Origin of the sequence: Nocardia sp. NPDC051981 (assembly GCF_040680715.1) — a bacterium.
In the GTDB taxonomy this organism is placed as follows: Bacteria; Actinomycetota; Actinomycetes; order Mycobacteriales; family Mycobacteriaceae; genus Nocardia.
Window position 1 is genome coordinate 57,672 of the sequence record NZ_JBFAXK010000003.1, and the last position, 113,656, is coordinate 171,327.

Here is a 113,656-nt window from a genome sequence, read left to right on the forward strand (position 1 = left end):
CCTCGATCGGCGCGTACCAACCGCCGCTGCGCATTTCGACATGGCTGTCGGTGGTGATGTCGAACCAGATCCAGCCGCCGTCCTCGAACGGGCCCAGATCCACCTCGAACTCCACGAAGGCGGCGGCCGCCGCGCCCTCACCGGGCGTGCTGAACTCGTTGCCCTGCACGTGGATTCGCGAACCGTCGGCCTTGGAGCGGTAGACGTCCACGCGACCGTGGCCGGACAGCTCCAGCTTCAGCACCACCGACTTCAGCACGCTCCAGCGCCGCCAGTAGCTGGCCGGGACCGCGTTGAAGTAGGTGCAGAAGGAGACCTCCGACTCCGCGCCGATGGCCAGCGCGGTGCGCGTAATGGCATGCGCGCGACGGGAATTGGTCTCGGATTCCTCGAGGTACAGCTTGCGCACGTCCAGCGGTTCACCCGGGCGGGGCAGGATGATGCGCTGGAGCAGGGATACGGCGCGAGTCTCGGTGGTCATATCTTCCCGCGTGAGTTGGGCGGTCATTCGGCGACATCCACCAGCGGGGCACCGGATTCCAGGTGCGGGCGCAGCACATTGTCGAACATGCTGAGCGCGGCGCCGATGGCCATGTGCATGTCCAGGTACTGGTAGGTACCCAGGCGGCCACCGAACAGCACCTTGGCCTCGGCGGTCTCGGTCTTGGCGCGCTCCCGGTAGGCCAGCAGCTTGGCGCGGTCGTCGGGGGTGTTGATCGGGTAGTACGGTTCGTCGCCGGTCTGGGCGAAGCGCGAGAACTCGCGCATGATGACCGTCTTGTCGGTCGGGTAGTCGCGCTCGGGGTGGAAGTGGCGCGGCTCGATGATGCGGGTGAACGGGACGTCCGCGTCGTTGTAGTTCATGACCGGGATGCCCTGGAAGTCACCGGTTTCGAGCACCTCGGTCTCGAAATCGATGGTGCGCCAGCCGAGTTCGCCTTCGCTGTAATCGAAGTAGTGGTCCAGCGGGCCGGTGTAGACGACCGGGGCGTCCGGGTTCTGGGCGCGGACCTCGTCGCGCACGTCGAACCAGTCGGTGTTCAGGCGCACCTCGATGTTCGGGTGCTCGGCCATCTTCGACAGCCACGCGGTGTAGCCGTCCTTGGGCAGACCCTCGTAGGTGTCGTTGAAGTAGCGGTTGTCGAAGGTGTAGCGGACCGGCAGCCGGGTGATGATGCTCGACGGCAGTTCCTTGGGATCGGTCTGCCACTGCTTGGCCGTGTAGTCGCGGATGAACGCCTCGTAGAGCGGGCGGCCGATCAGCGAGATGCCCTTCTCCTCGAGGTTGGTCACGTCCTTGCTGTCGATCTCCGCCGACTGCTCGGCGATGAGCGCCCGCGCCTCGTCCGGGGTGTAGTAGCGGCCGAAGAACTGCGAGATCATGCCCAGCCCCATGGGCAGCGGGTACGCCTGGCCCTTGTGCAGTCCGAACACCCGGTGCTGGTAGTTGGTGAACTCGGTGAACTCGTTGACGTAGTCCCACACCCGCTTGTTGGAGGTGTGGAAGAGGTGCGCCCCGTACTTGTGGATCTCGATGCCGGTTTCCGGGTCGGCTTCCGAGTAGGCGTTGCCGCCCAGGTGATAGCGACGTTCCACTACCAATACACGCTTGCCCAGCAGCTTGGCGGTGCGTTCTGCGATGGTCAGCCCGAAGAAGCCGGAGCCGACGACGATGAGATCGAACGGGGATGCGACGGTCACGGGTGCCCAGACTACCGGGAGCACCCGGGGGCGCGCTGAGGCTACGTCGCGCTGGGCCGACAGGGCCGGTGCGGGGCGGATGCCACGGTGTTGCGGGGACCGGCGAGCCGAGTCCGCGCGGGCGGACCGACGCGTGTCGTAGGTCATCCCAGCGATTGGGAAAGGTCGCAAGGATTTTGCGCAGAGTTCACCAAAGCGGAGACAGGGCAGTCACGGGACCTGTATTACATATCCGCTCGAAACTAAACATCCGACCAGTTTGTTGCCGTGTGCTAGCGCGGCCGTGCCGTTCGCTCGACCCGGAAGACCACATACATGCGCATCGCTCGCTTCGCCCCACTCGTGGGCGCGCTATCGATCACCGCCGTGCTGAGCACGGCCGCCCTGATCCCGGGTGCGGCCCCCGCCCGCGCCGACCAGGGCGACACCCTCGCCACTGCCGAAATCGCCGATGCCGGTGACGTCTGCGGCAGGACCGCGGCCACCTTCGACGACGTCATCACCGCGGCCGCCACCGCCATCCGCACGGTGGTCCCCGCCGAGCAGCAGGCCGCATACGACCGGTCGGTCGATGATTTCCGGCAGAACATCGCTTCGATCCACGTACACCGCAACGGTTTGCCACTGGGCCCGGACGAGGTAAACGACCGCACCCAGTTCCTCGACGACCCGATCGTCACCTACATCGTCAACAACCTCGACGCCATCAAGACCGGGCGGCTGCACCAGACCATCGCGGTCTCGCAGCTGAAGGTGCGCGATGTGGTCGAGGTGTTCATCCTCGCCACCCGGATCGTGAAGATTCCGGCGCAGTTCGCCTCCAGCCTGGTGCCGACCGTGGGCTTCGTGCTCAAGCCCATCGTGGGCGCCATGTTCAACGGCGTGAAGTCGCTGGCACGCGCGGTGCAGTCGCAGCTGTCGGTCGGCTGCGGAGCCAATGGTGTCTACCAGAAGCTGCAACTCGATCTGCCCGATGAGCACGTGGACGTGCCGCAGCCGCTGATCGACCTGGCCAACCAGCTCGTCAAGGCCGACGGCAGCTGCACTCCGCTGGCCGAGCTGAAGACCTCCGAACTGGTCGAGCGCACCCGCAACTTCCTCACCACCGCCGCCGGGCTGCCCGTCGACCCGGCCGCCGTGAACGCCAATGCCGATGCGCTGCAAGGCTTCCTGCAGAGCAACCGGGTCGCTGACGTGATGATGCTGCGCCGTACCGAGCAGCTCGGGCCGATCGTGGACGCGCTGGACTACGGCCCGCTCACCTTCCTGGCCAACCTGGGCTTCGACATCTACGAGGGCCACGCCGTCGACACCGTGCCCCTGGCGGATGTGAAGGTGGAGAACATCTTCGCGCTCATCACCTTCGCGCTCGACACCACGAGCCTGCTGCTCACCGTCGGCAATACGATCGCCGGATTCACCGGCGTGGCCTCGACCATCACGACTCCGCTGGGCATCGCCCAGACCATCGCCTTCGCGCCCGCCACCTACGGTGCGCCGATCCTGCGCGGTGTCATGCAGTCCATGTGCGCGGCCTGATCCACCGACAGCACGAACAGCCGTCCGGCCGAAAGACCGTGCGGCTGTTCGCTCTCCGAGTCGGTCGCCGGGTACGCCGGCACACGCCAGCGCGTCGGCTGACCGTCCGCATTCGGCGTGGGGCGTAGACACGCGCATGGCGCCGAAGAGGCGCGCGGGCACGACCGGCGCGATGCTGCACTGCGAGTCGCGGAGCTGCGGCGGCGGGCCTTCCAGCTACAGCCGGGTGTCGGCGTACACGCGGATCGCGTCGCGGACGTACTCGGCGGTTCCCTCGCCGTGCTTGTCGTAGTTCTTCGCGAATCGCGGGTCGGCCACGTACATGTCACCGAGGCCGTTGAAGTACCCGGCGTTGACGGGTCCGCCCGTCGGGGTCGTACCGAGCCAGTCGTAGTGGCGCTGCACGATCGCCTGTACCTCGTCGCTGTCGACCGGGACTCCGGCCGCGTGGGCGCGGCCGTAGTCGGCGGCGATATCCACGTGGGTCTGGAGGTGGGCCTTCTTCTCGGCCTCGCTCATGGAGTTCCACCAGCGGTCGCCACTCTCCCAGGCGTCTTTGCCCCAGCGTTCGATGACCTCGTCCCGGTACCGGGCGTGGTCGAATCCGTCGAATACCTCGTTCGCCATCAGTTGCTCGCCTGCTTCCGTTTTGCGCAATGTGGTTTGCACCGAGGTGATTTGCCGCGCGATCCGGTCCTGCTCGTGTTTCAGCAATTCCAGATGGGTACGCAGGGCGGTAGCGGTGTCCTTTTGCCCGGCGAGGACTTCGGCGATGGCCGGCAGGCCCAGGCCGAGTTCCCGGAGCAAAAGGATGCGCTGCAACCGTACGAGGGATTCCTGGTCGTAATAGCGATAGCCGTTGGATCCGATCCGGCTGGGCGGCAGCAGCCCGAGGTCACCGTAATGCCGCAGGGTGCGGCTGGTGGTTCGGGCCACTTTGGCCAATTCCTGGATGGACCATTCGGCTGCCACGTTCGGGCCTTTCGTTTCTCCTCGTTCTCCTCGACGAATTCAGGATGCAAGTTGACGTTGCGTCAAGGTCAAGGCTAGGCGCCGTCGGTGCACTGGGAGTAGCGGATGTGCACGCCCTGCTTCGCCGGGGCCGAGCTGCCGAACATGGCCGGCGGCGACGGCATCCAGTTGGTCAGCCGGGTCATGGCGTCCTGCTCGGCGTCGGCGCGGTTGCCGCCCGAACCGCCGTAGTAGTAGGTGTGGTCGTCGCTCTCGGCGATGGCGCCGCAGCCGTCCCGGAACTGCACCATGATCTTGCAGCCGCGGTGCCCGCACTGGCCCAGCGCGTCGGCGTCGGAGCGGCCCCAGCTCGGGTAGTTCCAGGCCGCGCCGTAGAAGGTGCCGCCGTCGGTGCTCATCGCGAGCGAGCCGTACAGCGAGCCGTCCGGTCCGCGCTCGGCGCTCGCGGTGCCGGCCCCCACCGTCGAAACCAGCACCGCGGCAGCGGAAACGAACATGGTCAGGGCGAGTTTGCCCGAAAAAGCCATTGGAAATTCTCCCCATTCGGCAGCGGCGAAAATGACCGCTCCGGTTGCACTCCCGTGGTGCGATCACCACTGCCGGAGTTCTATCACGGGCCACCGACACGGCCAAGCCGGTTTCGCGCCGGAACCGGCTGCCGCGCAAAGCGTTCCGAATAGGCCATCGAATCGGTCGGTCCGGTTGTGACTTGCGCCGGGTAGGCGGGCGTGACATGCTCCACGCGCGCGCTACCGGACTCCCGATTTCCGCGCGCGCACGAATTTCGATATTCGGGGGATGAGGAAAACCCAATGTTGTCTGCGGGCCGCGCCCGAGTTCTGTCCTGGGCGGCCGTGGCCGCCACCGCCGTGAGCTCCACGCTCCTGTTCGCCGGGCCCGCGGACGCGGCCGCACCGGTGGTGCTCGGCGGTGGTTCCGGCGTCTATGTCGAGGACCTCACCGACTCCAGCTCGGTCAACGACTGCACCATCACCGCCATCGGCTACGACAACAAGAACCAGCTCGTGGGCCTGACCGCCGGCCACTGCGGCGAGGTCGGCGCGCGCGTCGCGGCCGAGTACACCCGCTCCGGGGGTATCGGCGTCGTCGCCGAGAAGAGCGAGGAGATGGACTGGGGCGTCATCGTGTTCAACCCGGACCGGGTGAACCCGACCCGCCAGGTCGCGCAGTCGGTCATCAATTCGGTCGGCGCGCCGCCGCAGATCGGCGAGAACGTCTGCAAGAACGGCCGCACCACCGGCTTCACCTGCGGGCCGGTCTGGGAGACCAAGTCCACCTACTTCCGCAGCCAGGTGTGCGCCAACCACGGTGACTCCGGCGCGCCGGTGCTGCGCGGCGACCAGCTGATCGGCATGGTGGTGGCGGGCACCGACTTCGAGGCCGGGCCGGTCAGCATCGAGCTGCCGCTGTGCACCGGCGGCGGCAACCTGATCCACGAGCCGGAGCTGGCCACCAACATCAGCACCGTGCTGGCGGATATCGACCGGCACGGCGGGGCGGGCGCGGGCTTCCACGTCGCCTGATCTCCGAGACAGTTCCACGCCGCGGGGCGTGACCGGGTCCTCCGGTCACGCCCCGCGGCGCGTTCGACAGGTATTCGGTTGTGCCCTGCGGGTTTTCAGTAGCCGACGGTGAATCTTCAGTAGCCGACGGTGAACCGGGTCCGGTGGTGCGCGGGCCGCTCGATCTCGTCGAGCAGGGCGATGGCCATGTCCTCCATGGAGATCGAGGAATTGCCCTGGTCGTCGGTGAGCAGGTCGTCCCGGCCGACGCGGTAGGCGCCGGTGCGCTCGCCGGGTTCGAACAGTGCGGCCGGGCTGACATAGGCCCAGTTCACCGCGTGCGGGGTCGTCCGGAACACCTCGAGCTGGCGGCTGCCGCCCTCGGCGATGGGCACCAGCTCGGCCGGGAAGCCCGGCTGCTCGGTGAGGGTCTTGCCGGTCCCCGCGACGGTGAGGCTGCCCGCGCCGCCGATCACCAGCAGCCGAATCCCGCTGTCCGCCAGGCCTTCCAGCAGTGCGGCCGCGACCTCGGCCAGTTCGTGCTCGCGGCCCGGGGCCGGGCGGGTCGCGCTGACCACGACATCGCTGCCGGCCGCGGCCTTCTCGACATCGGCCGGATCGGCGGCATTGCCGGTCCACACCTCGACCTGCGCGGGCAGCTCCCGCAGCCGCTCGGCGGTGCGAGCGACCGCCCGCACCCGGTGGCCCCGGCTCAGCGCCTCGGCCACGACCCGGCTGCCGGCGTCTCCACTCGCTCCGAACACTGTGATCTGCATGGTCTTTCGCTCCTTATCGAGGGTTCGAATCACGCCGCGACGCGGTTCTCGGGAGTGTCGTCGTCGGTCTGCGGCGCGGGTTCCGTTGTGCGAGGCGCGGATCCGGTCTGGCCGAGCAGAGTGCCGCCCAGCGCGATGGCCATGCCCAGGATCTGCAGCGGGGCCAGCGCCTGACCGAGCGCGGCCCAGCCGATGACGGCCGCCGACAGCGGGCTGAGCAGGCCGAGGAAGGCCACCGAGGTGGCATTGGCCTTGGCGATGCCGCGGAACCACAGCGCGTACGCGGCGGCGGTGCCGATCAGGCCGAGGTAGAGGTAGCCGCCGATGGCCCGGCCGTCCAGCGCGGGCGGCGCGCCCTCGGCGATGGCGGCGACCGGCAGCAGCAGGAGTCCGCCAGCGGTGAGCTGCCAGCCGGTCATGGCCAGCGGGCCGATGCCCTCGGGCCGTCCCCAGCGCTTGGTCAGCACCGTGCCCCCCGCCATGGCGATGGCGGCCACCAGCCCGGCGATGATGCCGAGCGTGTCGAGAGTGGCTGTGGCCCTGAGTACTACGAGTGCCACGCCGGCCAGCCCGATCAGCGCCGCCGCCACCTTGCGCACGGTGAGCCGCTCGTTGAGGCCGAGGGCGGCGAAACCGACCGCGAACAGCGGCGCGGCCGCGGCGAGCACCGCCGCCACCCCGCCCGGCAGCCGATAGGCGGCCACGAACAACAGCGCGGTGAAGACTCCGATGTTCAGCCCGCCCAGCACGAGCGCGCGTGGAATCCATTGCCCGTGCGGCAGTTTCCGCGTGATGGCGAGCAACAGCAGTCCCGCGGGCAGCACCCGCATGAGCGCGGTGAACATGGGCCGCTCGGGCGGCAGGAACGTCGTGGTGACGGCGTAGGTCGACCCCCAGACCAGTGGCGCGAGCCCGGTGAGGGCGAGCGTCCCGGCGAGTCCGGCGGCTCCGGCGCGTGTGGTGGTCATCGATAGCTCCTCATTGATAATCTCAACGTTGAGATAACACCATCCAGATACCTCACCGTCAAGTATCTCAATGTTGAGATTTATTCCGCCCCGAGAGGAGACCGCCGGTGCCCGACGCCGTCGACCAGATCACCGCCGCCTGGCGTCAGCAGCGCCCCGACGTCGACACCTCCCCCATGGAGATCTTCGGCCGCCTCGCCCGCCTGGGCCGCATCGTCGACCGCGAGCTCTCCGACTTCTTCCGCACCCACGGCCTGGAACGCTGGGAATTCGACGTCCTCGCCACCCTCCGCCGCTCCGGCAACGAATCCGGCCTCAGCGCCGGCGCCCTCAACAAGGCCGCCATGATCACCTCCGGCGCCCTCACCAACCGCATCGACCGCCTGACTGCCAAGGGCTGGGTTGAACGCATCCCCGACCCCAAGGACCGCCGAGCCATCCAGGTCCACCTGACCGACTCCGGCCGAGCCCTGATCGACCGAATCCTCCCCTTACACATGGAAAACGAACAACGCCTCCTAGCCGACCTCTCCCCGGCCGACCGCGAAACCCTCATCCCCCTACTCCGCAAGTTCGCCGAATCCCTCGGCGACCTCTCCTTGGACTGAGCTACTGGCCGAAACCGCTAGTGCGCCAATGCAGGAGGGATCGGTTGCGCCGGAGTACTGGCCGGGACAGGGGCCGGGAAGGTCGGCGGGTTGGGGGTGGAGGCGGTCCGGGGGGTCGGAGTCGCCGTCCGGATCACCAGGTTGACCGGGCCCGAGCTCGCCGGACCCGGGGCGGTGCGGGGGTTGGAGGGCGTGGAGTTGGGGTCGGCGCTGCCGGGGGACGGCAGGGGGATGGTGATCCGTGAGCGGTCGTCGGGGGTGGGGCGCAGCGGGATCGCCGGGGGGACATTGCCCGGGGTGACGGGAGTTCGGGTGCCGGGGACGGTGTTGGTGGGGTCGGGGTAAGTCGGGACCGTTGTGTCCGGGGTCGCGGCGCCCGGGGTGACGGGGTCCGTGGTGGTGGGGGCGGACGTGTCGGATTCCGTTGGGGTGGGCTGGGTTTCGGGGGACTGGGGATCGGGGAAGGGGAGGTTGGGGTCGGCGGGGGTTGCGGCGGCGGGGAAGTCGGTGAGGGCGGGGCCGACCTCCATGGCGGCGGCGGGGGTGGGGAGGCCGCCGTCGGGGGCGGCGGAGTATTCGGCGCGCAGGATGTGGTTGTCGCGCACCAGGACTCGGCCGGAGGTGACCTCGACGGCGCTGGTGGTGCGGGAGTCTTCCTTGTCGGTGCCGAGGTACATCTGGCAGTCGGTGGTGTCGCAGGTCTGGGCGTAGGAGTAGCGGTCTTCGGCGAGGGCGTAGGAGCGGGCGGCGATGGCCTGGGCGCGGAGGGCCTCGGCGCCGCCCTGGTCGGCCCAGCCGGGGACCATTTCGGCGGGGACGACGCCCTTGAGGTAGTCGTCGAGGTCGACCTCGTTGACGGTGCGGGGGGAGCCTTTGTCGAGGGCGACGCCGAGGACGCCGCGGTAGGCGTTGCCGCCGCAGATCTCGAGTTGTTCGTTGGCGGGGCGGTCGGTGCCGTCGGTGACGGGGTAGGCCCACGGGTCGTCGGTGCTGCCCTCCCAGAGGGTGTTTCCGTCGCAGCCCTGGGTGATGGTGACGTCGGCGCCGATGGCGGTGGGCGTCAGATGCGCGGCCTGGCCGGGGATGACACGGCGGCCGGCGACGTAGAAGACGGAGTCGGAGGCGAGGTCGAGGGTCTTGTCGTCCTGCTCCATGAGGCGGACGCGGACCGTGGTCCGGCCGACGTCGGCGAGATCGGCTCCGGCGTAATAGGTGGCCAGGATGCGGTCGGCGTTCCAACCCGCGACGGCCTTGTCGAAGGCGCCGTTCTGGCTCAGGCCGCGCCCGTGACCGGCGCCGGCGGTGAAGAGGAGGGCATTGTCGGGCCAGGCCCAGACCAGTACCGCGGTGCCGCCGGTGGTGGCCGCGACGGCGAGGGAGAGGGTGAGCAGACCGCGCCGTCTACGGCGCTTGGCTAGGTACCCGTTCGGCATGTCATACCCGTTCTGTCGAGAGGCGAAGCTACATTCGAGTTACCCCGAAACTAAGCCTCAACCATACGTTCAGGGAATGTGACAGTAGGGACTAGTGTGATCGTTGATGCGCCAAGTAGCAAGCTTGTGCTCCGGGCGCGGTTAGACGGATTTACCTGAATGGGAGATGCTTGTGCCGTATCACAAACCGAAACCCGCGTATGCGCTCCCGGTCATCACCGTCCTCGCGCTGTCCGCTCCCGTTGGCATTCTGGCGCTGAGCGATTCGCGAGATGTCCGGAACGCCGATGAAAGCAATTGGGCAGCTATACCCGCACAAATGGCAGAAGTCGCCCTGGACTCGGCGCCCGATATCGTGCTGCCGCTGCGCGAGCTCACCGGGCTGGACCTGCCCGACCTGCGGCTGTCCGATCTGCGAATGCTGCCGCTGCCCAAATCGATTCCGATCCCGCCGAATCTCATTCCGGGCGTCCAACTACCCAGCGAGATCCCACTACCCCGGCTGAACGACTCGCCGCAGCAGCCCGTCGGGCCCGCATCCGACAACGGGCCGCACGTCACCCGTCCCACCCTCCCGGGCTCGCTCCCCAACGCCACCATCGTCACCCCCGGTTCCGCCCGGCCGACCGGCCCGGCCGCGGGCGCGCCCGGCTTCATCGCCGAACCCGGGCCCGAGGTCCCCGGGCCGCCGATCCCGACCGCCGACAATCCGGCCGCACCCGGCCCGCATCCCGTGCCCGGCCTCACCGGTGACCTGCGCACCCCCGCGCTCAACGCGGGCGCGGTGCCCGCTGATCTGGTCGACAAGGTCGGCGCACAGGTCAAGGAGCTGACCCGGGACACCCCGTTCAGCATGGTCGCGCTCACCGCGCCGGACCTGGCGGGCACCACCACCAAGCTCCGCGCCCAGCGTCCCGATGGCACCTGGGGACCCTGGTACGACGCCGAAACCGAGAACGGCAGGGACCATCCGGCGCCCGGTAAGCGCACCGGCACCGAGCCGATCTACGTCGGCAATACCAAGACCGTGCAGATGCTGGTGACCCGCAAGCCGACCGCCGCGCCCGCCGAACCCAAACCGCTGGACGACGGTTCGGCCGATCCGGCGCAGATCAATCTGGAGAAGCTGGCCGCGGTGCTGATCGATCCGGGACGCGGCAGCATCGACGAGAATCTGCAGACGGTGGCGGCGCCGCTGCCCGGCGGCGGGCCCAAGGTGATCGCCCGCGCGCAGTGGGGCGCGGACGAATCGCTGCGCTGCGAGGAACCCACCTACGACGACGGCGTCAACGCGATCACCGTGCACCACACCGCGGGTCGCAACGACTACACCAAGGCCGAGTCCGCGGGCATCGTGCGCGCCATCTACTCGTATCACGCGAAGACGCTGGGCTGGTGCGACATCGGCTACAACGCCCTGGTCGACAAGTACGGGCAGATCTTCGAGGGCCGCTACGGCGGCCTGGACAAGCCGGTCGAGGGCGCGCACGCGGGCGGCTTCAATATCAATACCGCGGGCGTCGCGCTGATGGGCGACTACGAGGACGAGACTCCGACGGACGTGTCCATCCAGGCGATCGGCAAGTACATCGGCTGGCGGGCCAAGGTGGCGGGCATCGATCCCGAAGGTCAGAGCACCATGTACTCCGAGGGCAGTGACTACACGAAATACGCTCTGGGACAGGCGGTCAAGCTGCCGAACATCTTCGCGCACCGCGATGTCGGCAACACCACCTGCCCGGGTGACGCCGCCTACGCGTTGATGGACAAGATCCGGCAGATCGCCGAGGACGTGGCGGCCGGCACGAACGCGCCCGAGGATCCGAGTCCGCCGCGGGTCCGTCCCGGCCAGAACGCGGGCAATCCGCAGCCCGCCCCCGACGCCGACGGCCAGGCGGATCTGGCCGCCCTGGCCGATCTCACCCAGAAGATCCTGGACATGCTCGACCGCAGCCCGGTGGCCCGCTACTGGAACGATCAGGGTGGCGCGAACGGCCCACTGGGACAACCGAAAGCGGAACCGGTCGCCTTGGCGGACGGCGGCCAGTACGGCCAATTCACCAATGGCTACGTGTATGCCTCGCCGACCGGTCAGATCGTCACGGTGGTCGGCAAGATTCTGGAGCGCTTCCTGCAATTGGGTGCGGGCACAGGCCTTCTCGGCCTGCCCACCAGCAATGAATATCCGGTCCAGGACGGCGTCCGCACCGACTTCCAGAACGGCGCCCTGATCTTCAACAAGATCACCGGAATCGTCACCACCATCCTGAAGAACTACGGCGCCGTCCAGGACCCCATCCCAGGCAAGTCCATCCCCGCCCAGGCCGCCCCCATCCCCGCGGCCGCGCCCAACTAGACGGTCAGGACCACCAGCGTTCGAGGGTGCGGGCGACGCCGTCCTCGATATTGGAGGGGGCCACCTCGTCGGCGGCGGCGATGGCCTCGGGGTGGGCATTGGCCATGGCGACGCCGTGACCGGCCATGAGGAGCATGGGGACGTCGTTGGGCATGTCGCCGAAGGCGATGAGGGAGCTGTGCTGGACGCCCAGGCGCTGTGCGATGGTCGCAAGGCCGGTGGCCTTCGTCACGCCGGGGGCCGACAGTTCGATCAGGCCGTTGTCCGTGGAGTAGGTGAGGTCGGCGCGGCCGGCCAGGTGCGGGTCCAGTACGGCGCGCATGTCCGCACTGGACGCACCGGGCAGGCGGATCAGCATCTTGATCGCGGGCGCGGAGATGACTTCGGCGCGGGAGACCTGGGTGTCGTCCGGATTCAGCCAGGCGTGCTCGTATTCGGGTGAACTGACGAACTGCGGTGTGGCCGCGTCGTGCGCGCTCGAACCGACCCGTTCCGCGGCCAGGCCGCAGCCCGGCAGCAGGCGCTCGGCCAGATCGGCGGCCCAGGTGAGGGTTTCGATATCCAGGGTGCGGGTGTCCAGCACCCGATCCGCGGCACTGTCGTAGATGACCGCACCGTTGCCGCACACGCACAGCGGCGAGAAGCCGAGCCCATCGACGACCGGATCGATCCAGCGCGGCGGCCTTCCGGTGGCGAGCACGAACGGCACCCCGTCCGCGATGAGGGCGTTGATCGCCGCCTTGGTGCGGGCGCTCACCTGCTCACGGTGGTCGATGAGCGTGCCGTCCACATCGGAGGCGACCATCTTGGGTTTGGGCAGGTGAAAGAGCGTCACCTACTCCATCCTGCCTCGAGCCACGACCGGTGCGCCCGTGGATTCCGGACCTCGCCGTACAAAAGAGACCTTTCGGACACCGCTCCGCACCACACCACCCCGCCAACCCCCACAGCCACCAGGACGCACGCAATAACACACGGATTGCCGTGGGGTCCGCGGTCCGTACCCCGCGTTTACGGTTCTCACTCCCTATGATCTGGGTCAGAACTCGACCCCGAAAGGGAATGATGGCCGGTTTTCTGCTGCGACGTGCGCTGAACTATGTCGTGCTGCTGGTACTGGCGTCGTTCCTGGTGTTCACGGTGGCGTCCCTCACGTTCACCCCGCTGGACTATCTGGAGCAACGCAATCCGCGGCCGCCACAGTCGGTGATCGACGCGAAACGGGCGGAATTGCATCTGAACGATCCGATTCCGACGCGGTATCTGGCGTGGGCGGGCGGGGTGGTCCACGGCGACTTCGGCAAGACCCTGGCCGGGCAGCCGGTCAAAGATGAGCTCGGCCGTCGGATCGGTGTCAGTCTCCGGCTGCTGGTGATCGGTTCGGTGGTCGGCACGGTGCTCGGTGTGCTGATCGGTGCGGCTAATGCCATCCGGCAGTACAAGTTCAGTGACTACTTCAGCACCATCGTGTCGATGCTGCTGCTGTCGACACCGGTGTTCCTGCTCGCGACGCTGTTGAAATACGGTGCGCTCGAAATCAATCTGACCACCGGCAAGCAGATCTTCCTCTATACCGGTGAGACCTCGGCGACAGCCGTGCACGGGCTGTGGAACCAGATCGTGGACCGGGCCCAGCACATGCTGATCCCGACCCTCGGCCTGGCATTGGGCGCGATGGCGGGATACAGCCGCTACCAGCGCAATGCGATGCTCGACGTGCTCGGCAGCGATTTCATTCGCACCGCCCGCGCCAAGGGCCTCACCCGGACGCGCGCGTTGTTCAAACACGGTCTCCGCACCGCGCTCATCCCCATGGCAACACTGTTCGCCTACAGCTTCGGCGGACTCGTCACCGGCGCCACCTTCACCGAGAAGATCTTCGGCTGGCACGGTATGGGCGAGTGGCTGGTGGACTCCATCCACGCCCAGGACATCAATGTCGTGCTGACGGTGACGCTCTTCGCAGGACTGGTGATCCTGTTGTCCGGCTTGCTGTCCGACATCGTGTACGCAATTCTCGACCCCAGGGTGCGTGTCTGATGACCGAGGTGGAGACCATCGTCCAGGGCGCGCCACAGATCGCCGCCGCGGGCCGTCGGAAGCTGGTGTGGCGGCGGTTTCTGCGCAACAAGATCGCGGTGACGGCGGCGATCGTGCTGATCCTGCTGTTCGTGATCGCGTTCGCCGTTCCACATTTCCTGCCGTACAGCTACACCGACATCGACACCACGGCGAAACTCAAGCCGCCCAATGGAAAACACTGGTTCGGCACTACCTCACTGGGTGAGGACGTGCTGGCACAGACCCTGCACGGCCTGCAGAAGTCCCTCGTGATCGGGTTCGGCGCGGCCATAATCTCGGCGATCATCGCGACCATCGCCGGTTCAGTGGCGGGCCTGCTGGGCGGCTGGACCGACCGGGTGATCATGTGGCTGGTCGATCTGCTGCTGGTGGTACCCAGCTTCATCTTCATCGCGCTGTTCGCCCCGAAGACCAAGGGCAACAGCTCGGTGGTACTGCTGGTGGTGCTGATCGCGGCCTTCGGCTGGATGATCTCGGCACGCATCGTCCGCGGACTGTCGCTGACCCTCCGGGACCGCGAATTCGTCCGCGCCGCACGATATATGGGCGCATCCACGTGGACGATCATCACCACGCACATCGTCCCGAACATCGCGTCGATCCTGATCATCGACACCACGCTCGCCGTGGGCGGCGCCGTCATGGCCGAAACCGGTTTGAGCTTCCTGGGTTTCGGCGTCCAGCCGCCCGACGTCTCGCTGGGCTCGCTGATCGGCGACTATTCCAAGAACGCACTCACCTATCCGTGGACGTTCATGTTCTCCGGAGCGTTTCTGGTGATCATCGTGCTGTCCGCCAACCTCATGGGCGACGGGCTGCGCGACGCCTTCGACCCGACCGCCAGGAAAGCGCGGGCGAAGCAGGTACGAAAGGCCGACAAATGAGCCAGGATTCGGCCGAGCGGGCGGGTACGGCCGCACCTTCGGCAAGAACGACCGCGCCGCTGCTGGAAGTCTCCGATCTGCGTGTGTCCTTTCCTGGTGAGGAGGGCCGCGTCGATGCCGTGCGCGGGGTGAACTTCACGGTCAATGACGGCGAGGTGCTGGCGATCGTCGGCGAATCGGGCTCCGGCAAATCGGTGTCCTCGATGGCCGTCATCGGCCTGCTGCCGGAGCAGGCGCGCGTGCAGGGATCGGTCCGGTTGCGCGGCCGGGAACTGCTGGGTCTGGACGACAAGCAGATGTCCACCCTGCGCGGCAGCAAGGTTTCCATGGTCTTCCAGGACCCGCTCTCCGCACTGACACCCGTGTACCGCATCGGTGACCAGATCGCGGAAGCCCTACTGGTGCACCGGAAGATGAGCAAGCAGGAAGCTGCCGCCAAGGCGGTGGAACTGCTCGACCTGGTGGGAATTCCGGATGCGGCCCAGCGCGCCAAGGCATTTCCGCACGAATTCTCCGGCGGCATGCGCCAACGCGTTGTCATCGCCATGGCCATCGCCAATGATCCCGAACTCATCATCTGTGACGAACCGACCACGGCACTCGACGTGACCGTGCAGAAGCAGATCCTGAACCTGTTGCGCAAGGCGCGCGACATCACCGGTGCAGGCGTCATCTTCATCACCCACGACATGGGCATCGCGGCCACGCTGGCCGATCGGGTGGCGGTCATGTACGCGGGCCGGATCGTCGAAACAGCCCCTGCGCAGGAGCTTTTCACCGCACCCCGGATGCCCTATACGGTCGGGCTCTTGGGCTCCATCCCCCGCATGGACGGGCCCGCGCGGACCCCGCTGATCCCGATCGTCGGCAACCCACCGGCCATGCACGCCCTGCCACAGGGCTGCTCCTTCGCGCCGCGCTGCCCCGTCGCCATCGACGAGTGCCGCGCGGCCGAACCGCCACTGCAGGACACTGGGCCAGGGCATCAGGCGGCCTGTATCCGGACCGCGGAGGTGGGCAGCCGGGAACTGTTCACGGCCTACCGCAAGGAGATCGAGGTACCGGAGGAGATCGCGAAAGTCGACTCCTCGCAGGTGGTGCTGAAAGTGACCGACCTGCGCAAGACCTTCCCGCTCACCAAGGGTGTGGTGTTCCGTCGCCGCGTCGGCGAGGTCAAGGCGGTCGATGGCATCAGCTTCGAGGTGCGGGCAGGCCGCACCCTCGCGCTGGTCGGCGAATCCGGCTCGGGTAAGTCGACCACGCTCACCCAGATCATGGACCTGTTGCGGCCGGAGGGCGGCAGCATCGAAATCCTGGGCAGCGACGTCTCCGCTCTCACGAAGCAGCAGCGCCGGAACATCCGTCGGAAGATGCAGATCGTATTCCAGGACCCGTCGGCGTCGTTGGATCCGCGCCTGCCGATTTCGGATGCGCTGGCCGAACCGTTGCGCATCGACGGACGGTCCCGCGAGGAGATCAACCGGCGCGTACCGCAGTTGCTCGAGCAGGTGGGACTCCGGCCTGAACATGCCGACCGGTACCCGGCGGACTTCTCTGGTGGCCAGAAGCAGCGCATCAATATCGCGCGGGCACTGGCCCTGGATCCGGAACTGCTGGTGCTCGACGAGCCGGTCTCGTCGCTGGACGTCTCCATTCAAGCAGGTGTGCTCAACCTGCTGCGCGACCTGCAAGCCGAGCGTGGTTTGTCGTATTTGTTTGTTTCACACGACCTGTCGGTAGTGCGTAACCTTGCCCACGACATTGCGGTCATGTACCGCGGGCAGATCGTCGAATACGGACCGGCGGAGCGAATTTTCGCCAGTCCGGAGCACGAATACACCCGCGCACTGATCGACGCGGTGCCGGTACCGGTGGCGACCCGATAGGAGGGGTGTCGGATGCGGAGTGGACGAGCATGCGCCGCAATAATTCTCGCGAGCGGGCTGGCGCTGGCGGCCTGCAGCGGCAGTACACCGGCCCCGACCGGAACCGGCGAGCTGGGCACCGCGTCCGACATCAATCCCCATCCACGTGACGACATCAAGGATGGTGGGAACCTCCGGCTGCCCACCCCCGAGGTACCCGTCAACTGGAACACCCTCCAGATCGACGGCAATGACGGTGATTACGCCGACATCATCAAATTCCTGATGCCGCGGTCTTTCGACACTGATGCCGCGGGCAACCTCACCGTCGATCACGACTTCTTCACCGATGTGCAGCTCACGTCCACCAACCCACAGGTCGTCACCTACACCATCAACCCCAAGGCGGTGTGGTCCGATGGCACCCCCATCACCTGGGAAGACATTGCGTCCGAGGCGAATTCGCTGAACGGCAGGAACAAGGACTTCCAGATCGCCATCAGCAATGGTTTCGACCGGGTGGCGAAGGTCGAGCGCGGCACCGACGACCGGCAGGCCGTCATCACCTTCGACAAGCCCTACGCCGATTGGCGTGGACAGTTCGCTGGCAATGCCATGCTGTACCCGAAATCGGTGACGGCCGATCCCAATTCTTTCAACAAGTCCCTGGTGAACGGGCTCCCGGTCTCTGCCGGACCGTTCGTGCTGCAGTCCATCGACCGCACCGGCGGCCTGATCACGCTGGCCCGCAACCCCAAATGGTGGGGAAACACCCCGAAGCTCGACACCGTGACCATCCGGGTACTGGACCGCAACGCGTGGACGCAGGCGGTGCAGAACAACGAGCTCGACGCAGCCCTGCTCAGCACCGTCGGCGATCTACAGAACCTGCGTTCGGTGCCGGGTGTGGCCATCCGCCACACCCCGTTGAACCGGTGGCGGTACTTCGCCTTCAACGGCGCACCTGGCTCGGTCGTCGCCGATCCCCAACTGCGCGTCGCCATCTCGAAGGCGATCGACCGGCAGCGCATCGCCGAGACAATGCAGAACGGGCTGGTCGACAAGCCCCAGCCGCTGAACAATCACGTATTCCTGCGCGGTCAGCACGGTTACCAGGACAACAGTCTCGGCTTCGACCCGGTCGCCGCCGGCCGGGAACTCGACGCGCTCGGCTGGGTAAAGCAGGGCGACTTTCGGGTCAAGGACGGCAAGAAACTGTCGATCCGGGACGTCTTCTACAACGATGACACCTGGGTTCAGATCGCCAAGCTGATCCAGCAGGATCTGCGCCGGATAGGCGTCGAACTGACCATCGACGCGCGCCCGGCGCAACGCTTCTTCACCGACGTCATCCAACCCGGCGATTTCGACGTCTGTCAGTTCTCGCTGGCCGGTGATGCCTTCGTATTCAACAGCATCCCGCAGATTTTCGGGCTGTACCCCAATGATCTACAGCTCAACTACGGGCGCATCGGATCGCCGGAATTGAACACGCTGATCGACCAGACCCTGTCCGAACTGGACCAGGACAAGGCCATCCAGATGGCGAATCAGGTCGACCGCAAGATCTTCGAGGAGGGCCACTCGCTGCCGTTGATGCAGGATGAGGGCAACTACGGGGTACGGTCCGAGCTGGCCAACTTCGGCTCCGCCGGGCTGGCCTCCTACGACTACACCGCCATCGGGTTCCTGAAGTAGGCCCGGCCGAAAGTTTCGACAGCCGTCCGCGGCGGAAGGAGCGGTCCATGCGGATACGTTCGACCATGATTCGACTCGCGATCCCGATGGTCGCTCTCGGGTTGGTCGTGACGGGGTGTAGTTCCAGCAGTAATGAAGGTGGAACCGCGACCCTTGGCACGACCAATGCCATCAACCCGCATCCGGTCTCGGACCTGAAGGACGGCGGCAACCTCCGGCTGTCGCTGACCTCGTTCCCGGCCTCGTTCAACGCGTTGCACGTGGATGGAAATACCCAGGACACCTCCGATGTCGTGTCGCCGACACTGCCCGTAGCGTTCGACAGCAACGCGGCCGGCGAACTCACCGTCAACCACAACTTCTTCACCGACATCACGCTGACCTCCACCAACCCGGAGGTCGTCACCTACACCATCAACCCCAAGGCGGTGTGGACCGACGGAACTCCCATCACCTGGGAGGACATGAAGTCGCAGTGGCAGGCGTCGAACGGCACCAACAACGAGTACCAGGTGGCCTCCACCTCGGGCTACGACCAGGTCGGCAAGGTCGAGCGCGGCGTCGATGACCGGCAGGCCGTCGTCACCTTCGCCAAGCCTTACGGCGAGTGGCAGAGTCTGTTCGGCCAGCTGTTCCCCAAGGCGGACACCGAGACCCCACAGGCATTCAACGATTGGGCGCGCAATTCGCTGCCGGTCAGCAGCGGCCCGTTCATGATCACCAATATCGACCGCACCCAGAACCGGATCACGTTGAGCCGCAACCCCAAATGGTGGGGTGACGCGCCGAAGCTGGACAACATCACCTTCAGCGTGCTCGATTACTCCGCCATCGTGCCCGCGATCCAGAACAACGAACTCGATGAGGCCTACGTCTCCGGGCTCGAGGCCGTCACCGGTGCACGTCAAGCACCCGGCGTCGAAATCCGGCGGGCCGCGGAGCCGACCTACAGCTTCATCGCGTTCAACGGTGCGCCCGGCTCGCTGTTCGAGGACCTGAAGCTGCGGCTGGCCATCGCCAAGGCAATCGACCGGCAGACCATCGTGGATACCAGCCAGCACGGAATCGTCGACAACCCGAAGCCGCTGAACAACCATATCTACATCGACGGTCAGAAGGGTTACCAGGACAATTCGCAGGACGTAGCCTTCAATCTGGACCAGGCCGCCAAGGAATTGGATGCCCTCGGCTGGATCCGCAACGGTGACGTACGCGAGAAGGACGGCAAGAAGCTGATCATCCGCGATGTCATGTACCAGCAGGACTCCTGGGTGAACACCGCCAAGATCATCCAGGCCGACCTGCAGAAGATCGGCGTCAAACTGGATATCCAGACCGTCCCCGGCACCGGCCTGTTCACCAATGTCATCGACCCCGGCAACTACGATCTCGCGCAGTGGAGCCGCAGCACCAGCGTGCTGCCGATCGGGGCGTTGAAGCAGTTCTACTACTACGACCCGAACAATTGGCAGGGCAACAAGTCTCGCCTCGGCTCGCCGGAACTGAACGCGGTCATCGATCAGGCGATGGCGGAGCTGAACCCGGACAAGGCCATCGAGCTGGCCAACAAGGCCGACAAGATGATCTGGGACGAAGGGCATTCGATGCTGTTCAACCAGGCGTCCGGTACCCACGCCGCCCGTACCGACCTGGCCAACTGGGGCGCGTTTGGCCTGGCGACCGCCGATTACCTGAAGGTCGGCTTCCTCAAGTGAATCTCCGGACGGGCCATCCGCTGGCCTATCCGGCGCTCGTGACGATCGGGACCCTGGCGATCACCCTCGCCTGGGTCCCGTTCGCCGATCCGGAGCAGGTGGCCATGCTGGGCACGGTGGCCGTGATCATTCTGGGCTACAGCGGGTTTCGGTTCGCGGTTGCGCTCGGGTACCTGCCCGCCGGGCTGCCCAGCACTGTGGACGGCCGCGAGGTCGCGGTGCGGCGGGTGCGGCAGCAGCATCGGCTGGTCAGCCGGTCGTGGCTGGAGTTCACGATCGGCGGGAGAGACCTGTGGCTGCCGGTGTATTTCGCCCCGGGGCTGGTGACGCTCACACCGGACACGGCCGAATTGGCCGGGCGAACAGTGCGTGTCGGCGAGCTGCGGGTGTATCCCTCCGGGCGACTGCGGGATTCGGAGCCGGTGGGGCGGCTGATCGACAATCCGACGCGGCCGGATCCCGAGGCGATCGGCCGGACCGGGCCGGGGCGCAGGATATTGCTGGACGCGCAGTCCGCTGTCGTCGGACCGTTCGCGGGTCTGTTGTGGGTGTACGTGGCGGGTGGCGGATCGATGGCATTTGTAGCCGCCACCCTGGTGGCGGCGGCCACGGCTACCTGGCTTTCGGCCGTTCGCGGCTCCGATCCGAGCTGACCCGCGCAGCAGGAGCGCCCCCGCCCAGCCATTCCGGCGCAGGCGCTCTGTGAAGTTGCTTCAGTGCTTCCATATCCCGCTGGCGAGAAACCCATCCCAGTCCTCGCCAGCGAACACCAGAGCGGGACCAGCGGGGTCTTTGGAGTCGCGGATTCCAACCTGGCCGCCCGCGAACGCGACTTCGACGCATTCGCCGCCGCTACCGCCGCTGTGTGTGCTCTTGCGCCATTGCGCTGTGGACCAGTCGATGTTCACGCCATGAACTCCCTTGCCGTCTTGCGGAGCAGGTCCCTGCTGGCCGGCTCGTTCAACGCTAGTTTGCGATGTTCGGCGGCGGCACGTCGGTATCGATCCACCACACGCTGATCGGTGAAATACATTGCTCCCGTGTAGCTCTCAACATAGACCACGGTCGGCTCGATGGGTTGGCCGTCCGTTCCGGCGCCGAAGTCCAGCACGATGAAGGGGCCAGTCAGGTCGCCGAGGGGGAGCCCGGCCGAGTAGGGCAGAACCCTGATGCTGAAGTTGTCACGGGTGCTCAAGTCGGCAAGGTGCCGAAGCTGGGTGGCCATGATTTTGGCGCTGCCGATAACTCTGTGCAGCACCGACTGGTCCAGCACCATATCCACCGCGATCGGATGCGCTTTGCGGGTGAACAGCACCTGTCGGTTCAGGCGTATTTCGACGCGGCGATCGATCTCGGCGGCAGTTGCCCCGGGATTGACCGTTGTGAAGAGCGATCGAGCGAAGTTGGCGGTCTGCGCCAACCCGGGAACCAGCTCGGCGTAGGAGGTCAGCTTCGTCGCATCGGCCTCCAGCCCGATGTATACGTCGAAGTCCTCCGGAATCAGGTCGCCGTACTCGTGCCACCAGTGTTTGGTGTTGGCCTGTTGCGCGAGTCCCTTCAGTCCCTCGGTGGTCGTCTCGTCGGCACCGAGCACGCGACAGATCGCTTCGATGTCCCAGAGCCGAATCCGCACTGCGGGATCAGCAGTCTCCAGTCGCTGCACGGTGGAGTCGCCCCGTTCGATCGCCTTGGCGACGTTGGCGATCGTCAGACCGGACCGCTGCCGTAGGTCGCGCAGATGCCTCCCGAGTTGCCGTCGTGGGATTGTGGACCCGTTCTGAGACATCTTCCCTCCTATGTGAATGCGAAACACTTGCATCCTGGATGACGTTTCAAGCAGCCCTGAATCAGGTGATACACGCAGTGAATTGGGTGATCAGTGTCTCTGAATTCTACGCTGGCCGTTTGGGGCAACCCTGGTGAATTCTCCAAATTCCGTTGTTCGGCAACTGGATTCACGGTGAGCTGAATGCGCGTCCGGGCAATCACACCCACAAACTGGACGCCCTGAATTCAAACGAAGATCAGAACGAGCTGACTTGAGGGATGCCGAAATGCCTTTGGACACATGGAATTTTCTTCTTGTTGTGGCTTCCTGCGCCCTCCTTGTCGCAGGTGTGCGCTGGAGTGTCGGCGGCGACCGCTTCCCTGCCCCGGCGGAGGTGGGTGATCCGGTACTCGTGGCCGGTGGCTTCGAGCTGCGTCGGGTGCCGCTAGAGAATCGGCATCGAATGCACGGCAGGCATCGGGCCGGGTGATGAGATGACGAATCCGTATGTGGCACCTGGAAACTTCCCGAGGCGGGATCCCGAGGAATCGATTCGCCGCCATCCGGCCTGGCACGCGAAACCGTCCGCACACGTGGCGTTCTCGGATCGCGACATCGATGCACTCCTGCAAGCCCACGACAATGACGCCTGCCGGAGGGCGGAGTGCGCGCTGCGGCGGCATCTGCTCGAAGTACGCGCGCAACGCGAGGAGGAGGACCCCCGCTCGTGAACGAACTGCCGGATTGGGCCAAACAAGCTGCGGCAGTGTGCTTTCGAGTATCCGGGCGGGCAGCAGTCGAGTGCCGGATCGACCGCGCCACCAGTCATGGAATCACCCTGTCGAACGGCGAGCGCTTCGAGATCGCACACCTGCGTCGCGGGAAGACAGACGACACGAGCTATTTCGAGAAATTCGACGCGCGCGCACGCATCAAGAAAACGGCACGGCGGACATGAGGCGATCGCTGAACGTTCTACGGCCCGTCCCGGGAGTGCTCCGCCCCGGGACAGGCCGTAGAAATGGCTATTCGGTCTGGGCGCGGCGGGCTGCTTTTTCGGCGGCCTCGGCGGCGTCCATGGCGTTGGCCTCCTCGAGGGTGGGGGCGCTGCCGCCCAGGCGCGCGGGCACCCAGTACGCGCCGGGCTCGTGGACGTAGTCTTTCTGCAGGTCCAGGAGCATTTCCGACATGGTCTTGTGCAGCTGCTCGGTCAGTGCCGAGGCCGGTTCGAAGGGGGAGATGGGCTTGCCGACCGCGATGGAGATGGGGGTGTTGGTGCGGCCCAGGCGCTTCGGGAAGCCCTTGGTCCATACGCGCTGGGCGCCCCAGATGACGATGGGGATGATGGGGACGCCGGCCTCGATGGCCATGCGGGCCGCGCCGGACTTGAACTCCTTGAGTTCGAAGCTGCGGCTGATAGTGGCCTCGGGGTAGACGCCGACCAGTTCGCCGGCGCGCAGGCGGTTGACGGCCTCGTGGTACGACTCCGCACCCGCGGCACGGTCCACCGGGATGTGCTTGAGGGCGCGCATGATCGGGCCGGAGATGGAATTGTCGAAGACTTCCTTCTTGGCCATGAAGCGGACATAGCGCCCGGTGGTGCGTGCTGGCAGACCGGCGTAGGTGAAGTCCATGTACCCGGTGTGGTTGATCGCGATCACCGCGCCACCGGTCGCCGGAATGTTTTCGTCGCCCTTGACGGTGAACTTCAGGCCCTGCAGCGCGAAGATCGTGCGGGCCAGGCCGATGACGGGGTAATAGACGGGTTCCACAGTTCCGCTAGCCTAGTCGCTGCCCGCGCGGCATCCAGTGATACCGGTAACAGCAATTCAGTTGATGTGACTTCTCGACACTGAAAGAGGTTCGCACGAGTGGAAAACGGCCGGACAGCGTTGCGTGCACAAATCCACCAGGGGTTGCTCGGGACGCTGATAGTCGGCGCGGCCTGCCTTGCCGGCGGCTGCGATTCGAAAGCCGGAATCGAGGGCACGGATTTCGGGGCCGACCTCGATATGTCCAGTGCAACCAGCAGTAGCCCCAGCCCGATCGCGGCGGTGAGCGGCGGCGTCGGGGCGGCACCCGGGAAACCGGATGCGGCGCCGGCCGTCGCGCGCTGGGCGGCCGACCTGCAGGGAAGGGGGCTGGACGAACTGGCCGGCCTCTGCTGGACCATGGCGCCGCCCAATATTCAGAGCATGTACGCCGAGCCGCAGGCGATCATCGATGCGCTCGCCGGACCGGGTGTCTCCAGCGGCCAGTCCGTGACCTGGCAGAACGCCGAGGTCACGGTGACCGCGCAGGACCGCGACATCGCGACCGGCTATGCCTGCCCGCACGTCTACCCGACCGGGGGCGAACTCAGCTTCAATGCCGCCGACGCGCGACACACGGTGCGGCGCTTCCTGTCTCGCTCCATGGGCCGGCCGTTGCATCCCACCGACCGGGAGGACGCGTATCCACTGGTCTGCGCCGCGGGCCGGACCTGGGATCCGGACGGCAGCGGGAAACCGGCCACCGCGCCGCTGGCGGCGAACCCGTCGAAGCCGGGGGCGGTCAGGACCTTCGTGGACCAGTCCATCAAGTCGGAGTGGCCGCGCGGCGGGTACATCACGGTGTCGGTCCCGGTCACCACGGCCGCCGGAGACCAGACAAAGCAGATATACACCTTGAAGTCGGGCTCCGAGGGTTACTGCATCGGCGACGTCTCCGGCTAGCCAGTACTCTGGGTGGCTGGTAACGGTCAGGGAGGAATGAAGCTCGTGCAGATCACCAGCGTCGGACACGCCGGATTCCACATTAGAACCGCTGCCGGAACGATCCTGTGCGATCCGTGGGTCAATCCGGCCTATTTCGGATCGTGGTTCCCGTTCCCCGACAACACCCAGCTGGACTGGGACGAGCTCGGCAACTGCGATTTCCTCTATGTCTCGCACCTGCACCGTGACCACTGGGACGCCAAGCTCCTGGCCGACAAGGTCAGCAAGGACACCACCGTCCTGCTGCCCGACTACCCGGTGCCGGACCTCAAGCGGGAGCTCGAGAAGCTCGGCTTCACCAAGTTCGTGGAGACCGAGGACTCGGTCAAGACCACCGTCACCGGTCCGGGCGGCGACCTGGACATCATGATCATCGCGTTGCGCGCGCCCGCCGACGGCCCGATCGGCGACTCCGCCCTGGTCGTCGCCGACGGGGAAACCGTGTGCTTCAACATGAACGACGCCCGGCCCGTCGACATGGACGTGCTGCACGACGCGTTCGGCCACGTGGACATCCACCTGCTGCAGTACTCCGGCGCCATCTGGTACCCGATGGTGTACGACATTCCGGCTAAGACCAAGGCCAACTTCGGCAAGCAGAAGCGCCAGCGCGGCATGGACCGCTGCCGCTCCTACATCGAACAGGTCGGGGCCACCTGGGTCGTCCCGTCGGCCGGCCCGCCGGTCTTCCTCGACGACGAGCTGCGCTACCTCAACGACGACCGCGGCGACGAGGGCAATATCTTCCCCGACCAGATCGTCTTCCTGGATCAGATGAAGATCCACGGCAACGAGGGCGGGCTGCTCATGATCCCCGGCTCGACCGCGGATCTGCGTGGCAAGGAACTGAATTCGCTCACCCACCCGGTCGACCCGGACACCATCTACGGCGACAAGGCCGCCTACATCGAGGCCATGGCCCAGCGCATGGCGCCGGTGCTGGCCGCCGAGAAGGCCACCTGGGCCCCGGCCGAGGGCGAGCCGCTGCTGCCCGCGCTCAAGGCCAAGTTCGAGCCGATCATGGCGCAGAGCGACCTCATCTGCGACGGCATCGGCTACCCGGTCGGCCTGGTCATGGGCGAGGAGACCGTGGTGCTCGACTTCCCCAAGCGGGTGGTGCGCGAGCCCATCGAGGGAGAAGGCAAGTACCGCTACGGATTCCGCATCGACCCGCAGCTGGTGCGCACCGTGCTCCGCGACGACGAGCCGGACTGGGTGAACACCATCTTCCTGTCGACGCGCTTCACCACCTGGCGCATCGGCGGCTACAACGAATTCCTCTACACCTTCTTCAAGTGCCTCACCGACGAGCGCATCGCCTACGCCGACGGCTGGTTCGCCGAGGCACACGACGACTCCGCCTCCACCGAACTCGACGGCTGGGAAGTGCAGCGCCGCTGCCCCCACCTCAAGGCCGACCTGTCGAAATTCGGTGTGGTCGAGGGCAATACGCTCACCTGCAACCTGCACGGCTGGCAGTGGGATCTGGAATCGGGCCGCTGCAAGACCTCCAAGGGCCACGAGCTGCGCTCGAAGAAGCTGGTCTGACCCGGTGGCGGCCGTTGCCCGGTGCATCGGCCGCCACCGGCCCTGCTCATCGTCGCGGGCGCCTGCGGGCGTCCCGCGCACGCGATACCGCAGCGCGGTCTCCGGCCCGGGCGCCCGCGGTCCTCAGCACCTCGAATTCCCGCGCGACACCGGTGAACATTCCCAGCAGCAGTATCGCCACCAACGCCGCACCGGCCGCGGTCCACGGCGGCAGCAGCGCCACCGCCACCACGGCCTCCACCGCCGGGAGCGCCCAGGCCACCGCGGGTATCCAGGCAAGCGGGACCCCGAACTCCCCCACCGCCTTCCGGGTGCCGGGCCCATCGGCGAGCTTTCCCCACGCCGACAGGCCGAACACCACGGCCAGCACCAGACGCGCGACCCACACCACGTAGTCGATAGCCATGATCGCACCATCGCACACTCATGTGGACAGCGAATTACGAATCCGGGGAACAGATTTCACCCGCGCGATCGGGCGGCCACGGCGACCGCCACGAAGGTCAGCACGCAGCCGATGATCGCCGACACCGAGAGCCCGATCCCGGTCGGCGCCACCACATCCAGCACCAGCGACGCCAGCAGCTGGCCCGCCACCGAGGTCAGGCCCAGCAGTAGCACCCCGATCCAGCGGACCACCAGCACCGCCAGCGCCACGAACGAAATGCCGATCAGGCCACCGAGATACAGCCACGGTTCACTCGGCAGCGGCCCGAGACCACCGCGCCGGACCAGCTCGCCCGCCTCGATGACCATCAGCGCCGCCGTGCCAGTCGCGAAGTTGCCGAGCGTCGCCGACAACGGTCCGCCGACCGCACCCACCCGGCCGTTCACCGCCTGCTGCCAAGCCACCAGCAACCCGGCGACCAGCGGTAACGCCACCAGCAGCATCGAGGCCGTCGAATGCCCGGCGACCGCGCCGGTGCCGCTCCGGCCGAGCACCGCGAGCAGCACGGCGACCAGCCCGAGCACCGCCGCACCGATCCGCCCGGCCGTCACCGGCGTCGGTCCGCCCGGGCCTAAACCCAGCCGATCCACCACCAGGCTGCTCACCAACTGCCCGGCCACCGCGGCCACCGTGAACGCCGTCACCCCGATGGTCGCCACCGTGAGCCCCTGACACGCAACGAAATACGCCCCCGACAGACCACCCAGCAGCTGCCACCATCGCAACTCTCCGGTACCGAGCGCGGCCCGCACCCGCCCGGCCCCCGCCCGCAAGCGCCCGCTGCCCGCGAACACGACGGCCAGGATCAGCAATCCACTCCCGAAACTGATGGTGGCCGCCGCAATCCCATCGCCCAGCCGCTGCCCCAGCTCACCATTGATCCGCGCCTGAACGGCCACGGCCGCGCCGATGGACCCCCCGAATCCCAACCCCGCCCACCGCCGCATTTCCACCGCCCGATTGTCCCCGCCTTCCCTGGCACAGAACCGACCGACCGGATCATGTCGCGCGTCGCTTGGTCACAGCCGCCGCACTGAACTCGGATCCCGTTCCGGCACAGGACGGCCCGCTACCACGCTCGGGCGCTACCCCGGGCGTCCGATGACCTCCGCCGCCCCGGATCAGGGCTGCTCCGAATATCGTGCAGCAGGCCCCGGCACCAGATCCGAGTCCGGTGCCGTCCGGGGCAGCCAGGTGCGGACCAGGGCCGCGGCCAGCAGCAGCGGCACCCCCAGCAGAGCGACCATGACCGGCAAGGACAGCCAGGTCGTGGCCACCGCCGCGAACACGAAGACCAGCAGGGCGATCATCTCGGTGGCGAAGCCGGACACCGAGGTCACGGTCGCACGTGCCGGGCCCGAGATGGCGTCCTGCAGGCGGGCCGAGGCGATGACGTCGGCGTTGTAGTCGATGCCGTAGGCGATGCCCACCGCCGAAAAGCCCACGGCCGTCAGCACATACATCGCCTGCGGGTGATCGGCGGCCGCGCCCGCCAGCAGCGCACCGGCGATGAACAGGAGACCGGCCACGGCCAGCGCCACGACCATGACTCGCGCCGACATGCCCTCCGTGCGGCCCGCCAGCGACGCGCCGGCCAGGGCTCCGGCCACCGTGACACCCACCAGGACCGCGGCCAGGGCCGGGCCGGCGCCGGCGTGATCGGCCAGCAGGGCGAAGTACTCGTCGAACGCGGTGATGCCGTTCAGCAGCGCCACCAGGATGACGCCGCCCCGAATCACCCTGACCCGCATGGCCTCTCGCATACCCGAGCGCAGCATGGCCAGGTAGCCGGTGGATTCCGATTCGGCTGTACGGGTTTCGGACGGGGGGTCGGGGTCATCAGTTCGCACGTGCGGCTCCTGCGCGGCCACACCGCCATCCGTGTCCTCGGCATCGTTATCCGGGGCCTCGACACCACCGTCCGTGTCTTCGAGCTCCTCCACCTCCGCCGCGGACACCGACTTCGGCGCGGTCGGCAGCAGGGCCGCGGCGGCGGTGTGCACGGCGGCGATCACCACACTGGACCAGGCGACCAGCGCGTAGCCGCCCCACGCGTACAGCGGGGCCGCGACCAGAATGCCCGCCAGCGCAGCCGATTCGGTCGCGGCGCGGACATAGCCCACCAGCCGCGGGTATTCGGCCGTCGCGGCGCGAGCGTGCAGATCGTCGTAGATCAGCGCCTCGAAAGTGCCCGAGCGGAGCGCGCCCGAAGTACCCCACAGCACGAAGCCGACGGCGAATCCCAGATAGGAGGGGTACAGCGTCCACACCGCGAAGCCCGCCGCCAGCAGCGCACCCGACAGCACGAGCAGGCCGCGCCGCGAGACCGTGTCGGCCCAGGCGCCGGAGGGAATCTCCAGCAGGAACGAGGTCGCGGACCAGAGGGCGAACAGCGACGAGATCTGCCCCGCGTTCAGGCCGTGGTCGGCGAACAACAGCGCGTAGATCGCGTAGAGCGGGATCAGGTCCGCCGTGACGGCGAACAGCATCGCCCGCAGCGTCAGTGCGCGTATCGAGTGGGTTGATACCCGTATCGAGTGGGTCGGTGCGTGCGGAGAGCCCACGCGCTCGGCGCGAGCCCGGGGCAGCGCGCTACGGAGTACGAATCAACAGGCGTAGATGAGCAGCCGCATGGGATCAACCCTGCGCGCCGGGCGCCCCACCGTCAAGCGGATTGTCCAGCGGTACCCAGCCATTGGTCGACGGCTCGCCCTCCGACACCGCCGCGCCGACCAGACCGTGCCGGTCGTTGAGGTCGTTGATGAGCTCGGCCACCGGGTGCGAATCGCTGTAGTGGTAGCCCTGGGCCAGCGCGAAACCGAGCTCGGTCAGTACAGCGGCCTGGTATTCGGTCTCCACGCCCTCGGCGATGACTTGCAGGTCCAGCGACTTGCTCAGCGCCGCGATCACGCCCAGCAGCGGCGGCGCGGGGGAATCCGACTGGATGGACGCCACGAAGGACTGGTCCACCTTGAGGATGTCCGACGGCAGCGTGGCCAGCCGGCTGAGCGAGGAGTAGCCGGTGCCGAAATCGTCGATGGCGATGCGGACGCCGAACTCGCGCAGCTTGTGCAGGTTCGCGATGGCCGTCTCGGATTCGGCGGCCAGCTCGCTCTCGGTCACCTCGAGCACGAGTTGCTCGGCGGGCCAACCGGTTTCCGCGAGGATGCCGGAAACCCGGTCGGCGTACTCGGTTTCGGCCAGCTCCAGCCCGCTCACATTGACGTTCAGGGTCAGATCCAGCTGGGCGAAGGTCTCCTGCAACCGGGCGGCATCGGCGCAGGCCCGCCGCAACACCAGCTCGTCCAGATCGGAGATGAGGTCGTATTCCTCGGCGACCCGGATCAGCCCATCGGTGGTCACCTCGGGCTGCGCGTGGGAAGACCAGCGCAGCAGGGCTTCCACGCCGACCGCGCGGGTCGCGCCATCGGTGAGACTCACGATCGGCTGGTACTGCACATCCAGCGTGCCGCGATCGATGGCCTCCCGCAGCTCCACCGCCAGCGGCAGCTGCCGCGAGGACTCCAGCACGGTGCGATTGCGGCCCGCCTGCTTGGCCCGGTACAGGCCCACATCCGCACGCGACACCAGCAGCGACCCGGATTCGCCCGGCTGCCAGGACGTCACACCCGCGGAGCAGCCGGTGGTGACGGCCGCGCGCAGCTCCTCGGTCAGCAGAATCGCGGCCTGCTCGGTGGTCCCGGGCAGCAGCAGCGCGAACGCGTCACCGCCGTAGCGGGCCAGCCGCTGCTCCGGCGCAAGCAGTTTCGACCAGGCGTCGGCCACCCGCCGCAGCACGGCGTCACCGGCCCGGTGCCCGAGGTGATCGTTGATCTTCTGGAAGCGGTCCAGGTCCACCAGCACCAGGGCCAGGCCCTGGCCGGTGCGGGTGGCGTGCGCGATGGCATTGCTCAGCGCCCGATCGAAACCACGCCGGTTCAGCAGCCCGGTCAGCACATCGATATCGGCGTCCGACGCCATACGCGTCAAAATGCCGACCACGATGCCGATTCCGAACGTGATACCCGCCGGAATGATGCCCGACCACCACGGCAACCCGCGCGACGGCACCACCCACAGACAGCAGACGATGGCGAACGCTATGTGCCCGCCCAGCCAGCGCCAGGAGAAGAAGATGGCGGCATCACACGCGACGAACACATAGAACGCCGCCAGACTGATCGCGCCGACCGTATTCGGAAACCAGTGCACCGCAACGGTCACCAGCACGGTCGCGGTCGCCACATACGCGTGATGCACCGAATGCGGCAGCCGCGGACCCCAGATCAGCAGACTGATACCCAGCAGCAGCGCCACGAACGCCGCCGCACCCACCAGCGGCCGATTGCCCTCGTCACCCGGAGCGACCGCAGTCAGAACCAGGCCCAGGACCCCGCCCATGACGTAGAACGCCCCGGTGGTCCGAGCCATGACCATTGCCGTCGCCAGCGCCGACGCCGCCCGTACCCGGGTCCGGGTATCGCCGCGGGACCCGATTCCTCGCACGCTGCCTAGCCTAGACACAAGCCCTGCCACCAGTAGACACAACCGACGGAATAAGCCACGCCGAGTAGCGAATATTCAGCGAGGTACCAGCACGTCGGTGCCCACGAAAGGCACCAGCGCAGCGGGCACCCGCACCGAACCATCGGCTTGCTGATGGTTCTCCAGCAGAGCGACGATCCACCGAGTCGTGGCCAGAGTGCCGTTCAGGGTGGCGGCGATCTGCGGCTTGCCGTTCTCGTCCCGGTACCGGACATTCAGGCGACGCGCCTGGAACGTCGTGCAATTCGAGGTCGAGGTGAGCTCGCGGTAGGTCTGCTGCGTGGGAACCCAAGCCTCGCAATCGAATTTGCGGGCGGCCGAGCTGCCCAGGTCGCCGGCGGCCACATCGATGACCCGGTAGGGCACCTCGATGGCGGCGAGCATCTCCTGCTCCCAGGCCAGCAGCCGCCGGTGCTCGGCGTCGGCCTGGTCCGGCGTGGTGTAGACGAACATCTCCACCTTGTCGAACTGGTGCACGCGGATGATGCCGCGCGTGTCCTTGCCATAGCTGCCCGCCTCCCGGCGGAAACACGACGACCAGCCGGCATAGCGCTTGGCGCCCGCGCTCAGATCCAGGATCTCGCCCGAGTGATAGCCCGCCAGCGGCACCTCCGAGGTGCCGACCAGGTACAGGTCGTCGTCCTCCAGGTGGTAGACCTCGGCGGAGTGCTGGCCCAGGAACCCGGTGCCCTGCATGATCTCCGGGCGCACCAGCACCGGCGGGATCATCATGGTGAACCCGTTGGCCACCGCCTTCTGCGCGGCCAGCTGCAGCAGGCCCAGCTGCAGCAGCGCCCCGTTGCCGGTGAGGAAGTAGAAGCGCGAGCCCGACACCTTCGCGCCGCGCTCCATGTCGATCAGACCCAGCGACTCACCCAGGTCCAGGTGATCCTTGGGCTCGAAATCGAACTCGCGCGGCGTGCCGATGGTGTCGAGCACGATGTAGTCGTCCTCACCGCCGGCGGGCGCGCCCTCCTGCACCACATTCGACAGCGCGCGCTGGGCGGCGTCGAGGTCGGCGTCCGCGGCGGTCTCGGCCGCCTCGGCCTCCTTCACCTTCGCCGACAGTTCCTGACCCAGCTGCAGCAGCGCCGGACGCTCGTCCGGGGAAGCCTTTCCGACCTTCTTGCCCAGGGCCTTCTGCTCGGCGCGCAGATTGTCGGCCGTCGCGACCGCGGCGCGACGGGCGGCATCCGCCTCGAGCAGGACATCCACCAGGGAGGGGTCCTCACCGCGAGCGCGCTGCGACGCACGGACCACATCCGGGTTTTCCCGCAGGAATCGAAGGTCGATCATGGCCATTGAGCCTAGTTTGATCGCCTCCGCTTCGCTCCGGCGGGTTCGCGGCCAAGGCGCAGGCCCATGGAGCCGGAAGCTCGATTCTTCCCTTCTCCGCTTCGCTCCCCCGCTCCAACGCGGGGAGGCGGAGCGCAGTCCAGAATCGAGCCGGGCCGCGAACCTCGGGTTGATCCGACCCATCCGGCCCACCACCGGGGGATTTGCACCCTAGGGTTAGCGGCATGGGACGGCAGGGAGTCCGGCAGCGGCTCCGCCGTGGTCTTTCCGAGGAGTGAGCATGCCCCAATACACCCCGCACACCGCCGATTTCGTGGTCGTCGGAGCCGGATCCGCGGGGGCCGCAGTGGCCGCGAAACTGAGCGAGCGACCCGGCGTCAGCGTCGTGGTCCTGGAGGCCGGCGGCGAGGACAGCGACAAATTCGCCCACATTCCCGCGGCGTTCAACCAGCTGTTCCAGGGCCCCAACGACTGGAACTACCGCACCGAACCCCAGCCCGAGCTCAGCAACCGGCGCGTCTACTGGCCCCGCGGCAAGATGCTCGGCGGCTCCTCCTCCATGAACGCCATGATGTGGGTGCGCGGCTTCGCCGCCGACTACGACGAATGGGCCCGCTACGCCGGACCGAGCTGGTCCTTCGAGCAGGTGCTCCCCATCTTCCAGCGCATGGAAGCCGTCGAGGAGGCCAGCGAGCCCGGTGAAGGCCGCAAGGGACCGCTGCACATCTCCCGCCAGCGCAGCCCGCGCCCGCTCACCCACACCTACCTGCAGGCCGCCGCCGAAGCCGGATACCCGGTGGAACGCGCGAATCAGGATCGGCCACAAGGCTTCTCGCAGACCATGGTGACCCAGAAGCGCGGCGCGCGCTGGAGCACCGCCGACGCCTACCTGCGGCCGGCGCGCCAGCAGGGACGCAACATCACCGTCGTCACCGACGCGCACGTCACCCGGGTGCTGTTCGAAGGCAAGCGCGCCACCGGGGTGGAATTCCGGATCGGCAGCGAGACCAAGCAGATCACCGCCAAGCGCGAGGTCGTCCTGTCCGGCGGCGCCATCAACAGCCCGCAGCTGCTCATGCTCTCCGGCATCGGCGACGGCGACCGGTTGCAGGAGCTGGAAATCCCCGTCGTGCAGCACCTGCCCGAGGTCGGGCGCGGCCTGCGCGACCATCTGGCCGCGCCCATCATCTACCGCACCGGCGGGGGCAGCCTCTACGGCGCGGACAAGAACCTGCTCGAGCTCGCCAACTACCTGGTGCTGCGGCGCGGGCAGCTGACCTCGAACATCGGTGAGGCCTACGGTTTCGTGCGCAGCCGCGAGGAGCTCGACCTGCCCGACCTGGAACTCATCTTCGCGCCCGCGCCGTATATCGCCGAGGGACTGGGTGATCCGGACGGGCACGCGCTCACCTTCGCCGCCGTGCTGCTCAAGCCGGAATCCATCGGCAGCGTCACCCTCACCTCTCCCGACCCGTTCACCGCGCCGCGCATCAACCCGCGCTACTGCACCGAGCCCGCCGACCGCGCCGCCCTGCTCGCCGGTCTGCGCATGTGTACCGAACTGGCGAACCAGCCGGCGCTGAAGGAGCACATCGGCGAGCTCATGCAGCCGGCCGTGCCCTCCGACACCCCGATGGAGGAGGTGCTGCGGCGCTGCCTCGAGGACCACTCGCACACGCTGTACCACCCGGTCGGCACCTGTGCCATGAGCCGCGACGAATCCAGCGTGGTGGATCCGGAACTGCGGGTGCGCGGCATCGAGGGCCTGCGTGTGGCCGACACCTCGGTCATGCCGATGATCACCCGCGGCCACACCCACGCCCCGGCGGTCATGATCGGCGAGAAGGCGGCCGAGCTCATCCTTTCGTGAGGCCCCCACACTGACGGCCGAAGCACCGCCCACCAGCAGGTTCGCGGCCCGGCTCGATTCTGCACTGACGGAGCGGGGGAGCGAAGCGGAGGAGCGGAGGAGGGAAGAATCGAGCTTGCAGGGCCGCGAACCCGCCGGAGCGCAGCGGAGGCAAATAAGATTGCGCGCGATGCCTGAGCAAAAGATGCCTTCGCAGTGGCCCGCGCCTCCGTCCTCGCAGCGCCCCGGGCCGCCGAACCGTCGGAAACCGACGGCGCTGGATCGTTTGCTGACGCCGTTCCGCGCCATGGAATCCAAGCTGGACCAGAACGGTCCGCTCTCGGCGTCGACGGTGCGGTGGGGGTTGCTGGCCATGGCGATGGGCGTCACGCTGGCCGTGCTCATCACCATGTTCGTCTCCAACGGCTTCGACTCCAATCGCGTGAAGGCGCACGCGCCGGGGGCCGCCCAGCCCACCGGCGCGGTCGCGGGCGCGGCCTTCGGTACCGCCCGGGAGGGCGACTGCCTGACCTGGTCCAAGGCCAATGCCGGCGACCTCACCAAGGTCGACTGCGCCAGCAAGCACCTGTTCGAGGTCACCGCGGACATCGACCTGAGCAAGTACCCGGGCAAGGAGTTCGGGCCCGGCTCCCGCTTCCCGGACTCGCTGCGCTTCTCCGAGCTGCGCGACGAGCACTGTGTCAGCGCCGCCCAGGAATACCTCGGCGGCCGCCTGGACCCGCGCGGCAAATTCGTTGTCGGCCTGATCAATCCGGGTGAGGCGGGCTGGAAGGCGGGCGAGCGCACGCTGCGCTGCGGCCTGCAGGTCTCCGGCAGCCAGGGCCTTGCCACCAAGCCCATTACCGGCAGCGTGCGCGACATCAACCAGTCCAAGGTCTACGACCTCGGCACCTGCATCGGCATCAAGTCCAACCTGCCCACCGATCCGGTCGACTGCACCCAGCCGCACGCCTTCGAGATCGTCTCCACCGTGGACCTGGCCACCCACTTCAACGGCGGCCCGCCCTCGAAGGACGATCAGGACAAGTTCATGGAGGACGAGTGCGCCAAGGACGCCGGCGACTACCTCGGCGCCCCCGACGCACTGCGCAACAAGACCCTCACCCTGTTCTGGGACGCGCTCGACGCCCGCAGCTGGCTGGCCGGTTCCCGCAGCCTCAACTGCATGGTCGGCAAGGGCGCCGACCAGGAGGGCTTCGCCACCATCACCGGATCGGCCAAGGGCGACATCCAGATCGACGGCCAGGCGCCTGTGCCGCCGCCCAACAACGGCCGCTACACCCCGCCGCCGCTGCCCGGCGCGGCCCCGCCGGTCATCCCCCAGCCACGGTGATGCGGCGGAAGCTGTAGGCATGCCCGTCTCCATGTCCGACGACCGCTTCGAGGAATTGGTCGGCGACGCCCTCGATCTGATTCCGCGAGAGTTGTCACAGGCGATCGACAATGTGGTGGTGCTCATCGAGCCGCGCAGCGACGAGGACCCCCACCTGCTCGGTCTCTACCACGGCATCGCCCTCACCGACCGGGACTACAGCCACTACGGGGGCGCGCTGCCGGACACCATCACCATCTATCGCGAGGCCATCCTCGGGATGTGTCACAGCGAAGAAGAGGTGGTCGAGGAGGTGGCGATCACCGTGATCCACGAGATAGCACACTATTTCGGGATCGACGACGAGCGCCTGCATCAGCTGGGCTGGGGCTGACCAGCGGCATCGGGAACCGATCGGCGAACCTCCGCGTCCAATCCTCACAACCGGGGTGGAACGGAGAAGGGAGCCCGATCATGGTCGGCCACGTCCTGGTGCAGCCCGAGGTGATCCTCGCGGCCGCTCTGGAAATCGATCTGCTCGCCGAACGCCTCGCCGCGGCCGCGAGCGCGACAGCTCCGGCCACCCGTGTGCTGCCCTCCGGCACCGAGGAGGTGTCCTTCCTGGCCGCGGCGCATTTCAACAACGCCGCGCTGACCCACGACCACTCGATCGCCCAGGGCATTCTCGAACTGCATCACGCCGCCGCGACGCTGCGCGGCCAGCTGGCCCAGTACCTGGCCCAGGACGCCGTGCGCGCGGCCGGTATCGCCGCGATTCAGGTGTGAAGGGGAGACGCACACATGACGCTGGGAATCACGGGGGTGTTCTGGCTGCCCCGGATGGCCGAATTCAATTCCCTCTGCCTCGAAACCGGGGCGCACGCCATTCCGATCGCGGCCGCGAGCAGCGCCTGGGGCGCGCTCACCGCCTCCTGGGTGGACGCCACCGCCACGGTGACGCGGGTGATGGCCGAGATCGGGGGCGGTCTCGAAGGACTGAACGGGCTCACTGTGCTGGCCCGGCTGGGCGGTTTCACCGTGTGGGCCGAACAGCAGGCCGTCATGGCCGGCGTGATGGCGGGGAAGGCCGCCGCCAATGCCACCGCCTACACGGTGGCCTCCCTCGCGATGCCGAGCCTGCCGGAGATCGCGGCCGTCGAAACCGCACGGGCGGCAGCCTATTCCAGCGGCGGTGCGCTGAACGGCACCGCCGAGGCAGCCGAGGCGGCCAAACTGGCGCTGGACATCAGGGCCGCGCTGGTGATGGAAACCTATGAGGCCGCGACGAGTTCGATGGTGGCCACGCCCGGCCAGTTCCTGATGCCGCCGCCCATCGCCGTGGGCGCGGGCTCGGTCGATGCGGGTGGCGACGCGCTCACCCTTGGCAGCGATCCGCTGCAGGCGGCGCTCGGCGCGGTCGCCGTCTCGGCGCAGAATCCGGCCGTCACCAGTGCCCTGTCGCAGGTCGCGCAGGTGGCGGGGACGGTGGTCACCAGCAGTGTGACCAGCGCGGGAAACGTTGCTGGTACAGCGATTACGGCGGTCGCGAATGCGGTGACGCAAACGCCCGGCTTCGGTACCTCCGGCCTGCCGGTCACGGCGGGCGCGGGTGTCTCGACCACCGGCGCGGGCGGCGCGGCGCCGGCCACGCAGGCGGTGTCCGTCACCGGCAGCGGCGCGTCGGTGAACATCGGAAATGGCTCGGGCACACTGAAGTTGCCCGAGGGCTGGGGCGCGGGTCTCGGAAACACCGGTGGCGCACCGGCTCCCGCGGCACCGATCGCCGAACCGGTGACCGTGACCACCACCCCGGCCGCGACCGCACCGGTTCGGTCGGCCGCAACCAGCCCGCTGCTCGGCACCCGGGGCAGCGAGGAGGAAGAGTCCCACCGCGGCCACGACTACGGCCGCTCGGTGCAGGTGTTCGCCGACGGCCGGGCCATCGCGCCCGCGGTCATCGGCGGCGACCCACTGGCCGACCGGTGACCGTCCTCGGGGCGGGGCGCGGGCCGTCGACGCTGCGGTCGGTCACGCTGTCGCTCGACGAAATGCAGTATCTCCTGCAGACATTGGGGATCGACGAGCTGCCCGTGGTGCTGGATGCCATGGGCCGCTACGACAATGCCGCCGACCATGACACCGCCATGGCCGCGGCGGCCGCCGCCCTGACCGAACGTGAACTGCTCGACGGCGGCGAGGTGCATCCGGAGCTGGCCGAACGGCTGCGCGCGCTCTACCGGCCGCACTGGGTGCTGGCCGTGCGCTGGTATGTGGCGGGGCAGGTCAACCGGTGCTGTGTGGCCAAGGGCGACGACCTGGAGGTGGTGGCGCTGCGCGGCCCCGGCTCCTGTGTCATCGACGCGGCCGGTCACGATCTGCCGGGCACCGTGATGGCCGCGCTCGGCCCGGCCGATGCGCTGGAACTGTCCGGAATGAACGCGCCCACCGCGGATCTGGCTCCCGTGTTCGACGACGCGGGCGATGCCGCCACCACAGCCGCGCGACTGGCCGCGGTGGGCACCCCGGCCCGCGACGCACCGATCCTCGCTTCGGCTCTGGTGCAGGTGAATTCGCACGCGGAGATCGTCGGCGTGCGCTATGGCGACGGCACGCGCGACGTGATGAGCACCCACCTCGCGGTGTACAACACCCGGCACGGCCGTTTTCTCGCCAACACCGGCGCCGCCGCGGACGGGACCAAGTGGACGTCGCTGGCGGGCGGCACCCCGGCCCGGCTGCGCACGGCGCTGCGGGATCTCATCGAATCCCTGCCGCTGCGAACGGAATTCCCGGGCTAACCCATGGGGTCGTCGCCGCCGGCCGCGATGGCGTCGCCGAACGGTGCGTGATAGCGGCCCCAGCGGGTGCACTCCCAGGTGCCGTTCTCGAACGGCTGCAGCTCGATGGTCTCGGTATTGTCCAGGTGGTTGTTGGCGGCGAAAGGCCTGGGCACGCCGGTCAATTCGCGCGAGACCAGCCGCATGGCCGCGCCGTGGCTGACCACGATGACATCGTGGGCGTCCGGGCGGCTCAGATAGTCGTCGCGCAGTCGCTGCAGCGCCGGGACATAGCGGGCGAGCACGTCCTCCCCCGATTCGCCACCCGGCACCCGGACGCTCAGATCACCGAAATGCCAAGCGTGATAAACCTTCTGGAATTCCTCGTGCGCGGCCGGGGTGTTCAACCCCTCGAGGTCGCCGAGCTGCACCTCCTGCAGATCCTCCAGCACATCCAGCGCGACGCCGGTGGCGGCCTCGATGTAGCCGCCGGTCTGCCGGGCGCGCAGCGCGGCCGAGGAGAACAGGCGCTGCGGCGGGACGGCCAGGTTCGCACCGTAGCTCTTCGCCTGCGCCACACCGCGTTCGGTGAGCGGCAGGCCCGGCAGCCGGGTGTCGAGGATCTTGCCGACATTGCCCTCGGTCTCGCCGTGCCGGACCAGGATGAGTTTGCCGGTCACAGGTCGGCCACCCCCTTCTTCAGATCGGCCAGCCAGGCCGCGCCGGGTGCATCCGGCGGCGGCGGGGTGCCGGTGGCCGCGGTGGCGGGCCAGGAGCCGAGGAATCGGATCCGGGCGGCCGTGCGGTGCAGTGCCTTCAGCGCCTCGGCGACCGCGGCATCGTCGATGTGCCCGACGCAGTCCAGGTAGAAACGGTAGGTGCCCATGCCGGTACGGGTGGGCCGGGATTCGATGCGGGTGAGATCGATACCGCGGGTGGCGAATTCGGCGAACGCGCGCATGAGCGAGCCCGGCTCGTTGGCCAGCTCCAGCACGATGGAGGTGCGGTCGGTCCCGGTGCGCGGCGGCGCCGGCCGCGGGGCGGTGACCAGCACGAAGCGGGTGACGGCCTGATCGACATCGGCGACGCCGTCGGCCAGGGTGGTGAGCCCCAGGCGGGCGCCGGCCAACGCGGTGGAGACGGCGGCATCGGCGTGCCCGGCGACGACGTCCTCGGCGGCCGCGGCATTGGAGGCGGAGGTGTACAGCTGTGCCAGCGGCATGGTGACGGCCAGCCACATGCGGACCTGCGCGGCCGCGACCGGATAGGCCGCGATCCGGCGCACCTCGTCGAGCTCGATGCCGGGGCGGCCCACGATGGTGAAGGCCACGTCCAGGTCGGTTTCCGCGATGATCTGCAGCCGCGGGCCCACGGCCAGCGCGTCCAGCGTCGGTGCGATGGAGCCCTCGACCGAGCTCTCGATCGGCACCACCGCGCCCGCGGCCTGACCGGCCCGCACCAGCTCGACGGCCGCGCCCTGGCTCGGGGCCGGGACACGCTCGACCGGTCCATCGAAGACTCCGGTGGACTCCAGTTTGGCGAGGGCCATCTCCGTGAAGGTTCCCGACGGCCCGAAGTAGGCGATACACGGCACGGTTACGACATTACTTGCGTGCGCCCGGTCACCCCCGGCTTTGGTCACCTCCTGGGTAACTTCGCACCCCCGGGCGCGGCGCGGTGGGTTCAGGCGCCCACTACGGCGAGGGCAGTGGTCACAGCCGCGACCTCGCCGGTTTCGATGGCCAGCAGCACCTCACGGAACGCCTCGACCGCGGGCGGTTTCAGCCCGGTGAGGAACGCGATGTCCGGTGCGGCGAGCGCGCCGCGAATGTCCTCGCCGCAGAGCGCGGCCACGGTCGCCGCCACACCCGCCAGCGCTCGCTCGCCCGAGTCGGTACGGGCCACGAAACCACTGTCGCCGTGCACGATTCGCACCAGGAACTCCGACACCGCCTCGTCGTCGAGCGCCAGGTCCAGCACCTCGACGCCCGGATCGGCGGAGACTGGGCGGACCAGCTCCTCGGTCAGTCCGCGGGCCGGGCGGGGCGGGACGGACAGGGTGAGGGCGACCGGTTCGGGCGCGGGGGACGAATCGTGCGGCACGTCTTCACGGTAGCGATCGGCACGACACCGCCGGCGCGGCCACCCGGGAAGGCCTTGCGCACGCGACCCACGTCACTTAGCTTAGGTTTACCTAATTCCACCCGGAGGTGTGTATGCCACCCGCGGCCCAGGTCGTCGCACCTACTACCGCCGAACGCGTGCACACCGCCTGCGCGCACGCCGAGAACGCGGTCCTGGCCCTGCCCGGCCTCGACCCGGTGCCCACCTCCGTACACCTGCTGCGGCAGTGCGGGGACATGGTGTTGGCGGTCCCGATGAACTCCACCGCCGCCGCTCTTGTCCTCGGCTGCGGCGCGAACGGATCCCCCGCGGTGCTCGAACTCACCGACCAGGCCCCGCTGCCGCTGCGCGAACGCGTCCGCGCCCTGGTCTGGCTGCGCGGCTGGGCGCACGCCGTGCCCGCGCACGCCCAGCGCGCGCTGGCCGGCGCGGTCGCCGGCGACCATCCGCATCCGGACCTGCTCGACGTCGGACACACCGCCGTTCTATTGCGGCTGGTCATCGACTCCGCCGTGGTGGCCGACACCGCCGGCGCCGACTCGGTCGACCGCGAGCAGCTGCGCGACGCCCGACCCGATCCGTTCTGCGCGCTGGAAGCCGGTTGGCTGCAACACCTTCAGGCCGATCACCCCGATGTGGTGGATCGCCTGGCCCGCCGGCTGCCGCACGCCCTGCGCCGCGGCGCCCTCATCCATCCGCTGGCCATCGACCGCTACGGCGTCACCCTGCGCATCGAGGCCATCGAGGCCGATCACGACATCCGCATCCCTTTCGAGGCCCCCGCGCACGACATCGAATCTCTCAGCCGCGCGGTACACGCCTTGGCGGGCAACCCCTTCCACGGCGGCCTGCACCGCATCTGACGAGTTCGCCGGGCGCCCGCCTAGATTGGCGGGCATGGTTTCGGCTGATCCCGCACCCGTGTGGCCCGCGCCCGAATCGTCCGAATCGGGCCGGCGGGCGATCAAACTCGAGATCGCGGTGGTGCTGATCGTCACCTTCGGACTGAGCGGGGCCAATGCGGCACTGTCCCTGCTCGAGAGCGCCCTCGCGCCCGGCGGGGTGGGCGGGCAGACCGTCGCGCTGAATGCGCCACGGGCCACCCGGTCGACCATCGACCTGCTCTTCCAGCTGCTGAGCGTGGCCCGTCTGCTCGGCTGGGCGGCGCTGGGGCTCTATCTGTTGTGGCGCAGCGGGATCGCGCCGCGGGCGATCGGACTGGCGCGGCGGCTGCGCTGGCGGGCGGACGTGCTCCCGGGACTCGCGCTCACGGCCGTGATCGGAATCCCCGGGCTGGGGCTGTATCTCGCGGCACACGCACTGGGTGTGAGCGTCACCATCGTGCCGAGTTCGCTCGCGCACTGGTGGCGGCTGCCGGTGCTGGTGCTGTCCGCATGGGCGAACTCGGCGGCCGAGGAGGTGCTGGTCGTCGCCTACCTGATCTCGCGATTGCGGGCGCTGGGGTGGACGGAGAATCGGTCACTGCTGGCGTCGGCGATATTGCGCGGCAGCTACCACCTGTACCAGGGCCTGGGCGGCGGGCTCGGAAACCTGGTGATGGGTTTGATCTTCGGACGCTACTGGCAGCGCACCAACCGGCTCTGGCCGCTGCTGCTGGCGCACGCGCTCATCGACTCGATCGCCTACATCGGGTACACCTTCCTGCACGGACACGTCTCCTGGCTGCCGTAATCCGGTCGGAACGAGCCACGCGGGCGCCGCGGTCGGTACTGTTTTCAGTGATGAACGGCGACGACCCCCAGCACTGTGCACGGATACGCCGGGAGCCGCCGCCGGGACGCCCGGGCGAGCCCCCGGCGTACCCGCCTCGACCCGCGGCGAATCCCGGGCAATCACAGAGACCTTCGTCTCACCGGCCGCCGGCGGATGGCCGGCCCGTTAACGACGGCAGGCCGCGGATAGAACCAACTCAGGTGATCCGACGTCATGAATCCGGTCCGGACCTGGCCTATTCGCAGGTCCCGCCGGGAAACCCGGCCCCGCGGCAGCGGCCGCCGGGGAATCGCGTTCCGCCGCACCACAATCGCGGGCCCGGGGACCATCGGATGCCGCCGCCGGGCAATCGGGTGCCGCCGCCGCGGAAGCGCGCCGCCATGGGTCACGCGCCGACCCAGCAGCCGGTCCCCTTCCGGGAGGAGCCGCCGCGCACTCCCCCGCCACCACCGCCCGGCCGGCGCCGCGGTGGCGACGCCCGCCCGCCGCGCGGCTCCCGGCCCCGCGGAAAGCGGCACTGGTTCCGCTGGATGCTGTCGCTGCTGCTGGTGCTCCTGCTGCTGCCGATCGCGGCGGCCATCTATGTCGACACCCACCTGACCCGGATCGACGCCCTCGCGAACTATTCGGGCCGGATCGGCGACACGCCCGGGACGAATTGGCTTCTGGTGGGATCCGACAGCCGCTCGGGACTGTCCAAGGATCAGGAGCAGCAGCTGTCCACCGGCGACTCCTCCGATGTCGAGGGCGAGCGCACCGACACCGTCATCCTGGTGCACATGCCGAAATCGGGGCGGCCGACGCTGGTGAGCCTGCCGCGCGACTCGTATGTGAGCATCCCGGGCGTCGGCAAGGACAAGCTCAATGCCTCCTTCGCCGCCGGCGGCGCATCGCTGCTGGTCAAGACGGTGGAGGGCGCGACCGGCGTGCACATCGACCACTATGTGCAGATCGGCTTCGGTGGCTTCGCCAATATCGTGGACGCGGTCGGCGGCATCCAGATGTGCCTGGACACGCCCATGAAGGATCCGCTGGCCGGTATCGACCTGCCCGCGGGCTGCCAGACGCTCAACGGACCCGAGGCGCTGGGCTTCGTGCGGTCCCGCGCCACCCCGCGCGCGGACCTGGATCGCATGCTCAACCAGCGGAAATTCCTCAGCGCCCTGCTGAAGAAGGCGGCGAGCCCGGGCACGCTGGCCAATCCGTTCCGGTCCTGGCCGCTGGTGCGGGATCTGACCTCGGCGCTGAAGGTCGACAAGGGCGCGCACATCTGGGATCTGGCGAGCCTGGGCAATGCGCTGAACAGCGATCCCATCACCACGACGGTCCCGGTCGGTGGATTCGAGGACGTCGCCGGCAGTGGCAATGTACTGCTCTGGGACAAGACGAAGGCAAGTGCTTTCTTCGAGGCTCTGGCCAAGGATCAGCAGATACCGCAGGACTTGATCAGCACCGTCGGCAGCTAGGCCGAATTAGGCAACACTTGCCTCAATAAGGCTGTACTCAATAAGGCTGTACTTGGATGACACGCGGTTTGACCAGGCATTAATGTCATCCGCATGTCCACCCGAACCCAGACCAAGCGCAGCAAGTTCCAGGCCCTGCTCCAGGATCAGATCCGCAACGAATTCAATGCCGAACACCAGTACATGGCGGTGGCGATGTGGTTCGACAATGCCGATCTGCCGGTCCTGGCCAAGTATTTCTACAAGCAGGCCGTCGAAGAGCGTAACCACGCGATGATGATCGCGCAGTACCTGATCGATCACGACATCGCCGTCGAGATGCCCGGAACCGAGGCCGCTACTACGCAATTCGCGAATGCCAAAGAGCCCATCGCGCTGGCGCTCGCACAGGAGCAGGCCGTCACCGAGCAGATCATCCAGCTCGCCAGGACCGCCCGGGAAGAGGGCGACTACCAGGGCGAGCAGTTCATGCAGTGGTTCCTCAAGGAACAGGTGGAAGAAGTCGCGACCATGAATACCCTGCTCACTGTCGCCGAGCGGGCCAGCGCGAATCTTTTCGACCTGGAGAATTTCGTGCAGCGGGAAATGAGCGGTCCGAAGGACGCGTCCGGCGCGCCGCACGCCGCGGGCGGCTCGCTGTAATTACTTCATGAGCCGAAGGTAATTCGGTTCCCGGCCCGGTGGATTCACACAGCAGGCCCGGTCCCTTGCGCTGGACCGGGCCTGTTGCATGTGCTCGGTGCTCGTGCGATACGTACCCGCCTTTTCTTACTTCTGCGGCACCGTGACGGTGCCGGTGGCGTTGGCGGACAATGTACCGAACAGCGACTTGACCACGGCCAGAATGGCATCCATGGTTTTTCTCCTCATCTGATATCCGGTGTAATGATCACCGGATCCCCCTGAACTTCCGGGGTGAAGAGAACTTAACCGAGCACTCGTAGCGAAACAGGCACTTTTCAGAAAAATCCCCGCAAAAAATCCGGGCCGCTCACCGAGTGAATCCAGTTCACCGGAGAACGGCCCGGACCGTGCCGGTACCGCGGGTGCTCAGCCCGGCGGTGTCAGCGCAGCGTGACCTGGCGCGACCGCAGGCCGTCACGGGAGCGGCGCTCCTCGGAGGTCAGCGGGGCGTCCGACTGCAGCGCGGTCGCCAGCTTCGCACCGAACTCGCGGGCCGGGCCCTCCCACTCACTCGCGTGCCGCTCCCGATCCAGGTCGAAGACCGGCACCAGCAGACCGTGGGTGCGGAACGAGCCCGCGAAGCGTGAACCCTCACCCAGGTGCAGATCGCCGGCCGCGTGCAGCCGCGCCAGCGCCAGCATCAGCTGGTCCTCGTCCTCCGGCCGCACCCAGCGGATGTGCGCCTTCTCGCCGGCGTCCACCCACCAGGCCGCACCGACGGCGTCCGCACCCAACTCCAGGCGGGCCGACGGCATGATGGCCTGATTGGCCTGCTCGATGGTGGCGGCCACCTGCGGATCCGGGGTGACACCCGCCGGCACCCACCAGTTGAAGTCCTGGTGCACGGTCAGATCCAGGGCCGCACCCGGATCCAGCACCTCGGTGAGCCGCGGCGTGCCATCCACGGTCGCGGCGCTCAGCGACTCGCCGGGGGTGGCAGACTGGGTCCACAGCACGGCGGCGGCCAGATCCGCGGCCGGATCGGCGGACTGGAACTGCACCTGCGTGCCGACGAAACCGATCGGCTCGTCACCGGCCCGCACCAGCGCGGCGACCGCGCCCGGCAGCACGGTGGCGAGGGTGACGGCCCGCGCCGCGGCGACATTCGGCGACAGCTTCAAGATCGCGGTCGCCGACGGCACGAACTCCCGTAGCGCCACCAGATCGCATTCGGCGGCCAAGCCCTCGAAGGGCCGCGTCACGGCCTGCGCCGCCGCCTCCTGTTCGGCGCGGCGGGCGGCCAGCTTCTGCGCCCGATTGGAGTCCGGCTTGGGACTGTTGCGCTTGCTCTTACCCATGACTGGCAAACCTACTGGGTCTTTGGCCCTCCGCTTCGCTCCGGGCAGGGTTCGCGGCCCTGAAGTCTCGATTCTTCCCTCCCCCGCTCCTCCGCTTCGCTCCCCCGCTCCAAGCGCGGGGAGGCGGAGCGCAGTCCAGAATCGAGACGGCCGCGAACCATCGGGAAATCCCTTTGAACCGGTTGCGGGTGCGGGGGCGTGACTTGTTGGTGGCGTGCTCCGGCGCGGGGGTCGGGCGGATTCAGGCGTTGGCCAGGACGGCTTTCGTCCGGGCGGGGTAGTTGGTGGCGACCCAGTCCACGCCCAGGTCGGCGCAGAGCTGGACGTCCTCGGGATCGTCGCAGGTCCAGACGTAGGTGGCGCGGCCGGCGGCGGCGGCCTTGTCGACCAGGTCCGGGTGCTCGCGCAGGGTGCGTACGGATGGGCCGATGGCGGTCGCGCCGACGGTGTGGGCGGCGCCGCCGGAGAGGTACAGGGAGGATTCGCCCAGTAGGACGGTCGGGAGCAGCGGGGCGGCGCGGCGGATCCGCCAGACCGCGGTGGCGGCGAACGACATGACCACCGCGCGTGAGTGATCCGCCGAGGCGGGTGCGCCGATGCCGTAGCGGGCGAGCTCGGTCAGCAGCGTGGTCTCCACCAGCGCCCCGTAGCGGACCGGGTGCTTGGTCTCGATGAAAAGCTTGGTGGGACGGCTCTTCCAGTCCAGCACCAGCTCGATCAGCTCGGACAGCGTGAGCACGCCCTCCGGTTCCTCCGCGGTACCGAAGTTCAGCGCCTTCAGCTCTTCCAGAGTCATCTCGCTGACCGCGCCCGATCCGTTCGAGGTGCGATCCACGGTGCGGTCGTGCACGCAGACCAGGTGCCCGTCGCGGGTCAGGCGGATATCGCATTCGACGCCGTCGGCGCCCTCCTGCAGGGCGAGATCGTAGGCGGCGAGGGTGTGTTCGGGTCGCGCCGCCGACGCCCCCCGGTGCGCGACCACGAACGGCGCACGACTGGCCCGGCTCACTTCGCCACTACCTCCTGTTGCTCCGCGGCCGGGGACCCCTCTGCGTCATCCCCGGAAGCTGCGTCGTCCCCGACCACTGCATCATTCCCGACCACGGCGGCGGGCGCGCATCGCACGGGTTCGATCACCGGCCGCGCGGGCCCGGTGGCGATCACCCAGCGCCGCAGCGTCTTCGGCCGGCCGCGCAGATCCAGGCCCGCGAAGGCGTGCACCAGCCCGAGCGAAGCCACCGCGACACCGGCCGCGACCAGATCGGTCCACATGCTCGCCAGCACGCCGTCGGCCTGCACCTGCAGCGAGGACGCGAACCGGTACAGGATCGCCACCAGCACCAGCACCGCATCGAGAAGCCAAGCCGCCCACCAGATCCGGACCGCCCGCAGCAGCCGCGGATCCGCACCGCCCGCCGACCGCAGCCGGGCCGCCTCGGTCAGGAAGATGCCCGGCCACACCAGATTCACGATCGGCACCACGCAGCCCAGCACCAGGGCGCGCAGCGACCGCGGATCCGACTCGCCCACACTCGCGTACGCGGCGCGGCGGGTTTCGGTGAGCCAGCCGACCAGCGCCACCGCCGATACCAGCGCCAGCACCAGGGCCACCACCGCGGAAACCGTCACGGCCGCATCGGAAATCCACAGCAGCCAGGGCGGGATGAGGCGGGTGCGGTTGCGCAGCAACACGCCGTACCTGCCCAGTTCGGCCAGGGTGGAGAACACGAACACACCGGCGGTGGCCGGCAGCAGCACGGTGATGCGGTCACTCAGCGCGGCCAGCGGGCGATGCGGCGCGGCGGCCGCCACCGGGGGCCGATCCTGCAGGCCCCACTGCGGAATCCGGTGGTAGCGCGGCGTCTGCAGCGGACCCGGACGCCGGACCGGCTGCGCGCCATGGGTTCTGCGGCCGGGCGGGCGGGCCACCCAGCGGTAGTTGCGCCGGTCGGCGGGCGCGTCCACCGGTGCGGGCGAGAGCAGGACACCGTGGCAGCGCGGGCACCAGTGCAGCGGCTTGCCCTGTACCGCCCAGCGCGCGCCACAGCGGGCGCACGGCTGCACGACGGCGGATCGCGATCGGCCCACCTGTCCCCCGTTCATGGCTCCACCTCTCCGCGCCTAGTAGATCTTCGCCTCGGGACCGTCACCGGTGAGCGGCCTGCCGATCTGCTGCCAGGCCACCATGCCACCCGAAACCATGACGGCCTCGTAGCCGATCTGGTTCAGGTACTCCACCACCGGTACGGACCGGCCGCCCTGCCGGCAGATCACGTAGATCTCGGCGTCGATGTCGAGTTCGTCGAGCCGGGCGGGCACGTCGGTCATGGGGATGTGGATGGCGCCGGGCGCGCGGCCGAGCTGCCATTCGTCGACCTCGCGGACGTCGAGGAGCTGGGCCGGCGCGGGCGCGGGCGAACCCCAGCCGTCCGCGGCGTCGAATTCCGCGGGAACCGCGTCGATCGGCACCGTGGGCACGTGGGGGTTCGTCACGGTTCCGATCCTGCCACGTGGGCGCGAGGGCTGTGGAGTTCCGTAGCCGCGCAGGGTTGGTTCGGGGAGTTATCCACATAATCCACAACCTGATCCACAGGTTGATAGACGACCGATTCGTCCTGGTCGGCCGATCCGGAAGTCCCCTCCCCGTTCCGGAGCGACCGACCTCGGGCCGCTGTCCCATAAGGCCCCGTCCAGTCTGACGCCGCAGGTGAACGCGCGGTTCCTTTCGCACTCGAAAAAAACGACAACACTACCGAATAACGGAAATCCGGGGTCCGGCCGGGCAGGATCGGTAGCCTGGCGCTATGACTATGAGCAGGGGGCTACTCGACGGCCTGGACATCAATGGGCTCAACCGCGCGCTGTCGGAGGCGACATGCCTCGGCATCGACGTCGACACGGCGCGCGCCACACTACGGCTGGAACTCGACGTACTGACCCTGCCCGAGGACGGTCCCCCGCCGGCGGACTGCGATATCTATCTGACCCTCACCGGGGTCAGCCGGGTCGCCGCCTCGCTACGCCGGCAGCGCTGGGACGACAACGAGCCCATTGTGCTCCCGCTCACTCTCGACGGCCTGCACGATGCCGTCCAGAGCTTCGGCGGCGGCGCGCTGCACGGCTGGGACTTCCTCGACCTCGCCGACAGCTCCTGGAGCCAGTGGCGCAAACTGCTGAGCTTCGACACCACGCTGAGCGACACGCCCGCCGCCCACATGATGGAGTTCTCCCAGGAGGAGGGCGTCGACCCGCGCGAACTCGACGTGCGCGTGTGGTTCGAGGGCGTGGACGTCACCGACAGGCAGGGCAACCCGATCCCCTTGCCGGACTTCATCGCCGGCGGCGTCCGCTGGTGGCAGGCGCACGATGCGGGCGACCCGCGCACCATGCGGCCGGATGTCGTCCCGCCGCTGTAGCGAGCGGCGGACACGCTCGAGGGGTTCGGGGACCAAGTCCCGGAACCCCTTTCGATGTGGCCTGCGAGCGTGCCTCCGCGATGGTCCGCCGAACTGCTTACGCGCCAAGCCCGATCGCGCAGCTCACGCCGGTGCCGTGGTCCGGGCAGTAGCCGCCGGGGTTCTTGGCCAGGTACTGCTGGTGATAGCCCTCGGCGTAGAAGAAGGCGGAAAGGTCCGGCAGCGGGGCGATCTCGGTGGTGATCTCGCCGAATCCGGCCGCCGTCAACCGTTCCTGATAGCCGGCCCGGCTCGCCTCGGCCACCGCGCGCTGCTCGTCGCCGAGGGTGTAGATCGCCGAACGGTATTGGGTGCCACGGTCGTTGCCCTGCCGCATGCCCTGCGTCGGATCGTGGTTCTCCCAGAACTGCTTCAGGATCGCGGCGTAGTCGACGACCTGCGGGTCGAAGACCACCAGCACCGCTTCGGTGTGCCCGGTCCGGCCGGAACACGCCTCCTCGTAAGTAGGGTTCGGGGTGAATCCGCCCGCGTAGCCGACGGCGGTGCTGTACACGCCGTCCAGCTCCCAAAAGCCCTGCTCCGCACCCCAGAAGCAACCCATGGCCAGCACCGCGAGCTGCGTGCCCGCCGGAAAAGGAGGTTTGAGGGAATGTCCGCTGACATAGTGCTTGTCCGGTACCACCAGCGGCTCGGAGCGGCCGGGCAACGCTTGCCCGGCTGTCACCATGATCGGTTCCGGTAGTCGCACCCGCCCGACGAATTCGTCGTACCACGACATGACTCGATGCTACGGGACCCGGCGCGACCGGCGACGATGTTGCGTTCAGGCGAATTCCAAAGGTTGGGAAAGATATACATCGGGTGGAATGTGGGGGCGCGCAACCCGGTTGGAGACGAGCGGGTGTACGAATGATGGTTGGGTGCGCCTCGGCACCTGCCGAGGGCACACGGCCCCGACACGGAAAGGGACATCGTGGCTGTTTACACGCTGCCAGACCTCGATTACGACTACAGCGCCCTGGAGCCCTTCATCTCCGGGCAGATCAACGAGATCCACCACACCAAGCACCACGCGGCCTATGTCGCGGGTGTCAACGCGGCCCTCGAGAAGCTGGAGGAGGCGCGTGCCAAGGACGACCACGCCGCCATCTTCCTGAACGAGAAGAACCTCGCGTTCCACCTCGGCGGCCACGTCAACCACACCCTCTGGTGGAAGAGCCTGTCCAAGGAAGGCGGCGACAAGCCGGTCGGTGACCTCGCCTCGGCCATCGACGAGGAGTTCGGTTCCTTCGACAAGTTCGTCGCGCAGTTCTCGGCGGCCGCCAACGGCCTGCAGGGCTCCGGCTGGGCCTGGCTGGGCTACGACACCCTGGGCAACAAGCTGCTCACCTTCCAGCTGACCGACCAGCAGGGCAACGTGCCGCTCGGCATCATCCCGCTGCTCGGCCTGGACATGTGGGAGCACGCCTTCTACCTGCAGTACAAGAACGTCAAGGCCGACTACGTGAAGGCGTTCTGGAACGTCGTGAACTGGGCCGAGATTCAGGACCGCTACTCCAAGGCGGTCAACCAGGGCAAGGGTCTGATCTTCGGCTGATACCCGTCGGGCTCCGGCCCGCTCGTACGCCTGAGGCCCGCGAACCGCATCGGTTCGCGGGCCTTTCGCATTTGCCGGGTCCGGGTGCTAGCACTCTCTGGTACTTGTGTGCCAGTTCTGTTCGGGTACAACCTGGTGTTCCCAACAGCAGCACCGGGCACAGTCGCCCCCGGGAGGTTCGGGAGGCACATCATGAATGGTCAGGTCGGCGTCATGCCGTTCCATGCGCATGGTTCGCTGCAGGGTTTCGTGATCTCCGGACGCTGGCCGGACTCCACCAAGGAATGGGCGCAATTGCTGGTGCTCGCGGTGCGGGTGGCCGGTCTGCCGGGCTTGTTGCCCACCTCGACGGTGTTCGGGGCGCGCGAGGAACTCCCCGAGGACCCGGATCCCGCGATGGTCGGGCTGGTGATCGCCGAGGGCACGGTGCTGGGGACGGAAGGGTTGCAGCCGGGCATGTTTGCCGATCATGTGCCACCGGCGCTGATCATGTTGCACCCACCGCGCGAGACGCGGCCCTCGCTGCCCGAGTGCGCGGGCGCGGCCTCGGGGTGCCTGCTGCTGCCGGGGCTGCCGGATCTGGGACTCGAACATCGGGCGGCCTGGGTGGAGACCGATAGCGACGGCACGGTGACCTCGATGGTTTCGCGGGTGGGGGTGGATCCGATCAGCGATCCCGACACCGCGGTTCTGGCCATGCTGCTGGCCGCGTAAGGGTAACCGAAACCTTTCGGCAGCATCGCCAAACTTATTGTGCGCATTGCGATTTGGGTAACGGCCATTTGCCCGCGCCTGGTTTGCCGGAGTAGCATGGCGGCCGAGCGAAGGGGAGTAGCCCCCAATCACGCCGTCGACATACTGATCCTCCCGGATCCGGCGCGTGGACCGGATTTTCTCCGGTGGGCGAGACCTTCGGCCGACGAGAAACCAAACCGATTGACCGGTGCGGTGTCGGCTGAAGCGTCCCCGCATTTCAGCCGACAGGCCGGAGACCTGGGAGCTGACCTTCATGATCGCCACGATATTGCTGAGTTTCGGCGTGCTGTTCCTCGCCGAACTGGGCGATAAATCGCAACTCATGGCCCTGACCTTCGCGCTGCGCTACCACTGGTGGGTGGTGCTGTCGGGCATCACCGTCGCGAGCGTGCTGGTGAATCTGATCGCCGTCGGTGTCGGCCACTTCCTGGGCGCGGCGCTGCCGACCGGAGTCATTTCCCTGTGTGCCGCAGCAACTCTCATCGCGGTCGGCCTGTGGACCCTGCGCGAGACGCTGCCGTCGAACTCCGGCGAGGACGAGGGAGAGATCGCGCCGCAGCCGAGGTCGCGCTCGGCGTTCCTGGTGGTGCTGTCGGCCTTCCTGCTGGCCGAGCTCGGTGACCGCACCATGTTCGCCACCATGGCCCTGGCCACCAAGAACGGCTGGGTCGCGGTGTGGATCGGGTCGGTCGCGGGCATGGTGGCCGCGGGCGCGCTCGCCATCCTGATCGGCGTGACCGTCGGCAAGCACATTCCGGAGCGGTTCATCGCCGGCTGCTCGGGCCTGCTGTTCCTCTACTTCGGTGCGCTGACCCTGCTGGAGGCCTTCGCCCACGGCCTGGGCACCCCGGCCATCGCGGTGCTGTCGCTGGCCCTGCCGGCGCTCGCCGGCGGCGCGCTGTGGCTGCTGCACCGCCGGGCCGCGACCATCCCGGCGAGCTCAGTCACCGAGCACGGTATTGCCGAACAGGTCCCCGCTGCGCCGCACGAGGTCCAGTAGCGGTTCCCGCAACTCCCGCAGCCCGCCCAGGTCGCCCACCGCCACCCGGGCGGTGACCATCGCGCTCAGGGCCGCGACCAGGGTCTGACAGGCGAAGCGCTGCTCCTCGGTGTCCGCGCCGAGCACATCGGCGACCATGGCCACGAAGGTCTCCTGCAGCTGGGTACGGCGGGCGATGGCCTCGGGGCCGACGGCGTAGACCTCGACGAGAAACACACGGGCGTAAGCGGGTTGGCCCGCGAGCGCATCCAGGTACGCGCCGAGCACGCGTTCGATGCGTTCGGTGCGGGTCTCGCCGTCGAATTCCGCGCCGGTGGCGGTCAGGATGCCGGTCAGCATGAGTTCCGCGGCGCGCTCGTAGGCGGCCTCGAAACAGTCTTCCTTGGAACGGAATTGCTCGTAGAAGGTCTCGCGGGAGACGCCGGCCCGCTTGATCACCGCGGCGACCGGCGTTCCGACATAACCGTTCTCGGCCATCGCCTCGGCCAGGGCGAGCAGGATGCGGTCGCGCTGGGCGGCCACCACGGTTTCGCGGGGCAGGCCGTGGCGGCCGCGGGGCAGTTGGCGGGTTGCCGATTCGGGCATGTGCAGGACTCCGTTGGCCTCGAGCGATTCAGGCGAGCTTTCTCATTCTGCTGGGGCGAGCCGGTTGATCGGTGGTGAAATCCGCCGGTTCGGTGCGGGCGATCTCGAGTCCGCCGGCCACGCCCCCGCGTAGTGAATAGTCCACCAGGCGCTGGGCGAGCGGACGACACCACAGCACCATGCTCACCCAGTACGGCGAGACGATGCGGCGGGAGCGGCGGGCCAGGGCGCGTTCACAGGCGTCGATGGCCGGGCCCAGGGGGGCGATGCCGGAGACGGTGGAGCGGCCCAGAATACTGCGCGCGGCCTCGGTGCCGAAACCGCGGCTGGTCATCTCGGTGTCTAGTTCGGCGAAGTAGGCCATGCCGACCCGGGCGCCGGTGTGGCGCAATTCGATGCGCAGGGTGTCGCCGAGCGCCTCGACCGCGGCCTTGGAGGCGCTGTAGGCGCCGGCCAGGGGCAGGTGGATGGCCGCGGCGAGCGAGGAGATGAGCAGGACGTAGCCGCCGGGGTGCGCGAGGTGGGGTCCGGCGGCGCGCAGCGTGTAGTAGGCGCCGAGCACGTTGACCGTGAGGGTCTCCTCGAGCACGCTGGGGTCGCCATCGAGCAGGGACAGTTGCCGGGCGATCCCGGCATTGCACACCACCGCGTCCAGGCCGCCCAGTTCGGCGGTGAGGGAGTTGACGACCCGCTGCACCTGCGCCGGGTCACCGACGTCGCAGTAGCGCCAGGGCGCGTCCCCGCATTCGGCCGCGACCTGGGCCAGCAGTGACTCCTCGATGCCGAGCAGGGCCACGTGCGCCCCGTGCACGTGCAGCTGGCGGGCCAGGGCGGCCCCGATGCCACGGGCGGCGCCGGTGATCAGGATGCGTTTGCCGGCCACTTGCGAGGCCGGACGGCGGAATCCACGGCGAAGACCGGCCGTGCTGACGTTCATGTCTGCGAAACTACCACTTATACGAACAGCCGTGTTCGCAAATCTTGCGAGCCTCTTGCGTAAGCGTGCGCACAGCCCGGCTATGGTGCCTATTGACGGAGGGCCAGTGAGAGGGCCGTCCACAGTCGAGAGGACCAATCACCGTGGAGATTTCGGGCTCCGCCGCCATTGTCACCGGAGGTGCGTCCGGGCTGGGCGCCGCCACCGCCAAGCGCTTCGCCGACGCGGGCGCGACCGTGTTCGGCCTGGATCTGGCTCAGTCCATCGAGCGCGCGGGCGACAGCGTCCCCGCCGGTGTCACCCTCATCCCGACCGACGTCACCAGCGGTGACGAGGTGGCCGCCGCGGTCGCCACGGTCGTGGAATCCGGTGTGCCGCTGCGCATTGTCGTCAACTGCGCCGGTGTGGGCTGGGCGGGACGCATCCTGTCCAAGAACGGCCCGCACGACCTGGAGCTGTTCCGCACGGTGATCACCGTGAACCTGCTCGGCTCCTTCAACGTGATGCGCCTGGCCGCCGACGCCATCGCCAAGACCGACCCGGTCGACGAGTACGGCTCGCGCGGTGTGATCATCAACACCGCCTCGGTCGCGGCCTTCGAGGGCCAGATCGGCCAGATCGCCTACTCCGCCTCCAAGGGCGGCGTCGCCGGCATGACCGTCCCGGCCGCGCGTGACCTGGCGCAGTTCGGCATCCGCGTCAACACCATCGCCCCCGGCATCATCGACACCCCGATGCTGGCCGGTGTCACCGAGGAGTACCGCAAGGGCCTCGAGTCGGGCGTGCCGTTCCCGTCCCGCCTCGGCCGCCCGGACGAGTACGCGCAGCTCGCGCAGTACATCACCGAGCACGACTACCTCAACGGCGAGACCATCCGCATGGATGGCGCGCTGCGTATGGCGCCGCGCTGACGCCGGGCCTCGGACAGCAACAAGGCCCGCACCGGATTCCGGTGCGGGCCTTGCCAATTCACGACTCAGTGAGTTGCGGGGTAGAGCCCGCAGCCTCCCTAGTGCGGGCGGACGGCCGCAGCCTGGGGGCCCTTCTTGCCCTCGGTGATCTCGAAGGAGACCGCCTGGCCCTCCTCGAGCTGGCGGTAGCCGTTGCCCTCGATCTCCGAGTAGTGGACGAAAACGTCGGGGCCGTCTTCGCGGGCGATGAAGCCGTAGCCCTTCTCCGCGTTGAACCACTTGACGGTGCCCTGAACCATTACCTTCTCCTGACGAGGTGTTTCTTTTAGTGCGTGGGTACCGCGGCCGCGGTACCCGGGGTCGATCAGAAGGCGGCTTGCAACTTGCCTGGCAAGGTGAAGCGACGCCCGCACACTGTTCCGCGCGAGCATGTTGAACACGAACACGAAAACTTACGACCAAGACGTACAACGTACGCGTTCACGGCTAGTTCCCGAAATCACCGGGAGATGTGAATCGTCACACTTGCCACAAACCGGGCATGACCAATTCCCGCTTGCTATGGGTCGGGCTCCTGCGGAAACACCGCAGGAGCCCGATCCGTGAACGACCCTCAGAGCGTGCGGGTCAGGCGGTCGGCGAGGATGCGGGCGAAGTGCGCCGGATCCTTCAGCTCGCCGCCCTCGGCGAGAACCGCGGTGCCGTAGAGCAATTCGGCGGTCTCGGTGAGTTCCACCGGCTTCTCGTCCGCGCCGGACGCCGCCGCGTACGCCTCGCGCAGACCCGTGACCAGCGGATGCGCCGGATTCAGCTCGAGGATGCGCTTGCTGTGCGGCAGCTCCTGCCCGGAGGCGCGGTACATGCGCTCCAGCATCGGGGTGAAATCGAACACATCACCCACGATGCAGGCCGGGGAGGTGGTGAGCCGGTTGGTCAGGCGCACCTCCTTCACGTCCGCGGCCAGCGTCTGCTGCAGCCAGCCGAGAATGTCGGCGAAGTCCTTCTCCTGCTGCTCGCGCAACTGCTCGGAGGCCTTCTTCTCGTCCTCGGTCTCCAGATCGACCTCGCCCTTGGCGATGGAGACGATGGGCTTGCCCTCGAACTCGGTGACCGAGCCGACCCACATCTCGTCGACCGGATCGGTCAGCACCAGCACCTCGAGGCCCTTGGCCCGGAAGGCCTCCATGTGCGGGGAGTTCTCGATCTGCTGGCGGGTCTCGCCGGTCATGTAGTAGATGGCCGACTGGGTCTCCGGCATGCGCTCGACGTACTGCGCCAGCGACGTCAGCTCGCTGTCCGAATGCGTGGACGCGAAAGACGAGACGCCCAGGATGGTTTCGCGATTGTCGTGGTCGGAGAGCAGGCCCTCCTTGAGCACCCGGCCGAACTCGCGCCAGAAGTCCTGGTACTTGGACTGATCCTCGGCGTTCTTCAGATCCTTGACGGTGGACAGCACCTTCTTCACCAGGCGCTTGCGGATCATCTGGATCTGCCGGTCCTGCTGCAGGATCTCGCGGGACACATTGAGCGACAGATCCTGCGCGTCCACCACGCCCTTGACGAAGCGCAGATACTCCGGCATCAGCTCTTCGCAGTTGTCCATGATGAACACCCGGCGCACATAGAGCTGCACACCGCGCTTGTGCTCGCGGGTGAACAGATCGAACGGCGCGTGCGAGGGAATGAACAGCAGCGCTTGGTATTCGAAGGTGCCCTCGGCCTTCATGGGGATGATCTCGAGCGGATCGTCCCAGGCGTGCGCGACGTGCTTGTAGAACTCCGTGTACTCCTCGTCGGAGACCTCGCTGCGCGGGCGGGTCCACAGCGCCTTCTGGGAGTTCAGGGTCTGGGTCTCGACCAGGGTCTTCTCGGTCTTGTCCTCGCCCTCGCCGTCGAGCACGGTGCGCTCGACATCCATGCGGATGGGCCAGGCGATGAAATCCGAGTACTTCTTGACGATCTCGCGGAGCTTCCACTCCTGCGTGTAGTCGAAGAGATGATCGTCCTCGTCGGCCGGCTTCAGGTGCAGCGACACCGTGGTGCCCTGCGGGGCGTCGTCCAGTTCCTCGATCGAGTAGGTGGAGCTGCCCGCCGCGGATTCCCAGCGGGTGCCGGTGTTCTCGCCCGCCTTGCGGGTGGTCAGGGTGACCTTGTCGGCCACCATGAAGGTCGAGTAGAAGCCGATGCCGAACTGGCCGATCAGCTCCTCGGCCTGCTGGTCACCGGCCTTGGCCTCCAGCAGCTGCTTGCGCAGCTGCGCGGTGCCGGACTTGGCGAGAGTGCCGATCAGGTCCACGACCTCGGCGCGGGACATGCCGATGCCGTTGTCGCGGACGGTCAGCACGCGGTTGTCGCGATCGACCCCGAGCTCGATGTGCAGGTCGGAGGTGTCGGCGTGCAGGTCCTTGTCGCGGAAGGTCTCCAGGCGCAGCTTGTCCAGTGCGTCGGAGGCATTGGAGACCAGCTCCCGCAGAAAGGTGTCCTTGTTCGAATACACCGAGTGGATCATCAGCTCCAGCAGCTGATGGGTCTCGGCCTGAAACTCCAGGTGTTCGACGTGTTCGGTCACGATGCGATATTACGTCGAGCGAAGTCGGCGATGGCCGGAACCTCGGCGTCGGCCCGGTCGGTCATCCAGTCCCGCAGCACCTTGGTGGCCTGCACGTCGTCCTCGTTGTATTCCAGGATGCGGGTGCGCTGGGACAGATCCGGCTCGCCGCCCTCGTACGCGACGGCCAGGCGGTACCAGGCCATCGACGCCTCTCCCCCGGCCTCGGCATCGCGCCAGTGGAAGCCCGCGACCGGCGCGATCTTCTTGAGCCCCTTGCCGTTCGGGCAGATGAACTGCTCCGACACGGCCTGGAACATGTCCACCCACTGCGGGCCGTCCACGAACCGCTGCACCTCGCGCTCGGTGGGGATGCCCGGGCGGCCGGCGAAGCGGCGGGCCGACTCGTAGAGCCACTTGTCCTCGGCGGTACGCGAATAGCAGTAGGCGGCAAAGGATTTGCCATCCGCGGCGGCCTGGGCGCGCACCTCCATGAGCCAGGTCCAGAACTCGGCGAAGGAGCGGCCCTCGTCCTCGGTGGGCAGCGGGTCCCAGGTGACGAACGGGCGGTACACGCCGTCCAGCAGGGTGCCCCACAGGTAGGCGCCGTGCTCCTGGAAGCTCTCCAGGTCCACATCCACCTCGATGTCGGCGCGGGTGACCCGCACCCGGTCGACCCGGCGGACCAGGGGCGCGCCGGTGGCCCAGGCGCGGGCGGTGACCACGGCCTCGGTGAACGGCTCGTACTGCCAGTCGTCGGGATCGTCGCCGCTCCAGGACGCCAGATCGTCGATGGTCTCGACGCCGTGGCGGCGCAGCACCTCCGCTCGCGAGCCCGGTGCCACCAGGCTCACATCGCGGTGCTCGGACAGCCACTGCTCACAGCTGCGCCCGCCCGCCTCGGGCGAGCGGCTCCACCAGGGGCACTGGCGGCACTCGGGGACTTTCGAAGGGACGGTGGGGAGTTCGCCGCGCACCACCGCGATGCGGTCGGCGTAGCGGATGTCGTAATCGGCCAGGACCGGGCCCAGGTCGTGGACCAGGACCCGGTCGAAGTGATAGCCGATGGCGCCGCCGACCAGGGCCGGGCTGGCCAGCCCGTGCCGCTGCAGCATGCGGTAGAGGTGCGCGAGGCGCTGCAGGTCCCGCGGCTGCGGCCGGGTGCGGACGTGCCGGTCCGGCTGCGGATTCCATTGGTACAGATCGCTGGTCGTCGGATGGTAGTCGGCCGGGTCCGGCTGCCGCGGATCGGTCACCTTGTGGTTCACCACGATGACCGGGATGTATCCGCCGCGATCGCTGTCGCGCCACAGGATTTCGCAGCCGCCGCGGCGGCCGGTGTCGGGCTCCTGCGGCAGCAGCGCGCCCCAGATCCGGTCCGCCCCCGCCGCCATGGCGGCCATGGTGGCCGCGGCCCGCTGCGGCGCGGGCTGCTTCGGATCGATGACCGTCCAGCTACCGGGCGCCGCGGCGACCAGCGTGTCCCGTACGTGAGATCGGTGCGCCGCGGCGGCTTCTCGTCGCTGCTGCACGCCCGCGTCCTCGGCGACTCCGGTCAACACGCCCGGATTACTCGCGTCCAGATGCAGCCGGTGCCGACAGCCGATCAGCGCACGCGCATCCAGGAATGCCGCACGCTCACCATGGTCACCGATGCCCGAATACACGCCAGTCAGTATGGCCTCAACCCCCGACATCCCTACGAACTGGCACCGAAACCCCAAGGCGCTCGCTGCGCGGCGAACCCACCCGTTAGGGTGATTCGCAAACTGTGTTTCATGGGCGGACAGGCATTTCCCCCGGCCCTGTGCTGCCATGGCGAACCAGCATGACGGAGGCCATCAATGGGGTTGTTCGGCAAGCGCAAGAAGCGAGTCAGCCGCCGGGCCGAGGCGAAAGCCCTCAAACACAAGGCCGGCATGGAGGCCAAGCTCGGCGCGCGCAACGAGCGCAAGAAGAATCGGGCGGAAGCACGCACGCAGAAGCAGGTCGCCAAGGCGGAGATCGCCAAGCTGCAGGCCGAGGAGAAGGCCGCGCAGAAGATCGCCGCCCGGGCCGAACGGGATCCGTTCAGCGCGGCCTCGATCCGCAAGTACCTGGGCGTGGCCCGGGTGCTGGTGCCGGTGCTGGCCCCGCTCGCCTACCGCGGCGCGACCTTCGTGCGCGGGCAGCTCGACACCCGCCGCGCCCAGCAGCTGGGCATCGGGCTCGACCAGCTCAGCGAGTTCTCCGGCCCGGGCGCGAAGCTGCAGGCGCGCATCGCGGGCGTGGAGTCCACGCTGTCGGAGATCGAGTCCAAGAACTCCGACACCGAGACCAAGAAGTTCGTGACCGCCAGCCGCGATCGGCTCGACAGCCTGACCGCGGCCGTGCGCACCGCCGCCCAGATGCCGGTGCCGCGGCGCCGCGCCGTGCACGCCTCCATCTCCAACGAGCTCTCCGGCATCGAGGCCGACGTGCTCGCCCGCCTCGGCGTGAACTGAGACACCCATGAGCCCGATGCGCGGTGGACTGGCAGGCGTCGCCATGGCGGCCCTGGCGGTCGGCGCGCACGGGTTCGCGGGCGGCGGCTACCCCGGCTCCTCCGGGCTCATGCTGCTGATGCTGGCGGCGGCCGTCATCGGCGCGCTCGCCGCCGCGCTGCGGCCTCCCGCCGCGCTGCCGATCCTCATGGTGGCCGGCCAGCCCGTCTGCCACCTCGCCCTCAGCGGCCTCGTGCAGCACGGGCATGCCGCGGGGGCAATGGAATTCACCGCGCACGGGCCGATGCTGCTGGCACACGCGGTGGCGGCGGCCGGCTGCGCGATCCTGATCCTGGCCGCCGAGCGGCTCTACGGGCTGATCTCGAGCGCCGTCCGAGTGATCCTCACCCGGCCCGGCGGACATCCGGCACGGGCCGCGCAGGCGCGCCGCCCGCGATCGGTCCCGACCCCGAAAACCCTTCTCGCCCTGGGCGCGAGCGGACCGCGCGCGCCACCGGTTACGGCGTAACCCCCGCTCCTATCTACCCGTAACCATTGTCAGAGAAGGCAATACAGTCATGCACACCTCCCTTTCGCGCACCCTCGTCACGTCGGTGGCCGCCGCCGGCCTGCTGCTGTCCGGCGCGGGCATCGCCGCCGCGCACGTGGTCGTGGACGCCCCCGGCGCCAGCCAGGGCGGCTACGCCGTCGCCACCTTCCGGGTGCCGACCGAGTCCGACACCGCCTCCACCACCAAACTCACCGTGACGCTGCCGAATCTGAAGAGCGCACGCACCGAGCCCATCGCGGGCTGGACCGCCAAGGTCGACAAGAACGCCCAGGGCGAGGCCGTGGCGGTCACCTGGACCGCCGATCCGGGCAACCCGGGCGTCGCCCCGGGCCAGTTCCAGCGTTTCGCGCTCTCCGTGGGCCCGCTGCCCAAGCAGGAGAAGGTCAGCTTCAACACGTCCCAGACCTACAGCGACGGCAAGGTCGTCGACTGGAACCAGCCCATGAACGCCGACGGCAGCGAGCCCGATCACCCGGCCCCCAGCCTCACCCTGGCCAAGAGCACCGGCGGCGATGACGACGCCCCGGCAGCCACGGATGCCGCCGCGAGCGACAAGAGCAGCAGCGACGACACCGCCCGCTGGCTCGGCGGCGCCGGCCTGGCGCTGGGCGCGCTGGGCGCGGCCCTCGGTGTCGGCAACGTCATCCGGGGACGGCGGTCGTGAACCGCAAGCTGCTGGCCGGGCTGATCACCGGTCTGCTGGTCACCGGATTCGCACTGCTGGGCGGCGGTGTCGCCGACGCGCACTCCACCCCCGTCTCCTCCAGTCCGGACAACGGCGCGCAGATCGACACCTCACCGGCATCGGTGAGCATCACGTTCAACGAGAACCTGCAGGCGGCCTACCCATCCATGACGGTCACCGGGCCGGATCACAACCTGTGGTCGAAGGGGCAGCCGAAGGTGGAGGGACCGACCGTAAGTATCGAGGTCGGTGAGCTCGGGCCGACCGGCGAGTACACGATCGCGTACCGGGTCACCTCCGCGGACGGGCATCCGGTCAGCGGCAAGCGGACGTTCACACTGACCAAGCCCGGCAATGGAACCCCGGGCCCCAGGGCCGACAGTGCCGCCAAGTCCGGCGGCTCCGACGGCGGCGGGGTGCCGCTGTGGATCTTCATCGTGGGCGCGGTGGTGCTGTTCGGCGGCGGCCTGGCCTTCGCCCTGTTCGGCGGACGGGGCAAGCAGCGCAGGTGAATCGGACCGACCGCACCGATCGTCGCCGGGAGCGCGGGACGACCGGCGGTGGCAGCTCACCGAGATGGCTGCTCGCGCTGGTCATCCCGATCGCCCTGGCCGGTGCGGCCGTGGCCTGGGCGCTGGCCGCCGCCGAACCCGTACAGGCCGAGGCCCCGGTCCGGGTTCTCGCCGACTGCGCGGGGGCGACGGTGCTGGGCCTGGCCGCGCTGCCGCGGCTCTCGGACCGGCTGACTCCGCAGTGGCGGCCGCTCACCGTGCTCGCCGCGCTCTGGGCGGCAATGGAATTCGCCATGCTCGCGCTGGAAGCCGCGGAGGTGCAGGGCATTACGGCGCGGCAGCTGAGCGCCGCGCAGTTCGGCGACTACCTCGCGCACGTGAGCGGCGGGCAGATCGGTATCGCGCTGCTGATCGGCAGCGGCACGGTGGCGATCTACAGCGCCTTCGGATTCCGGCGGCCCGACCGGGCCACCGGCGATCTGGTGCTGGTTTTCACCGCGGTCACGCTGGCATTGCGGCCGATCACCGGGCACATGTCGCAGCAGCCGCTCGGTTCGGTGCTGGCGGCGCTGCACGCGCTCGCGGCCGGCGCCTGGTTCGGCCTGCTGCTGGCGCTGGCGCTGACCGTGCGCACCCGGGGCGAGTGGGCGGTGCTGCTGCCGCGGTACTCGGCGTGGGCGATGCCGCTGGTGGTGACGGTGATGGTGACCGGAGTGATCAACGGGCTGGTGCGGGCCGGCGGAGTGAGCCCGCTGTTCACCAGCGGGTATGGGCGGATCCTGCTGGCGAAGACGGTGCTGCTGGCGGTGCTGCTCGGGCTGGGCTGGTGGTGGCGGCGCAGCTGGGTGCCGAAGGCCGCCGATCACCGCATGACCGCGGACGACTCGCTGCGGCGCGCGATTGCCGAAGTGCTGGTGATGGCGCTAGTGTTCGGGCTGGCCGGTACGCTGGCCGTCACCGCGTGAGGTGGTCCGCGGTTCTCGAATTCGGGTGTGCCGGTTCATAGATGGCATGCATCACAAGACCTGCGACGAAAACTAGCACACGTTACAGTTGCGCCCATGACCGAAGTCAAGATCGTCGCGGACTGCGCCGCCTCGGCCGAATCGGCCTTCGCCTACGTCAACGATTACCGGCACCTGCCGAACTTCATCAATGAGATCAGTGCCTTCACCCCGCTGACCGACCAGGTCGAAGGCGTGGACGCCACCTTCGACGGCACCATCCAGCTGGGCCCGATCGCCCTGCACTCCACCATCAAGATCGTCCGGCACGAACCCGGCTCCGCCATCGCGGTGAAGTCCATCAAGGGCTTCGAGATCGAATCCACCTTCCTCTTCCACGACAAGGGCGAGGAATCCTGCACCATCGACGCCATCGTCGACTACCGGGTCCCCGGCGGCATCGCGGGCAAGATCCTCGGCAAGACCATCGAGCCGTTCGTGAAGCTCGCCGTGAAGAGCTCCACCCACAATCTGGTCACCCAGGTCTCCGCGTTCCACACCAGCCGCACGTCCGCCTAGTCACCCGGGGTCGCCAGAGCCGCCGACCCCCGCGAAGGCCCGCAGATCGGCCTCGGTCCGGCGGAACAGCCAGTAGTCGCCCAGGAACCCGAGGACACCCACCGCGCACAGCGCGTAGATGGAGATCAGCTCCAGCGAAACCTCTTCGGCGGTCAGGAACGTCAGACTCGCGATCACTCCGATCAACGGAATCGCCACCGCCACCGCGAGATACCGGGTGCAGCGACGGCTCAGGGCGCGCAGGGCATCGTGATCGCGCGCCGTCTCACCGTGGGTGAGCAGCCGCGGATAAAAGCAGCGCACTACGAAGAACGTCACCACGAAGAACGGGTACGCGACCGCGATCGCACCCGAAACCAGCATCGTCGCAACCAGATTCACAATGCGCCCCGGCGGCAGGCCGGTGTACACGACCAGCGCGATGGCCGTGATCGCGGCCGACACCACCCACCAGCCGAAGGCCAGCAGCGCCACCCGGTCGCCGTCGATCAGGGTGTCGCGCCGCGCCCGGGCCAGCGTCTCCGGATCGTAGGTCCGGCCCCGCCGCAGTCCGCGCCACACGATGAACGCCCGGCGGCACATGTAATTGGTGAGCGCGATGGCGGCCGGCGTGGTGACCAGGAACAGCAGATTGCCCACCAACCGCAGCCGCGCCTGCTCCCCCGCCGAGAACCAGAGCGCGAACAGCGGATGATTGTGCAGGTTGGCGTAGGCGATGCCGAGCCCGTCACCGAACATGCTCGCCGCCGTGATCAGCGCGACCAGCGACCACGGGCCGACCCGGGACCGCCAGCTGCTCGCCGGCGGATCCACCAGATCCCGGGCCCGCTGATCCAGGCACAGGTCCAGCTGCTGGGCCAGCGCCGCGCCCGTGGCCCAGCGGTCCTCGCGATCGGGGGCCAGGCATTTGAGCAGCACCCGCCGCAGCGTGGCCGGGCAGTCCGGCGGCAGGTCGTCGAGGCGAGCGGGCTCGATCTCGTGGCGGCGCAGCCGGAGCATGCGCTCGAGCGAGGATTCCGAATCGCCCGCGCGGGTTTCGTCGTCGAAGGGGCGGCGGCCGGTGAGCAGCTCCCACAGCACCACCCCCAGCGCGTAGATGTCGCTGCGGCCGTCCAGATCCGCGGCGGTCTCGGGCAGCTGCGGGTGACAGGCCGCCAGCTGCTCGGGCGACATGTACGCCAGCGAGCCGCCGAAGTAGGCCAGCGGGCTGGTCCCCGCCACATGCGCGCTGAAACTGATATTGAAATCCGCCAGTTTCGGGCTGCCATCGGCGGTGAGCAGCACATTGGCGGGCTTGATATCGCGGTGCAGCACCCCGTTCCGGGCCGCGTGATCGAGTGCGCGCGCCAACCGGCTGCCCAGCCAGGCAACGGTTTCCGGCCAGCTGCGCTCCGGCATGGCTGCGCGCGTCGGTGATTCGCCGGGCACCAGGCCGCCCCGGTCCCGCATGGCCGCGTTCACCGCCTCCAACAGCAGCCCGCCGTCCCGATCCGCCGGCTCGCGAGAACGCACCAGTGCCAGCACCTTCGACAGCGTGCCGCCCGGAAGATATTGCATATACAGCAGTTTCAGCTCCCGGTCGCCGAGCAGCCGCTGGTCGAAGACGCGCACGATGTGCTCGTGATCCAACCGCGCCAGGGTCTCGGATTCGGTGCCGTGGTTCTGCGAGACCTTCACCGCCACCAACCGCTGCATGGACCGCTGCCGGGCCAGGAAGACCCGGGCGAACGCGCCGCTGCCCAGTTCCACCAGCAGATCGAAATCGTCCAGCCGATCGCCGACCTCGATGCCCTCCAGGGCGTGCTGTGCCTGCGGCCGGGCGATCAGGGTGCTGCGGTAGTCGTGCTCGGCCCATTCGGTGGCGACGACCTCGGTCGGATGGCAGCCGCCATCCACCGCCGCAGCATCACCATTCCCGTGGAGCCCGGAGCGACCGTTCCCGTGCAGCCCGGAGCGCCGCAGCGCGTGGAACTCCTCATAGGCCAGATCGGGCGGCAGTGGACCGGAACGCAATTCGTCGAACTCGGCCCGGTAGTCGGCCAGGCGCTTGGGGAAGTCGTAGCGGATCCAGCGGTATTCCAGGTCGACCTTGATCAGTTCGATCAGTACCAGCCGGCGCAGGTGCGGTGTGCGTGGCAGGAATTCGGCCAGGCGGGGCGGCGCCGCGGCCGCCTCCCAGGCGGCATGGAATCCGGCGAGCACGGACGCCAGCAGGGAGCGGGTCTCGTCGACAGCGCCCGAGTCGATCGCCTGTTCTACGTTCATGCCTCTCCCGACCTGGACTCATCGGGTGCCGCCAGTATGCGCCCGAGAATCCGACTGCACGGTTGATTAACTCTTGTGGATAGATCGTTCTGCAGCCGCAGAGCGCATCGCGACAGCACAACACCGCCGGTCACGGGCCACTAGAGTCGCGGTATGAGTGAGCAGTTTCCCGAGCGGATCTGGGGTTCCCGCACCAATCTGCTGTCCCGCCTGGCCAGTCCGTTCGCCGCCACCAAGGTCGGCTCGCTGGTCATCCGCAAACTGACGCCGCTGGATCGCAAGGTGCTCGAACGCACCGGCGGCAAGTACACCGTGCTCGGCCCGATCGGCGCGCCCGTCATCCTGCTCACCACCGTCGGCCGCAAATCCGGGCAGCCGCGCACCACTCCCCTGCTCTACGTGCACGAGGGCGACACGCTCTACGTGATCGGATCCAACTTCGGCCAGTCCCACCACCCGGCGTGGACCGCCAACCTGCTCGCCAGTCCGGCCGCCGAGGTCGCCATCGCCGGGCAGCACATTCCGGTCACCGCCACCCTGGTCACCGACGAGGACCGCCAGCAGGCGGTCTTCGAACGCTTCGAGGAGACCACGCAGGCGTACACCGCCTACCGCAATCGCACCGCTCGTGACTTGCGCATTTTCGCCCTGACAAGATAGTTCCCGTGACCGAATCAGCGAACGCCACTGCCACCGCCGACCTCGCCGACGAGATCGGCCCCGAGATCCGCAGCTGCGACACCCAGTTCATCCAGTTCGGCGGCCACGAGGTCTTCGCCGGCCGCATCGTGACCATCCGGACCTTCCAGGACAACCTGCTCGTCAAGCAGACCCTCGGCGAACCCGGCGAGGGCCGCGTGCTCGTCGTGGACGGCGGCGCGAGCGTGCACACCGCACTGGTCGGCGACATCATCGCGGGCCGCGGCGTCGACAACGGCTGGGCCGGGGTCGTCGTCAACGGCGCGGTCCGGGACTCGGCCATTCTGCGCACCCTGCCCATCGGCATCAAGGCGCTGGGCACCAACCCGCGCAAGAGCACCCAGACCGGCGCGAATGCCGAGAAAGACGTCACCGTCGAATTCGGCGGCGTCACCTTCGTTCCCGGCGACATGCTCTACAGCGACCATGACGGCGTTGTCGTTCGCAGCGAGGACTGACCCAACTCTCGGGAAGCTCTCAGGGGTAACGGCCTCCGTACCCCCGAGAATGGGGAGCCGGGGGCCCAGCCCCCGAGCCCCCGCGGGAGTCACGCCGCCGGCAACCCGCAGGGAACGCGGCGAGCCCGGCCGCGCGGGGCACAGACCGAACCCCTATGGATCCGGGAGTACCTTGCCCGCGAAAGTCGCTCAGCCGCTGGTGACCCGGGCCTTGTGCCCGGCCAGTGCCACCACATCGCCCGCATGTAGCTGGCGACCCCGTCGCAGTTCCACCTCGTCGTTGACACGAACCAGACCCTGGGCGATAACCATCTTGGCTTCCGAACCGGAATCGATGAGGTTCGCCAGCTTCAGGAACTGGCCGAGTCGAATGACATCGTCTTCGATCGGGACATCGACTGGATCCGACATGGGGTACATCCTCACCCGCGGCCGTCTCCACACCAAACGCCGCCCCCACCACCAGCCGCCACGCGGCGGCCATGAGACACGAACCAGGTTCTGAGTGCACATGGGCATCGGCAACATTCACACTGGTGCGGTGACTTCGACGCAGGATCGGCCGCCCCACGACTCCGAGCAGAGACCGGAGCCGCGATCGCCAGAGGTGCCACACCGCGGGCACGGCCGGCTGCGCGAGGTGCCGCACGTCGCGGGCACCGCGCTCGGCGTCTTCTCGGTCCTCTGCTTCGCCTGGAGCATCTCGCCCGGGCTGCGGTTCCTGACCTCGCACCTACGCCACTTCGTCGACACCTACTACTTCGACGCCCCCGATACCTCACTGGTGTGGGCGCTGGTGGTGGGCCTGCTGGCGGGCGCCACCGCCAGCCGCAAGCGGATCGCCTGGTGGCTGCTGGTCGGGTACATGGCGGCCTTCGCGCTCGCCAACGCCCTCGACTTCGCCGCCGAAGGCGACATCAATGCCCTGGTGGCGTTGATCATCCACGTCGTGGTCATCGGCGTGCTCATCGCCGCGTGGTCCGAGTTCTACACGCACGTGCAGCGCGGCGCGGTCTGGCGCGCGCTCGGCGTGCTGGCCGGCGGGCTCGCGCTGGGCTGCCTGGTCGGCTGGGGACTGGTCGAACTGTTCCCCGGCAGCCTGCCCGACCACACCGAACGCGCGCTGTGGGCGGTGTCCCGGGTCACCGGCGCGATCCTGGTCTCCAACGAGGACTTCGACGGGCACCCGCCGCACCTGGTCAACCTGCTGCTCGGCCTGTTCGGCGCGATCGCGCTGCTGGCCGCCGTCATCACCCTGTTCCGGTCGCAGCGCTCCTCCAACGCGCTGACCGGGCTGGACGAATCCGCCATTCGCGGGCTCATCGAGCGCTCCGATGTCGAGGACTCGCTCGGCTACTTCGCCACCCGCCGCGACAAGGCGGTCGTCTTCGCACCCAGCGGCAAGGCCGCCGTCACCTACCGCGTCGAACTCGGCGTGTGCCTGGCCTCGGGCGACCCCATCGGGCAGAAGGAGTCCTGGGGCCACGCCATCGACGCCTGGCTGCGGCTGGCCGACCAGTACGGGTGGGCCCCGGCGGTGATGGGCGCCAGCGAGATCGGCGCGACCGCCTACCGGCGGGCCGGACTGTCCGCGCTGCGCCTGGGCGACGAGGCCATCCTCGAAACCCGCAGCTTCTCCCTCGCCGGACCCGATATGAAGCCCGTCCGCCAGGCCGCCAATCGTCTTGCCAAGCAGGGCATCACGGTGCGGGTGCGGCGGCACCGGGAGGTCCCGCCCGAGGAGATGGCCGACGTCATGCGGCGCGCCGACGCCTGGCGCGACACCGAGACCGAACGCGGCTTCTCCATGGCCCTCGACCGGCTCGGGGATCCGCTGGACGGCGACTGCCTGCTGGTCGAGTCCGTCGCCCCCAACGGCCAGGTGCTCGGCATGCTGTCGTTCGTGCCGTGGGGCCGCACCGGCGTCTCCCTCGACCTCATGCGCCGCGACCGCACCGGGCCCAACGGGCTGATGGAACTCATGATCTCGCGGCTCGCCCTCAACTCCGAGCAGTACGGCATCACCCGAATCTCGTTGAACTTCGCGGTCTTCCGCGCGGTCTTCGAGGAGGGCGGCCGCATCGGCGCCGGCCCGGTGCTGCGCCTGTGGCGCGGCGTGCTCATGTTCTTCTCCCGCTGGTACCAGCTGGAGGCGCTCTACCGCTCCAATGTGAAGTACCAGCCGGAATGGGTGCCGCGGTTCTCGATGTTCGAGGAACGCCGGCACCTGCTGCGCGTCGCCACGGCCAGCGCGCTCGCCGAAGGCTTCCTGCCCCGCATCGGCCGCGAACACGACGCCTCCGCGCACACCGGTCTGCGGCCCTCGGTGCCGCCCGCCATGACCGGGCTGCACGCCGACGGCAGCCCGCCCGACCTGCCGCCGGAGGAGCTCGAGGAGCAGGGCCCGCGCCGCCCCGAACAGGTGCGGGTGCGCATGGACAAGCTGGAGAAGCTCCAGGAATCCGGCGTCGAGGCCTACCCGGTCGCCTACCCGCCCACCCACACCGTGTCCGCCGCCCGCGGCTGCCCGCAGGGCACCACGGTGCGACTCTGCGGGCGGCTGTTGCGGATTCGCGACTACGGCGGCGTCATCTTCGCCGTGCTGCGCGACTGGTCCGGCGACATCCAGCTGCTCATCGACCGCGGCCGGGTGGGCGCCGACCGCAGCGAGTCGTTCACCGAATTCTTCGACCTGGGCGATCTGGTCGAGGTGAGCGGGCAGATCGGCCGCAGCCGCCGCGGCGAACTCTCGCTGCTCGCCCAGGACTGGCGGATGATCGGCAAATGCCTGCACCCGCTGCCGGACAAGTGGAAGGGTCTGTCCGACCCGGAAGCCCGCGTGCGGCAACGCTATGTCGACATGGCCATCAACACCGATATCCGCGAGGTGCTGGCGAAGCGCAGCGCGGTGGTGCGGTCCCTGCGAGACACCCTGCACGGCTGGGGATTCCTCGAAGTCGAGACCCCCGTCCTGCAGCAGGTGCACGGCGGCGCCAACGCCACCCCGTTCACCACCCACATCAACGCCTACGACCTCGGCCTGTACCTGCGCATCGCCCCCGAGCTCTACCTCAAGCGACTGTGCGTGGGCGGCATGGAGAAGGTGTTCGAACTCGGCCGCGTCTTCCGCAACGAGGGCGTGGACTACAGCCACAACCCCGAGTTCACCATCCTGGAAGCCTATGAGGCGCACAGCGATTACGAACGCATGATGCACGCCTGCCGCCAGCTCATCCAGGAGGCCGCGGTGGCCGCCAACGGCAAGATGGTGGCGCTGCGCCCCGGACCCGACGGCGCCGTCACCGAGGTGGACATCTCCGGCGACTGGCCGGTCAAGACCGTGCACGGGGCCGTCTCCGAGGCGATCGGCGAGACCATCACCCCGGAGACCGACGAGGAGCGGCTGCGGCTGCTCTGCGAGAAGGCGGGCGTGCCCTTCCAATTGGGCTGGGACGCGGGGCAACTCGTGCTCGAGATGTACGAGCACCTGGTGGAATCGGCCACCGAGGAACCCACCTTCTACATCGATTTCCCCACCTCCGTCTCCCCGCTCACCCGCGCCCACCGGCATATTCCGGGCGTCACCGAGCGCTGGGACCTGGTGGCCTGGGGCGTCGAACTGGGCACCGCCTACAGCGAATTGACCGATCCGGTGGAACAGCGCCGCCGCCTCACCGAACAGTCCATGCTGGCCGCCGGCGGCGACCCGGAGGCGATGGAACTCGACGAGGACTTCCTGCAGGCCCTCGAACACGCCATGCCGCCCACCGGCGGTCTCGGCGTCGGCGTGGACCGGGTGGTCATGCTGCTGATCGGCCGCAGCATCCGCGAAACGCTGCCGTTCCCACTCGTGAAACCCCGCACCGCACAGGCCGAATCCCGATAAGGACCAGGGAGAACCCTGATTCCCCGGACCGGATCCCCGGTTAATCTGGGATTCGGCCCGGGGCGGGCCCACCGGCCACACGGATTGGGGTATCCATGCACTACCTAGATCTCATGACCCAGGCGACCCTGCTGGACCACCACGTGTGGACCCACCCGGACACCTGGAACGCCGCCCTCGAGAACACCGCCGCCCGCCGCACCAGCGGCCGGCGCGGCACCAGCTTCTGGGGCTTCCTCGCGGTCTGCTGCATCGGCATCGTGGTGCTGGTGCTCGGCATCGTCTACCTGATGAGCCGGCGCAAGAACCGCTAGCCCCCGCGGCGCACCGCGGGCGAGGTGCGGCAGAGTGGTGGGCGTGCAGTTGATCCTCGTCCGCCACGCCCAACCGCAACGAGTCCTGGCCGAATCCGGCCACGCCGACCCGGATCTCACCGCGATCGGCCTCGAACAGGCGGGCCGGGTCCCGGCCGCACTCGCCCACCACCGCATCGCCCGCGTGGTCAGCAGCCCGCAACTGCGAGCCCGCGAAACCGCCCGGCCCACCGCGGAGAAGCTCGGACTCGACATCGACATCCTCGACGGGCTCGCCGAGTACGACCGCGACCTGCCGATATACGTCCCGATCGAGGACGCCCAGCAGGAATTCCGGGAAACCTACGCGCGCATCAAGGCCGGGCACCTGCCCGAGCAGATCGACGGCGACGCCTTCATCGGCCGCGTGCACGACAGCATCGCGAGCATCGTGGCGGCCGCCGAGCACACCGACACCGTGGTCGTCTTCGCGCACGGCGGTGTGATCAACGTGCTGCTGCAGGAGGTGCTGGGCCTGGCCCGCCCGCTCACCTTCCCCATCGACTACTGCTCGATCACCCGGATCCTGTACTCGCGCCGCGGCGGCCGCACCGCGGCCACCGTCAACGAGAACGGCCACGTCTGGGACCTGTTGCCGCGCATGCAGAGTCCGCGCCCCTAGACGCTCAGCGGACTCCCAGCCCGATCCCACACCCTTCCAAGGGCCGACGCCTTCGATGGGAATTCGAGAGCCGCTCCCCCGCGGCCCACGATCCCGACAGAAAGGCACCACGATGTCCACCATCAAGCCCCGCCGCCGTCTCGCCCTGCGCCTCGCCGCGGCCGGTGCCCTGGCCGCCATCCCGCTCGTCGTCGTCGCCCTCCCCGCGAATGCCGCGACCCCCGACGACGCCGGCACCCCGGTCGTCGCCCAGCAGATCGACGACCACGGACCCTGGGATCACGACCGTGACGACCACCGCCACGACCACGACAACGACGGCGGCTGGAACAATGGCGGCAACGGCTGGAACAACAACGGCTGGAACAACAACGGCGGCTGGAACAACAACGGCGGCTGGAACAACAACGGCGACAACGGCTGGAACAACAACCCCGCTCCGGCCCCCGCCTGGCTGCCGCCCACCGGCTCCTTCGGCATGTAACCCGGCGACGACCTCATCGGCTCGGACACCGAAAAGGCCGCTCCCAGTGTGGGAGCGGCCTTTTCGGTTTTCGCGGGCCCGGCTCACCGCCGGGCCGTCCGCTACGCGTTGGTCGCGATCCAGTTGTGCATCCAGGTCAGCGCGGTCTGGCCGCCGCCGACGCCGTAGCTGCCGTAGCTGGTGTGCTTGCCGCTGCGGTAGAACTGCTCGAGCTGGTGGGCGTACTCGCTGTCCGGACCGTCGGCCAGCTGGGCCTGCAGCGTCGGCAGACCGCCCTGCGCCATCAGGTCGTTGAGGATGGACCCGAGTTCGAGCTGGGTCTGCCACAGGTTGAAGTTGTTCGGGTTGGACGACTGCGCCAGGAAACCCGCGAAGCGGGTGAGGAAGTCGGTCTCCTCGGTGGAGCAGTACAGGTCGCCGATGGCGCACACGGTGCGCACCTTGTCGCTGACCCAGCCGAAGCCGCCGACCCGCGGCCCGCCCGCACCCGCGCCGGGGGCGATCGGGCCGATCTGGGCGTCGGTGGGCGAGCGGCGCGGATCGGAGATCAGCGCGACCGCCGCGATGCGATCCGGCGGCACCACGCCGTGGCCACTGCCGATCTCGGCGGCGAGATCGCCGGCCGCGTCGGCGCCCTGGCTGTAGCCGGTGATGGCGATCCTGGTGCCCGGGCAGCGCGCGCCCATGTCCTGCACCAGACCGCGGGCATTGTCGACGGCTTCCTTCTTGGAGGCGGCGTAGACGTCACCCTCCCAGGGGAAGGCGGTGGCCGCGTAGGTCACATAGTCGACCTCACCGGGCAATCCGTTGGTCACCCCGGCCAGCATGCCGGGCTTGGGGTCCTTGTCGTGGCCGGTCTCCCAGGTGCCGGGCACGGCGACCGTGTAGAGACTCGGGCAGCCCGCGCCGGGGGCGGCCGCGGCGGGACCGCTGCCCAGGACGATTCCCGACATGAGCACGCTCGCCGCTGCCCCCGCAGCCGCGACAACATTCTTCAACCGCATACTGCTCCAGTTCCCGTTTGTGCCGGGACAGGTTGCGCGTCCCGATTCCGGATCATGGTGCGGTCGCCGGATGACAGTCCGGTGCACTGAGGGTTAACCCAAGTAACCGCCCCGTATGAGTGACTGGAACAGACCGAATGACGAGATCGGCGACACACCGCCGACAAGCATAAAGGGGCCTATTCGACCATGCCAGGCGAGACGCCGAAGACGTCCGATTTCCGGCCGGAAAGTTGTGCCGGAAGCCACATTTCGGACCTCAGTCCTGCAATGCCGCCTCGAGCATCGGCCACGACCGATGCAGCGCGTCCTGCCAGTAGCGCCAGGAATGCGTTCCGGCAGGACTGAATTCGACCTGCGCGGGGATCCCCAACTGGCCGAGGCGATCTGCGAGCTGATGCGTGCACCCATTGGTCGCGGCCTCGATCACGCCACCCAGGATGATCTGGTTGGCCAGCGTCGCCGGACGCCCGCCGATCGAGGGTGAATCGAGGGTGTCCATCGGCCCGGGCAGACCGGTCGAACTCGAGATGAACAGCGCCTTCCCGCGCAAGGCGGCGGCATTGAGCACGGCGTCGTGCCGCTGCCAGTCCGGGTCGCCGGGCTCGCCCCACATATTGCGGGAATCGGCGTCACCACGGTCGAGGACCAGCTGGATGTACCGGCGGCTGTTCTCGTCGGCGGTGGAGGCGCAGCCACTGTAGGAGGCGACCGCCCGGTACCGATCTGGGGCCGCGATGGCCAGATTCAACGCGGAGGTCGCCGACATCGACACGCCCGCCACCGCGTTCGCGCCGGAGGCGTGCAGCGCCGAATCCAGGATCGGCGGCAGTTCCGCGGTCAGAAATGTCTCCCATTTCTGGCGGCCCAGACTGGGGTCGTCTTTCTGCCAGTCGGTGTAATAGGAGAATTTGCCACCGATCGGGGAAACAACATTCACGTTCTTATCCGCGAAGAATTGCACGACATCGGTTTGGCGATACCAGGTCGCGGCATCCTCACCACCGCCCGCGCCATTCAGCAGATACAGCGTGGGCCGCGGCACACTGTTGTCGAACGGGGTAATCACCTGAAGCGTGATCACCCGGTCCATCGCGGCCGAATAGACCGAGATCTCCTCTTGCCGCTGGCCGGGCCGATCGATCGAAACCAGATGCGATCCGGTGGAATCATCCGCCGTGGCCGTACCGATGGTCCCGGGCGCGGACGACAATGCCAGGGAGAGTGCAATTGCCGAGGTCGCGGCGAGCGCCGAGAGCTTACCGGTGAACATCGGTACGGTTTTCCTATCGATCGAATCGGCCCGGAACGGGAATCAGCTGCCGATGTACTTGCGGATCGCGTCCGACAGGATGGTGCTGAGCGAACCGGTCGAGCTGAGCTGGCCGTCGGCCGAGCCGAGGCCATTGTTGTTGAGGCTACCCAGCGCGCTCTCGCCGACGGTGTTGGCGCGGGCGGTGAAGCAGGACGTCAGGTTGGGCAGCTCGTTGCTGACGCCGACCGTGCCCGCGACCCCGATGCCACCGCTGGTGACCTGCTGACCGGGAGAGAGGTTGGTGGGCACCGGGTAGGTGATGGTGTAGGTCACCGGGTTACCCGAGTTCACGAACCAGCCCGTGTTGGTCACCTTCCAGCCGCCGGCGTTCGGCTCCGGGGTCACGCTCTCGGTGCGCTGGCCGAGCGCGGCGTGGTAGGCCGTGATGGTGGCGCTGGTCGGCGCACCGAATCCGGCCGGCGGGTAATCGGTGATGGTGTTGACGTACGGGTTTCCGATGCCCGTGGTGCCGATGACGATCTTGTAGGTCACCGTGGTGCCGACGCCGATGGAGTCGAGGTTGGCGCCCTTGTCGTAGGTCATGGTGATGCCGAGGGTGCTGATGTCATTCTTGGTGGCATGCGAGCTCAGGGCACAGGTCGTATCCGCTGACGCGGCGCCCGTCTCCAGCGTGGTCATGCTCAGGCCCGCGAAAACCATAGCGGCAGAGGTCGCGATCGCGGCCGCACGGCGATTACGGAACATATTTTCCTCCAAGTGTCCCGAGATCCTCCGGGACCGATCCATACTTACCGAGCGCTGCGGACGACTCGGAGGGTGGACTCCACACGGGGAGTAAGTAAACAGGTGTAACTGGTCCCCTGTCCAGGGTTTGACAAAACTGCTCCCAGTTACTGACTAGTACACATTTCAGATCGTTTCCCTGCATAACAAAAAGCGCTCCCGGACCGAAGTCCGGGAGCGCTCTTCAGGGTTTCAGCTCAGCGCTGGATCACCGCTGGGCGACCATGGTCGGGGTGATCGGGGACGGCAGCGCCGTCTCACCCTCCAGGTACTTGTCCACCGCGGACGCGCACGCGCGACCCTCGGCGATGGCCCACACGATCAGCGACTGACCGCGGCCCATGTCACCGGCGACGAAGACACCGGGCACGGTGGTGGCCCAATCCTTGTCGCGCATGACATTTCCGCGCTGGTCGTAGCCCACGCCCAGGCCCTCGAGCAGACCGTTCTTCTGCGGTCCGACGAAGCCCATGGCCAGCAGCACCAGGTCGGCCTCGAGGGTGAAGTCGGTGCCCTCGACCTTCTCGAAGCGGCCGTTGACCATCGACACCTCGTGCGCCTGCAGCCCGGTGACCTTGCCGTCGGCGCCGATGAAACGCTCGGTGTTGACGGAGAACACGCGCTCGCCGCCCTCCTCGTGCGCCGAGGAGACGCGGTACATCAGCGGGTAGGTCGGCCACGGGGTCGAGTCGGCCCGCTGCTCCGGCGGACGCGGCATGATCTCGAACTGGTGGATCGTCTCCGCACCCTGCCGGTGCGAGGTGCCCAGGCAGTCCGCGCCGGTGTCACCGCCACCGATGATGACGACCTTCTTGCCGCGCGCGTTGATGCGCGGCAGGCCGTCCTCGTCGGTGATCGGGTCGCCCAGCTGCACCCGGTTGGCCAGCGGCAGGAACTCCATGGCCTGGTGGATGCCGTCCAGGTCGCGGCCCGGGATCGGCAGGTCACGCGCGATGGTGGCGCCACCGGCGAGCACGACCGCGTCGAACTGCTCACGCAACTGCTGGGCCGTGATGTCCACGCCCACGTTCACGCCGGTCTTGAAGATGGTGCCCTCGGCCTCCATCTGTGCGATGCGGCGGTCGATGAAGCGCTTCTCCATCTTGAATTCCGGGATGCCGTAGCGCAGCAGGCCGCCGATGCGGTCGTCGCGCTCGAACACGGTCACGGTGTGGCCGGCCCGGGTCAGCTGCTGGGCGGCGGCCAGGCCCGCGGGGCCGGAACCGACGACCGCGATGCGCTTGCCGGTCAGGCGGGTCGGGTAGACCGGGGTCACCCAGCCCTCGTCGAAACCGTTCTCGATGATCTCGACCTCGACCTGCTTGATGGTCACCGGATCCTGGTTGATGCCCAGGACGCAGGACGCCTCGCACGGAGCCGGGCACAGGCGGCCGGTGAACTCCGGGAAGTTGTTGGTCGCGTGCAGCCGATCGAACGACTCCTTCCACGCGCCCTTGTACACCAGGTCGTTCCACTCGGGAATCAGGTTCCCGAGCGGACAGCCGTTGTGGCAGAACGGGATACCGCAGTCCATGCAGCGACTGGCCTGCTTCTGCAGAGTCTCGTGGGAGAACTTCTCCTCGTAGACCTCTTTCCAGTCCAGCAGTCGCAGCGGAACCGGACGGCGCTTGGGCAGTTCCCGGGAAGTGTGCTTCAGGAAGCCTTGTGCGTCACCCATTTACGAACTCCTGACTAATGCGCAGCGCGCACGGAACAACGACAGTGGTGCTGCGTTGCACCGCCAGAGTGAGGTCAGCCACGGGCCGCCTCGAATGGATACAGCGCCTCGTCGACGTGAGTGCGAAGTTACCCACGCGCCGCCTCCATGATCGCCTCGTCGACATTCCGGCCGGCCTTCTCGGCCTCGGAGATGGCGAGCAGGACCTTCTTGTAGTCGCGCGGCATGACCTTCGCGAACTTCGTGACCTGCTGCGACCAGTCGCCCAGGATCTTGTCGGCGACAGCGGATCCGGTCTCGTCGCGGTGCTGGACCACGATGTCGTGCAGCATCTGCGCGTCCTCGGCCGACAGCTGCTCGAGGTCGACCAGCTCGGTGTTGAGGTTGGCCTCGAAGGTGCCGTTCGGGTTGTAGACGTAGGCGATACCGCCCGACATGCCGGCGCCGAAGTTGCGGCCGGTCTCGCCGAGGATGACCACGCGGCCACCGGTCATGTACTCGCAGGCGTGGTCGCCCACACCCTCGACGACCGCGGTGGCGCCCGAGTTGCGGACGGCGAAGCGCTCGCCGGCCACACCGCGCAGGAACGCCTGGCCGCTGGTGGCGCCGAACAGGATCACGTTGCCCGCGATGATGTTCTGCTCCGCGACGAACGCCTCCGGCACGTCATCGGACGGGCGCACCGTGATGCGGCCACCCGAAAGACCCTTGCCGACATAGTCGTTGGCGTCGCCGACCACCCGCAGGGTGATACCGGCCGGGACGAACGCACCGAACGAGTTACCGGCGGAACCGGTGAACGTGATGTCGATGGTGTTGTCCGGCAGGCCGACTCCGCCGTAGAGCTTGGTGACCTCGTGGCCGAGCATGGTGCCGACGGTCCGGTTCACGTTCGTGATCTTGGATTCGAACTTGACCGGCTTGCCGCGCTCCAGCGCGTCCGCGGACTGCGCGATGAGCTCGTTGTCCAGCGCCTTGTCCAGACCGTGGTCCTGGTCCTTGGTGCGGCGGCGGTCCTGGAACATGAACGCCGTCTCGACATCGTCCAGGATCGGCGACAGGTCCAGCTTGGCGGCCTTCCAGTGCGCCTTGGCGGCGGTGGTGTCGAGCAGGTCGACCCGGCCGATGGCCTCGTCCAGGGTCCGCAGACCCAGCGACGCCAGCAGCTCCCGCACCTCTTCGGCGATGTAGAGCATGAAGTTCTCGACGAACTCCGGCTTGCCGGTGAAACGCTCACGGAGAACCGGGTTCTGGGTGGCGACGCCGACCGGGCAGGTGTCGAGGTGGCAGACGCGCATCATGATGCAGCCCGAGACCACCAGCGGAGCGGTCGCGAAACCGTACTCCTCGGCGCCCAGCAGCGCGGCGATCATGACGTCGCGGCCGGTCTTCATCTGACCGTCCACCTGCACCACGATGCGGTCGCGCAGACCGTTGAGCAGCAGCGTCTGCTGGGTTTCGGCCAGGCCGAGCTCCCAGGGGCCGCCCGCGTGCTTCAGGGAGGTCAGCGGCGAGGCGCCGGTGCCACCGTCGTGGCCGGAGATGAGCACCACGTCCGCGTGCGCCTTGGAGACACCCGCGGCGACGGTGCCGACGCCCGGCTCCGCGACCAGCTTCACGTGAATCCGCGCCTGCGGGTTCGCGTTCTTCAGGTCGTGGATCAGCTGCGCCAGATCCTCGATCGAGTAGATGTCGTGGTGCGGCGGCGGCGAGATCAGGCCGACGCCCGGCGTCGAGTGCCGGACCTCGGCGACCCACGGGTACACCTTGTGGGCCGGCAGCTGGCCGCCCTCACCGGGCTTCGCGCCCTGCGCCATCTTGATCTGGATGTCGGTGCAGTTGGTCAGGTAGTGCGCGGTCACACCGAAGCGGCCCGAGGCCACCTGCTTGATCGCGGACCGGCGCCAATCGCCGCCCTCCTCCGGCTCGAAGCGCGCCGGGTGCTCGCCGCCCTCACCGGAGTTGGAGCGGCCGCCGAGGCGGTTCATGGCGATGGCCAGGGTCTCGTGCGCTTCGGCCGAGATGGAGCCGTAGCTCATCGCACCGGTCGAGAAGCGCTTCACGATCTCCGACGCCGGCTCGACCTCGTCGATCGAGATCGGGTGCCGGTGCTCGGACTTGAACTTGAACAGACCACGCAGCGAGGCGAGACGCTCCGACTGGTCGTCGACCAGCTTCGTGTACTCCTTGAAGACCTTGTACTGGCCCGAGCGGGTGGCGTGCTGCAGCTTGAACACCGTGTCCGGGTTGAACAGGTGGTACTCGCCCTCACGACGCCACTGGTACTCGCCGCCGACCTCGAGCTCGCGGTGCGCGCGCTCGTTGCGGTTCTCCAGGAACGCGACCCGGTGCCGCTGTGCGACCTCGTCCGCGATGTCGTCCAGGCCGATGCCGTCCAGCGGCGACTTCAGACCGGTGAAGTACTCGTTCACCAGCTCCTGCGCCAGGCCGACGACCTGGAACAGCTGCGCGCCACGGTAGGAGGCGATGGTGGAGATGCCCATCTTGGACATCACCTTCAGCACGCCCTTGCCGGCCGCCTTGTTGTAGTTGTAGACGGCCTTCTTGTAGTCGGCCGCGAGATCGCCGGTGCTGCCCGGCATCTGCAGCGCGCCGCGCTCGAGCATGTCCTCGATGGACTCGAAGGCCATGTACGGGTTGATGGCCGCCGCGCCGAAACCGACCAGCATGGCCATGTGGTGCACCTCGCGGGCGTCACCGGCCTCGATGACCAGGCCGACCTTGGTGCGGGTGCGTTCCCGGACCAGGTGGTGGTGCACCGCGGCGGTCAGCAGCAGCGACGGGATCGGGGCCAGCTTCTCGTTGGACTCGCGGTCGGACAGCACGATGATGCGCGCGCCGCCGTCGATGGCCGCCGAGACCTGACGCTGCACGGCCTCGAGGGCCTTGCGCAGCCCCTTGCCACCCTTCTTGACCGGGTACAGGCCGTGGACCACCACGGACCGCAGGTGCGGGCGCGAACCGTCGTCGTTGATGTGGACCAGCTTGGACAGCTCGTCGTTGTCCAAGATCGGCTGGGTCAGGGTGATCTGGCCGCAGGACTCCGGTCCCGGGTTCAGCAGGTCGGCCTCCGGGCCGATCATGCTGCGCAGCGAGGTCACGACCTCTTCGCGGATGGCGTCCAGCGGCGGGTTGGTGACCTGCGCGAACAGCTGCGAGAAGTAGTCGAACAGCAGGCGCGGCCGCGCCGACAGCACCGCGATCGGGGTGTCGGTGCCCATCGAGCCGAGCGCCTCGCCACCGGTCTGCGCCATCGGCGAGACCAGCAGGTTCAGTTCCTCGGTGGTGTAGCCGAAGATCTGCTGACGGATCAGCACGCGGTCGTGCGACATGTGCACGTGCGGGCGGTCGGGCAGATCGCTCAGCTTGGTCGGGCCCTCGTCCAGCCACTGCTGGTACGGGAACTCGGCGGCCAGCGACGACTTGACCTCGTCGTCACTGATGATGCGGCCCTGCGAGGTGTCGACCAGGAACATGTGGCCGGGCTGCAGGCGCTTCTTGTAGACGACCTTGGCCGGGTCGATATCGAGCACGCCGACCTCGGAGGCCAGCACGACCAGGCCGTCCTCGGTGACCCAGATGCGGCCGGGGCGCAGACCGTTGCGGTCCAGCACCGCGCCGACGACCGTGCCGTCGGTGAAACACACCGAGGCCGGGCCGTCCCAGGGCTCCATGAGGAAGGAGTGGTAGCGGTAGAAGGCGCGCTGCTCCGGGGTCATGGACTCGTGGCGCTCCCACGCCTCCGGAATCATCATGAGCACGGCGTGCGGCAGGCTGCGGCCGCCCAGGTGCAGCAGTTCGAGCACCTCGTCGAAGCGCGCGGTGTCCGAGGCGCCGGGGGTGCAGACCGGGAAGATCTTCTCCAGGCGGTTGTTGCCGGCGTGGTCGGTGCCGAACACGTTGGAGTTCAGCAGCGCCTCACGCGCCCGCATCCAGTTCTCGTTGCCGGAGACGGTATTGATCTCACCGTTGTGGGCGACGCGCCGGAACGGGTGCGCCAGCGGCCACGACGGGAAGGTGTTGGTGGAGAAGCGCGAGTGCACGATGCCCAGCGCCGACTCGACCCGGTCGTCCTGCAGGTCCAGATAGAACGCCCGCAGCTGCGGGGTGGTGAACATGCCCTTGTAGACGAAGGTCTCGCCGGACAGGCTCGGGAAGTAGACCGACTCCTTGCCGGTCGCGCCCTCGCCGGCACCCGACCGGCCGAGCTCGTGCTCGATGCGCTTGCGGATGACGTAGGCGCGACGCTCCAGATCCATGCCGGACAGCTGCTCGGCGCCGCCCTTGGGCGAGGCGATGAAGATCTGCCGGAAGGTCGGCATGGCGTCACGCGACAGCGCGCCCAGCGACGAGCCGTCGATCGGGACCTCGCGCCAGCCGAGGACCTCGAGGCCCTCCTCGCGCACGATCTTCTCGACGCCGTACCCGGCGCGGGCGGCCTCGCGGCGGGCCTGCGGCAGGAAAGCGATACCGGTGGCGTACGAACCTTCGGCGGGGAGCTCGAAGTCGACGACAGCACGGAAGAACTTGTCCGGGAGCTGGATCAGGATGCCCGCGCCGTCACCCGAGTTGGGTTCGGCACCGGCGGCACCACGGTGCTCCAGGTTCAGCAATGCCGTAATAGCCTTGTCGACGATGTCGCGGCTGCGGCGGCCGTGCATGTCGACGGCGAATGCGACACCACAGGCGTCGTGTTCATTCGCCGGGTCATAGAGCCCGATGGGTCCAGGGGACCTGTGGCCGGGAAGTTGCGTCATGCCTCTGCCTTCACAAAAAACAGGCCTTCGAAGAATGCGGCCTTCGTCGAACGCCTCCGGTCTGGACTGCGTCCGGACGTTCGGAGACCAGCGGCGCTGATGGTCACTCCGTGCAGTCAACTTTGCAGTTGTCCACCCGCTTCGATTACCTAGTCGGGTGCTCGGTGGTAACGGAACCCTTACGTCTTCGCTACACACCGCGCAGGTCTCGCCCGCTAGGCTGAGCACCGATCGGGCCTCTGACCGTATGGGGAGATATGCCGAATTGTGTAGTTCGGCGTAAGAGCAAACGATAAGTCAGGACTTGAGCCCAACCAACTTAGGTTGCACTAATTCCAGGTTCTAGCTGGGCTTCTTCATCGGTCCTCCAACACACGCGCGTTCTCCAGTGTAAGGCAGGGGTGCACGTGCGTTTCAGTTGAGTTCACCACTGCATCGCACGCACGCGAGGACTCCGGCCGGGCGGTCCAGCGCAGCTCCAGACTGCCTCTCACCTGCAATGAATCAGATTTCCCCACAATGGGATCCGGCAAACCGGGCGTTGGCGAGCTAACTTTCCGGACAAGTTCCGTCGTCGCGGCAGCCGTCCGGGAGACATGGGCAGGTAACCTGCGGACCGTACGGAATTTTTCCTGAATGTGGGATTCAGCACACTTCCAGCAAATCGTAAACCCGCCTCCTAACCGCGTTTTGCCATCCGAGCCGGTCCGCGCGTGATCAACACCACGTCACACGCCCGAAACGTGGCATTGTGAGCCTGGCCACATCCCAGCCGCCGCGGTCGATGGAACAGGCGTACGCCTGTCACGCTGAGACAACGAATCAGCGACGGTTTCGAGAAGCCGAATCACCCGGGACTCAGAGGATGTGAACTCCCATGACCGTTCACCATGTCCCCGGGTCCGCCGGGCTCGGCGCCTTGCTGGTCTGGCTGGGTGGCGCACAACCGCAGCTCACCAACGGGCCCGAGCGCGGCGGCTACACCGTTACCGGCGCCGTGGTGGCGCTGTTCGCGGGCACCGCGGGCGCCGTCACGGCCGCCGCGACGGGAGCGGCGAGCTGGCCGGTCATCGCCATCGTGGCGGTCGCGCTCATCGCGACGATCCTGATGGGGACCATCGCACGGGCGCTGGCCACCGCCGCCACACCCGATCGCCGGGAGAATCACCGGGCGGTAGCCGAATTCGGCGGCCGCATCGCGGTGGCGGTGCTCGCCGGGGTGGTGATCGCCGAATTGGCCTGCACCATCCTGTTCTCCGGCACCGTGAACCGGCTGCTCGACGAATCCGCCCAGCACACAGTGGAATCCGCGCCCGCCGTGGTCACCGCGCGCACCGAGCTGGAGCAGGCCAGGACCGATCGCACCGCACTGGACCAGCAGATCACCAAGGCGCAGAACGACGTCACCAATGCGCTGATCATCGCGCGCTGCGAATTCAACCCGGGGGCGGACTGCCCGCAGAACATGATCACCCGCGTGCCCGGGCGCGGTCCCGAGGAGCGCACCGCCAACCAGATGCTCGACGACGCCCGCAACCAGCTCAGCGCGGCGCAGGGCAAGGTCGACGGGCTCGACGCCAAGGTCACCGAGAAGGACAGGGCCCTCGCGACGGCCCGCAAGGCCGCCTACACCGACGGCGACCGCGGGCTCGGGGCGCGCTGGGTGGCCATGAACGACTACACCACCGGACATTTCGGGCCGTTCGTCTTGCGGCTCGCCATGTCCGTGCTCATGATCGTGCTGGCCCTGCTACCGCTGCTGCTGCGGTGGTGGCGGGGTGAGACGGCGTTCGACCGCACCGTCGCGGTCCGTACCGCCACCGACCGCATCGACCAGGCCGCCGCCACCGCCATCGCCGTCAAACAGGCCGAGGTGCGCGTGGAGACCGAGAGCCTGCGCGCCGAACAACAACTCACCGCCGCGCGGCTGGCCGCACATGCCGACACCGCCATCGACCGGGAACGGCAGCGCACCCGCATCATCGCCGCCATCGGCAATTTCGAGATCGGCATCACCGAACCCGCCCAGCGCGCGATCGCCGAATTCGACAACGCCACCAGACATGAACTCCCCGCCGGCCCGGCCGGGGATCGAAAGGACAGCACCGTGTCCCAGGAGGGGATCGTGACACAGTCGCCGAACCTGCCCGCCCAGCTCACCCCAGGGGCCCTGGCCCCCGCACCGCAGGGTGGGGCACTCGTTCCCGCCGTGCCGGTCGCGCAGCCCGCGAACAAGAGCGGGGGGCTGGAACTTCCGATCATCGGGACGGTGCCGTTCACCGACACCGCCGCCCGCTGGATCCGTCCGCTGGTGCCGTCCTTCGTGGCCAATGCCATCGACACCGCCACCCACCCGCTGCGCACCGTGCGTCAGGCGTTCGAGGAGGCGGAGGAGATCACCTTCACGCTGCGCCGCACGCGCAAGGTGACGGTGGATTCCCAGGATTCGGCGCAGCAGCAGCACCAGCAGGCCCATGCCCAGCCGCAATACGGCTACCTCCCGCAGGGCACCCCGCAGCAGGTGCATGCCCAGCGGGTGGCCGCGAGCGTGGTGGATCAGCCCTACGCCCAGTACCCCTCCTACCCGGCCCTCCCCCAGGGCCAGGTGGTGGACCCCGGCTATCCCCTGCCCTCGGGTGCGCAGCACGATGCGCTGGCGGCACGCCGCAACCCCGAACTCGACTACCGCAGCCCGCGCGAACTGCCGCCGGGCAGGGGCCGGGAGTAGCCTTCCGAAACCCACTGTGGCCCGGAATGTTTCACGTTGAACACGGAAACATCCGGGCCACAGCCTTTTCGATCACGTCGCCGGCGACTTCCGCGTCGCCGAGCGGTAGGCGACGACAGCGGTCAGGACCAGGATGGCCGCCGTGGAGGTAGCCGCCAGGTGGATGCCGCTGACGAAGGCGGAGTGCGCCGAGTGCAGCAGTTCCCCGGCCGCGGGTTGCGGTAGGGCACGGGCGGTTTCGATCGCGCCGCCCAGCGACTCGCGGGCCGCGTCCGCCTGACCGGACGGGACGTGCGTCAGGTCCAGACCGTGGCGGAAGGCCGCCATGACGGCACTGCCCAGCACGGCGACGCCGAGGGCGATGCCCATCTCCATGGCCGTCTCCGAGATGGCGGCGGCATTACCGGCGCGCGCCTCGGGCGCGGTGCTGACGATCATGTCGGCCGAGACCGTCAGGGCCACACCCTCACCCAGGCCGATCAGCAGGAAGCCGACGATGAACGGGGTCACCGAGCCCGAGGGATCGGTGGGCAGCAGCCAGTAGAGGCCCGCGCCGATCGCGACGGTCACCAGCGAGCCCGCGAGGACCGTCGCCGCCCGCCAGTAGCGAACCAGCCAGGCCGCGGCCAGCGCACCCAGCATGGAGCCGATGGTGCCCGGAATGAGCAGCAGACCGGCCGCCAGCGGCGACTTGCCGAGCACCAGCTGCAGGTACTGCGAGCCGAAGAACAGCACGCCGGCCAGGGCGAACACCGACAGCAGGTTGGTGAACACCGCGGCCCGGAAAGCCGGCAGCCGGAACAGGTCCAGGTCGATGAGCGGCGCGGACAGACCGCGCTGCCGGCGCACGAACACCACGCCGGCGACCACGCCGACACCGGCGCTGATCAGCAGGTTCAGGCTCGGGCCGTGGGCCGCGAACTCCTTGACCGCGTACACGATCGGGATCAGGGCCAGCATGGACAGGCCGGCGCTGATCAGATCGAAGCGCCCGGGGTTCGGGTCGCGCGACTCCGGTACCAGGACCGGGGCCAGGACCAGTAGCAGCGCCATGACCGGCAGGTTCACCAGGAAGACCGAGCCCCACCAGAAGTGCTCGAGCATCCAGCCGCCCAGCAGCGGGCCGAAGGCCGCGCCGGAGGCGGCCATGGCGCCCCAGACCGAGATGGCGAGGGTGCGCTGGCGGGCGTCGGCGAACATGGACCGGATCAGGCCCAGCGTGGCGGGCATCAGGGTCGCACCGGCGACACCCTGCAGAACGCGTGCGGCAATGAGCATCTCGGGGTTGACCGCCCAGGCCGCGACGGCCGAGGCCAGGGCGAAGCCGGCCGCGCCGATGAGCAGCAGGCGGCGGCGGCCGATGCGGTCACCGACGGTGCCCATGGTGACCAGCAGGCCCGCGAGCACGAACGAGTAGACGTCGATGATCCACAGCAGCTGCGGTGTGGTGGGCGCGAGGTGCGCGCTGATGGCCGGGACCGCCAGGTCGAGCACGGTGGCGTCGACGGAGATCAGTAGCAGCGCGAGCGCCAGAACGCCGAGCCCGGCCCAATCCCTGGGCCGGGCCTTCGGCGGCACGGCGGTGGGCTGCCGGTCGATGGGAGTTCCGGAACGTGCGGTCGCGTGGGTGCTCATGGGCTTTCTCTCTCGGTGGTGAACCGTCCAGACGGTACAGTAGCATTCTGAACCGTCCAGACGGTACAGTCAATCGTCGTGACCACACGCGATCCCGCCGGCACCCGCGACCGGATCCTCGACGCGCTCGAAACCCTGCTGCTCGACAAGGGCCTGTCCCAGGTCACCCTGGACAATGTGGCCGCCACCGCGGGCGTCTCCAAGGGCGGGTTGCTCTATCACTTCAAGAGCAAGGACGCACTGCTCGCCGGACTGCTGCGCCGCGTGACCGACCGCGCCGATCAGCAGGTGAGAGCCGCGGTGGCACAGGGGCGCTCGGTGGCCGAGTGGTATCTGCAGGCTCCGCATCCCGAGGACGACGCCGACGCCGTCGAGCTCGCCCTGTACCGATCGATGCTGGCCGCCATGCGGAGCGTCGACGCGCCGCAGGACGCCGCGCAGGCGGAGACCGACCGGGCCCTCACCGAGGTGATGGGGTCCTGGAAGACGGCCCTGGACAACGAGATCGAGGATCCGGTGCGGGCCGAGATCGTCCGCCTGGTCGGCGACGGCGTCTACCTGCGCGCTCTGCTGGGCCTGCCGCCGATCGAACCCGGGCTCTACCGCCGGGTCGTGGCCCGGCTGCTGGAGACCGGCACACCCCCCGCCTGACACCCGGGGGTGCGAAGTTCGCCGCCCGGACGCGCATCGGGCGACCGAAGACGCTGGTCCGGATAGACTCGGCCGCGTGTTGCCGACCGCCGCCGACTCCGTCGGTTCGCCGACCGGCTCGGTGGGGGAACCGACTTCTACCGAACCGGTGGTTGTGCCGATTCGCCCGATGCAGTTCCGCGAACTCCTCGACCTCCCGTTCGCGCTGATCCAGGCGCGGATCAAGACCCTGGCGGGCCTGCTCGGCGGTGCCGTGCTGGTCGCCTCGGTGGTGGCCGTTGGGGGCACGGTGCTCGCGGCCGTCGCCAGCGGGAATTCCGACCGCGGCACCCTCTGGGGCGCGGTGCTGGTCACCCTGCTGTGCGCCTGGTCGGTTCGCTTGTTCGTCCGCGGGGTGACCGTGCCGATCGGGTTGGCGGTGGTTTACCGCAGGCCGGCGACCTGGCGCGGGGCGCTGCGGCGGCTGGCCGCGGAAGCCGGTCCGCTGCTCGGCTATCAGGTGATGTACACGCTCATCGGTCTCGGCGTGCTGGCCGTCGGCACTCCGCTGCTGTTCACCGCGCCGCCCGCGGTGATCTGGCTGGCCTGGCTGCGCGGGCGGCGATTCACGCTGGTGCCCACCATCTTCGATCAGTCGGCTACCTACGGCGTGGCGGCGCGACGCGCGAAACTGCTTGCGGGCGGGACGGAATGGCAGCTGGTCGGGCTGTGGCTGTACCTGCGCGGGCTGCTGCTCGTGCTGGTGGTGCCGCTGCTGGCGCTGCCACAGTTCACCGCACAGTTCTCCGGCACCCGGCGCTGGACGGTGACGGTGCTGATCATCACCGCCACCCTGCTCATCGTGGCGGTCGCGGAGCTGGTCGAATCCTCGACGCAGGTCGTCACCTACGTCGACCGGCGCTGCCGCCGCGAGGCGTGGGACATCCAGGTACCCGGCGGGAGCGGCCGATGACCGGAACCGACCGGGCGCCCGGACCGGAGATCGCCGGGGCCGCGCCGAATCTCGTCGGCGCGGCACCGCCCGAGCCCGCCCTGGGTCCGGCCGCCACGCACCTGGCCGCGGCCGAGGAGGCCGCCCGGCGCGGCGATTTCGGTGCCGCGCTGCGCGAGCGGTACCGCGCCGTCACCCGCGGGCTGGAGCAGCGCGGCATCCTCGAGGAGGAGCGGGCGCGCACGGCACGGGAAACCGCGCGAGCCGCCACCGCGGCGGTCCCGGACGCGGGCGAACTGCCCTCGGCGGCACACAGTTTCGACGAGGTCGTCTACGGCGGCCGCTACGCCACCGAGGCGGAGTACCGGCAGCTGGAACAGGCCGACCGGTACTCGATCGCGCCGCCGCCCAAGGCCGGCCCGGCCGAGATCACCGAGCGGCGCCGGACCCGTAAGACCAGGGTCGCCAAGGCGAAGAAGGACCGCGAGCGCGCGGAACTGCCGCAGCTGCTGAAGGATTGGCGCTTCTGGGCCGTGTTCGTGGCCGTGCTGGCTGTTGTGGTGCTGGTGTACGCGCTCACCCATGCCGGGTCCGGGCCGCCGACCCACGCGCCGACGCCACCGTCGAATCCGCCGCCGCCCAACCGGCCGGACGTGCCGCCGCCGAACTTCGGCGCGGGCAGCGACTCCATCTTCCAGCAGCTACCGGGCTGGCTGGCCTTCGGCGGTCTGCAGTTCCTCATCGCCTGGGTCGCCGTGCTGTGGTGGCGTGGCCGCCGCCGCGGCGCCATCGTGCGCGAACCGCTGCCGGTGGAGGCCCCGGCCCACGAGCTGCTCGCCGGACAGGCCGGGCTGTACCGGAAATCCCGCGATCACGAGCACGTGGCCGCCAAACTGCGGGCGGCGTCGCTGCGCCGGCTGCGGCCCGCGCTCGGCGTCACCGCCGACACCCCGGCGGAGCTGGTGGTCGGGTCCATCACGGCCCGCACCGGTGCGGACCCGGCCGTCATCCGCGCCGCCCTGTACGACCCGGTCCCCGATCGGGTCGCCCTGGAACTCGTGGCCGCACAACTCGAATGGATCGAAGCGGAGGTCTTGTGACCGAACTCTCCCCGGACGTCGTGGACACCAACCACGCGCCCACCGCCCAGGACGCCCAGCAGGCGCTGCTGGCGCTGCGCGCCGAGATCGGCAAGGCGGTGGTCGGCAACGACCACGCCGTCATGTTCCTGGTGCTGGCGCTGCTGTGCCGCGGCCACGTGCTGCTGGAAGGTGTTCCGGGCGTGGCCAAGACGCTACTGGTGCGCGCCCTGGCCACAGCCCTGGATCTGGAGCACTCCCGCATCCAGTTCACCCCCGACCTGATGCCGGGCGATGTCACCGGATCGCAGATCTACGATCCGCACTCGGCCGAGTTCACCTTCCGCCGCGGCCCGGTGTTCACCAACCTGCTGCTGGCCGACGAGATCAACCGCACCCCGCCGAAGACGCAGTCGGCGCTGCTGGAATCCATGGAGGAGCGCCAGGTTTCGGTGGACGGCGTGCCGCGGCCGTTGCCGGATCCGTTCGTGGTGGTCGCCACCCAGAATCCGATCGAGCAGGAGGGCACCTATCCGCTGCCGGAGGCGCAGCTGGACCGGTTCCTGTTCAAGGTGGACGTCCAATTGCCCGGGCGCGATGACGAATTCCGCATCCTGCAGCGGCACGCGGCGGGCTTCGACCCGCGCGATCTGAACGCCGCCGGACTGCGCCCGGTGGCCGGTCCCGCGCACATCGCGGCCGCCCGGGCCGCCGTCGCGCAGGTGGCCATCAGCCCCGAGGTGCTGGCGTACACCGTGGACCTGTGCCGGGCCACCCGCACCTCCCCGGCCGTGGCGCACGGCGCGTCCACCCGCGGCGCGACCGCGCTGATGGCGGCCGCGCGGGCCTTCGCCTGGCTGAACGGGCGCGCCTATGTGACGCCCGACGATGTGAAAGCCGTTGCGACGACGGTGCTCCGGCACCGGCTGCACCTGCGGCCCGAGCACGAGGTGGAGGGCGTCACCGCCGAGGGCGTGCTGGCCTCGCTGCTGATGTCCGTCCCCGTTCCGGTGTAGGCCGTGGTCGTCACCGGCCGGCTGGCCGCCGCGGCGGTACTCGCGGCCCTGTTCGTCACGCTGGCGCTGCCCTCGTGGCTCGGTGTGCTGCTCGCCACCCTGGCGCTGATCGGGCTGATCGCGGCCGACCTGCTGCTGCTGGGATCGCCGGGCGCGCTGGAGCTTTCGCGGGCCCCCGTCACGACGGTGCGCACCGGTCGCAGCATCGACGTGGAGCTGGCGGTGCTCAACGGCGGCGCCCGGCCGGTGCGCGGCACCCTCTGGGATGACTGGCCGCCCAGCGTGCACGCCCGTCATCGCACGCACGCCCTGAACCTGCCGCCCAACACCAGGATTCGGCTGCACACCGAGCTGACACCGGACTATCACGGCGACCGGGTGGCCGGCCCGGTGACGCTGCGTCTGCTGGGCCCGCTCGGCATGGCCGGCCGCCAAGTGCGGCGCGAGGTCCCGGCCCGGCTGCGCGCGCTGCCGCCGTTCCGCAGTGAGCGGCTGCTGGCCTCCAAGGTCCGGCAGCTGCAGCATCTGGAGGGCCGCAACACCACCACGATTCGCGGGCAGGGCACCGAATTCGATTCGTTCCGTGAGTATGTCGCGGGCGACGACGTGCGCACCATCGACTGGCGCGCCACCGCCCGCGCCAATGACGTGCTGGTGCGCACCTGGCGTCCGGAACGTAACCGGCACGTGGTCATGCTGCTGGACACCGGGCGGGTGAGCGCCGGCCGGGTCGGCGACGGCACCCGCCTGGACGCCACCATCGAGGCGGCCCTGCTGCTGGGCGGGCTGGCCGCCTCGGGCGGCGACTCGGTGGATCTGCTGGCCTACGACCGCCGGCTGCGCACCGAGGTGCGCGGCATCGGCGGAAAGCGCTTGCAGATCAAGCTCATGCACGCGCTCGCCGGGCTCACGCCCGAACTCGTCGACACCGACTATCAGGGCGTGCTGCGCGCGACACTGCAGCGCGCCCGCCGCCGCAGCCTGGTGGTGTGGTTCACCCATCTCGACGCCGCCACCGTGCAGGAGGGCCTGCTACCGGTGCTGCCGGTGCTGACCGAGCGGCATCGGGTGCTGGTGGTCGCGGTGACCGATCCGGAGGTGGCGGCCGCCGCCACCCGCCGCTCCGGCCTGGACGACCTCTACGCCGCGGCCGCCGCCGAGAATGTCATCGCCGAGCACGCGGTGGCCCGGGAGACGTTGCGCCGCATGGGCATCCGTGTCCTCGCCGAGGCACCCGACCGGCTGCCGGAGGCGCTGGCCGACGAATACCTGGAACTCAAGCGGACCGGAGCGCTGTAACCGGCACGGCCGTCGGGTACTGCCGCACGAAGGGCGGCGGCGGGATGGCCCGCCGCTGCCGCTCGGCCAGCGCCGCGCCCAGGATCTGCAGCGGCGGATAGCCGTTCGGCGGCGGCGTGCGCAGGCTCGTGCACACCGCGATGACCAGGGTGCGGCCCAACCGATCCTGGACCTCCGGGGTCAGGGTGCGGAACCGCAACAGGTACTGACGCGTCGACAGCGCCAATTCATCGGAGAGACCGGACAAATCGAGCTGCCGCGCCCAGCCCGCCAGCCAGGGCGGCGGCGCGGCCAGCGCGGCGAAGGGCAGCCGGCTGCGGTCGTGCACCACGACGGTGCCCGCCAGCACGTCCCCGACCCGCCGGGCCTGGGGCGAGCACAGCGACACCACGACGGCGATCAGCCCGGTGCCCATGATCCAGAAGTCGACGATCCCCGCCAGTCCGCGGGTGACCGCGTGCCGGAAGTCGATGGGCCCGCCGTCGGCGCGCACCACGCGCAGCCCGACCGCCATCTTGCCCACCGAGCGCCCGCGCGAAAACGTCTCGAACAGCACCGGATACCCGATCAGCGCGCTCACCATGGCCACCAGCACGGCGGCGTCGCGCCACGCGGAATCGGCGCCGATCCACACCAGCAGCGCCTCGAACAGCAGCGTCAGCACCGTTCCGATCACAGCCTGCAGCAGCAGGTCGAGCAGGAAGGCCGCGGCCCGCGTGGGGATCCGCGCGATCGGCAGTTCGACGGCCACGGCTTCGCCGGTGGTGAACAGTGCAGTGTCCAATGGCCCTTCGCTTCGCTCCGGGCGGGTTCGCGGCCCTGGAGGTCTCGTTCTTCCCTCCCTGCGCTCCTCCGCTTCGCTCCCCCGCTCCGCTCGGTCCAGAACGAGACGGGCCGCGAACCTCCTCGGCTTGCCCAGCCGGGCGGAAACACGATGGATAGCATTCTGTCAGCCGTAGCGCAGGAGGGGTACTCATGGATCTGGACGCCTACATGTTCGTTCACAGGCCTTCCTGGGAGCGGCTGGATCAGTTGGCCTCCCGCCGCAAGCGGCTCACGGGTTCGGAGTCCGACGAGCTGGTGCGGCTCTACCGGCTGGCGTCGCAGCAGCTGGCCCGGCTGCAGTCGCGCGAGGCGGATCCGGACCTCGTTGCCGGGCTGTCGGCGGTGCTGACCCGGGCGCGGGGCCGGATACTGAGCGCCCGCTTCGACACGCCGAGGGAGATCGCCTACTTCTTCACGCACCGGTTCCCGGCCGCCGTGTACCGGGCGCGGCCCTGGTGGCTGTCGGTCGCGACGGTGTTCCTGCTCGGGTCGGCCGGGCTGGCGGCGTGGGTGGCCAAGTCGGAGGCCGCGCGCCGGCATCTCGGCCTGGACACGGATACAGATGCCTTGACGCGCCCCGGTGGCGAATTCGAGACGTACTACTACGAGCACTCGCACGACGCCTTCGCCGCCAAGGTGTGGACCAACAACGCGTGGGTGTCGGCCATGGCGCTCTTCCTCGGAGTGCTCATCCTGCCCGCCGTCTACCTGTTGTCCATGAACGCCTTGAACCTCGGTATCAGTGCCGGGCTGATGGCGGGGGCGGGGCGGCTGGGCCCGTTCTTCGGCTGGCTCCTGCCGCACGGAATGCTGGAGCTCACAGCCATCTTCGTGGCCGGCGGGGCGGGTCTGCAGCTGGGCTGGACGCTGATCGATCCGGGCCGGGAGAGCCGCCCGCAGGCGCTGGCGCGGCAGGGCCGGGCGACCGCGGTGATCGCGCTCGGGCTGGTGGGCGTGCTGCTGGTGTCGGGTTTCCTCGAGGGCTTCGTCACACCCAGCGGACTGCCCACCGCGGCCCGGGTCGGCATCGGCGCGCTGGCCGAACTCGGTTTCCTGGCTTATGTATTCGGGCGCGGCCGCGGTGCGGTGCGGGAGCAGGAGCGCCTGCGGTCGGAGCGGGCAGCGAGCAATCGCCCGGAGCACATCACGGGCTACTCGATCGGGAAGGGTCCGGAACCGGTTGTGGGAGTGGCGACTTCGTAGTCGCGGCACCGTTCGGATTGATTTCCACTGGCCGCAGCGAGTCCGGCTCAGCTGCGGCCAGCGTTGCCGACGACTCTACACAATCGTTATGGCTACGCAACCTCCGACTTGCCCACCGGACGTATAAGGCGACCAGGCGAAACACCCTTTCCCAGTAGGGAACCCGACAAGATCGCTAATTCCCGGCATACGCTTTGCGGGCGGTCTGCGGAGGGGTCCGAAACTATCCTCGCGGTCGCGTTTCGAGACCTCTTTCGAACCCTGGCGCCCGATGCGTTTCGAACCCTGTCAGTTGGTTTGCCCAAAACTCGCAAATTTTCCGCTCACCATCGGTTCAACCACTGTTAAGCTGGCGTTTCGTCCCAGCTCAGGCCGATTGCCGACTGATCACCCAAGGTCAAACAAACCTCAAGTTTGTTTCGAATGGCTTTCGCTAAATGATCATCAGGCATAACTGGACCTTAATCGGGCGCATACTCATGTCGGCATCTTCTGGCAAACGATTTTCGCCCCCGCGGAAGCCCCGAAACGCCCCCTGGCAACGCTTCCGGCGGGTAACCCCGAACAGGGTGTGCGATCTTCGTCACATCCGTTGTGACCAGCGGCTTTTCGAGTCTCGCTGAGTGGAACCGACACCGTGCGGATTCGCGGCGCGACCCCGCCCGCGCGGGCCGGCCCCGGGCGCCACACTCATGCCTATCCGACATCACGCTCCCGGCCCGGACCCGCCGAACCCGGACAGCCGGACGGCGATCTCGGACACCATCGAACCCGGACATAGAAGAAGGCCCCCGATCCGATTCGGATCGAGGGCCTTCCTCGTGGTGGGCGAGGGGGGACTTGAACCCCCACGTCCTTACGGACACTGGCACCTGAAGCCAGCGCGTCTGCCATTCCGCCACTCGCCCTGAGCGACGGGAAGAAACGTATCACGGGGTCTGCGCCAAAACGAAATCGCCTGGTTATCGGGGGTGCGGAGGGGTGATCACGATCCGCGTTCGACCCGGGAACCTCGGCTCGCCGCCAAGAGTTACAGGTGTGGACGATCGTGGATATCATGCAATCACCGTGTCCTTGCGGCGACACGCCATGTCCGCGTGTTGCTATTCAAGGACACATCGCGCACGTCACGGCCGGTCGGACAGATGACACGACGCACGCTCCCGCACCGGAGCGGCAGGACCCGAGAAGGGAGGGGGCATGGGAATTGTTTCCCGATTCGAGCGCCGTCTCCAGGGGGCTGTCGGCGATGTCTTCGCCCGCGCCTTCGGCGGGAGCGTCGTGCCCCAGGAGGTCGAGGCCGCACTGCAGCGCGAGGCCGCCGACCACATCCAGGATCTCGGTGGCGGGCATCTGCTGGCTCCGAACAGCTATGCCATCACCGTCAACGAGTCGGATCTACGGCAGCTCGTCCAGGGCGAGGGACAGCCGGATCGCGATCTCGCCACGCAGGATTACGAGCTCACCAAGCGTGCCTTCGCCAAGCATCTGCAGGACTACATCCGCGAGCAAGGGTGGCAGACCTACGGTGAAGTACACGTGGAGTTCGAGGCATCCCCTACGCTGCACACCGGACAGTTCAGGACACGCGGCCGGGTCGATCCGGACGCGGGTGGGCGGGCAGGCCCGTCACCGGGACCTGGACGCCCACAACGACCCAACCCGCAACCAGGAGCTGGCCCCATGACGCAGAACTCAGGCTACGACCCAAGCCGTGAGCCCGCGGAGTCCGATCCGCGGAACCGCGGGTACGCGCCCCCGCCTGCGGGCCGTCAAGGTCAGCAGGGTTACGGCGAGTACGGCCGCGGTGGTCAGCAGGGCTACGAGCAGGGCGGCTACGGCCAGTCCGAGCAGGCCTACGGCGACTACCAGAACGGCTACGACTACAACCAGCAGCAGGGCGGCGGTTACGGCCAGCAGGGCGGCTACGCCGAGCAGGGCTACGGCCAGCAGCAGGGCTACGGCCAGTCCGAGCAGGCCTACGGCCAGCAGGGCGGCTACGCCGACCAGGGCTACGGCCAGCAGCAGCACGGCTACGACCAGGCCTACAGCGAGCAGGGCGGCGGTTACGGCCAGCAGCAGGGCTACGCCGACCAGGGCTACGGCCAGCAGCAGGGCTACGGCCAGCAGGGCTATGACCAGGGCGGCTACGGTCAGCAGGGCTACGCCGAGCAGGGGTACGGGCAGCAGCAGGGCTACGGCCAGCAGGGCTACGACCAGTATCAGGAGCAGGGCGGCTACGGCGACGAGCAGGCGTACGGGCAGCAGCAGGGCTACGGCCAGCAGCAGGCCGGCTACGGTGCGGCGCCGGCGCGCGGCTCGGGTTACTCGGCCACGCTGCAGCTGGACGACGGCTCCGGCCGCACCTACCAGTTGCGCGAGGGCAGCAACATCATCGGCCGCGGGCAGGACGCGCACTTCCGGTTGCCGGATACGGGCGTTTCCCGGCGCCACATCGAGGTTCGCTGGGACGGCCAGACCGCGATGCTCTCGGACCTCGGTTCGACCAATGGCACGCTGGTCAACGGGTCTCCCGTCCAGGATTGGCAGCTCGCCGACGGGGATGTCATCCGCGCCGGACATTCCGAGATCCTGATCCGGATCGTCTGATCCCGTAAGCTCGCGGTGCAGGTCACGATATGGCTGGGAATTCCTCGGTCGTATCGTGATCGCAACCGGTCGACGGCCCTATGATGCTGCCAATGCTCGCGGCGGACTCTGGCCGCGCTGACCAGCAACACACCGGTTGGGGGTCACGGAGCCACACCTCCGTAACTGCCCCGTACTCACGACACGGTCGAACAGGAGGTGGAGCACCGTGCAGGGATTGATCCTGCAATTGACCCGTGCGGGGTTCCTGCTGTTGTTGTGGCTGTTCGTGTGGGCGGTGCTCCGGACCCTGCGCAGCGATATCTACGCGGCTTCCGGCCTCCGGGTCGCGCCTCGGGCCGCAGGCGGTTCCGCGGTGCTCCCATCATTTCGCCGGGGCCAGAAGGGCGCCAAATATCTCGTGGTGACTCAGGGTTCTCTCGCCGGCACCCGCATCTCGCTCGGCACACAGCCGGTGCTGATCGGGCGGGCCGACGACTCCACACTGGTTCTCACCGACGACTACGCCTCCACCCGCCACGCGCGACTGTCTCCGCGCGGTGAGGACTGGTACGTCGAGGATCTCGGTTCCACCAACGGGACCTACCTCGACCGGTCGAAGGTCACCACTCCGGTCCGAGTTCCACTCGGCACCCCTGTCCGTGTCGGCAAGACAGTGATCGAGCTGCGATCGTGACACTTGTTCTCCGCTACGCAGCGCGCAGCGACCGTGGTCTCGTCCGAGCCAACAACGAGGATTCCGTCTACGCAGGTGCGCGACTGCTCGCGCTGGCGGACGGCATGGGCGGCCACGCCGCCGGTGAGGTCGCCTCACAGCTGATGATCGCCGCCCTGGCGCATCTGGACGACGACGAGCCCGGCGACGATCTGCTCGGCAAGCTGAATCGTGCTGTGCACGAGGGCAATGCGGCCATCGCCGACCAGGTCGAGGAGGAGCCCGAACTCGACGGCATGGGCACCACGCTCACCGCCATCCTGTTCGCCGGGCGCAAACTCGGCCTCGCCCACATCGGCGACTCCCGCGCCTACATGCTCAGAGGCGGTGAGCTGACCCAGATCACCCGCGACGACACCTTCGTGCAGTCGCTGGTGGACGAGGGGCGGATCACCCCGGAGCAGGCCCACACTCATCCCCAGCGCTCACTGATCATGCGGGCGCTCACCGGCAACGAGATCGACCCCACCCTGGTGGTGCGGGAGGCGCGTGCCGGGGACCGCTATCTGCTCTGCTCCGACGGCCTCTCGGACGTGGTGAGCGACGAGACCATCGCCAACACGCTGCGCGAGGGCACCACCGACGAGTCGGCGGATCGGCTCATCGAATTGGCGTTGCGCAGTGGCGGTCCCGACAACGTGACCGTGGTGGTCGCCGACGTCATCGACCTGGACTACGGCCAGAGTCACCCGATCGTGGCGGGCGCGGCCTCCGGCGAGGACGAGGACACTCCCCCGCCGAACACCGCCGCCGGCCGGGCCGCCGCCATGCGCCCGCCGCGCGCCACGCCGCGCCGCGCGGTGCCGCAGCCCGAACCCGAACCGCCCAAGAAGAGCCACAAGCTGCGTTGGCTGGCGCTGTCGCTGGCCCTGCTGGTGGCGGTGGGCGCGGGACTCACCGTGGGCTACAACATGATTCGCAGCAACTACTACGTCGGTGTGGACGGCGAGAAGGTGGTCGTGCTGCGCGGCCTGCCCGGTTCGGTGCTGGGCTACTCCATCCGCGATGTGGACCAGGTCGGCTGCGTCACGCGCGGCGGCGAATTGACCCTGACCGCACCCGGGGACAAGTTTCCCTCCGGCTGTGCCCAGCTGACCCGCAGCGATCTCCGCCCCAGCGGCCGCGATTCGGTCGACAAGGGCCTGCCGCCCGGTTCCCGCGACGACGCCGTCAAGCAGATCCGGAACCTGGTACAGGGCGAACTGCTGCCCCCGTGCGAGAAGCAGCAGCAGGCGCCGGTCACTCCGTCGACCACGCCGGTCCCGATGCCCGCCGACCCCAACCAGCCGGGCACACCCGTCACCACCACCCCGGCCGCTCCGGCGGCGCCCGGCAACCTCACCGGCGGTGAGCGCACCGGCGAGAACCACCCGCTGGAACCCCGCAAGACCGACCAGCCGACCGCTCCTGTCACCACCACCACGGCACCGCAGACTCCGGGGCAGAACTGCAGGACGGCGGACTGATGTCCGCACCGGCACCGCCGTCCACTGGGGCTTTTCCCAGTCCACCGGGCGGATTCGCTCCTGCGCCGCCGCCCGCCACCCGGCGCAATGTCGAGCTGCTGCTCCTGGGGCTGGCGGCCGTCATCACCACGGTGTCGCTGGTGCTGGTGGAGGCCAGTCAGGAGCAGGCGATCACCTGGGAGATCGCCAAACTCGGTGCCGCGTACATGGCATTGTTCGGCGTCGCGCATCTGGCGGTGCGGCGGTTCGCGGCCTTCGCGGATCCAGTCCTCCTACCGATCGTGGCGCTGCTGAACGGGTTGGGCCTGGTGGTGATCCACCGCATCGACCTGGCGCAGGCACAGGACGCCGCGTTCGCCTCCCTGCCCATCCCCTCCCCCGACGCCAACCAGCAGGTGCTGTGGACGGGGCTGGGAATGGTGGTTTTCACGGGGTTGCTGATCGCGCTGCGGGACTACCGCAGCCTGGCCCGCTACGCCTACACCCTCGGCCTGATCGGGGTCATCGCCCTCGCCCTGCCCGCGGTGCTGCCGGACCGGTACTCGCAGGTGAACGGCGCGAAGATCTGGATTCGCCTGCCGGGCTTCAGTGTTCAGCCCGGTGAGTTCGCCAAGATCGCGCTCATCGTGTTCTTCGCCGGTGTGCTGGTGTCCAAGCGCGACCTGTTCACCGGCGCGGGCAAGCACGTGTTCGGCATGGAACTGCCGCGCATGCGCGACATGGGCCCGATCCTGCTGGTCTGGGTGCTGTCGGTGGGTGTGCTCGTGGTGGAGAAGGATCTGGGCACCTCGCTGCTCATCTTCGCCACCGTGCTGTGCATGCTCTACATCGCGACCGAGCGGGTGGGCTGGGTGGCGGTCGGGCTGGTGCTGCTGACCATCGGGGTGGTGTTCGCCTACTTCGCGTTCGGGCATGTGCGGGTACGGTTCTCGACCTGGCTGCACCCCTTCGCCGACTACTCCAATACCGGCTACCAGATCTCGCAGTCGCTGTTCGGGCTGGCCACCGGCGGACTGGCCGGGACCGGGCTGGGCAGCGGGCGGCCCTCGCAGGTGCCGTTCGCCAAGACCGACTTCATCATCTCCGCCATCGGGGAGGAGCTCGGCCTGATCGGGCTGACCGCCATCCTGATGCTGTTCTGCGTGTTCACCGTTCGCGGGATCCGCACCGCGCTGGCCATTCGCGACAGCTTCGGCAAGCTGCTGGCCGCGGGCCTGTCCTTCACGATCGCCATCCAGGTCTTCGTCGTGGTCGGCGGGGTCACCAAGCTGATTCCGCTGACCGGTCTCACCACGCCGTACATGTCCTACGGCGGTTCGTCCCTGCTGGCCAACTATGTGCTGCTGGGCCTGCTGATCAAGGTGTCCGATGCCGCCCGCCGGCCGGCGCCCGCCCGGAAGCGGGCGGAGCCGATCGCGGACGCGTCGACTCAACTGCTGCGCAAGGTCGAGGGGGGTGGCGCGTGAACACGCCTCTGCGCCGGGTGGCGCTGGCGGTCATGGTGATGATCGTCGCGCTGCTCGCCAATGCCACCTATGTGCAGGTGTTCAAGGCCGACAGCCTGCGCAACGATCCGCGCAATGTGCGAGTCCTGCTGGACGAGTACGCGCGTCAGCGCGGCCAGATCTCCGCGGCGGGCACGGTGCTGGCCTCGTCGGTCGCCACCGACGACCGCTACAAGTACCTGCGCACCTACCCGACCGATCCGCTGGCCTACGCGCCCGCCACCGGCTACTACTCGATGCAGTACGGCAGCAACCAACTCGAGCACGCCGAGGACTCGGTGCTCAACGGCTCCGACAACAGCCTGTTCGGGCGCCGGCTCATCGACATGATCTCCGGCCGGGATCCGCGCGGCGGCAATGTGGTGACCACGCTCAACCCGGTCATGCAGAAGGTCGCCTACGACCAGCTCACCGCCAAGAAGCTGACCGGTTCGGTGGTGGCCGTCGAGCCCAGCACCGGCCGCATCCTGACCATGGTCTCCACGCCGTCCTACGACCCGAACCTGCTGGCCGGGCACGACGGCGCCGCCACCCAGAAGACCTGGGAGCAGCTGCAGCAGGATCCGCGCCAGCCGATGCTGAATCGCGCTGTCTCGCAGACCTATCCGCCGGGCTCCACCTTCAAGGTGATCGTGACCGCGGCCGCGCTCGCCAACGGCATCGCCAAGCCCGACGACCAGTTCACCGCGGCGCCGCGGATCACGCTGCCCGACACCACCACCACGCTGGAGAACTACAACGGCAGCCACTGCGGTCCCGGCGACGCCCAAACCGCTTCTCTCACCGACGCTTTCAAGTACTCCTGTAACACCGCCTTCGCCGAGCTCGGTATGAAGGTCGGAGCCGCGAAACTCAAGGACGAGGCCAGCGCGTTCGGAATCGGAACCCAGCACCCCAATATCCCGATCCCCTGGGCGGACAGTACCGTCGGAACGATTCCCGACAATGCGGCCATGGCCCAGTCCAGCATCGGCCAGCGCGACGTCGCGCTCACCCCGCTGGACAATGCGGTCATCGCGGCCACCATCGCCAATGGCGGCGTGCGGATGAAGCCGTATCTGGTGGATCAGCTGCAGGCGCCCGACCTGAGCACGCTGGAGACCACCAAGCCGACCTCGGTGGGCCAGGCGGTGACACCGCAGGTGGCCACCCAGATCACCAGTCTGATGCTGGAGTCGGAGAAGAACACGCAGGGAGGGACGCAGCCGCGCTCGTATCAGATCGCGTCGAAGACCGGCACGGCCGAGCACGGCAACGATCCGCGCAACACGCCGCCGCACGCCTGGTACATCGCCTTCGCGCCGGCGCAGAACCCGAAGATCGCGATCGCGGTGATCGTCGAGAACGGCGGCGACCGGGCACTGGCGGCCACCGGCGGTTCCGTGGCCGCCCCGATCGCGCGAGCGGTGCTGGATGCCGGACTGGGGGGCTGAACGACATGACAGTGCAAGGTAGACAGGGTCACGAATGCTGAACAACGGTGCGATGATCGCGGACCGGTACCGGCTGCAGCGGCTGATCGCGACCGGCGGCATGGGTCAGGTCTGGGAAGCGCTGGACACCCGGCTGGACCGCCGGGTCGCCGTGAAGGTGCTCAAGGCGGAGTTCTCCGCCGATCCGACCTTCCGGCAGCGCTTCCGTACCGAGGCGCGGACCACCGCGCAGCTGAACCACCCGGGCATCGCGAGCATCTACGACTACGGCGAGACGCAGGACGGGTCGGGCGGTGAAATCGCCTACCTGGTCATGGAGTACGTGCAGGGTGAACCGCTCAACGCGGTGCTGTCGCGATTGAACCGGCTCTCGGTGGCGCAGGGTCTGGACATGCTCGAGCAGACCGGGCGCGCACTCCAGGTCGCGCACCTGGCGGGCGTGGTGCACCGGGATGTGAAGCCGGGCAATATCCTCGTGACCCCAACCGGTCAGGTGAAGATCACCGACTTCGGCATCGCCAAGGCGGTGGACGCCTCCCCGGTCACCAAGACCGGCATGGTGATGGGCACCGCCCAGTACATCGCGCCGGAGCAGGCCACCGGCGAGGACGCCACCGCCGCCTCCGACGTGTACTCCCTGGGCGTGGTCGGTTACGAGGCGCTCTCGGGCGCACGGCCGTTCACCGGTGACGGCGCGCTGACCGTGGCCATGAAGCACGTGCGGGAGGCCCCGCCGCCGCTGCCCGCCGATCTGCCGCCGAATGTGCGGGAGCTCATCGAGATCACCATGGCCAAGGATCCGGGCCAGCGCTACACCAATGGTGGCGAATTCGCCGACGCGGTGGCCGCGGTGCGCTCGGGTCGCCGGCCCACGCCGCCCGGCGGCATGCCTGCCGTGCCGCCGATGACCGGCGCCACCCGGGTGCTGCCGCCCGGACCGACCATGATCATTCCGGGTGCCCGGGCCGACCAGGCGACCACCCGGTACGCGCCGCAGCAGCAGCCCATGCGCGGCGTCGCCGAGCCGCCCGCCTCCGCGACCACCGTGATGCCCGGACCGCGCACCCCGGTGGGCCCGATGACGTTCACCGGCGCCGAAGACCCCGGAACCGGGCGATTCACCGCCGGACAGAAGGCCATCGCCGGGCTCGGCGTGGGCGCGCTCATTCTGGGCGCGGCCGCCGCCATCGTGCTGATGAGCAGCTCCTCGCACGACTCCACGCCGCCCGCCCGCACCAGCGCGGTGGTGGCGCCTCCGGTGATCACACCGACCACCACCACGCCCCCGCCGACCACGACCACCCGGGAACGGCCGATGCCGCCGCCCGCGGTGACCACCTACGAGCCGCCGCCGACCACCACACCCGAGCCGACGACCACGCCACCGCCCACCACGACCGCGCCGCCGACCACCACCGTGCCGAAGACCACCACCTCGGCACGGCCGACCACTACCGGCCGCTGGCCCTGGCCGAACAACGACATACCATCATTGCCAGCGAATCCGGGCGGCGTGAGTCCCGGCGGCGGGAATCCCGGCGTAGTAAGTCCCGGCAGTAACCGCGGTCCTGTCTACGAGTCCGACCCCTATTCATCCACAGTCCCGCAGCAAGGATTGCCATGACGACCCCGAAGAACCTCTCCTCCCGCTACGAGCTGGGCGAGATCATCGGGTTCGGTGGCATGTCCGAGGTCCACAAGGCCCGGGATCTGCGGCTCGGCCGGGATGTGGCCATCAAGGTGCTGCGCGCCGACCTCGCCCGCGACCCCACGTTCTACCTGCGCTTCAAGCGGGAGGCGCAGAACGCGGCGGCGCTCAACCATCCGGCCATCGTGGCGGTGTACGACACCGGCGAGGCCGAGGTGGACGGCGGCCCGCTGCCCTACATCGTCATGGAGTACGTCGACGGCGACACCCTGCGCGACCTGGTGCGCGGCAATGGCCCGCTGCCGCCCCGGCGCGCCATGGAGGTCATCGCGGATGTGTGTGCGGCGCTGGACTTCTCGCACCGCAACGGCATCGTGCACCGGGACATGAAGCCTGCCAACATCATGATCAACCGCGCCGGCGCGGTGAAGGTGATGGACTTCGGCATCGCCCGGGCCCTCGCCGACAGCTCCAACCCCATGACCCAGACGGCCGCCGTCATCGGCACCGCCCAGTACCTCTCGCCCGAGCAGGCCCGCGGCGAACAGGTGGACGCCCGCTCGGACGTGTACTCGGTGGGCTGTGTGCTCTACGAGATCCTCACCGGCGAACCGCCTTTCACCGGCGACTCGCCGGTCGCGGTGGCCTACCAGCACGTCCGGGAGGATCCGCGGCTGCCGTCGCAGGTGCATCCGGGCGTACCGCGCGAACTCGACTCGGTCGTGCTCAAGGCCATGAGCAAGAACCCGGCCAACCGGTACCAGACCGCCGCCGAGATGCGCGCCGACCTGATCCGGGTGCTGGGCGGGCAGAAACCCACCGCGCCCATGGTGATGACCGACGAGGACCGCAGCTTCGACGACGAACTGCCGCTGCCGCGCAGCTACCGCACCGTCGAACGCCGCGACGACACCACCGAGCAGGAGATCGTCGAGGCGAGCCCGCGCCGGCGCACGGCGCTGATCGCGGTGCTCGCGGTGGCGGCGATCGCCGCGGTCGGCGGTCTGCTGTGGATGCTGATCGGACCCGGCTCGCATCCGGATCAGGTCGCGGTGCCGGATGTGGCCAATCAGAACTACCAACTGGCGCAACGGGATCTGGAGCGAGCCGGTTTCACGGTCGCCATCCAGCAGAAGAACGATCCCAAGGTGGCGCAGGGCAATGTGATCGCCACCCAGCCGCTGGGCGGTTCGCGGGTCGACAAGGGCAGCACCGTCACCCTGCAGGTGTCGGCCGGCCCGCAGCAGGTGCCGGTGCCGAAACTGGCCGGGCTCACCCAGCAGCAGGCCGAACAGCAGCTGAATTCCCAGGGGCTGCGGCTGAATCCGGATGTGAAGCGGGAAGCGTCCAGCACCGAGGACAAAGACAAGATCGTCGGGCAGACCCCCGACGCGGGGCAGAAGATCGACTCCGACGGGCAGGTCACCATCACCCTCGGCTCCGGCCCGGACAAGGTGCGGGTGCCCGACGTGGTCGGCCAGTCCATCGACGTCGCGCAGTCGACGCTGTCGGACACCGCCGGTTTCAAGGTGACCGTGCAGGAGGTGCCGAACAACCAGCCCAAGGGCACGGTCATCGCCACCAATCCGCCCGCGGGCACCCAGGCCGACAAGGGTTCCAGCATCACCGTGCAGGTCTCCAGCGGCGACCAGCTGACCATGCCCGACCTGCGCGGCATGACCCCGGCCCAGGCCGTGGACATGCTGCGGCAGAAGGGCTGGAACGGGCAGGTCAGCCAGAACAACATGAACACCCTGAACGCGGGTGAGGTGGGGCGCATCCTGGCCCAGCAGCCGACCGCGGGCTCTCCGCTGGGCAAGAGCCAGACGGTGAACATCACGACCGGCGTGCTCTCGCTCGGCCCGCCGTGATGCCGATTCCACTGTGAGATCAGGGGGTTCGCGGACTGTCCGCGGACCCCCTTTGTTTCATGTGAAACCCTCGGCGCGCGAAACCTACAGTCGCAGATGACGGTTCATCGACATGGCCTCTTCGGCCAGATCCGGCAGCTCGATCACCTCGACGCCGTGCGCGCGCAGCTTCTCCACCCCGACGCAGTTGTCCACGAAGGTGCCGGGCTCCCGCCAGGCGATGACCACGCGCCGGATGCCGGCCCCCAGAATGCGATCCGTGCAGGGCAGCCGATCCTGGCTCGCCCGCTGCGAGCACGGTTCCAGCGTGCTGTACAGCGTGGACGACGGCAGCCGCGGATCGTCCGGCTCCAGCTTGTTCAGCGCCGACTCCTCGGCGTGCACCTTGTCGTCGGTCTCCCGCGACCACCCGTGCGCGATCTCCACCCCGTCCGCGCCCACGATTACCGCGCCCACCGCGAAGGCGGTGTCGCTGTGCGGGCACAACCGCGCCAGGCCGATGGCGTGCCGCATCCACCCGCGATCCAGCCGTGCCTCATCATCCGACATCGGAATCCTCCTTCGGCAGATAGCGCAGCAGCGCGATATCGCCGATCCGGCCCACATCGGCCAGCTGCATGCGGTGATTGGGGCCGCCCGGGAAGGCGGCGGGCCCGAGAAAGCGCGGGGCAGCCGGATCCCCGACCACGACCGGCGCCACGGCCATCCAGATCTCGTCGGCCAGCCCGGCGGACAGGAAGCCGGTGTGAATGGCACCGCCGCCCTCGACCATGAGCCGCTCCAAGCCCCGTTTGCCCAGGTCATCGAGCAGGGCATCGAATTCGATCAACGAGCCGAGGGAGACGACCTCGGCCAGCCCGGCCAAACGGTCCCCGATGCGGGTGGCCCCGGAATCGGTGGTGTAGACCAGTCTTTCGCCGCCGCAGTGCCAGAACCGCAGTTCCGGGTCGAGATCGCCACCGGCGGTGACGATCACGCGCACCGGATACTCCGGCTTGCCCGCGGCAACCCTCTGCAGGCGCCGATCCGCACTGTTGACCAGCAGCCGGGGATTGTCGCGCCGCAGGGTTTCCGCGCCGATCAGAATGACGTCGGAGTCCGCACGCAACGCGTCCACCCGGTCGAAGTCGGCTGCGTTGGACAGCAGCAACCGGTCGGGGCCGGTGTCGTCGATATAGCCGTCGATGCTGACGGCCACCGACAGCATGACGTGCGGCCTCATGACGCGAGTGCCGCGACCTCCGCCTCCAGGGTCTGCACCAGTCCCTCCGCCGGCCGCTCGCCGCACACGCCCAGCCAGTTGGCGAGCATGCGGTGCCCGCCCTGGGTGAGCACGGATTCGGGATGGAACTGCACACCGTGGATGGGCAGATCGCGATGCCGCAGAGCCATGACGATGCCGGATTCGGTGCGGCCCAGCACCTCCAGCTCCGGTGGCATGGTCTGCTCGAGGACGGTCAGCGAGTGGTAGCGGGTGGCGATGAACGGATCCGGCAGACCGGCCAGCACGCCCGCGCCGATGTGGAAGACCTCGCTGGTCTTGCCGTGCAGCAGTTCGGGGGCGCGGGTCACGGTGGCGCCGAACGCTTCTCCGATGGCCTGATGACCCAGGCAGACGCCGAGCAGCGGAGTGGCGTGCCGGGCGGCGGCGTGCACCAGGGCGATGCTGGCGCCGGCGCGATCGGGGGTGCCGGGCCCGGGGCTGATCAGCACCCCGTCGTAGTCCTGCACAACCTTGTCCACATCCGCGAGCCGATCATCGTCGTTGCGCCAGACCTCGGCATCCACACCCAGCTGTCCGAGATACTGAACCAGGTTGAACACGAAGCTGTCGTAGTTGTCGACGACCAGTACACGCATGATTCGAGAGTAGTGGGCGCGGTGCGCGCCGTCGCACGCAATACCGCCGAACCGTGTCGCCACAATCGACCGGGCACTCCCCAACGACACTTTCCACAGGGTTGCCGGGATAATGTCTATGCAGACAGAACGCCGAATACGAGGACGTCATGCCTAAGTCAAAGGTCCGGAAGAAGACCGACTACACGATCAACCCGGCCAGCCGCACGCCCGTACGCGTGAAATCGGCGGGTCCGTCGCCGGTCTGGTACGTCGCCATCATGCTGGGCTTCATGCTGGCCGGCCTGGCCTGGCTGCTCGTCTACTACCTGGCGAACGAGCACATCGGCTGGATGAGCGACCTGGGCGCGTGGAACTTCCTGATCGGGTTCGGCCTGATGGTCGTCGGCCTGATCATGACCATGCGCTGGCGCTGAGTCCAGCACATGTGTGGCTTACACCATTGTTATTCATACACACCTGTGGATGAGCCTGTGGACAACTCGAGGAGGGAGTGGGGACAGTGACAGCCCCCGATCCCTCCTCGCCTCTCGCCTGGTCCACACCCCCGGCCGCGCTCGCTGCCTGCGGCGTCGGCGGCATCGCGCTGGTCGTGGCCGCCTTCGTGACGAACGATGCGCCCGGCCGCCTGCTCATCGGAGTCGCCGCGCTGGGACTGCTCTTCCTCACCGGCATGGGGTTGCGGCAGCGCCCGCGCCTGGCGATCGAGCCCGGTGACCCTGTGCATATCGTGGTGCGCGGCCTGACCGGGTCGCAGCGCTACACGCCCCAGCAGATCCTGCGCGCCCGCGTGGTGTACTACCGGCGCCTCGGCCGGCGGATGCCCATGCTCGAGCTGGATGTGGATCACCACGGCGAGGAGAAGCTGCTGATCCTGGGCCGCTGGGATCTGGGCACGCACCCCGAGGATGTCCTCGAGGTGCTGCGTATTCACCTGGCGCGCTAGAGGCTCGGCGCGGCCAGCACCGTCGCCAGCACCGCGAGCAGCGCCACCCCCGCCACCGCCGCCCAGCCGATGTTCAGCGCCGTGCGGGTCTCCCGAATCCCCAGCCAGCGCGGCAGGTAGAGGATGCCGGTGGTGGCGACCGTGCCCGCCAGCAGTCCGCCCAGGTGCGCCCAGATCGAGATGCCGGGCACCGAGAAGGTGATGATCAGGTTGATCACCAGCAGCACCGCGATCTGGGTGAGGTTCTGCCGGGTGCGCAGCATGATCACGGCCACCGCGCCGAAGATGCCGAAGATCGCTCCCGACGCGCCCGCCGAGGCGGTGAGCGGATCCGACAGCGCGGTCACCGCCGCCGAACCGCCGAGCAGCGAGGCCAGGTAGACGGCCACGAATCGCCCACGGCCCAGCGCCACCTCGCAGTACGGGCCGAGCACGTAGAGCGCGAACATATTGGCCAGCAGGTGAATCGGCCCGTAGTGCAGGAAGCCCGAACCCAGCACCCGCACCCAGCCGCCGTCGCCGACGAAGGCGGGCACCAGCACCCAGTCGTAGAACAGCCGCGACCGCTGGTTGTCCATCAGGCTGTGGGCCTGGAGCGCGGTGACCGCGTAGACGATCACATTGATCGTGATCAGCGAGTAGGTGACGTACGGGTTGGGTATCCGCGACACCGCTGTCCCGGCGGTATTGCGGACCGGCCGGACATCGTTGCGGCCCTGCCGGACACACTCCACGCAGTGCTGTCCGACCGCGGCCGGGGTGAGGCATTCGGGACAGGCCGAGCGCCCGCACCGGGTGCAGGCCAGACCGGTGGGCCGGTCGGGGTGGCGGTAGCAGGTCGGCGCGGGCGGCTGGGGTTGCATGTGAATTCTCTTCGGCTCTGGCCTGATTCGGCCGGGTCAGGAGATGGTGATGCTGTTGATCACGACGTCGCCGTCCCTGGGACGGTCGTCGTCATCGGTCGGCAGGCCGGCGATGGCGTCGACCACCTTGCGGGATTCGGGGTCGAGGACCTCACCGAAGATGGTGTGCTTACGATTCAGGCCCGGCTGCGGGCCCAGGGTGATGAAGAACTGGGAGCCGTTGGTGCCCGGCCCGGCATTGGCCATGGCCAGCAGATAGCCGCGGGTGAACCGCAGTTCCGGGTGGAATTCGTCCTTGAACTCGTAGCCTGGACCGCCGCGGCCGGTGCCGGTGGGGTCGCCGCCCTGAATCACGAATCCGTCGATCACGCGGTGGAAGATCGCGCCGTCGTAGAACGGTCCGGAGTCGGTGCCGGAGGCGTTCTTCGTGGTGTACCGCGCGGAACCGTCGGCCAGGCCGAGGAAGTTGCGGACCGTGGCGGGAGCGTGGTTACCGAAGAGCGAGATCTTGATGTCACCGTGGCTGGTGTGCAGCGTCGCCACGGCGGTCTGATTCGGTGAGGTCACGCCCGCCAGCCTAGGCGCAGGGCCGGAACCCGCCCGGAAGCGGCACAATTTTTACTCGGAGAATGACCTGGACATGTGATTCCCTGCCCGAATCCGGGCACAAAAGTGGCGGAAAGGGCCGCGGCATGGCAAGTTCTGTCGGGTGAATGACGGGGTTCCGGTCGATCTGGTGCGCCATGTAGCGGCCTCCACCGGCCTGCCGCCCGCCGTCGCGGCCCGCGTGGTCGCCGACGTCGTCGGATACTTCGACGAGACCGCCGAGCAGTTCGTGCGCCGCAGACATGCCGAATTGCAGGGCCGTCAGGTCCGCAATGCCGAGATCTGGCAGCGCCTGGCGGCGGAGCTCGCGCAGCGCCCGGTGGCCGCCCCCGCCTTCACCGAACGACAACTGCGTCGCATCGTCTACGGGTGAGGAGTCCGTCGCGCAATGTGTGGAATCGTCGGTTACATCGGGCACCGTGAGGCCGTCCCGGTCCTGCTGGAGGGCCTGCACCGGCTCGAGTACCGGGGCTACGACTCCGCGGGACTGGCCGTGCCGCACCGCGGCCGGCTGCGGGTCACCAAGACCCAGGGCCGGGTCCAGGATCTGCGCGACCGGACCGACGCCGAGGGCGCCCGGCTGCGCGGCAATGTGGGCATCGCGCACACCCGCTGGGCCACCCACGGCGAGCCCTCCGACGCGAACGCGCACCCGCACACCGACGGCTCCGGCCGGATCGCGGTCGTGCACAACGGCATTGTGGAGAACGCCGAGGAACTGCGCGCCGCGCTGACCGCCGACGGGGTGGAATTCGTCTCCGACACCGATACCGAGGCCATCGCGCACCTGGTGGCCGCCGCCCTGGACGGGGCCGAGACGCTCGAGGACGCGGTCCGCACCGCGCTACACCGGGTCGAGGGCACCTACGGCCTGCTGGTGCTCGACGCCCGCCGGCCCGACGAGCTGGTGGTGGCCCGCAACGGCTCCCCCATCGTGCTCGGCGTCGGCGACGGCGAGATGTTCGTGGCCTCCGATGTGGCCGCCCTGGTGCACCACACCCAGCGCGTGGTGTTCCTCGACGACGGCGAGCTGGCCACCGTGCGCGCGGGCGAATTCCGCACCAGCACACTCGGTCTCGAGGCGCGCCGCACCGACAAGATCCCCACCACCATCGACATGGCGGCCGAGGACTACGCGCTGGGCGGGTACCCGGACTTCATGCGCAAGGAAATGGCCGAACAGCCCGACGCCGTGCGCCGGGCGCTCCGCGGCCGCCTGGACGAACGATTCGCCACCGCCCACCTGGGTGGCCTCAATATGGACGCGCGCGCGCTGCGCGGCATCAGCAAGGTGGTGTTCCTGGGCTGCGGCTCGGCCTACTACGCGGGCCAGCTGGGCGCGCAGCTGGTCGAGGAGCTGGCCCGGATTCCGGCCACCGCCGAGCCCGCCTCGGAGTTCCGCTACCGCAATCCGGTGGTGGATCCGGACGCCCTGTACGTGGCCATCAGCCAGTCCGGCGAGACCCTGGATACCCTTGCGGCCGTTCAGGAATTGCAGCGCAAGGGCGGCCGGGTGATCGGCGCGGTGAACGTGGTCGGCAGCGCCATCGCCCGGGAGTGCGGGGCGGGCGTGTTCCTGCACGCGGGCCCGGAGGTGTCGGTGGCCTCCACCAAGGCACTCACCAATATGACGGTGTCGTTCGCCATGCTGGCGTTGCTGCTGGGCCGGGTGCGGGATCTGTCCGCGGCCGGCGGTGAGCGCATCGTCAGCGGACTGCGCGCGCTGCCCGACGCGATCGACGCGGTGCTGGCCGCCGACGAGGAGATCGCCGATATCGCGTCTCGATTCGCCAAGGCGCGCAGCATGTTCTTCATCGGCCGGGTGCGCGCCTGGCCGGTGGCGCGCGAGGGCGCGCAGAAGCTCAAGGAGATCTCCTACATTCACGCCGAGGCGTACCAGGGCTCCGAGCTCAAGCACGGCCCGCTGGCGCTGATCGACCCGGAGATGCCGAGCATCGTGCTGGTCCCCGGCGACGAGCTGCTGGCCAAGAACATCACCACCATCGAACAGATCAAGGCGCGCGGCGGGCCGGTCATCGCGGTCACCAATACCGATCTGCCGGATGGCCTGGCGGACGCGGTGATCCGGGTCCCGGCGGTGTGCCCGGAGCTGGACGCGATCATCCTGACCATCCCACTGCAGCTGCTGGCCTATCACACGGCCATGGCGCTCGGCCGGGACGTGGACAAGCCCCGCAATCTGGCCAAGAGCGTTACCGTCGAGTAACCGCGTTCGCTCCCCCGTTCGTGCACGAATTCCATTGCTGTGCCAGCATGGTCGGATGGAGCTGGGGAGCGTTCGTAACAAGGTCATTGTGGCCGCCCTCGTCGCGATTGCGGGCGGCGTCATCGCGTTCTTCGTGAGCAAGCGCCCGCAGCCGCAGGCGCCGGCCGCGGAGCCGCCGCGCCTGGGCTACTCGCGCAACGGCTCGGCGCCGACTCCGGACCTGACGCCGACCCACTGACCGGTCGGCGGCATCGGCGACGGGTCAGCGGCTCACCGCCCGCTTGTACTGATTCAGCGCCAGCGGCACGAAGATCGCGAGAATCACCACGATCCACATCAGGGTGGTCGCGACCGGGTGCCGCATGGGCCAGACATCCGCGCTCGGCCCCATCGGGCTGGTATTGCCGAACAGGTTGCGGGTCGCCTGCGTCACCGCCGACACCGGATTCCACTCCGCCACAACACGAAGCACCGTGGGCAGGTTGGCGGTGGGCACGAAGGTGTTGGCAATGAAGGTGAGCGGGAAGATCACCATGAAGTTGGCATTGTTGTACACCTCCGGCGCCCGCACGATCAGGCCGATCGTGGCCAGGATCCACGACATCGCGTAGGCGAACGACAGCAGCAGGACATACGCGAACACGGCGTCGAGGAGGGAGCCGCGGATCCGCCATCCCACCACCAGGCCGGTCAGCGACATGACGATCAGGCTGACCACATTCATCACCATGTCCGCCACGGTGCGGCCGATCAGCACCGCGGACGGCGCCATGGGCAGCGAGCGGAAGCGGTCGATGATGCCCTTCTGCATGTCCTCGGCCAGGCTCAGACCGGTATAGGTGGCCCCGAACACCACGGTCTGGGCGAAGATGCCGGCGATCAGGAATTCCCGGTAGGAGGTGCCCTGCACGGTGATCGCCGAGCCGAAGACGTAGGCGAACAGCAGCACGAACATGATCGGCGCCAAGGTCGAGAAGACCAGCACGTCCGGCACGCGCCGAATCTTGATGACATTACGCTTGGTGATGGTCAGGCTGTCGCTGACGATCATGGCGATTCGCTGTGCGAGCGAGGGCTTCTCGGCGACGGCCAGGATGGCGCTCATCGGGCACCGCCCCCCAGGTTCTCGTCGGCGGAACGATTTCCGTTGACCAGCTCCTCGGCCTCGTGCCCGGTCAGGGACAGGAACACATCATCGAGCGAGGGTCGGCGCAGACCCACATCATGAATGCGCACTTCATGTTTCGTGAGTTGCCCGATGGCGTCCACCAGGGCCTGCGAGCCGTCCTCGACCGGCACGATGATGCGTCGCAGGCCGGGTTCGAGGCGAATCTCGCCGTGCGCCAAGCCTTCCAGCGCCTGCTGTGCGATGGCCAGATTGTCGGCGTGGTCGACGACGAGCTCGATGCGGTCGCCGCCCACCATGGCCTTGAGTTCATCGGAGGTGCCCTTGGCGATGACCCGGCCGTGGTCGATGACGGCGATGGAATCGGCCAGCCGGTCGGCCTCCTCCAGGTGCTGGGTGGTCAGCAGCAGCGTGGTGCCGCCCGCCACCAGCTCCTCGATGACATCCCAGAGATCAAGGCGCGCACGGGGATCCAGGCCCGTGGTGGGTTCGTCCAGGAACAGCACCGGCGGATTCGCCACCAGCGCGCCGGCCAGGTCGAGCCGGCGCCGCATGCCGCCGGAGTAACCCTTCACCGGCCGGTCGGCCGCGTCGGCGAGCCGGAAGCGGTCCAGCAGCTCGCGGGCGCGCTCCTTACTGCGCTGCACCCCCATGTGGTACAGCCGCCCGACCATCTCCAGATTCTCGAAGCCGGTGAGATATTCGTCGACGGCCGCGTACTGCCCGGAGGTGCCGATACGGGAGCGCAGCAGCTGCGGATCCTTCAGCACGTCCACCCCGGCGACGGTGGCGTGGCCCCCGTCGGGGATCAGCAGGGTGGTGAGCACGCGCACGGTGGTGGTCTTGCCCGCGCCGTTGGGGCCGAGCAAGGCGGTCACGGTGCCTTCGGGAACGGACAGGTCCAGGCCGTCGAGGGCGACCAGATGGCCGTACCTCTTGACCAGACCCTCGGCGACTATCGCGTCGGGCATGACTCTCCTGGTGTCTCATGGTGGGACTACCGCAACGACTCTCAACTGCCATTACACCAAAGAGGCCGCATCCCGTTGGGGGTCCGGCGGTGCTCGGGGTTGCCGGTACGGGATGCGACCGATTCGATGATCCGCCCACACACCGGCCACGATCGCGAGTAGTGAACTACTCGAATCGATTTCGGCGAAGGGCGCATTTCGGTCACGCCGCCATGGTCGCACCCGGGTACGACACTTTACCGCGAAAAAAACTTGGAACGCGGGCCCCCGATAGCCACACAATCCGAATTCGTCGCGTAGGATCGTTCCCGTCGGCCCCTCCCCCCCGGGCCGACCTTACGCGGGCCTCGGCTAACTCCCCCCCTTCGCCGAGGCCCGCCCCTATTCCCGGAGTAGGTTCGCCCGGCGGCGGAATCACCGTCCGGCAGCGGAATCGCTCGGACCAACCGCCGAATCTCTCAGACCAACGGCCGAATCTCATTGCGGCGCAGCACATGCCCGTACAACCGGTTGATGCCCTTCACCCGCACCGTGGCCAGATGCCGCAGCATGAATTCCGGGTCGGCCTCGATCGCCGCCGCCGCGCCGTCGTCGACCAGCACCGTGCCCGGCCGGGCCACACCGGTGAGCCGCGCGGCGGTGTTCACCACCGAGCCGTAGAGGTCGCCGAAGCGTTGCAGGACCTCGCCGTAGGCCAGCCCCACTCGCAGTTCCTGGGTGACGCCGTGCGAGGCGATGGCGGCCTCCTGCACGGCCAGCGCGATGCGCGCGCCCTCAGCGGCGGTGTTCGCCGCGAACATGACTTCGTCACCGACGTTCTTGATCACCCAGCCGCCATTGGCCACGATCGCATTGCTGGTGGCCGTCTCGAAGGCCTCCAGTAGCGCCGACAGCTCATCGGCCTCCA

The 113,656-nt window shown here is 68.4% G+C and carries 106 protein-coding genes and 1 tRNA gene (2 of these 107 only partly in view); 60 read left to right on the forward strand and 47 right to left on the reverse strand.

All coding sequences use genetic code 11. The features are described 5' to 3' along the window. Both AB0L60_RS07325 and glf read right to left on the reverse strand, forming a co-directional pair. On the reverse strand, window positions 1-508 hold the start of the coding sequence (locus AB0L60_RS07325) for a glycosyltransferase (protein WP_364608713.1). Its footprint begins 1,439 nt before the window's first position; only the first 508 of its 1,947 coding nucleotides appear in the window; the start codon lies at window positions 506-508; its stop codon lies off the left edge, out of view. Further along, a complete protein-coding gene (glf, locus tag AB0L60_RS07330) occupies window positions 505-1,701 on the reverse strand; it encodes a UDP-galactopyranose mutase (protein WP_364608716.1) in 1,197 nt (398 codons plus the stop codon). The genes AB0L60_RS07325 and glf overlap by 4 nt, the downstream gene beginning before the upstream one ends. 315 nt (window positions 1,702-2,016) lie before the next feature. On the opposite strand from glf, the gene AB0L60_RS07335 reads away from it, so the two are divergent. Continuing rightward, the gene (locus tag AB0L60_RS07335; RefSeq protein WP_364608719.1) at window positions 2,017-3,240 is read left to right on the forward strand and encodes a hypothetical protein; all 1,224 of its coding nucleotides are present in this window, start codon (window positions 2,017-2,019) and stop codon (window positions 3,238-3,240) included. A gap of 216 nt (window positions 3,241-3,456) precedes the next feature. Here AB0L60_RS07335 and AB0L60_RS07340 read toward each other — a convergent pair whose 3' ends face one another. Both AB0L60_RS07340 and AB0L60_RS07345 read right to left on the reverse strand, forming a co-directional pair. Next, window positions 3,457-4,212: a MerR family transcriptional regulator gene (locus tag AB0L60_RS07340; protein WP_364608722.1), complete on the reverse strand. Its 756-nt coding sequence runs from the start codon at window positions 4,210-4,212 to the stop codon at window positions 3,457-3,459. A gap of 74 nt (window positions 4,213-4,286) precedes the next feature. Continuing rightward, window positions 4,287-4,739, reverse strand: a complete 453-nt coding sequence (locus AB0L60_RS07345) for a DUF4189 domain-containing protein (protein ID WP_364608725.1) — start codon at window positions 4,737-4,739, stop codon at window positions 4,287-4,289. A gap of 285 nt (window positions 4,740-5,024) precedes the next feature. On the opposite strand from AB0L60_RS07345, the gene AB0L60_RS07350 reads away from it, so the two are divergent. Next, complete coding sequence (locus AB0L60_RS07350) at window positions 5,025-5,756, forward strand: S1 family peptidase (protein WP_364608728.1); 732 nt, start codon at window positions 5,025-5,027, stop codon at window positions 5,754-5,756. A gap of 116 nt (window positions 5,757-5,872) precedes the next feature. On the opposite strand, the gene AB0L60_RS07355 is transcribed toward AB0L60_RS07350, so the two are convergent. Together AB0L60_RS07355 and AB0L60_RS07360 are read right to left on the reverse strand one after the other, a co-directional pair. Continuing rightward, complete coding sequence (locus AB0L60_RS07355; protein WP_364608731.1) at window positions 5,873-6,511, reverse strand: NAD(P)H-binding protein; 639 nt, start codon at window positions 6,509-6,511, stop codon at window positions 5,873-5,875. A 29-nt stretch (window positions 6,512-6,540) separates the two neighbouring features. Continuing rightward, window positions 6,541-7,479 carry an EamA family transporter gene (locus tag AB0L60_RS07360; RefSeq protein WP_364608734.1) on the reverse strand — a complete coding sequence of 313 codons (939 nt, stop codon included), beginning with the start codon at window positions 7,477-7,479 and terminating at the stop codon, window positions 6,541-6,543. Between the two features lie 107 nt (window positions 7,480-7,586). On the opposite strand from AB0L60_RS07360, the gene AB0L60_RS07365 reads away from it, so the two are divergent. Then, a complete protein-coding gene (locus tag AB0L60_RS07365; protein WP_364608737.1) occupies window positions 7,587-8,087 on the forward strand; it encodes a MarR family transcriptional regulator in 501 nt (166 codons plus the stop codon). Window positions 8,088-8,104: 17 nt separating this feature from the next. On the opposite strand, the gene AB0L60_RS07370 is transcribed toward AB0L60_RS07365, so the two are convergent. Further along, window positions 8,105-9,520, reverse strand: a complete 1,416-nt coding sequence (locus tag AB0L60_RS07370) for a SpoIID/LytB domain-containing protein (protein WP_364608740.1) — start codon at window positions 9,518-9,520, stop codon at window positions 8,105-8,107. A gap of 319 nt (window positions 9,521-9,839) precedes the next feature. On the opposite strand from AB0L60_RS07370, the gene AB0L60_RS07375 reads away from it, so the two are divergent. Beyond that, entirely contained in the window at window positions 9,840-11,876 is a 2,037-nt protein-coding gene (locus AB0L60_RS07375; RefSeq protein WP_364608743.1) for an N-acetylmuramoyl-L-alanine amidase, read from the forward strand. Between the two features lie 4 nt (window positions 11,877-11,880). Here AB0L60_RS07375 and AB0L60_RS07380 read toward each other — a convergent pair whose 3' ends face one another. After that, window positions 11,881-12,681 carry an HAD family hydrolase gene (locus tag AB0L60_RS07380; protein WP_364609693.1) on the reverse strand — a complete coding sequence of 267 codons (801 nt, stop codon included), beginning with the start codon at window positions 12,679-12,681 and terminating at the stop codon, window positions 11,881-11,883. A gap of 260 nt (window positions 12,682-12,941) precedes the next feature. Here AB0L60_RS07380 and AB0L60_RS07385 point away from each other — a divergent pair, with 260 nt between their 5' ends. The 6 genes from AB0L60_RS07385 to AB0L60_RS07410 are packed head-to-tail and all read left to right on the forward strand — an operon-like array spanning window position 12,942 to window position 20,773. After that, window positions 12,942-13,916 (forward strand): ABC transporter permease, encoded by a 975-nt coding sequence (locus AB0L60_RS07385; RefSeq protein WP_364608747.1) that lies wholly within the window; start codon window positions 12,942-12,944, stop codon window positions 13,914-13,916. Beyond that, window positions 13,916-14,842 carry an ABC transporter permease gene (locus AB0L60_RS07390; protein WP_364608750.1) on the forward strand — a complete coding sequence of 309 codons (927 nt, stop codon included), beginning with the start codon at window positions 13,916-13,918 and terminating at the stop codon, window positions 14,840-14,842. Before AB0L60_RS07385 ends, AB0L60_RS07390 begins: the two co-directional genes overlap by 1 nt. Continuing rightward, window positions 14,839-16,728: an ABC transporter ATP-binding protein gene (locus tag AB0L60_RS07395; RefSeq protein WP_364608753.1), complete on the forward strand. Its 1,890-nt coding sequence runs from the start codon at window positions 14,839-14,841 to the stop codon at window positions 16,726-16,728. The genes AB0L60_RS07390 and AB0L60_RS07395 overlap by 4 nt, the downstream gene beginning before the upstream one ends. 12 nt (window positions 16,729-16,740) lie before the next feature. Next, entirely contained in the window at window positions 16,741-18,405 is a 1,665-nt protein-coding gene (locus tag AB0L60_RS07400) for an ABC transporter family substrate-binding protein (protein ID WP_364608756.1), read from the forward strand. A 47-nt stretch (window positions 18,406-18,452) separates the two neighbouring features. Beyond that, a complete protein-coding gene (locus AB0L60_RS07405; RefSeq protein ID WP_364608759.1) occupies window positions 18,453-20,120 on the forward strand; it encodes an ABC transporter family substrate-binding protein in 1,668 nt (555 codons plus the stop codon). Next, on the forward strand, window positions 20,117-20,773 hold the full coding sequence (locus AB0L60_RS07410) for a hypothetical protein (RefSeq protein WP_364608762.1): 657 nt from the start codon (window positions 20,117-20,119) through the stop codon (window positions 20,771-20,773). Before AB0L60_RS07405 ends, AB0L60_RS07410 begins: the two co-directional genes overlap by 4 nt. A gap of 60 nt (window positions 20,774-20,833) precedes the next feature. Here AB0L60_RS07410 and AB0L60_RS07415 read toward each other — a convergent pair whose 3' ends face one another. Together AB0L60_RS07415 and AB0L60_RS07420 are read right to left on the reverse strand one after the other, a co-directional pair. After that, on the reverse strand, window positions 20,834-21,028 hold the full coding sequence (locus tag AB0L60_RS07415; RefSeq protein ID WP_364608765.1) for a DUF397 domain-containing protein: 195 nt from the start codon (window positions 21,026-21,028) through the stop codon (window positions 20,834-20,836). After that, window positions 21,025-21,906, reverse strand: coding sequence for a helix-turn-helix transcriptional regulator (locus tag AB0L60_RS07420; RefSeq protein ID WP_364608768.1), 882 nt, complete (start codon window positions 21,904-21,906; stop codon window positions 21,025-21,027). The genes AB0L60_RS07415 and AB0L60_RS07420 overlap by 4 nt, the downstream gene beginning before the upstream one ends. Window positions 21,907-22,382: 476 nt before the next feature. Here AB0L60_RS07420 and AB0L60_RS07425 point away from each other — a divergent pair, with 476 nt between their 5' ends. Beyond that, window positions 22,383-22,619 carry a hypothetical protein gene (locus AB0L60_RS07425; RefSeq protein WP_364608771.1) on the forward strand — a complete coding sequence of 79 codons (237 nt, stop codon included), beginning with the start codon at window positions 22,383-22,385 and terminating at the stop codon, window positions 22,617-22,619. Then, window positions 22,616-22,846, forward strand: coding sequence for a hypothetical protein (locus tag AB0L60_RS07430; protein ID WP_364608774.1), 231 nt, complete (start codon window positions 22,616-22,618; stop codon window positions 22,844-22,846). Before AB0L60_RS07425 ends, AB0L60_RS07430 begins: the two co-directional genes overlap by 4 nt. A gap of 67 nt (window positions 22,847-22,913) precedes the next feature. Here AB0L60_RS07430 and AB0L60_RS07435 read toward each other — a convergent pair whose 3' ends face one another. Then, window positions 22,914-23,660, reverse strand: a complete 747-nt coding sequence (locus AB0L60_RS07435; protein WP_364608777.1) for a lysophospholipid acyltransferase family protein — start codon at window positions 23,658-23,660, stop codon at window positions 22,914-22,916. Between the two features lie 99 nt (window positions 23,661-23,759). Here AB0L60_RS07435 and AB0L60_RS07440 point away from each other — a divergent pair, with 99 nt between their 5' ends. Continuing rightward, window positions 23,760-24,602, forward strand: a complete 843-nt coding sequence (locus AB0L60_RS07440; protein WP_364608780.1) for a hypothetical protein — start codon at window positions 23,760-23,762, stop codon at window positions 24,600-24,602. Between the two features lie 45 nt (window positions 24,603-24,647). Further along, window positions 24,648-26,192 carry a Rieske 2Fe-2S domain-containing protein gene (locus AB0L60_RS07445; RefSeq protein WP_364609696.1) on the forward strand — a complete coding sequence of 515 codons (1,545 nt, stop codon included), beginning with the start codon at window positions 24,648-24,650 and terminating at the stop codon, window positions 26,190-26,192. A 46-nt stretch (window positions 26,193-26,238) separates the two neighbouring features. Here the strand turns inward: AB0L60_RS07445 and AB0L60_RS07450 are convergent, their stop codons facing one another. The 5 genes from AB0L60_RS07450 to serS form a co-directional block, all read right to left on the reverse strand. Continuing rightward, window positions 26,239-26,598 (reverse strand): MauE/DoxX family redox-associated membrane protein, encoded by a 360-nt coding sequence (locus AB0L60_RS07450; RefSeq protein WP_364608783.1) that lies wholly within the window; start codon window positions 26,596-26,598, stop codon window positions 26,239-26,241. 56 nt (window positions 26,599-26,654) lie between these two features. Then, window positions 26,655-27,587 carry a DMT family transporter gene (locus AB0L60_RS07455; RefSeq protein ID WP_364609699.1) on the reverse strand — a complete coding sequence of 311 codons (933 nt, stop codon included), beginning with the start codon at window positions 27,585-27,587 and terminating at the stop codon, window positions 26,655-26,657. Between the two features lie 174 nt (window positions 27,588-27,761). Next, window positions 27,762-29,129: an MFS transporter gene (locus tag AB0L60_RS07460; RefSeq protein ID WP_364608786.1), complete on the reverse strand. Its 1,368-nt coding sequence runs from the start codon at window positions 29,127-29,129 to the stop codon at window positions 27,762-27,764. Window positions 29,130-29,277: 148 nt separating this feature from the next. Further along, window positions 29,278-31,146 carry a bifunctional diguanylate cyclase/phosphodiesterase gene (locus AB0L60_RS07465; protein ID WP_364608789.1) on the reverse strand — a complete coding sequence of 623 codons (1,869 nt, stop codon included), beginning with the start codon at window positions 31,144-31,146 and terminating at the stop codon, window positions 29,278-29,280. Window positions 31,147-31,221: 75 nt separating this feature from the next. Beyond that, entirely contained in the window at window positions 31,222-32,481 is a 1,260-nt protein-coding gene (serS, locus tag AB0L60_RS07470) for a serine--tRNA ligase (RefSeq protein ID WP_364608792.1), read from the reverse strand. A gap of 280 nt (window positions 32,482-32,761) precedes the next feature. On the opposite strand from serS, the gene AB0L60_RS07475 reads away from it, so the two are divergent. The 6 genes from AB0L60_RS07475 to AB0L60_RS07500 all read left to right on the forward strand — a co-directional run bounded on the left by AB0L60_RS07475 (window position 32,762) and on the right by AB0L60_RS07500 (window position 38,461). Continuing rightward, window positions 32,762-34,351 carry an FAD-dependent oxidoreductase gene (locus AB0L60_RS07475; RefSeq protein ID WP_364608795.1) on the forward strand — a complete coding sequence of 530 codons (1,590 nt, stop codon included), beginning with the start codon at window positions 32,762-32,764 and terminating at the stop codon, window positions 34,349-34,351. Between the two features lie 286 nt (window positions 34,352-34,637). Next, the gene (locus AB0L60_RS07480; protein WP_364609702.1) at window positions 34,638-35,684 is read left to right on the forward strand and encodes a septum formation family protein; all 1,047 of its coding nucleotides are present in this window, start codon (window positions 34,638-34,640) and stop codon (window positions 35,682-35,684) included. Window positions 35,685-35,703: 19 nt separating this feature from the next. Further along, window positions 35,704-36,057: a metallopeptidase family protein gene (locus tag AB0L60_RS07485; RefSeq protein WP_354847565.1), complete on the forward strand. Its 354-nt coding sequence runs from the start codon at window positions 35,704-35,706 to the stop codon at window positions 36,055-36,057. An 80-nt stretch (window positions 36,058-36,137) separates the two neighbouring features. Next, complete coding sequence (locus AB0L60_RS07490; RefSeq protein ID WP_364608800.1) at window positions 36,138-36,449, forward strand: PE family protein; 312 nt, start codon at window positions 36,138-36,140, stop codon at window positions 36,447-36,449. A gap of 15 nt (window positions 36,450-36,464) precedes the next feature. Beyond that, the gene (locus AB0L60_RS07495) at window positions 36,465-37,649 is read left to right on the forward strand and encodes a PPE domain-containing protein (RefSeq protein ID WP_364608803.1); all 1,185 of its coding nucleotides are present in this window, start codon (window positions 36,465-36,467) and stop codon (window positions 37,647-37,649) included. After that, a complete protein-coding gene (locus tag AB0L60_RS07500; protein ID WP_364608806.1) occupies window positions 37,646-38,461 on the forward strand; it encodes an ESX secretion-associated protein EspG in 816 nt (271 codons plus the stop codon). The genes AB0L60_RS07495 and AB0L60_RS07500 overlap by 4 nt, the downstream gene beginning before the upstream one ends. Here AB0L60_RS07500 and AB0L60_RS07505 read toward each other — a convergent pair. The 3 genes from AB0L60_RS07505 to AB0L60_RS07515 form a co-directional block, all read right to left on the reverse strand. Continuing rightward, entirely contained in the window at window positions 38,458-39,120 is a 663-nt protein-coding gene (locus AB0L60_RS07505; RefSeq protein WP_364608809.1) for a histidine phosphatase family protein, read from the reverse strand. The two genes, AB0L60_RS07500 and AB0L60_RS07505, sit on opposite strands and share 4 nt — an antisense overlap. Beyond that, the gene (gene pheA, locus AB0L60_RS07510) at window positions 39,117-40,034 is read right to left on the reverse strand and encodes a prephenate dehydratase (protein ID WP_364609705.1); all 918 of its coding nucleotides are present in this window, start codon (window positions 40,032-40,034) and stop codon (window positions 39,117-39,119) included. The genes AB0L60_RS07505 and pheA overlap by 4 nt, the downstream gene beginning before the upstream one ends. Window positions 40,035-40,123: 89 nt before the next feature. Next, a complete protein-coding gene (locus AB0L60_RS07515; RefSeq protein ID WP_364608812.1) occupies window positions 40,124-40,543 on the reverse strand; it encodes a hypothetical protein in 420 nt (139 codons plus the stop codon). Window positions 40,544-40,656: 113 nt separating this feature from the next. On the opposite strand from AB0L60_RS07515, the gene AB0L60_RS07520 reads away from it, so the two are divergent. From AB0L60_RS07520 to AB0L60_RS07535, 4 genes are all read left to right on the forward strand, one after another. Then, window positions 40,657-41,427, forward strand: a complete 771-nt coding sequence (locus AB0L60_RS07520) for a DUF2470 domain-containing protein (protein WP_364608815.1) — start codon at window positions 40,657-40,659, stop codon at window positions 41,425-41,427. A gap of 34 nt (window positions 41,428-41,461) precedes the next feature. After that, complete coding sequence (locus AB0L60_RS07525) at window positions 41,462-42,256, forward strand: CPBP family intramembrane glutamic endopeptidase (RefSeq protein WP_364608818.1); 795 nt, start codon at window positions 41,462-41,464, stop codon at window positions 42,254-42,256. A 50-nt stretch (window positions 42,257-42,306) separates the two neighbouring features. After that, on the forward strand, window positions 42,307-43,764 hold the full coding sequence (locus tag AB0L60_RS07530; protein WP_364608821.1) for an LCP family protein: 1,458 nt from the start codon (window positions 42,307-42,309) through the stop codon (window positions 43,762-43,764). Between the two features lie 93 nt (window positions 43,765-43,857). Next, window positions 43,858-44,406 carry a ferritin gene (locus AB0L60_RS07535; protein ID WP_364608824.1) on the forward strand — a complete coding sequence of 183 codons (549 nt, stop codon included), beginning with the start codon at window positions 43,858-43,860 and terminating at the stop codon, window positions 44,404-44,406. 422 nt (window positions 44,407-44,828) lie between these two features. Here AB0L60_RS07535 and AB0L60_RS07540 read toward each other — a convergent pair whose 3' ends face one another. From AB0L60_RS07540 to AB0L60_RS07555, 4 genes are all read right to left on the reverse strand, one after another. Next, window positions 44,829-45,746, reverse strand: coding sequence for a DUF5926 family protein (locus AB0L60_RS07540; protein ID WP_364608827.1), 918 nt, complete (start codon window positions 45,744-45,746; stop codon window positions 44,829-44,831). Between the two features lie 241 nt (window positions 45,747-45,987). After that, window positions 45,988-46,755 carry a glycerophosphodiester phosphodiesterase gene (locus AB0L60_RS07545; RefSeq protein ID WP_364608830.1) on the reverse strand — a complete coding sequence of 256 codons (768 nt, stop codon included), beginning with the start codon at window positions 46,753-46,755 and terminating at the stop codon, window positions 45,988-45,990. After that, the gene (locus AB0L60_RS07550; protein ID WP_364608833.1) at window positions 46,752-47,849 is read right to left on the reverse strand and encodes a DUF4328 domain-containing protein; all 1,098 of its coding nucleotides are present in this window, start codon (window positions 47,847-47,849) and stop codon (window positions 46,752-46,754) included. The genes AB0L60_RS07545 and AB0L60_RS07550 overlap by 4 nt, the downstream gene beginning before the upstream one ends. Before the next feature lie 18 nt (window positions 47,850-47,867). Beyond that, window positions 47,868-48,239, reverse strand: coding sequence for a rhodanese-like domain-containing protein (locus tag AB0L60_RS07555; RefSeq protein ID WP_364608836.1), 372 nt, complete (start codon window positions 48,237-48,239; stop codon window positions 47,868-47,870). A 311-nt stretch (window positions 48,240-48,550) separates the two neighbouring features. On the opposite strand from AB0L60_RS07555, the gene AB0L60_RS07560 reads away from it, so the two are divergent. After that, window positions 48,551-49,162, forward strand: coding sequence for a hypothetical protein (locus tag AB0L60_RS07560; RefSeq protein ID WP_364608839.1), 612 nt, complete (start codon window positions 48,551-48,553; stop codon window positions 49,160-49,162). Window positions 49,163-49,259: 97 nt separating this feature from the next. On the opposite strand, the gene msrA is transcribed toward AB0L60_RS07560, so the two are convergent. Next, window positions 49,260-49,889 carry a peptide-methionine (S)-S-oxide reductase MsrA gene (gene msrA / locus AB0L60_RS07565; RefSeq protein ID WP_364609708.1) on the reverse strand — a complete coding sequence of 210 codons (630 nt, stop codon included), beginning with the start codon at window positions 49,887-49,889 and terminating at the stop codon, window positions 49,260-49,262. A 246-nt stretch (window positions 49,890-50,135) separates the two neighbouring features. Between msrA and AB0L60_RS07570 the strand changes: the two genes are divergently transcribed. The 3 genes from AB0L60_RS07570 to AB0L60_RS07580 all read left to right on the forward strand — a co-directional run bounded on the left by AB0L60_RS07570 (window position 50,136) and on the right by AB0L60_RS07580 (window position 52,515). After that, window positions 50,136-50,759, forward strand: coding sequence for a superoxide dismutase (locus AB0L60_RS07570; RefSeq protein ID WP_364608842.1), 624 nt, complete (start codon window positions 50,136-50,138; stop codon window positions 50,757-50,759). 192 nt (window positions 50,760-50,951) lie between these two features. Beyond that, on the forward strand, window positions 50,952-51,473 hold the full coding sequence (locus tag AB0L60_RS07575; RefSeq protein WP_364608845.1) for a peptidase: 522 nt from the start codon (window positions 50,952-50,954) through the stop codon (window positions 51,471-51,473). A gap of 295 nt (window positions 51,474-51,768) precedes the next feature. Further along, window positions 51,769-52,515, forward strand: coding sequence for a TMEM165/GDT1 family protein (locus AB0L60_RS07580; RefSeq protein ID WP_364608849.1), 747 nt, complete (start codon window positions 51,769-51,771; stop codon window positions 52,513-52,515). Here AB0L60_RS07580 and AB0L60_RS07585 read toward each other — a convergent pair. Both AB0L60_RS07585 and AB0L60_RS07590 read right to left on the reverse strand, forming a co-directional pair. Beyond that, complete coding sequence (locus tag AB0L60_RS07585) at window positions 52,456-53,100, reverse strand: TetR/AcrR family transcriptional regulator (protein ID WP_364608852.1); 645 nt, start codon at window positions 53,098-53,100, stop codon at window positions 52,456-52,458. The two genes, AB0L60_RS07580 and AB0L60_RS07585, sit on opposite strands and share 60 nt — an antisense overlap. A 28-nt stretch (window positions 53,101-53,128) precedes the next feature. Further along, window positions 53,129-54,037, reverse strand: a complete 909-nt coding sequence (locus AB0L60_RS07590; RefSeq protein WP_364608855.1) for an SDR family NAD(P)-dependent oxidoreductase — start codon at window positions 54,035-54,037, stop codon at window positions 53,129-53,131. A gap of 143 nt (window positions 54,038-54,180) precedes the next feature. On the opposite strand from AB0L60_RS07590, the gene AB0L60_RS07595 reads away from it, so the two are divergent. Further along, a complete protein-coding gene (locus AB0L60_RS07595; protein WP_354847511.1) occupies window positions 54,181-54,948 on the forward strand; it encodes an SDR family NAD(P)-dependent oxidoreductase in 768 nt (255 codons plus the stop codon). Window positions 54,949-55,046: 98 nt separating this feature from the next. Here AB0L60_RS07595 and AB0L60_RS07600 read toward each other — a convergent pair whose 3' ends face one another. From AB0L60_RS07600 to AB0L60_RS07610, 3 genes are all read right to left on the reverse strand, one after another. Further along, window positions 55,047-55,247, reverse strand: a complete 201-nt coding sequence (locus tag AB0L60_RS07600) for a cold shock domain-containing protein (RefSeq protein WP_033085228.1) — start codon at window positions 55,245-55,247, stop codon at window positions 55,047-55,049. Between the two features lie 314 nt (window positions 55,248-55,561). Next, window positions 55,562-57,517, reverse strand: a complete 1,956-nt coding sequence (gene htpG, locus AB0L60_RS07605; RefSeq protein WP_364608858.1) for a molecular chaperone HtpG — start codon at window positions 57,515-57,517, stop codon at window positions 55,562-55,564. Further along, window positions 57,514-59,193, reverse strand: a complete 1,680-nt coding sequence (locus AB0L60_RS07610) for a TM0106 family RecB-like putative nuclease (RefSeq protein WP_364608861.1) — start codon at window positions 59,191-59,193, stop codon at window positions 57,514-57,516. Before AB0L60_RS07610 ends, htpG begins: the two co-directional genes overlap by 4 nt. A 147-nt stretch (window positions 59,194-59,340) precedes the next feature. Here AB0L60_RS07610 and AB0L60_RS07615 point away from each other — a divergent pair, with 147 nt between their 5' ends. The 6 genes from AB0L60_RS07615 (at window position 59,341) to AB0L60_RS07640 (ending at window position 63,249) form a co-directional block, all read left to right on the forward strand. Further along, entirely contained in the window at window positions 59,341-59,979 is a 639-nt protein-coding gene (locus AB0L60_RS07615; RefSeq protein WP_364608863.1) for a DUF6474 family protein, read from the forward strand. 7 nt (window positions 59,980-59,986) lie between these two features. Further along, window positions 59,987-60,487 carry a hypothetical protein gene (locus AB0L60_RS07620; RefSeq protein ID WP_364608866.1) on the forward strand — a complete coding sequence of 167 codons (501 nt, stop codon included), beginning with the start codon at window positions 59,987-59,989 and terminating at the stop codon, window positions 60,485-60,487. A 49-nt stretch (window positions 60,488-60,536) separates the two neighbouring features. Beyond that, on the forward strand, window positions 60,537-61,193 hold the full coding sequence (locus AB0L60_RS07625) for a YcnI family protein (protein WP_364608870.1): 657 nt from the start codon (window positions 60,537-60,539) through the stop codon (window positions 61,191-61,193). Then, window positions 61,190-61,726, forward strand: a complete 537-nt coding sequence (locus tag AB0L60_RS07630; RefSeq protein WP_364608873.1) for a copper resistance CopC family protein — start codon at window positions 61,190-61,192, stop codon at window positions 61,724-61,726. The genes AB0L60_RS07625 and AB0L60_RS07630 overlap by 4 nt, the downstream gene beginning before the upstream one ends. Next, on the forward strand, window positions 61,723-62,691 hold the full coding sequence (locus AB0L60_RS07635; protein WP_364608876.1) for a CopD family protein: 969 nt from the start codon (window positions 61,723-61,725) through the stop codon (window positions 62,689-62,691). The genes AB0L60_RS07630 and AB0L60_RS07635 overlap by 4 nt, the downstream gene beginning before the upstream one ends. A 96-nt stretch (window positions 62,692-62,787) precedes the next feature. Next, complete coding sequence (locus AB0L60_RS07640) at window positions 62,788-63,249, forward strand: SRPBCC family protein (protein WP_364608879.1); 462 nt, start codon at window positions 62,788-62,790, stop codon at window positions 63,247-63,249. Here AB0L60_RS07640 and AB0L60_RS07645 read toward each other — a convergent pair whose 3' ends face one another. Then, the gene (locus AB0L60_RS07645) at window positions 63,250-65,514 is read right to left on the reverse strand and encodes a serine/threonine-protein kinase (RefSeq protein WP_364608882.1); all 2,265 of its coding nucleotides are present in this window, start codon (window positions 65,512-65,514) and stop codon (window positions 63,250-63,252) included. A 153-nt stretch (window positions 65,515-65,667) separates the two neighbouring features. Between AB0L60_RS07645 and AB0L60_RS07650 the strand changes: the two genes are divergently transcribed. Both AB0L60_RS07650 and rraA read left to right on the forward strand, forming a co-directional pair. Then, window positions 65,668-66,174 carry a nitroreductase/quinone reductase family protein gene (locus AB0L60_RS07650; RefSeq protein ID WP_364608885.1) on the forward strand — a complete coding sequence of 169 codons (507 nt, stop codon included), beginning with the start codon at window positions 65,668-65,670 and terminating at the stop codon, window positions 66,172-66,174. A gap of 5 nt (window positions 66,175-66,179) precedes the next feature. Beyond that, window positions 66,180-66,671 (forward strand): ribonuclease E activity regulator RraA, encoded by a 492-nt coding sequence (gene rraA, locus AB0L60_RS07655; RefSeq protein WP_364608888.1) that lies wholly within the window; start codon window positions 66,180-66,182, stop codon window positions 66,669-66,671. A gap of 189 nt (window positions 66,672-66,860) precedes the next feature. On the opposite strand, the gene AB0L60_RS07660 is transcribed toward rraA, so the two are convergent. Next, window positions 66,861-67,082 carry an RNA-binding S4 domain-containing protein gene (locus AB0L60_RS07660; protein ID WP_364608891.1) on the reverse strand — a complete coding sequence of 74 codons (222 nt, stop codon included), beginning with the start codon at window positions 67,080-67,082 and terminating at the stop codon, window positions 66,861-66,863. Between the two features lie 196 nt (window positions 67,083-67,278). Between AB0L60_RS07660 and lysX the strand changes: the two genes are divergently transcribed. From lysX to AB0L60_RS07680, 4 genes are all read left to right on the forward strand, one after another. Continuing rightward, a complete protein-coding gene (lysX, locus tag AB0L60_RS07665; protein WP_364609711.1) occupies window positions 67,279-70,557 on the forward strand; it encodes a bifunctional lysylphosphatidylglycerol synthetase/lysine--tRNA ligase LysX in 3,279 nt (1,092 codons plus the stop codon). A gap of 95 nt (window positions 70,558-70,652) precedes the next feature. After that, window positions 70,653-70,871: a hypothetical protein gene (locus tag AB0L60_RS07670; RefSeq protein ID WP_364608894.1), complete on the forward strand. Its 219-nt coding sequence runs from the start codon at window positions 70,653-70,655 to the stop codon at window positions 70,869-70,871. 43 nt (window positions 70,872-70,914) lie between these two features. Then, a complete protein-coding gene (locus AB0L60_RS07675) occupies window positions 70,915-71,532 on the forward strand; it encodes a histidine phosphatase family protein (RefSeq protein WP_364608897.1) in 618 nt (205 codons plus the stop codon). 112 nt (window positions 71,533-71,644) lie between these two features. Next, on the forward strand, window positions 71,645-72,016 hold the full coding sequence (locus tag AB0L60_RS07680; RefSeq protein ID WP_364608900.1) for a hypothetical protein: 372 nt from the start codon (window positions 71,645-71,647) through the stop codon (window positions 72,014-72,016). 101 nt (window positions 72,017-72,117) lie between these two features. Here the strand turns inward: AB0L60_RS07680 and AB0L60_RS07685 are convergent, their stop codons facing one another. The 5 genes from AB0L60_RS07685 to gltB form a co-directional block, all read right to left on the reverse strand. After that, the gene (locus tag AB0L60_RS07685; protein ID WP_364608903.1) at window positions 72,118-73,020 is read right to left on the reverse strand and encodes a cutinase family protein; all 903 of its coding nucleotides are present in this window, start codon (window positions 73,018-73,020) and stop codon (window positions 72,118-72,120) included. 259 nt (window positions 73,021-73,279) lie between these two features. After that, window positions 73,280-74,293, reverse strand: coding sequence for an alpha/beta hydrolase family protein (locus AB0L60_RS07690; RefSeq protein ID WP_364608906.1), 1,014 nt, complete (start codon window positions 74,291-74,293; stop codon window positions 73,280-73,282). Between the two features lie 42 nt (window positions 74,294-74,335). Continuing rightward, on the reverse strand, window positions 74,336-75,040 hold the full coding sequence (locus tag AB0L60_RS07695) for a hypothetical protein (protein WP_364608909.1): 705 nt from the start codon (window positions 75,038-75,040) through the stop codon (window positions 74,336-74,338). 247 nt (window positions 75,041-75,287) lie between these two features. Beyond that, window positions 75,288-76,757 (reverse strand): glutamate synthase subunit beta, encoded by a 1,470-nt coding sequence (locus AB0L60_RS07700; protein WP_364608912.1) that lies wholly within the window; start codon window positions 76,755-76,757, stop codon window positions 75,288-75,290. A 128-nt stretch (window positions 76,758-76,885) separates the two neighbouring features. Then, window positions 76,886-81,535 (reverse strand): glutamate synthase large subunit, encoded by a 4,650-nt coding sequence (gltB, locus tag AB0L60_RS07705; RefSeq protein ID WP_364608915.1) that lies wholly within the window; start codon window positions 81,533-81,535, stop codon window positions 76,886-76,888. Between the two features lie 877 nt (window positions 81,536-82,412). Between gltB and AB0L60_RS07710 the strand changes: the two genes are divergently transcribed. Next, window positions 82,413-84,263, forward strand: a complete 1,851-nt coding sequence (locus AB0L60_RS07710; RefSeq protein WP_364608918.1) for a DUF4407 domain-containing protein — start codon at window positions 82,413-82,415, stop codon at window positions 84,261-84,263. 72 nt (window positions 84,264-84,335) lie between these two features. Here the strand turns inward: AB0L60_RS07710 and AB0L60_RS07715 are convergent, their stop codons facing one another. Beyond that, a complete protein-coding gene (locus AB0L60_RS07715; protein ID WP_364608921.1) occupies window positions 84,336-85,898 on the reverse strand; it encodes an MFS transporter in 1,563 nt (520 codons plus the stop codon). 78 nt (window positions 85,899-85,976) lie between these two features. Here AB0L60_RS07715 and AB0L60_RS07720 point away from each other — a divergent pair, with 78 nt between their 5' ends. From AB0L60_RS07720 to AB0L60_RS07740, 5 genes are all read left to right on the forward strand, one after another. After that, complete coding sequence (locus tag AB0L60_RS07720; RefSeq protein ID WP_364608924.1) at window positions 85,977-86,549, forward strand: TetR/AcrR family transcriptional regulator; 573 nt, start codon at window positions 85,977-85,979, stop codon at window positions 86,547-86,549. 76 nt (window positions 86,550-86,625) lie between these two features. Beyond that, window positions 86,626-87,501, forward strand: a complete 876-nt coding sequence (locus tag AB0L60_RS07725; protein WP_364608927.1) for a hypothetical protein — start codon at window positions 86,626-86,628, stop codon at window positions 87,499-87,501. Next, entirely contained in the window at window positions 87,498-88,580 is a 1,083-nt protein-coding gene (locus tag AB0L60_RS07730) for a DUF4129 domain-containing protein (RefSeq protein ID WP_364608930.1), read from the forward strand. The genes AB0L60_RS07725 and AB0L60_RS07730 overlap by 4 nt, the downstream gene beginning before the upstream one ends. Continuing rightward, window positions 88,577-89,575 (forward strand): AAA family ATPase, encoded by a 999-nt coding sequence (locus tag AB0L60_RS07735; RefSeq protein ID WP_364608932.1) that lies wholly within the window; start codon window positions 88,577-88,579, stop codon window positions 89,573-89,575. Before AB0L60_RS07730 ends, AB0L60_RS07735 begins: the two co-directional genes overlap by 4 nt. A gap of 3 nt (window positions 89,576-89,578) precedes the next feature. Beyond that, window positions 89,579-90,874 carry a DUF58 domain-containing protein gene (locus tag AB0L60_RS07740; protein WP_364608935.1) on the forward strand — a complete coding sequence of 432 codons (1,296 nt, stop codon included), beginning with the start codon at window positions 89,579-89,581 and terminating at the stop codon, window positions 90,872-90,874. Here the strand turns inward: AB0L60_RS07740 and AB0L60_RS07745 are convergent. Next, entirely contained in the window at window positions 90,852-91,658 is an 807-nt protein-coding gene (locus AB0L60_RS07745) for an RDD family protein (protein WP_364608938.1), read from the reverse strand. The genes AB0L60_RS07740 and AB0L60_RS07745 overlap by 23 nt on opposite strands. Window positions 91,659-91,849: 191 nt before the next feature. Here AB0L60_RS07745 and AB0L60_RS07750 point away from each other — a divergent pair, with 191 nt between their 5' ends. After that, window positions 91,850-92,902, forward strand: a complete 1,053-nt coding sequence (locus AB0L60_RS07750) for a stage II sporulation protein M (protein ID WP_364608941.1) — start codon at window positions 91,850-91,852, stop codon at window positions 92,900-92,902. An 822-nt stretch (window positions 92,903-93,724) separates the two neighbouring features. Here AB0L60_RS07750 and AB0L60_RS07755 read toward each other — a convergent pair. Beyond that, window positions 93,725-93,810, reverse strand: a tRNA-Leu gene (locus tag AB0L60_RS07755). Window positions 93,811-94,102: 292 nt separating this feature from the next. Between AB0L60_RS07755 and AB0L60_RS07760 the strand changes: the two genes are divergently transcribed. From AB0L60_RS07760 to pknB, 7 genes are all read left to right on the forward strand, one after another. Further along, window positions 94,103-95,512, forward strand: a complete 1,410-nt coding sequence (locus AB0L60_RS07760; RefSeq protein ID WP_364608944.1) for a DUF3662 and FHA domain-containing protein — start codon at window positions 94,103-94,105, stop codon at window positions 95,510-95,512. A gap of 208 nt (window positions 95,513-95,720) precedes the next feature. Beyond that, entirely contained in the window at window positions 95,721-96,188 is a 468-nt protein-coding gene (locus tag AB0L60_RS07765) for an FHA domain-containing protein (RefSeq protein WP_040862589.1), read from the forward strand. Then, entirely contained in the window at window positions 96,185-97,693 is a 1,509-nt protein-coding gene (locus AB0L60_RS07770) for a PP2C family serine/threonine-protein phosphatase (protein WP_364608949.1), read from the forward strand. The genes AB0L60_RS07765 and AB0L60_RS07770 overlap by 4 nt, the downstream gene beginning before the upstream one ends. Beyond that, on the forward strand, window positions 97,693-99,159 hold the full coding sequence (locus AB0L60_RS07775; protein ID WP_364608952.1) for an FtsW/RodA/SpoVE family cell cycle protein: 1,467 nt from the start codon (window positions 97,693-97,695) through the stop codon (window positions 99,157-99,159). The genes AB0L60_RS07770 and AB0L60_RS07775 overlap by 1 nt, the downstream gene beginning before the upstream one ends. Next, window positions 99,156-100,631, forward strand: coding sequence for a penicillin-binding protein 2 (locus AB0L60_RS07780; protein ID WP_364608955.1), 1,476 nt, complete (start codon window positions 99,156-99,158; stop codon window positions 100,629-100,631). Before AB0L60_RS07775 ends, AB0L60_RS07780 begins: the two co-directional genes overlap by 4 nt. Window positions 100,632-100,665: 34 nt before the next feature. Next, window positions 100,666-102,255, forward strand: a complete 1,590-nt coding sequence (locus AB0L60_RS07785; RefSeq protein WP_364608958.1) for a protein kinase — start codon at window positions 100,666-100,668, stop codon at window positions 102,253-102,255. Then, window positions 102,252-104,150 (forward strand): Stk1 family PASTA domain-containing Ser/Thr kinase, encoded by a 1,899-nt coding sequence (gene pknB / locus AB0L60_RS07790; protein WP_364608961.1) that lies wholly within the window; start codon window positions 102,252-102,254, stop codon window positions 104,148-104,150. Before AB0L60_RS07785 ends, pknB begins: the two co-directional genes overlap by 4 nt. 84 nt (window positions 104,151-104,234) lie before the next feature. On the opposite strand, the gene AB0L60_RS07795 is transcribed toward pknB, so the two are convergent. Genes AB0L60_RS07795 through AB0L60_RS07805 form a run of 3 tightly spaced genes read right to left on the reverse strand, consistent with a single transcriptional unit; the run spans window position 104,235 to window position 106,010 of the window. After that, the gene (locus AB0L60_RS07795; RefSeq protein ID WP_364608964.1) at window positions 104,235-104,699 is read right to left on the reverse strand and encodes a dCMP deaminase; all 465 of its coding nucleotides are present in this window, start codon (window positions 104,697-104,699) and stop codon (window positions 104,235-104,237) included. After that, entirely contained in the window at window positions 104,689-105,372 is a 684-nt protein-coding gene (locus tag AB0L60_RS07800; protein ID WP_364608967.1) for a dihydrofolate reductase family protein, read from the reverse strand. The genes AB0L60_RS07795 and AB0L60_RS07800 overlap by 11 nt, the downstream gene beginning before the upstream one ends. Next, the gene (locus AB0L60_RS07805; protein WP_364608970.1) at window positions 105,369-106,010 is read right to left on the reverse strand and encodes an aminodeoxychorismate/anthranilate synthase component II; all 642 of its coding nucleotides are present in this window, start codon (window positions 106,008-106,010) and stop codon (window positions 105,369-105,371) included. The genes AB0L60_RS07800 and AB0L60_RS07805 overlap by 4 nt, the downstream gene beginning before the upstream one ends. A gap of 149 nt (window positions 106,011-106,159) precedes the next feature. Here AB0L60_RS07805 and crgA point away from each other — a divergent pair, with 149 nt between their 5' ends. Together crgA and AB0L60_RS07815 are read left to right on the forward strand one after the other, a co-directional pair. Continuing rightward, window positions 106,160-106,426, forward strand: coding sequence for a cell division protein CrgA (gene crgA / locus AB0L60_RS07810; protein WP_040862582.1), 267 nt, complete (start codon window positions 106,160-106,162; stop codon window positions 106,424-106,426). Between the two features lie 86 nt (window positions 106,427-106,512). Next, on the forward strand, window positions 106,513-106,956 hold the full coding sequence (locus AB0L60_RS07815; protein WP_364608975.1) for a PH domain-containing protein: 444 nt from the start codon (window positions 106,513-106,515) through the stop codon (window positions 106,954-106,956). Here the strand turns inward: AB0L60_RS07815 and AB0L60_RS07820 are convergent. Next, window positions 106,953-107,819, reverse strand: a complete 867-nt coding sequence (locus AB0L60_RS07820; RefSeq protein WP_364608978.1) for a rhomboid family intramembrane serine protease — start codon at window positions 107,817-107,819, stop codon at window positions 106,953-106,955. The two genes, AB0L60_RS07815 and AB0L60_RS07820, sit on opposite strands and share 4 nt — an antisense overlap. Before the next feature lie 36 nt (window positions 107,820-107,855). Continuing rightward, window positions 107,856-108,395, reverse strand: coding sequence for a peptidylprolyl isomerase (locus tag AB0L60_RS07825; protein ID WP_364609714.1), 540 nt, complete (start codon window positions 108,393-108,395; stop codon window positions 107,856-107,858). A gap of 133 nt (window positions 108,396-108,528) precedes the next feature. On the opposite strand from AB0L60_RS07825, the gene AB0L60_RS07830 reads away from it, so the two are divergent. From AB0L60_RS07830 to AB0L60_RS07840, 3 genes are read left to right on the forward strand one after another with little or no spacing between them, the layout of a single operon-like run. Further along, window positions 108,529-108,798, forward strand: a complete 270-nt coding sequence (locus AB0L60_RS07830) for a hypothetical protein (RefSeq protein WP_364608981.1) — start codon at window positions 108,529-108,531, stop codon at window positions 108,796-108,798. Between the two features lie 15 nt (window positions 108,799-108,813). Continuing rightward, window positions 108,814-110,652 (forward strand): glutamine--fructose-6-phosphate transaminase (isomerizing), encoded by a 1,839-nt coding sequence (gene glmS / locus AB0L60_RS07835; RefSeq protein WP_364608984.1) that lies wholly within the window; start codon window positions 108,814-108,816, stop codon window positions 110,650-110,652. 55 nt (window positions 110,653-110,707) lie between these two features. Next, window positions 110,708-110,890 (forward strand): hypothetical protein, encoded by a 183-nt coding sequence (locus AB0L60_RS07840; RefSeq protein ID WP_354847382.1) that lies wholly within the window; start codon window positions 110,708-110,710, stop codon window positions 110,888-110,890. Between the two features lie 24 nt (window positions 110,891-110,914). Here the strand turns inward: AB0L60_RS07840 and AB0L60_RS07845 are convergent, their stop codons facing one another. The 3 genes from AB0L60_RS07845 to AB0L60_RS07855 form a co-directional block, all read right to left on the reverse strand. Next, window positions 110,915-111,757: an ABC transporter permease gene (locus AB0L60_RS07845; RefSeq protein ID WP_364608988.1), complete on the reverse strand. Its 843-nt coding sequence runs from the start codon at window positions 111,755-111,757 to the stop codon at window positions 110,915-110,917. Beyond that, on the reverse strand, window positions 111,754-112,749 hold the full coding sequence (locus tag AB0L60_RS07850; protein WP_364608991.1) for an ATP-binding cassette domain-containing protein: 996 nt from the start codon (window positions 112,747-112,749) through the stop codon (window positions 111,754-111,756). Before AB0L60_RS07850 ends, AB0L60_RS07845 begins: the two co-directional genes overlap by 4 nt. Before the next feature lie 458 nt (window positions 112,750-113,207). After that, window positions 113,208-113,656, reverse strand: the 3' portion of a protein-coding gene (locus AB0L60_RS07855; protein ID WP_364608994.1) for an adenylate/guanylate cyclase domain-containing protein. The gene runs 577 nt beyond the window's last position; 449 of the gene's 1,026 nt are visible here — the last part of the coding sequence; its start codon lies off the right edge, out of view — the gene reads right to left on this strand; the stop codon is at window positions 113,208-113,210.

Coding starts and splice junctions, on each gene's coding strand:
- AB0L60_RS07750 (WP_364608941.1), top strand. CDS start 91,850: ATGGATCTGGACGCCTACATGTTCGTTCACAGGCCTTCCTGGGAGCGG.
- AB0L60_RS07805 (WP_364608970.1), bottom strand. CDS start 106,010: ATGCGTGTACTGGTCGTCGACAACTACGACAGCTTCGTGTTCAACCTG.
- AB0L60_RS07700 (WP_364608912.1), bottom strand. CDS start 76,757: ATGGGTGACGCACAAGGCTTCCTGAAGCACACTTCCCGGGAACTGCCC.
- AB0L60_RS07550 (WP_364608833.1), bottom strand. CDS start 47,849: ATGAACGGGGGACAGGTGGGCCGATCGCGATCCGCCGTCGTGCAGCCG.
- AB0L60_RS07590 (WP_364608855.1), bottom strand. CDS start 54,037: ATGAACGTCAGCACGGCCGGTCTTCGCCGTGGATTCCGCCGTCCGGCC.
- AB0L60_RS07610 (WP_364608861.1), bottom strand. CDS start 59,193: ATGTCGGGGGTTGAGGCCATACTGACTGGCGTGTATTCGGGCATCGGT.
- AB0L60_RS07650 (WP_364608885.1), top strand. CDS start 65,668: ATGAGTGAGCAGTTTCCCGAGCGGATCTGGGGTTCCCGCACCAATCTG.
- AB0L60_RS07695 (WP_364608909.1), bottom strand. CDS start 75,040: ATGTTCCGTAATCGCCGTGCGGCCGCGATCGCGACCTCTGCCGCTATG.
- AB0L60_RS07585 (WP_364608852.1), bottom strand. CDS start 53,100: ATGCCCGAATCGGCAACCCGCCAACTGCCCCGCGGCCGCCACGGCCTG.
- AB0L60_RS07730 (WP_364608930.1), top strand. CDS start 87,498: ATGACCGGAACCGACCGGGCGCCCGGACCGGAGATCGCCGGGGCCGCG.
- AB0L60_RS07345 (WP_364608725.1), bottom strand. CDS start 4,739: ATGGCTTTTTCGGGCAAACTCGCCCTGACCATGTTCGTTTCCGCTGCC.
- AB0L60_RS07850 (WP_364608991.1), bottom strand. CDS start 112,749: ATGCCCGACGCGATAGTCGCCGAGGGTCTGGTCAAGAGGTACGGCCAT.
- AB0L60_RS07400 (WP_364608756.1), top strand. CDS start 16,741: ATGCGGAGTGGACGAGCATGCGCCGCAATAATTCTCGCGAGCGGGCTG.
- AB0L60_RS07840 (WP_354847382.1), top strand. CDS start 110,708: ATGGAGCTGGGGAGCGTTCGTAACAAGGTCATTGTGGCCGCCCTCGTC.
- AB0L60_RS07620 (WP_364608866.1), top strand. CDS start 59,987: ATGAGCCCGATGCGCGGTGGACTGGCAGGCGTCGCCATGGCGGCCCTG.
- AB0L60_RS07350 (WP_364608728.1), top strand. CDS start 5,025: ATGTTGTCTGCGGGCCGCGCCCGAGTTCTGTCCTGGGCGGCCGTGGCC.
- crgA (WP_040862582.1), top strand. CDS start 106,160: ATGCCTAAGTCAAAGGTCCGGAAGAAGACCGACTACACGATCAACCCG.
- msrA (WP_364609708.1), bottom strand. CDS start 49,889: ATGGTGACAGCCGGGCAAGCGTTGCCCGGCCGCTCCGAGCCGCTGGTG.
- AB0L60_RS07360 (WP_364608734.1), bottom strand. CDS start 7,479: ATGACCACCACACGCGCCGGAGCCGCCGGACTCGCCGGGACGCTCGCC.
- AB0L60_RS07395 (WP_364608753.1), top strand. CDS start 14,839: ATGAGCCAGGATTCGGCCGAGCGGGCGGGTACGGCCGCACCTTCGGCA.
- AB0L60_RS07800 (WP_364608967.1), bottom strand. CDS start 105,372: ATGAGGCCGCACGTCATGCTGTCGGTGGCCGTCAGCATCGACGGCTAT.
- AB0L60_RS07785 (WP_364608958.1), top strand. CDS start 100,666: ATGCTGAACAACGGTGCGATGATCGCGGACCGGTACCGGCTGCAGCGG.
- AB0L60_RS07715 (WP_364608921.1), bottom strand. CDS start 85,898: ATGAGCACCCACGCGACCGCACGTTCCGGAACTCCCATCGACCGGCAG.
- AB0L60_RS07760 (WP_364608944.1), top strand. CDS start 94,103: ATGGGAATTGTTTCCCGATTCGAGCGCCGTCTCCAGGGGGCTGTCGGC.
- AB0L60_RS07480 (WP_364609702.1), top strand. CDS start 34,638: ATGGAATCCAAGCTGGACCAGAACGGTCCGCTCTCGGCGTCGACGGTG.
- AB0L60_RS07490 (WP_364608800.1), top strand. CDS start 36,138: ATGGTCGGCCACGTCCTGGTGCAGCCCGAGGTGATCCTCGCGGCCGCT.
- AB0L60_RS07335 (WP_364608719.1), top strand. CDS start 2,017: ATGCGCATCGCTCGCTTCGCCCCACTCGTGGGCGCGCTATCGATCACC.
- AB0L60_RS07795 (WP_364608964.1), bottom strand. CDS start 104,699: ATGTCGGATGATGAGGCACGGCTGGATCGCGGGTGGATGCGGCACGCC.
- AB0L60_RS07615 (WP_364608863.1), top strand. CDS start 59,341: ATGGGGTTGTTCGGCAAGCGCAAGAAGCGAGTCAGCCGCCGGGCCGAG.
- AB0L60_RS07375 (WP_364608743.1), top strand. CDS start 9,840: ATGGCAGAAGTCGCCCTGGACTCGGCGCCCGATATCGTGCTGCCGCTG.
- AB0L60_RS07540 (WP_364608827.1), bottom strand. CDS start 45,746: ATGGGTAAGAGCAAGCGCAACAGTCCCAAGCCGGACTCCAATCGGGCG.
- AB0L60_RS07690 (WP_364608906.1), bottom strand. CDS start 74,293: ATGTTCACCGGTAAGCTCTCGGCGCTCGCCGCGACCTCGGCAATTGCA.
- AB0L60_RS07370 (WP_364608740.1), bottom strand. CDS start 9,520: ATGCCGAACGGGTACCTAGCCAAGCGCCGTAGACGGCGCGGTCTGCTC.
- AB0L60_RS07820 (WP_364608978.1), bottom strand. CDS start 107,819: ATGCAACCCCAGCCGCCCGCGCCGACCTGCTACCGCCACCCCGACCGG.
- AB0L60_RS07775 (WP_364608952.1), top strand. CDS start 97,693: ATGTCCGCACCGGCACCGCCGTCCACTGGGGCTTTTCCCAGTCCACCG.
- AB0L60_RS07845 (WP_364608988.1), bottom strand. CDS start 111,757: ATGAGCGCCATCCTGGCCGTCGCCGAGAAGCCCTCGCTCGCACAGCGA.
- AB0L60_RS07390 (WP_364608750.1), top strand. CDS start 13,916: ATGACCGAGGTGGAGACCATCGTCCAGGGCGCGCCACAGATCGCCGCC.
- AB0L60_RS07495 (WP_364608803.1), top strand. CDS start 36,465: ATGACGCTGGGAATCACGGGGGTGTTCTGGCTGCCCCGGATGGCCGAA.
- pknB (WP_364608961.1), top strand. CDS start 102,252: ATGACGACCCCGAAGAACCTCTCCTCCCGCTACGAGCTGGGCGAGATC.
- AB0L60_RS07580 (WP_364608849.1), top strand. CDS start 51,769: ATGATCGCCACGATATTGCTGAGTTTCGGCGTGCTGTTCCTCGCCGAA.
- AB0L60_RS07600 (WP_033085228.1), bottom strand. CDS start 55,247: ATGGTTCAGGGCACCGTCAAGTGGTTCAACGCGGAGAAGGGCTACGGC.
- AB0L60_RS07525 (WP_364608818.1), top strand. CDS start 41,462: ATGGTTTCGGCTGATCCCGCACCCGTGTGGCCCGCGCCCGAATCGTCC.
- AB0L60_RS07670 (WP_364608894.1), top strand. CDS start 70,653: ATGCACTACCTAGATCTCATGACCCAGGCGACCCTGCTGGACCACCAC.
- AB0L60_RS07530 (WP_364608821.1), top strand. CDS start 42,307: ATGAACGGCGACGACCCCCAGCACTGTGCACGGATACGCCGGGAGCCG.
- AB0L60_RS07520 (WP_364608815.1), top strand. CDS start 40,657: ATGCCACCCGCGGCCCAGGTCGTCGCACCTACTACCGCCGAACGCGTG.
- AB0L60_RS07405 (WP_364608759.1), top strand. CDS start 18,453: ATGCGGATACGTTCGACCATGATTCGACTCGCGATCCCGATGGTCGCT.
- AB0L60_RS07385 (WP_364608747.1), top strand. CDS start 12,942: ATGGCCGGTTTTCTGCTGCGACGTGCGCTGAACTATGTCGTGCTGCTG.
- AB0L60_RS07425 (WP_364608771.1), top strand. CDS start 22,383: ATGACGAATCCGTATGTGGCACCTGGAAACTTCCCGAGGCGGGATCCC.
- AB0L60_RS07460 (WP_364608786.1), bottom strand. CDS start 29,129: ATGCTGTTCGCCGTCACGGCGGACCTGATCCCGCTCTACGCGATCTAC.
- AB0L60_RS07660 (WP_364608891.1), bottom strand. CDS start 67,082: ATGTCGGATCCAGTCGATGTCCCGATCGAAGACGATGTCATTCGACTC.
- AB0L60_RS07475 (WP_364608795.1), top strand. CDS start 32,762: ATGCCCCAATACACCCCGCACACCGCCGATTTCGTGGTCGTCGGAGCC.
- glmS (WP_364608984.1), top strand. CDS start 108,814: ATGTGTGGAATCGTCGGTTACATCGGGCACCGTGAGGCCGTCCCGGTC.
- AB0L60_RS07535 (WP_364608824.1), top strand. CDS start 43,858: ATGTCCACCCGAACCCAGACCAAGCGCAGCAAGTTCCAGGCCCTGCTC.
- AB0L60_RS07355 (WP_364608731.1), bottom strand. CDS start 6,511: ATGCAGATCACAGTGTTCGGAGCGAGTGGAGACGCCGGCAGCCGGGTC.
- AB0L60_RS07560 (WP_364608839.1), top strand. CDS start 48,551: ATGACTATGAGCAGGGGGCTACTCGACGGCCTGGACATCAATGGGCTC.
- AB0L60_RS07710 (WP_364608918.1), top strand. CDS start 82,413: ATGACCGTTCACCATGTCCCCGGGTCCGCCGGGCTCGGCGCCTTGCTG.
- AB0L60_RS07685 (WP_364608903.1), bottom strand. CDS start 73,020: ATGCGGTTGAAGAATGTTGTCGCGGCTGCGGGGGCAGCGGCGAGCGTG.
- AB0L60_RS07625 (WP_364608870.1), top strand. CDS start 60,537: ATGCACACCTCCCTTTCGCGCACCCTCGTCACGTCGGTGGCCGCCGCC.
- AB0L60_RS07420 (WP_364608768.1), bottom strand. CDS start 21,906: ATGTCTCAGAACGGGTCCACAATCCCACGACGGCAACTCGGGAGGCAT.
- AB0L60_RS07485 (WP_354847565.1), top strand. CDS start 35,704: ATGCCCGTCTCCATGTCCGACGACCGCTTCGAGGAATTGGTCGGCGAC.
- AB0L60_RS07575 (WP_364608845.1), top strand. CDS start 50,952: ATGAATGGTCAGGTCGGCGTCATGCCGTTCCATGCGCATGGTTCGCTG.
- AB0L60_RS07380 (WP_364609693.1), bottom strand. CDS start 12,681: ATGGTCGCCTCCGATGTGGACGGCACGCTCATCGACCACCGTGAGCAG.
- AB0L60_RS07645 (WP_364608882.1), bottom strand. CDS start 65,514: ATGAACGTAGAACAGGCGATCGACTCGGGCGCTGTCGACGAGACCCGC.
- AB0L60_RS07455 (WP_364609699.1), bottom strand. CDS start 27,587: ATGCGGCGGTGGGCGGGGTTGGGATTCGGGGGGTCCATCGGCGCGGCC.
- AB0L60_RS07450 (WP_364608783.1), bottom strand. CDS start 26,598: ATGGCTATCGACTACGTGGTGTGGGTCGCGCGTCTGGTGCTGGCCGTG.
- gltB (WP_364608915.1), bottom strand. CDS start 81,535: ATGACGCAACTTCCCGGCCACAGGTCCCCTGGACCCATCGGGCTCTAT.
- AB0L60_RS07680 (WP_364608900.1), top strand. CDS start 71,645: ATGTCCACCATCAAGCCCCGCCGCCGTCTCGCCCTGCGCCTCGCCGCG.
- AB0L60_RS07640 (WP_364608879.1), top strand. CDS start 62,788: ATGACCGAAGTCAAGATCGTCGCGGACTGCGCCGCCTCGGCCGAATCG.
- serS (WP_364608792.1), bottom strand. CDS start 32,481: ATGATCGACCTTCGATTCCTGCGGGAAAACCCGGATGTGGTCCGTGCG.